This is a genomic window from Streptomyces sp. NPDC008139 (genome assembly GCF_042957025.1).
In the GTDB taxonomy this organism is placed as follows: Bacteria; Actinomycetota; Actinomycetes; order Streptomycetales; family Streptomycetaceae; genus Actinacidiphila.
Window position 1 is genome coordinate 146,745 of the sequence record NZ_JBIBHM010000011.1, and the last position, 114,947, is coordinate 261,691.

Genomic DNA, 114,947 nt, shown 5'->3' on the forward strand with positions numbered 1-114,947 from the left:
GGGCGGCCCCCCGGCCCCCCGCGGCCCGCCCCCCGGGGGGGGGCGGGCCCCCGCCCCCCCCGGCGGCCCCCCACGCCCCTTCCGTGCACTGCCTACCGGACCAGTTCGCCGGAATCCTCCGTCGCGTGCGGGACGGGCACTTCCCGGGCGGGGGAAGGCGCACGGTGGGCGGGGTCCTTCACCTCGCCGACGAGCATTTCGAGGACGTCCTCCAGCGCGACCAGGCCGAGGACCCGGCCCGAGGCGTCGGCGACTGCGGCCAGGTGCGAGGCGGCGCGCCGCATCGCGGTGAGCGCGTCGTCCAGCGGCAGGTCGGCCCGCAGGGTGGTGATCGGCCGCCAGAGCCGCTGCGGCACGGGCCGGTCGAGGTCGTCCACGTCGAGGACGTCCTTGACGTGGAGGTAGCCGAGGAAATCCGCGCCCGCGCCCGCGATCGGGAACCGCGAGTACCCGGTGCGCACCGTCAGCTCCTCGACCTGCCGCGGGGTGGCGGCGGGGTCGAGGGTGATCAACTCGGCCGGGGTGAGCAGCACTTCGGTGACCGGGCGGGTGCCCAGCTCCAGTGCGTCCTCCAGGCGTTCCTGCTCGTCGATGTCGAGCAGTCCGGCCTGCCGGGCGTCCTCGACCAGCACGGTCAGTTGCGCGCTGGTGAACACGGAGTCGACCTCGTCCTTGGGCTCCACGCCGAAGGCCCGCAGGATCAGCCGGGAGCAGGTGCCGAGCACCGAGATCACCGGGCGGAACACCCTGGCGAAGCCGACCAGACCCGGACTCAGCCACAGCGCGGTCTTCTCCGGCGCGGCCATCGCCAGGTTCTTCGGCACCATCTCGCCGATCACCAGGTGCAGGAAGACCACGACGGCCAGCGCCAGGACGTATCCGATCGGGTGCACGAAGTCCTCGGGGACGTGCACCGCCTCGAAGATCGGTTCCAGCAGGTGCGCGACGGTCGGTTCCGCGACCGCGCCGAGGGTCAACGAGCAGACGGTGATGCCGAACTGCGCGGCGGCCATCATCTGCGGGAGGTGTTCGAGGCCGTACAGCACGGTACGGGCCCTGCGCTGTTCGGCGGCGAGCGGTTCGATCTGGCTGCGGCGGACCGAGACCAGGGCGAATTCCGCGCCGACGAAGAAGCCGTTGCCGAGCACCAGCAGGACCGCGAACAGGAGTTGGAGAGCGCTCATCACGAGCTCGCCTCCCCCGCCACGCGATCCGTACGCACGATCCGTACGCGTTCGGCCCGGTGGTGGGTGACCTCGCGGACCAGCAGCCGCCAGCCCGGCAGTTCGGCCTCGTCGCCCGGTTCGGGGATCCGGGTGAGCAGGTCGGCGACGAGGCCGGCGACCGTCTCGTAGGGTCCCTCGGGGGCGAGCAGGCCGATTCTGGCCAGGGTGTCGATCCGGCAGCTTCCGTCGGCGTCCCAGGCGGGACCGTCGGCCTCGGCGGCCGGGACCTGCGCCAGTTCGGGCAGGTCGGCGGCGTCGTGCTCGTCGCGCACCTCGCCGACCAGTTCTTCGACGATGTCCTCCAGCGTGACGACCCCGGCGGTGCCGCCGTACTCGTCGACGACCACGGCGATCGGCTGCTGGCTGCGCAGCACCTCCAGGAGCTGCTGGCCCGGCAGGGTCTCGGGGACGAGCAGCGGGGCGACCGCGATCGTCCCCGCGGGGACGCGGTCGCGCTGCTCGGCGGGGACGGCGAGGGCGTCCTTGAGGTGGACCATGCCGATGATGTCGTCCAGCCGCTCCCGGTAGACCGGGAAGCGGGACAGGCCGGTGGCCCTGGTCAGGTTGAGCACATCGGCGGCGGTGGCGGTGTCCTCCAGCGCGCTGACCCGGACGCGGGGCGTCATCACGTTCTCCGCGATGAGGTCGCCGAGCGACAGGGTGCGCACGAAGAGGTCGGCGGTGTCCTGCTCCAACGTCCCGGCGAGCGCCGAGTGCCGGGCCAGGGAGACCAGTTCCGTGGGGGTGCGGGCGGACGCCAGCTCGTCGGCGGGCTCGACGCCGAACAGCCGCACCAGCCGGTTGGCGGCCGTGTTCAGCACCTCGATGACGGGCCGGAAGACCCGTGAGAAGGCGCGCTGCGGTCCGGCCACCACACGGGCGACGGCCAGCGGGCGGGAGACCGCCCAGTTCTTGGGGACGAGTTCGCCGATCACCATCTGGACGGCGGAGGCGACCATCATGCCGACGACGACGGCGACGCCGGGGGCGGCGCCGTCCGGGACGCCGGCTGAGGTCAGCGGGCCGGTCAGCAGGTCGGCGAGTGCGGGTTCCGCCAGCATGCCGACGACCAGCGAGGTGATGGTGATGCCGAGCTGGGTGCCGGAGAGCTGGAAGGAGAGTTTGCGCAGGGCGGCCACGACACTGCGGGCCCGGCGGTCACCGGCCGCGGCGGCGCGTTCGGCCGCGGGGCGCTCCACGGTCACCAGGCCGAATTCGGCGGCGACGAAGAAGCCGTTGGCGAGGATCAGGACGAGGGCTGCCGCGAGCAGCAGCAGTGAGGTGCTCATGAGGCCGCCGCTCCGGGTTCCCGGGAGGGAGGGGCGGCGCAGGTACTACCGGACGGTTCGTCCATCGGGGTGTGAGTGTCACTCCTTGGTTGGTCGGGGCCCCGCGGGCGGTGCTCCAGGGGTGCGGGGCAAGCGCGGTGGGCGCCGTTCGTCCCCCAGAGTAGCCATTGGCGCCGCGCCCGCGAAGGACGGCGGGGGCCGGGTTCACGGAAGGGTCACGGACGGATCGCGGCCCGCGGTCACGGACGGATCGCGGCCCGGTTCGTGGACGGACCGCCGACTGACACGCGGCGCGGCGCGGCGCGCTCCGCCGCGCGCTCAGTGGTCGGCGGACGGCGTGCCCTGCGCCTCGCCCAGCGTCTCCACCAGCGAGCGCAGCAGCCTGGCGTCGTGCAGCGCCTGCTCCTTGGCGATACCGGGCTGGATGCCCATCACGGGCAGCGTCGTGCCGTCGGCGAGGTCGAGATGGACCCAGGCGTCGCCCGGCCGCAGATTGACCCTCACCACCTCGGCCCACGCCAGCCGCCGCTTCACCGTGAGATTCACCACGGTCACGCCGTCGGCCGTCACGGTCACCTTGGGGCGGCTGAGCAGCGCGAGCACCGCGGCGATCAGCACGCCCATCATGATCACGGTGATCCGGTCGCCGGTGCTCCAGGGCCCGGCGCCGTCGTGCGGCATCATCAGCGCGACGACGGTGAGCGCCACCACCAGCGCGGCGCCCAGGGACAGCAGCACCACGCGGGTGACGACGGGGCGGAAGGTACGCGGCAGCCCGTCGAGCGCCGCCCGCGTACGGTCCTCGGCGCCGGTCACAGCCGCGCGGCGTGGATGCCGGTGGTCAGGATCGCGCGGGCGCCCAGGTCGTACAGCTCGTCCATGATCCGCTGGGCGTCGCTGGTCGGGACCATGGCGCGGACCGCGACCCAGCCCTCGTGGTGCAGCGGGGAGACGGTCGGCGACTCCAGTCCCGGGGTGAGGGCGACGGCCTTCTCGACCTGCTCGACGCGGATGTCGTAGTCCATCATCACGTAGCGCCTGGCGACCAGGACGCCCTGGAGACGGCGCAGGAACTGCCGGACCTTGGGCTCGTCCGGGTCGGCTCCGGTGCGCCGGATCACCACGGCCTCGGACTCCATGATGGGCTCGCCGAAGGCTTCGAGCCCGGCGTTCCGCAGCGAGGTGCCGGTCTCCACCACGTCGGCGATGGCGTGCGCGACACCGAGCTGGATGGCGGTCTCGACGGCGCCGTCGAGGTGGACGACGGACGCCTCGATGCCGTTGTCCGCGAGGTGCTTCTCGACGACGACCTCGTACGAGGTCGCCACCGTCTTGCCGTTGAGGTCCTGGACGGTGTCGACAGTGCCGGGCTCGGCGGCGTAGCGGAAGGTGGAGCGGGCGAAGCCGAGCTGGAGGATCTCCTCGGCGACCGCGCCGGAGTCCCGCAGCAGGTCCCGGCCGGTGATGCCGATGTCGAGGCGGCCGGTGCTGACGTAGATCGCGATGTCGCGCGGGCGCAGGTAGAAGAACTCCACCTCGTTGTCCCGGTCGACCAGCACGAGCTCCTTGGACTCCTTGCGCTGCCGGTAACCGGCCTCATGGAGCATGGCCGCCGCGGGTCCGGACAATGAGCCCTTGTTGGGGACGGCGATGCGCAGCATGAGGACGGTTTCCTTCTCTGAAGAGAGTCTCGGCTCGTGGGCAGGGCTGTGGAGGCGGTACGGGTGACAGGGGTGGCGGCCGGCTGTCTCTGAGCGCGTACGGGTCGCGTACGCGCTCAGAGATGGGCGTAGACGTCGTCGAGGGAGATACCCCGGGCGACCATCATCACCTGAACGTGGTACAGCAGTTGGGAGATTTCCTCGGCGGTGGCGTCGGCGCCCTCGTACTCGGCGGCCATCCACACCTCGGCGGCCTCTTCGACCACCTTCTTGCCGATCGCGTGCACGCCCTTGCCCACCAGCTCGGCGGTGCGGGACGTGCTGGGGTCGCCGGTGGCGGCCTTGTGCCGCAACTCGGTGAAGAGCTGCTCGAATGTCTTGTTGGCCATGGTGGGCCCTAGCCTACGGGGAACCGCCGCCTGGTCAGCGCCAGGGTTCGGAGACCGAGCGCAGGATGGTGGCCGTGGCGACGGCCGCGGTGACCGCTTCGTGCCCCTTGTCCTCATTCGAGCCCGGCAGTCCGGCGCGGTCCAGCGCCTGCTCCTCGGTGTCGCAGGTGAGGACGCCGAAGCCGACGGGCACGCCGCTGTCCACGGCGACCTGGGTCAGCCCGGCGGTGACGCCGTGGGAGACGTACTCGAAGTGCGGGGTGCCGCCGCGGATGATGACGCCGAGCGCCACGATCGCGTCGTAGCCGCGGCCGGCCAGCACCTTGGCGACCACGGGCAGTTCGAAGCTGCCGGGCACGCGCAGCAGCGTCGGCTCGTCGATGCCGAGGTCGTGCAGGGCGCGCATCGCCCCGTCGACCAGGCCGTCCATCACCTGGGTGTGCCACTGCGCCGCGATCACGGCCACACGCAGGTCGCCGCAGTTCTTCACGGTCAGCTCGGGGGCGCCCTTACCGCTCACTTCTCTCCTCGGTGCTCGATGTGCTGTCGTGCCGGTTGTATCAAGCTGATCGCCCGTATCAAGGCCATCAGGTGTCTCATGGCAATCGTCCGTATCGGGACGTGGTCGGGACGTGCTCGGGACGCGCTCGGGACGCGCTTCGGACTCGCGGTCCCGCTCGCCCGGCCGGGCTACTGGTTGGCGCAGGTGGTGCTCGGGCCCGCGTCGAGCCACGGCAGGTCGTGACCCATCCGGTCCCGCTTGGTCCGCAGATAGTGCAGATTGTGCTCCCCGGCGGCGACCGGCATGGGTTCCCTGCCGAGGACGTCGAGGCCGTGCCGGACCAACGCGCCGGTCTTGGCGGGGTTGTTGGTCATCAGCCGCAGCGAGCCGACCCCGAGGTCGGTGAGGATCTGCGCGGCGGCGCCGTAGTCGCGGGCGTCGGCGGGCAGGCCGAGTTCGAGGTTGGCGTCCAGGGTGTCCCGGCCGCGCTCCTGGAGTTCGTACGCGCGCAGCTTGGACATCAGGCCGATGCCCCGGCCCTCGTGGCCGCGCAGGTACAGCACCACGCCGCGGCCCTCCTCGGCGACCTTGCGCAGCGCGGTCTGGAGCTGCGGGCCGCAGTCGCAGCGCTGCGAGCCGAAGACGTCACCGGTCAGGCACTCGGAGTGCACCCGGACCAGGACATCGGTGCCGTCGCCGATGTCGCCCGCGACCAGCGCGATGTGCTCGACGCCGTCGGTGGTGGAGCGGTAGCCGAAGGCGCGGAAGTCACCGAAGGCGGTGGGCAGCGTCGTCTCGGCCTCGCGGCGGACGGTGGGCTCCGACGAGCGGCGGTACGCGATCAGGTCCTCGATGGAGATGATCGACAGGCCGTGCTTGCGGGCGAAGGGCACCAGCTCGGGCAGCCGGGCCATCGTGCCGTCCTCGCGGGCGATCTCCACGATGGCGGCCGCCGGATGCAGACCGGCGAGCCGGGCCAGGTCCACGCCCGCCTCGGTGTGGCCGTTGCGGACCAGGACGCCGCCGGGCCTGGCGCGCAGCGGGAAGACGTGTCCCGGCCGGACGAAGTCGGTGGCCCGCGAGGCGGGATCGGCCAGCAGCCGTATCGTGGCGGCCCGGTCGGCGGCCGAGATGCCGGTGGTGACGCCGTGCTCGGCGCTCGCGTCGACCGTGACGGTGAAGGCGGTGCGCATCGACTCGGTGTTGGCGTCGACCATCTGCGGCAGGTCGAGCCGGTCGAGGTCGGGGGCCTCCAGCGGTACGCAGATCAGCCCGCGGCACTCGGTCATCATGAAGGCGACGATCTCGGGCGTGACCTTCTGCGCGGCCACGATGAGGTCGCCCTCGTTCTCCCGGTCCTCGTCGTCCACCACCACGACCGGGCGGCCCGCGGCGATGTCGGCGATGGCCTGTTCGACCGGGTCGAGCACCAGGTCACCGTCCTCGTACCAGTCGTTGTGCAGCGCGGTCACGGCGTTCATGCCGTCACTCCCTCCGGAACGGTGTTCTGCGAGGTGGAGTCGGAAGCGGTGGTGGCCGCAGCGGCCCTGGTCTGCTGCCACCAGGCGTACATCCCGACGATCACCAGGAAGAAGTAGATGATGTAGACCAGGCCCGAGAACGGCAGCCCGCTGTGGAAGTTGAGCGGTACGCCGACGGCGTCGACCGCCAGCCAGGCGAACCAGAACTCGACCCAGCCGCGCGCCTGGGCGACCATCGCCGCCAGCGTCCCGACGAAGATGTACGCGTCGGGCCACGGGTTCCAGGACAGCGACGGGTAGGCGAGGAAGAGCGAGGCGACGGCCACGGTGCCGAGCCCGGTGGCGACGACGAGCACCGCGCGCTCGCGCCAGGTGGCGAAGCGGACCGCGAGCCGTCCGCTGCCGTCCCGGCCGCGCCGCCACTGGTACCAGCCCCACACGGCGACGGTGATCACCACGAACTGCTTGCCGACGCCGCCGCCGAGGTGCGCCGCCCAGAAGGCGGCCACCAGCACGACACCGGAGAGCAGTTGGACCGGCCAGGTGAGCATCGCGCGCCGCCAGCCCAGCGCCAGCGCGCCGAGACCGAGCAGATTGCCGATCATGTCCGACCACATCACGTGCTGGTCGAAGGCGGTGAACGCCTCGCTGTTCAGCCAGTGCAGGGCGCTCACTTCACGGCCTCCGGTTCCGGATCCTGCCCGGTGACGGCCGCGCGCTCGCCCAGCATCCGCTCGACGTACTTGGCGATGACGTCCACTTCGAGGTTGACCGGGTCGCCGGGCTGCTTGAGGCCGAGCGTGGTCAGCGCGAGGGTGGTCGGGATGAGGCTGACGGTGAAGAAGTCGGCGCCCGCGTCCACCACGGTCAGGCTGATGCCGTCGACGGTGATGGAACCCTTCTCGACCACATAGCGGGACAGGTCGTCGGGGAGCGAGATCTTGACGATCTCCCAGTGCTCGGCGGGCTTGCGCTCGACGACCTCGCCGGTGCCGTCCACATGGCCCTGGACGAGGTGGCCGCCGAGCCGCCCGCCCAGTGCCATCGGGCGCTCCAGGTTGACCCGCGAGCCGGGGCCGAGCGCGCCGAGGCTGGAGCGGTTCAGCGTCTCGGCCATCACGTCGGCGGTGAAGTCGTCCTCGCCGAAGTCGACCACGGTCAGGCAGACGCCGTTGACGGCGATGGAGTCGCCGTGTTTGGCGCCTTCGGTCACGACGGGCCCGCGGACCCGGAAGCGGCTGGCGTCGCCCAGGTCCTCGACGCCAGTGATCTCACCCAGTTCTTCGACGATTCCGGTGAACACTTCAGCGCTCCTGAGGAGAGTGGGAGGAGTGGGGCACGGCCGGTACGGCCGTGATGCGCACGTCGGGCCCGAGGCGGGCGACATCGGTCACGTCGAGCCGCAACGTCTGCGCGATGGTGGTGATTCCTGCGTCGCCGAGCGCGTTGGGCCCGGCGCCGAGCAGCGCGGGGGCCAAGTACGCGGTGACCGCGTCGACGGCTCCGGCGGCGACGAACGCCCCGGCCAGCGTCGGCCCGCCCTCCAGCAGCACCGAGCGCACCCCGCGCGTGTGCAGTGCGGCCAGGAGCGCGGCCACGTCGACGCCGCCGCCCTCCGTACCGTCCTCGGTCCTGGCGTACGGCAGGCGTACGGTGTCGACGCCCGGCAGGTGGGAGGTGTCGGCGTCCTCGCCGACGGCGATGAGGGTCGGCGCCGCGTCGTCCAGCACACGGGCGTCGGCGGTGGTACGGGCCCGGGTGTCGACCACGACGCGCAGCGGCTGGGTCACCCCGTCGATACCGCGTACGGCCAAATGGGGGTCGTCGGCCCGCAGGGTGCCGGAGCCGACCACGACGGCGTCGGACTCCGCGCGCAGCCGGTGCACGTCGGCGCGGGACTCGGCCGAGCTGATCCAGCGGCTCGAACCGTCGGCCGCGGCGATCCGGCCGTCGAGGGTGGCGGCGTACTTCCAGCGCACGTACGGGCGGCCGAGGCGGACCGAGGTGAGCCAGGCGACGTTGACCGCCTCCGCCTCGTCCCGCAGGAGTCCGCTCTCGACCTCGACGCCCGCCGCGCGCAGGGTGGCGGCGCCGCCGGAGGCCGAGGGGTTGGGGTCGGCGACCGCGTAGACCACGCGGACGATCCCGGCCTCGATGAGCGCCTGGGCGCAGGGGCCGGTACGGCCGGTGTGGTTACAGGGTTCGAGCGTGACCAGGGCGGTGCCACCCCTGGCCCGCTCACCGGCCGCGAACAGCGCGTGCACTTCCGCGTGCGGGCCGCCGGCCCGCTGGTGCCAGCCCTCGCCGACCCGGGCGCCCTCGGCGTCGAGGATCACGCAGCCGACGACCGGGTTGGGGGCGGTGTCTCCGAGCGCGCGGGCCGACAGCGCGACAGCGCGTCGCATCGCGTCGGTTTCCGTGGCGGTGGCCACCGGGTCCTCCTGCCTCTTCGGGCACGGACTCCGGGGCGCTGGGATGTTGAGCGGGAAAACCGAACCATCGCGTACGCCGGTGACGGCCGCGGACCGCTCGCGCTGTGCGCGCGGGGCCGCTGACGGCGGCGTACCCGAGTGAACGCCCGCCGCGCACTGCCTCCCATCCGGACTTTCACCGTCGGTCCAGGAATTTCACCTGGTCAACCGGCCGCTGGCTGCGGACGGGTCGCGGACTGTAACCGCCGGTTCGGAATTACACCGACCCCGGAGTGCGCAAACGTCACTGGTACGGCACCAGTGTGCCACGCACACCCCCGCGGCCTCCAGGGCGTCCGTGTGCCCTGCCTCACATCGCGGGGGCGAACAGCTCCTCCTGGGCCGCGTCGGTGGCGGTGACCACGGCCCCGCGCAGGACGGCGCCGCCGTGCACGGCGCTGGCCCGTACGACGGTCGGCAGCGGCGAGATGCGTCCGAGGCACTCGGCGACGCGTTCGGCCAGGGCGGCCCCTCCGGCCTGGGCGACCTCACCGGCGAGGACGACCCGTCCGGGGTCGAGCACGGCGCAGATGGCGGCGGCCCCGACGGCGATCCGCGAGGACAGCTCGGCGAGGAAGCCGTCGGTGGCGGCGCCTCCGGCGAGCGCGGCGGTGACGGCCGCTGCGGCCCCCTCGGCCTCGTCGGCGCCCCCGACGGGGATTCCGTGCTCGCGGGCGAGCGCGCAGACGGCGCGGCTGCCGACCAGCCCGTGGTAACCGTTGTCGCAGTCGGTGGCGGTCGGCAGTTCGGGGGTGCCGAGCAGCGGGAGGAAGCCGACCTCGCCGGCTCCCCCCGACGCGCCGCGGCGCAGTTTGCCGTCGAGGACGACGGCGGCGCCGACTCCCCCGCCGATCCAGAGCAGGACGAAGGTGTCGTCGTTCCGCCCGGCGCCCACGCGCTGTTCCGCGACGGCGGCGAGGTTGACCTCGTTCTCCAGCAGCACGGGCACGCCGAGCCGGGAGCGGATCTCGTCGACCAGGTCCGCGTGCCAGGAGCGCAGCGCGTTGGCGGCGCGCAGCCGTCCGGTGTCCGGGTCGACGAGGCCGGGCGCGCCGCAGGCGACGGTGTGGAGTTCGGTGGCGCCCGCGGTGCGGATGGCGCGGCGCAGCAGGGCCACGCCCTCGGCCACGGTCCCGGCGGGGTCGGCCCCGTCCGGCACGTGCAGGTCGGCGCGGGCGACGGTGCGGCCGAGGAGGTCGGCGATCTCCACGCCGATGCTCTCGACGCGGATGTCGAGTCCGGCGACGTACGCCCGGTCGGCGACGATGCCGTACACCCGCGCGTTGGGCCCGCGTCTGTCCTCGCCCGCCTCGCCGACCACCTCGATCAGTCCGGAGTCCTGGAGCCGCTCGACGAGGTCGGCGACGCTCGGCCGGGACATTCCGGTGAGTTCCTTCAACTGCCCCGCGGTGAGCGGGCCTTCCTGCTGGAGGAGGCGCAGGGCGAGGCGGTCGTTGATGGCGCGGGCGGTGCGCGGTGACGCGTTGCGGCCCGGAAGCGCGCGGGTGACGGTCATGCGGGGATCCTTCCAGACCGGGCCGGTGGGCCCGTACGCCGTACGGCTTCCCGGAGCGGGTGCCCGACCGGAGCGCGGACTGATCAAGCCCGTGAACGCGTTGAGCCGTCGGCCCGACAACCCGGTCTCCTGGCAGCCGATGACCCCTTAACTTTCAGGGAGCCTTCCTGATAGTTTACGCCGCATGAAAACCGCCGCCGCCGACGACAAGACGGCTCCGTCCCGGATCCGCCGGGCCCATATGGCCATCGCCATCGCGTTTGCCGTGCACGGCGCGGCGAGCGGCACCTTCGCAACCCGTATCCCGTGGATCAAGGACCATCTGTCCCTGAGCCCCGGCGCTCTCGGCCTGGCGCTGGCCTGTCCCGCGATCGGCTCGTCGCTGATGATGCCGCTGGCGGGGCGGCTGATGCACCGCCTCGGCTCCCGTACCGCGCTGCGCGTCCTGCTCGGGATGTGGACGGCCGTACTGGCGCTGCCCGCGGTCATGCCGGCCCTGCCGTGGCTGTGCCTGGCGCTGCTCGCCTTCGGGGCCAGTGCGGGCATGGCGGATGTCGTCATGAACGCGATCGGTATCGAGGTGGAGCACCGCAAGGGCAAGTCGATCATGTCGGGGCTGCACGGCATGTGGAGCGTCGGCACTCTGGTGGGCGCGGCGATCGGCGTGCCCGCGGCGCACGCGGGGCTCGACGGCAGGATCCATCTGGGCGCGATGGCCGCGGCGCTGCTGGTGACGAGTTATCTGATCTGCGCCGGGGTGCCCGACATCCGGCCGGACGCGGACGAGGCCGCGCCGCCGCGCTTCGCCCTGCCGCCGCGCACGGCGCTCGTGATCGGGGCGATCGGCTTCTGCGGGGTGTTCGCGGAGGGCGGCAGCTCCGACTGGTGCGCGGTCTACCTGCGCGATGTCGCCGGGGCCTCTCCCGGCATCGCGGCGGTCGCGTACACCGCGTTCTCCTGCACGATGGCGGTCACCCGGCTCTTCGGCGACTTCGCGGTACGGCGGCTGGGCGCGGTACGGACGCTGCGGTCGGGCGGGGTGCTCGCCACCCTCGGCGGTCTGCTGGTGGTGCTCTCGCACTCGCCGCTGCCCGCCATCGCGGGCTTCGCGCTGCTCGGCATCGGGATATCCGTGGTCGTGCCGCTGTGCTTCGCCGCCGCCGGGCGCAGCGGCCCCAATCCGAGCCAGGCCATCGCGGGCGTCGCCACCGTCACGTACACCTCGGGCCTGGTCGCCCCGGCCGCGATCGGCGGTATCGCCGGGGCCACCTCGCTGACGGTCTCCTTCACGCTGGTCACCGTCCTCACCCTCGGCCTGGTGGTGGGCGCGGGCGTCGTCCGCCCGGCCGCGGGCAAGGCGGTCGCCGGCTCCCCCGCGCCCGCGCCGGGGGTCGCCGCCGCGGCCGACTGATCCGGTAGGGGGACGGCCGGGGCGAGGCCGTACGGTCCCGCTCGGCCGTCCCCTTGGGGAAGTCAGTCGCCCCGGTCTCAGCCCGAGATCGGGTCGAGCTGTTCGGGCGCGGGGCGCAGCGGCCAGAGGTCACCGCCCGGCGGGGCCTCCAGGTGACGGACGGCCGCCTCGGCCGTACGGTCACCGGCGTCGGCCGCCGCCCGTACGACGTCACTGGCCGCGAAGCGCTGGAACTCCAGCTCGGGGTACGGCCACGCGGCTTGCCCGGTGGCGGCGGGCAGCAGGAAGTCGACCGCCTTCTTGATGCTTCCGCCCGCCGGATTCGTGTACGACCACAGGTGCACGCCGACGTGTTCGCCGATGTCGGCGAGGCGGGTGAGGGCGACCAGGTCGAACGTCGTGTAGTGGTAGCTGCGGGTGCGGGCCAGTTCCTGCGGGAGGCCGCCGTCCGCGGCGATCTGCGGGTCGATCCGCTCGGTCTTGGCCGCGGTGACCGTCGCGCGGGCCAGATCCGGGTGGCCGGTCGCCAGTTGGAGCGCGGCGAGCTGCATGTCGAAGAAGGTGCCGTGGTTGTTGTCGGCGTTCGCCTCGTCCGCGGCGAAGGAGCCGCCGAGCCAGGCGGCGAAGTCGCTGTACCAGCTCCGCATCGCGGCGTGGTCGGCGCGGCTCCAGCCGGGCGCGCCGGTGTCGAGGACGGCGGTGGCGTCCAGGACGCTGGTGAACTCCTGCGAGAAGTCGATGATGCCGATCGCCCGGCCGTCGGTCTTGCAGGGGATGATCTGGCCGTGGTCCAGATTCGGGTTCATCCGGGTCGCCGGATCGGTGAACCAGGTCCGCAGGAGCAGGGCCGCGTGCTCGGCGTAGGCGGCCCTGCCGGTGTAGTACCAGGCCAGGCTGAGCGTGTAGACGGCCGAGAACATCCGGCCGCGGCCGTCGTGGTCGGTGATGGTGTCGACGTCGGGGTTGCGCACGCCGTCCTTCTGTACGTACGGGCAGCCCCACGGGTTGTCCGCGGTCCTGGGCTGGGTCGGCCACCAGTACGGGGCCTGGCTGAGGTAGTCGTGCTTGTCGCCGCCGGGCGGGGTCTGCGGCTTGTCCATGACCGACCACGGGCCTTGGCCGAGCCAGCCGTCGGCCTGAGCGGTGAGATCGGCGAGCGTGGCGCGCAGCGCCTTGTCGCCGCGGTGCAGGTCGATGCTCGCCTGCCGCAGCCGGGCGCCGTCGAGCACCACGGTGTGCGGCGCCGGGCGGACCGGCGGCGCGGCGCCGTACCGGTGGTCCGGCGCAGCCGATGCCCCGGCCGGAGTGCCGGACAGCAGCAGCGCGGCGAGCGTGAGACCGGTGGCGAGCAGCGCGGGCAGACCTCGTCTCATCACACTCTCCCATCAGATATATGAACTTTGTTCATACTCAAGACCGGTTGGAGCGTAGGGTCGGCACCCGCGGCATGGCAATGGGAAGGGCTGGATCAGTGCGTACGCGTCAACTCAGGCCGTTCGCGGACGGCTTGACGGGGCGTCGCGAGCGCAGCCGCGTTCAGCGGCCTGACGAGAGGGGGTACGGCCTGCGCCGGGCCGAGGACGGGTCACTCGGCACGCGGTGCGGCGGCACGGTCCGGAACATCCGGGAGACCCCTGGGAATCCCCGGGGAATCGAAGGTCCGGCGGGCACGCACGGGGGATTCGTGCCCGCCGGACCGTGTCTTCACGTTAGCGGCCCTTCACTCACTGTTGGGCATGCCTAGGGGCAAATGATGCCGCGGGAATACGCCATGGCACAGGCGCGCCTCCATACCCCTTACGTAGGCGCCATCGCCCGTACGTACGAAGGGAGTTGGGCCGTGACAGTCACGTTCCGCGGCGCGCCGGGGACGACGGTCCGGGGAGCGTTTCAGCCGACGGCCAGGTCCTGGAGGCCGACCACCTTGAGCAGCCGCAGCCGCTCGTACGCGGCGCTGCCGGGCCGCGCGGTGTAGACGATCAGCCGCTGGTCGTGCTCGGGGCTGAGCAGCACCTCGCAGTCCAACTCCAGCTCCCCGACGACCGGATGGCGGAAGCGCTTGGTGTCCGAGCGGCGCACCGCGACCTCGTGGTCGTCCCACATCCGGGCGAACTGCGGGCTCTCCGCACGCAGTTCGGCGACGAGCGCGGCCGGGCGCGGGTCGTCGGGGCGGGCCGCGAGCACCGCGCGGAGATTCGCCACATGGTGACGGGCCAGCGTCTCGTGGTCCTCCTCGGGGAACAGCGCGCGGGCGCAGGGGTCGGTGAACATCCGCCGTACGACATTGCGCAGCGCGGGCGGCCGCGCCGACACGTCGCCGAGCAGGGCCGCGGCCATGGCGTTCTGCGCGAGGACGTCGCCGAAGTCGCTCACCACCTGGGCGGGCGTGTCGTGCAGCCGGTCGAGGACCAGCAGCAGCCCCGGCCTGACGTGCCCGCTGCCGCCCGCCTCGCGCGGCGGCTCCTCCCCCGACAGGTGGAACAGGTGGTCCCGCTCGTCCGCGGTCAGCCGCAGCGCGCGGGCCAGCGCGGTGAGCATCTGGCGCGAGGGGCGCGGGCCTCGGGACTGTTCGAGCCGCGTGTAGTAGTCCGCCGACATCCCGGCGAGCTGGGCGACCTCCTCGCGGCGCAGCCCCGGCGTGCGGCGCCTGACCCCCTCGGCCAGGCCCACGTCGGCTGGGGCGAGGCGGGTGCGGCAGCGGCGCAGGAAGTCGGCGAGCTCGGGTCGGTTCACCCTTCCAGCATGCGTCCGCGCCGCGCGGCTATCCAGGGAGTGCCACTCCCCGGATAGAGAGGTCTCTGCCGCCCGCCCTCCAGGCCGCGCAGGGTGGGGACAGCGGCGGAACACCGGGTCCCGCCGCAAGTCCGCACCACGAGGAGCACCCCATGAAGATCCTGGTCACCGGCGCGACGGGACAGGTCGGGCGCCGGTTCGTACCCCGCCTGCTGCAACGGACGGGGACCGCCGACACCGTACGCGTCCTGGTACGCGACGAGGCGCGCGCCGAGCCCTTCACCCGGCTCGGCGCGGAGGCGGTGGTCGGCGAGCTGCGTGACGCCGACGACGTCCGCGAGGCCGTGTCGGGCGCCGACGCCGTGCTCAACATCGCCGCCGCCTTCCGCGGCGTCCCCGACGAGGAGGCGTGGGCCGTCAACCGCGACGCCGCGCTCGACCTCGGCCGCGCCGCCGCCGACGCGGGCGTGGGCCGTTTCGTGCAGGTCAGCACCACCTTGGTGTACGGCGCGGGCCGTGGCCGTCCGGCCGTCGAGGACGACGAGACGCTGCCCGGCGCCTCCCTGTGGGGCGCCTATCCCGCCGCCAAGCGCGAGGCCGAGGTCGAGCTGCTCGCCCTCGGCCGCGACAGCGGGGTCGACGTGCGCGTCGGGCGGCTCTCCTTCGTCTACGGCGAGGGCGATCCGCACCTGCCGCAGGCCCTGCGGTGGGCCGGGGACTGGCCCGCCCACCGCCGGATGTCCATGGTCCACCACGCCGATGTCGCCCAGGGTCTCCTGCGCGTCCTGTACGCCCCCGGTGTGGCAGGGCGCATCTACAACATCACCGACGACGCGCCGGTCACCGCCCTCGACATCCACTGGATCAACGGGGCCGAGCTGCCTGCCGGCATGGCCGCCCGCCCCCTCGCCGACCCCTGGGAGGGCATCTCCTCCCCCCTCCGCATCCACCACGAGCTGGGCTTCCGCCCCCTCCACCCCACCGTCTGGTCCGCCGCCGCGGCGGGCGCCCTCTGAGCGGCGCGACCGGCGCTGTAGCCGCACAGGCGCGCCTGCCGACGAACTCTGATCCGCACGGGTGGTGCGGGCGGCGAAACCGGCCGCGCCGCAGGCGCGGGGGTGGAGCTGGCCGGGAGGGTGGGGGGATGCGGACGACGGACGAGGATGTCGCCTCGGTGGTGGGGCGGATGCGGCGGGTGGGGGGCCGCCGCGACGGACTGGGCGTGTTCAACGCCGTGTACGTGGAGGTGACACGCGCGGTGGGGCGGCAGTTGGCCGCGAACGGGTTCGAGGACGCCGAGACGGCGGCCCAGTTGGCGGTGCGGTTCGCGAACCGCTACCTCAAGGCCGTCGAGGACGACGCCAGGGGAAGGCAAGCGCCCGCGTCCTGGCGGCCCCTGCTCCGTATGCGCGCCCACCGCGACATCCACCCGCTCCAGTTCGCGCTGGCGGGCGTCAACGCCCATGTCGGCCACGACCTTCCCCTGGCGGTGGTCGACACCTGCCGCGCCACCGGCCGTGAGCCGCCCGCCCTGGCCGCCGACTTCGACCGCGTCGGCGAGATCCTGACCGCCGTCGAGGAGCGCGTGCGCGAAGAGCTGATGCCGGGCCCCGACCTGCTCGAACTCGCCGATCCGCTGACCCACGTCGTGGGTTCGTGGAGCCTGGACCGGGCGCGGGACGCGGCCTGGGCGGCGGCCCGGCTGCTGTGGGCGCTGCGCGACAGGCCGGACGCGTACGAGGAGTGCGTGCGCCGCCTGGATGCGGGCGTCGGCCTGATCGGCCGCTACCTGCTCACGCCGGTGGGCCGTCGTACGTGACGTGCGGGCCCCGTCCTCAGTCCTCCGGCAGCAGCACCGGCGCGATCTCGTCGTAGCGGTCACCGGGGCCGGGATTCAGCGGGTCGGTCGCGCCGCCGAGGTGCCGCATGACACCCCACACCGCGTTGAGCGCGGTCTGCACGGCGCCCTCGGCCCAGCCCGCGGTCCAGGAGATGTCGTCGCCCGCCAGGAAGATGCCGCGCTTGTCGGCGGGCAGCCGGTCCTGCATGAAGTGGGTGAACAGCCGCCGCTGGTACCGGTAGTGGCCGGGCAGGTTGGCCTTGAACGCGCCCATGAAGTACGGCTCGTTCTCCCAGGAGACCGTCACGGGATTGCCGATGATGTGCCTCCTGATGTCGACGCCCGGATAGATCTCGCCGAGCGACTTCAGCATGACCTCCATGCGCTCGTGGGCGCTGAGCGGCAGCCACTTGAGGCTGTCGTCGCACCAGGTGTACGACAGGCAGATCGCGGCGGGCCGGTCGGGTCCGTCGTCCAGCAGGTACGTGCCGCGGGTCATCCGGTCGGTGAGCGTCATCGACATCAGGTCGCGGCCGGTCCGCGGGTCCTTGTCCAGCCAGAAGGGCCGGTCCACCGGCACGAAGAGCTTGCTGGACTCCATGTAGTGGGTGCGCTCCATCGCCGTCCAGTGGTCGATCGGGAAGAGCGAGTCGTCGCAGGCGATCTTGGACAGCAGCAGCCAGCTCTGCGCGGTGAAGACGGCGGCGCGGTACGTACGGATGTCCCCCGACGCGTCGGTGACGGTGATCCGGTTGCCCGCGGTGCGGTGCAGCCCGGTCACGGCCGGGCGTGGCCGGCTGTCGCGGGCGGCGTGCAGGGCGCGCAGCGAGGTGCCCTTCGGCCAGTGCACGGTCTTGTCGGGCTCGCGTTCCCACAGCCGCAGCGGGAGTTGCTGCGAGCCGCCGACGATCCCGCGGTGGTCGTCGTCCGCGCCGGTGTAGACGACCCGCAGGATCTCCAGGATCGAGTTGGGGAAGTCGGTGTCCCAGCCGCCGGTGCCGAAGCCGACCTGCCCGAAGATCTCCCGGTGCCGGAAGGACGCGAAGGCCGGGGAGTCGCACAGGAAGCCGTAGAAGGTCTGGTTGTCCAGCTTCTCGACCAGCGCCGACCAGATCTCCCGGATCACGGGGATGTCCCGCTCGCGCAGGGCCCGTTGCATCGCGGAGAAGTCGGCGCCGTCCTCCAGGCACGCGTTCCAGGCGTGCATCACCTGGTGGTAGACCTCGGGCAGGTCGTCCACCGAGGTGGCGTAGTGCGACTCGCCCTTGAGGTCCACGACGGTCGAAGGCGTGCCGGGCGCCAGCGGGTTGGGGAACGGCTTGGTCTCCAGACCCACCAGGTCCACGTAGTGCTGGAAGGCGGTGGACGAGGGCGGGAAGCGCATCGCGCCCAACTCCGCGGTGAGGCCGGGGTCGCAGCCGTCGAAGCCGACCGTGCGCAGCCGCCCGCCGATCTGGTCCGCCTCGTAGACGACGGGCTTGAGGCCCATCTTCATCAGTTCGTACGCGGTGACGATGCCGGACAGGCCGCCGCCGATCACCGCGACCTCCGTGCCGTGCTCGGTGGGCGGGACCGCGCCGAGGCCCGCCGGGTGCGCCAGGAAGTCGTCGTACGCGTAGGGGAAGTCGGGCCCGAACATGGTGACGGGCGGCTGCTCCTGGGCTTCGGCGTGCTGCTCGTCGTGGACCGCGGTGGGCACGGACGTCATGGGGCGGCTCTCCTGGCTGAACTGGCGTGCGGGAAAAGGGAGGGTTACGGGCGCTCGCGGGACACTCCGGCGCGCGGGCTCAGCCGAGCGCGCGGTACAACTCCGGGCGGCGGTCGGCCAGATACGGCGTCTCCGTGCGGGCGGCGTCGATCAGCGCCGGGTCCACATCGGCGAAGACCAGCTCCTCGCCGGTCCCGGCCCGCGCGCGCACCGTGCCGTCCGGTCCGACGAGGCAGCTCAGCCCCGCGAAGTGGTAATCGCCCTCGGCACCGCAGCGGTTGGCGTACGCCAGGTGCAACTGGCTCTCGTACGCACGGGCCGGGACGAGGGTGCGCGGCACGAATTCGTACGGCCGCATCAACGCGGTCGGCACGACGAGGAGTTGGGTGCCGCCGAGCGCGTGCGCCCGTACCGCCTCGGGGAATTCCACGTCGTAGCAGATCAGCAGCCCGATCCGTACGCCGTCGACGTCGGCCTGTACGACGGCTGTGTCACCGGCGGTGAAGGCGGACCGCTCGAAGTCCCCGAACAGGTGCGTCTTGCGGTAGTTGGCGAGCGGGGCGCCGTCCGGGCCGATCAGCCGCGCCGCGTTGTGCACGGCCGTACCGTCCCGCTCGGGGTAGCCGTAGACGATGGCGATCCCGTACCGGGCGGCGATCTCCCCCACCCGCCGCGCCGACGGTCCGTCGGCCTCCTCGGCCAGCGCCGCGAGGCGGTCGCCGACCGCGTAGCCGGTCAGCGACAGCTCGGCCGTCACCAGCAGCCGCGCTCCCCCCGTGGCGGCTCGTCGAGCCGCCTCCTCGAACCCGGCGAGCGCCGCGTCCACCGACTCGGGTACGCCGCCCGGCCCCTGATACAGCGCAGCGCGCAACGGTGCCATGGGTCTCTTTCGCCTGTTCAGATGGGGTGTACGGGACTCCTTCGACAGTACGGTTCCGTGCGCGGCGGCGGCAAGACGCGATCATTGCGGCTGCTGCCGCTGTTCGTTGCGTCTTCTCCTGCGCTACCGGCGATTCGTTGCGTCGAGCCGCCGCTGACGGGCTCGCGCGGCGCGTCCTGGGGGCGCGGAAGCGGGCCCCCACCCCGGGATTCAGGGGTGGGGGCCCGCTCGTGTGGTGCGGTGAGGCCGTTCGACCGGCCGTCAGGTCGGTTCAGCTACCGAAGCGGCGGTCCTTGCGGCCCTGCTCACCCTCGTAGCCGCTGGTCTCCTCGGTGGTCGCGGGGCTCGTGTCGGTCTCGATCCGCTCCTTGCGGACCCGGCCGTGCACGGTCTTCTGCTCGACGTGCTCGTCGACGCGCATGCGGACGCGCTCCTTCGGCACGACCTCGGTCTCGATGATCGCCTTGTCCTCGTGGAGGGTGACGACCTGTTCGGCCTCACTGATGTCGCCCGTACGGCCCGCGGCGGTCTTCGGGTCGATGGGCTCACGGACCAGGTGGACCTCTTCGTGCCGGATCGGCACCGTCTGCTCGACTTCCTCGACGTCCACGACCTTGTGGAGCCGCGCCTGGCCGATGGTCTCCCGCTCGACCCTGACGTGCATCTCCTCCTCGGAGCGGATCATGGTCTCGCTCTCGGGGTCGAGACCGTCCGCGGCGAGGCGCTGCGGGGCGCCCGAGGCCATGGCGGGCGTGTCCTTGCCGGTGGAGGCGACCGGTGCGCCCGCGCGGGCCGCGGCGGTCTTGTCGGTGCTCGGCGCTCCGGTGTCCGCGGTCCGCGCGTGACGGCCCGCGGCGGTGCCTGCGGCCACTCCGGCGGCACCGGCCGTACCGGCGGCGGCTCCGGCCTTCGCGTCGCCGGTCCCGGCGCCCTGCCCGTTCGCGGCGCGGCCCACGGACCCGCCGGACCTGGCTTCCATGCCGTAGTAGCGGTAGAGGTTCTGCTCCTCCGACGCCGAGAGGTGTCCGCCCGAGTCCACGTCCACATTGGGCGCGCCCTTGACCTGGTCCTTCTCGTACGGAACCTCAAGATGGTCCTCGACCAGGCGGGCGGCACGCGTCGGCACGAATGTCTCGTTATTGCCGAAGAAACCGGTCTTCACCGCGACCCACTCGACTTCGCCCGTGGCGTCGTCCAGGTATAGGTGGGCGGCTTCGCCGATCTTCTTCCCCTGAGCGTCATGCACCGCATGGCCCATGACCTTGGGAATCTGCTCACGCGTGATCATGTCGCCTCCTTCGTGCTGCCGGGGCCGATCTGGCCTCAGTACCCGTTGTACCCCGATCGGGTGCCTTCAGCCACAATTCGCATAATTTGCGACATTACCCAACTTATGCCTCGGCAGGCGCACTCCGCGCCCTCACTCCGGGGCGCCCCCGCCGTAGCGGCGCAGCAGCGGCGAGAGGATCAGCACGGATTTGGTGCGGGTCACGAACGGCTCCCCCGCGATCTTCTCCAGCACCTGCTCGAAGTGCCGTACGTCGGAGGCGAAGACCTGGACCACGGCGTCCGCCTCGCCGGTGACGGTGGAGGCGGACGCGACTTCCGGGTAGCGGGCGAGGCCGCGCCTGATGTCGCCCGGTGAGGTGTTGTGGCGGCAGTACAGCTCCACCAGCGCCTCGGTCTGCCAGCCGAGCGCGGCGGGGTCGACCCGTACGGTGAAACCGGTGATCGCGCCCGCCGCCAGCAGCCGGTCCACCCGGCGTTTGACGGCGGGCGCCGACAGGCCCACTTGGGCGCCGATGTCCGCGTAGGACCGCCGGGCGTCCTCGGCCAGGGCGTGCACGATGCGTTCGTCGAGATCGTTGAGCGGCTTCACAGCTCGCAGGATAGAGACATCTCCGGCGACTCGGGACCAAGGCCCCCTGGCGACACCGGGGCGGGCACGGGCGAAGGCACCGGTACCGGCGCGGCCACGGGCACCGGCGAGGACACCGGCGCCCGACCCCGCGTCAGTTCCAGCTCGCGTGCAGCGGCTTGCCCTCCGCGTAGCCCGCCGCGCTCTGGATCCCGACGATCGCCTTCTCCGCGAACTCGTCGAGCGAGGCGGCCCCGGCGTACGTGCAGGAGCTGCGCACCCCGGCGATGACCGAGTCGATGAGGTCCTCGACGCCCGGCCGGGCCGGGTCGAGGAACATCCGCGAGGTGGAGATGCCCTCCTCGAACAACGCCTTGCGCGCCCGGTCGTACGCCGACTCCTCGCTCGTACGGTTGCGGACCGCGCGCGCCGAGGCCATACCGAAGGACTCCTTGTACAGCCGCCCGTCGGCGGCCTGCTGGAGGTCGCCCGGCGACTCGTACGTACCGGCGAACCAGGAGCCGATCATCACGTTGGACGCGCCCGCCGCCAGCGCCATCGCGACATCGCGCGGGTGCCGGACGCCGCCGTCGGCCCAGACGTGCTTGCCGTGTTTGCGCGCCTCCGCGGCGCACTCCATGACGGCGGAGAACTGCGGGCGGCCGACGCCGGTCATCATGCGGGTGGTGCACATGGCGCCGGGTCCGACGCCGACCTTGATGATGTCGGCGCCCGCGTCGATCAGGTCGCGGACGCCCTCGGCGGCCACGATGTTGCCCGCCACGATCGGCACCCGCGGGTCGAGCGCGCGCACGGCGCGTACCGCCGCGAGCATCGACTCCTGGTGGCCGTGCGCGGTGTCGACGACCAGGGTGTCCACCCCTGCGTCCAGGAGCAGCTTGGCCTTGCCCGCCACGTCGCCGTTGATGCCCACGGCCGCGGCGATCCGCAGCCGCCCGTTCGCGTCGACGGCGGGCTCGTACAGCGTGGCGCGCAGCGCGGCCTTGCGGGTCAGGATGCCGACGAGCAGGCCCTCGGCGTCCACGGCCGGGGCCAGCTTGCGGTGCGCGTCCTCCAGCCGGTTGAACGCCTCGCGCGGGTCGATGTCCGCGTCGAGCAGCAGCAGGTCCCTGGACATGACCTCGGAGAGCTGCGTGAAGCGGTCCACGCCGCTGAGGTCGGACTCGGTGACGACGCCGACCGGCCGCCCGTCCTCGACCACCACGCCCGCGCCGTGCGCCCGCTTGGGCAGCAGGGACAGCGCGTCGGCGACGGTCTGGGAGGGGGCGAGCGTGATCGGGGTGTCCAGCACCAGATGGCGCTGCTTGACGTAGGCCACGACATCGGCGACGACGTCGTGGGGGATGTCCTGCGGGATGACGACGAGGCCGCCGCGCCTGGCCACGGTCTCGGCCATCCGGCGGCCCGCGATGGCCGTCATATTGGCCACGACCAGGGGGATCGTGGTGCCCGTCCCGTCAGGGGACCTGAGGTCCACACCCTGGCGGGAACCGACCGCGCTGCGGCTCGGCACCATGAAGACGTCGTCGTACGTCAGGTCGTACGGAGGCCGAATATCGTTGAGGAATTTCACGCTGTTGCTCCCACCTGCGGCTTTGCCTTGCAGGCGAGCCGAAGTCAGCACGGAACCAGCACGGTGGCGCTGGTCGGTACCTCGTCCATCACACGCTTCAGCTTGTCGTCCGAGCCCGGGGTCAGGTGACCATAGATGTCCGCGGTTATCTGAATTGTAGAGTGCCCCGACCAGCGGGAGACCTCCAGGAGGGACACCCTGTCGGGGCCGCCGCGCATGGGCCTGCCGGAGGAGGTCCGCGCCGTACCCGAGCGAGCAGCCTGAATCTGTCAGTCTGCGTGGTTGATACACGATGAATGACATAATCGCATGGCATCATGGCCTTTCGGACGGCCGGCAGGCGTGAGCGATCGGGGAGCCGTATGGAGGCCAAGGGCTACGGCCACGCGGGAGCGCGCATTGATGTCACGGCGCTGATCCGAGCCGAGTTGCCGCACCTGACGGGCTCACTGCGGAAAGTGGCCGAGCTGGTGCTCGCCGATCCCGGCTCCGTGATCGGCTGCTCGGCCGCCGAGTTGGGGCGGCGCACCGGCACGTCCCAGCCGACGGTGACGCGGTTCTGCCGTGCGGTGGGCCTGGAGTCGTACCAGCATCTGCTGATCGAACTGGTCCGTGAGAGCGCGCGCGGCGACGAGCCCGCCTGGGGCACCTCGGAGATCGGGCCGGACATCTCCCCCGACGACGACTTGCGGCGGGTGGTCACCGTCGTCGGCCAGGCAGATCTCGGCGCGGTGCAGCGGACGCTGGACACCATTGACCTCGCGTCGCTTGAGCGCGCGGCCCAGGCGGTCGCCCGAGCGCGGCGGATCGACGTGTACGGCGTCGGCGGCAGCGGCGCGGTGGCGGTGGAGACCGAGCTGCGGCTCTTCGGGATCGGATGCGCGGTGCGCGGGTGGAACGAGGTGCACGCCGCCACGACGTCGGCAGCGCTGCTCACCCCGGCCGATGTCGCCATCGGCATCTCTCACTCCGGATCGACCCGGGAGACGATCGAGCCGTTCGAACTCGCCCGCGCGCGGGGCGCCACCACAGTGGCGATCACCGCCGACCACAGGTCACCGTTGGCGCGGGCGGCTGAGGTCCGGCTGATCTCCGCAACCGCCGAGACCTCCTTCCGCGCCGGCAGCATCGGAGCCCGGCACTCGGTGCTGGTGCTGATCGACTGCTTGTACGTGCGCGTGGCGCAACTGTCGTACGGCCGGGCCAGCGCGTCCATGGCGCTCACCGGGCACATCCCGGGCGAGCACATGGTGAAGGGGCGCCGCGGGCGCTGACTTCAGTGCGCCGAGTTCAGTGCGCCGAGTCCGGCTGCCGAAAGCGGGGCGCGAGGGCGGAACGCGACGTTCGTGAGTGCGACGGTCGAGGGCGCACGACTCGCGCTTCCAGGCATGGGGACCGCCGGACGCGGGTCGGGCGTATCCGCGGCGGCGCATGCGCGTCCTGCATGATTCATTCATCATTTCTGCGCATCGTGGTTGATTGAACCACCACCGTCTGCCAGCATGTGTGCGTCCGCCACGGTCGCCGGTGCACCGATGGGACCTTCAGCCCCCTCCCCGTTCACGCGTTCCAACGATCGGAGTAGGCCATGCCAGAACAGAACTCCTCCCTCTCCAGCGCTTCACAGCCGATGCACCGCCGGACGCTGCTACAGGCCGCGGGCCTGGGCGCCGGCGTACTCGCCGCAGGCGGCCTGGCCGCCAACCGGGCGGCGGCCGCACCGGGGCCCGGCGACCCGACTGCCGGGGCGCTGAGTTCGGTGGATTCCGGAGACGGCACGCACGCCGCCGACGCGGCGAACTCTGCCGCCGCGACCGGCGTGGACCTTCCGCTCACCGGCGGACCGGACTTCCCGATCGGGCTGTTCTGGCCGCCGCACCCGTACGAGACCACGCTCGACCGCTACCAGGAGATCAAGGACGCCGGGTTCACCTTCTTGATCACCGGCAACTATCAATTCGATCCGCAAAGCGGCGGCTACGCCTTGCAGATGGCCGACCAGGTGGGCCTGAAAGTGCTGATCTCGGGCGACCCCCGGATGCAGGCGATCGCGCAGTACTTGTCGGTCAACGATGACCGGAGCGTGCCGTCCTCGCTCACCACCGCCGACGCGACGTCATGGGTGCGTGCGGCACTGACCAGTTACGCGAACCACCCCTCGCTCGCCGGGTTCAACGTCTTCGACGAACCGGCCCAGTCCAGATTCCCTACGGTCGGGGCGCTCACCGGCATCGTGCGTGACGTCGCACCGGGGCTGCTGCCGTACTCCAACCTCGTGCCGGGTAACGGCCCGGGCTACGCGGCCTTCGTGCAGGCGTACATCGACACCGTCAAGCCGCCGCTGATCTCGTTCGACCGGTACCCGATCCTCACCGACGGCATAGACCTCAACTACTTCGACAACTGGGCGATCTACCGCGAGGCGTCGCTGAAGTCCGGTCTGCCGGCGTGGACGTTCATCCAGTCGGTCGGCTACAACAACCACCGGGTGCCCACCGCCTCGCAGTTGGCTTGGCAGACCAACATCAGCCTGGCGTACGGCTGCAAGGGCATCCAGTACTTCACCTACTGGACGCCGGACCCCGCCCGTGGCGAGGGTTTCACCAAGGCGCTGATCACCGCCGACGGCAAGCAGACCCCGCTGTACGGCGCAGCCCGCAGGCTTAACCGCACCTGGCTCCAGCCGGTCGGCCGCCAACTCAAGCCGCTCCACTCGGAGTCGGTCCAACACGCCAACGACGACCCGCTGCCGCCGAGCGCAGTGGCCTTCACCCCAGGCGATCGCCTGACCTCAGCCGCCGGGGACGCCGTCGTCATCGGTCTCTTCAGGAACACGCAGGACGACGGCACCCGCTACCTGCTCGTGACCAACCGGAACCCCGACGCCCCCGCCTCGGTGCGGCTCGGCGTCAACCAGGCGCACGTCGGAAGCGTGGCGACCTTCGAGCCGGCCACCGGCCGCTACCGCGGAGCGGCCCAGCACGGCACGCTGAAGGTCCATCTCAAAGCGGGCGCGGCGGCGCTCTACCGCCTGTCGCCGCGCTGAGTCCGGGGGCTGAGCGATTCTGGGCGGCCCCGGCCCGCCCGCACACCAGGTGCGGGCGGGCCGAGCCATGGGGGGGGCAAGGCCGTCGGCGACGGACACCTCGCCGTAACGGGTCGTCCCGCACGTCGGCGCCTCGATCACGGGCCGGAAACCTACACGGCCGGATATGCGTCTTGTCCGACGCCGGGATCAGTTCGCGGCGCTTGTCCTGTCGGCGATGACGCCTGAGGAAGGATGGGGACGATGAACCTGCGGACCGAGGTGAACTGGGAAGACGCCCAGAAGCGTCGGCCGCCCAGCGGTGTTCCTGTGGCGGCGGCGATCACGGGCCGGTACCCGCCCGACCGTTCCGATACGTCGGGCGAGGCGTCGGACGTGGGGGAGGAATTCTGGCTTGTGCGGCCGATGTATTGGACCTCGGAGCACTTCGGCGAGGACGGCACACGGCACACGGACTGCTTCGTTGATTCCGACGGCATTGTGCGACTGCCGTACGGTCGCGGGGGTGGCGAGAGCGTCACTCACTGGGCCGAACTTCCCACCCTCCCCCGCGCAACGGTGCGCGCTGTGTTCGGCCCCGACGTGCGTCCCGCTCTGAGAGCCGCGTGGGACACCCGCCCCGCCGACTGAGCCGCGGCCTCCTCCTCCGCACGATCAACTCTCCGGGGTCGGTGAATGAGGTGACTGACCGCTGGGAAAGCGTCCGGCGGAAGGCGACCTCCTCGGAACACGGTCCGGGCACAACCAGATGAGGTCTGTTCGGCTGGGTAGACGCCCCCGGTGAGACACGGCGTACCGGCGTGTTGTGAGGGAGAGTCAGCTGATGCAGTTCGACGACGATGCCGCCCTGGACACCTCCGAGGTGCAGGACAACCGAGGCGGCACACGGGGCGGGATTCCCGGTGGCGGAAAGACCGTGGGCGGTGGGGTGGTAGGGCTGCTGGTCGTGATCGCCTCTGTGGTGTTCGGAGTGGACCCGGGTCTGCTCAGCTCGGGCAGCACCTCTGACAGCGCCGCTCGATCCGGCGGCTCCCAGGGCGTCGCGCCCGGCGATCTGGCGGCGGACTGCCGGACCGGGGCGGACGCCAACAAGAAGGACGACTGCCGGATCGTGGCCGTGGTCGACAGCGTCCAGGCGTTCTGGAAGCAGACGGAGACAGCCGCAGGAAAGTCGTACCCCCAGGCGCCGACCCTGCTGTTCACCGACAGGGTCAACACCGGCTGCGGGGAGGCGACTTCGGAGGTCGGCCCCTTCTACTGCTCCGCCGACGACAAGGTCTACCTCGACCTCGGGTTCTTCGACGAGCTCACAGGCAAGTTCGGTGCCAAGGGAGGCCCGTTCGCCGAGGCATACGTCATCGCGCACGAATACGGACACCACATTCAGGACCTCAGCGGCACCATCTCGCGCGGCAGCGGCCAGGGCGAGAACAGCGGCTCGGTGAAACTCGAACTCCAAGCCGACTGCTACGCCGGAGTGTGGGCCCACCACGCCACGACCACCCCGGACCCCGCGAGTGGAAAGCCGCTGATCACCGACCTGACGCGGGCGGACATCAATGTGGGCCTGGACGCCGCGGCCGCTGTCGGCGACGACCGTATCCAGCAGAAGTACCAGGGCAAGGTCACGCCGGACACCTGGACCCACGGCTCGGCGGCGCAGCGCCGGCAGTGGTTCACCAAGGGCTACACGTCCGGAACCGTCTCGGCCTGCGACACCTTCGCCTGAGAAGTCAGCTCGTACGGCCCGTCCGCGGTGAGCGCGGACGGGGCATGCCGAGCTGTCGTGGCACACGCCCCGGGGCGGTCGGTGGGTCTTCACGGCCGGTGATCCGGAGTTCGACAAGGACAAGCGTTCCGAAGACGCGGAAATACCTTTGGTACGGGCAGCGCGCGCCCCAGCATTGTTTCATCCTGTCCCGAAATATCCGGTGTACCCGTCATCGGAGAACGTTGCCGCAATACCACTGAGCGGTGGGCGCCCCCCCCGGGGGGGGGGCCCCCCCCGGGGGGGGCGCCCACCGCTCAGTGGTACGTCGAAGTGCGTCGCTACCAGCGGTACCAGCGGCCACGACTGCCACCGGAATTCGTCGAGCGGACAACGAATCCCAGCAGCCAGACCACCAGGACGACGATCGCCACCCACCACAGAATCTTGAGGGCGAACCCGGCGCCGAAGAGAATCAACGCGAGCAGAAGAACGAGCAGAAGCGGTCCCATAGTTTGTACCTCCCACTCGCGCGCTTGCCCCACGCCCACACTGACATGCGCGAACAATGTCACGGAACGGTATCCATCAACTGGTGACAGGTGTCCTGGCGATGAGCGAGACAGGCGGTCGAGCGCGATAGTCAACGCGCCTCAACGACAGGCGCACTCGATTCCGAGTGCGCGACAGACCCGTATCACCCCGTACTGCTCCGCAATTCCTTGTCCTCACCATGACCACCGGACGCTGCGGACTTTGCCGCGGACACCGTTGCGGGGATCCGGGCATTTTCTGACTTCTGGTGCGAACGGTAATGTTTCGCACTGTGTCAACGCGGTGGCGGGACGGGGCGCGGCCGTCGAGGTGCGTCGACCGGAGTGCCACACCGCCGACCGGCCCGTGCGGCGTATTGACGCATACACGACCAATGGCTAGCTTCAGGGAGCGCTCTCACGCCTCGTGGCACCGGTCAACTCAACTCCGCTTCCCGCACGGCAAATTGGACGATGGACAACGATGTCAGGCCCTGTCGAGGACTACGGAAGGCATGCCCATGCGCCCACGCCGCGTCGGATCACCTCTCTCGCCCCGCAGGAGCCGGGCGCTCGTGCTGAGTTCATGCCTGGCGCTGCTGTCGGTCGCCGCCGTCGACAGCGCGGTGGCGCAGCAGGCCGCCCCGCCGACGCGGGCCGCGGCGTCGAGTCCCGTCGTCACCGACGGGAACGCCCGCTTCGAGGTGCTCAGCCCGACCCTGGTGCGGCTGGAGTACGCGGGCGACGCCACCTTCCAGGACGGGACGACCTTCAACGCCGTCAACCGGTCCTTCCCCGTATCCGACGTCACCACGGACGTCACCGCGGACGGATACCGCGAGATCACGACGTCCGGGCTCACGCTGCGCTACAAGCAGGGCAGCGGCCCCTTCACGGCGGCCAACCTCACGGTGACGATGGCGGGCACGGGGGTGACCGCCAAACCGGCGTTTCCCTCCTACTGCCCGGTCAACTCCGCCTGCGAGGGTGAGAATTCGCTGCTCAGCGGCTACGGCGTCGCCGCCTACGACCACACCGGGCACACCGGCTCCGGCTTCGTCGCCGGATACGAGCACACGGGCAGCGGCCTCACCCAGGACGTCTCCGCGGTGCCGTCGACCGGCGACTACCGGCTGTGGGTGCGCTACTCCAACGCGGCGGGCGGCACGGGCACCCTGTCCACCCGGGTCGGCTCGACCGCGGGCCCGGCGCTCAGCCTGCCCGCCACCTCGTCGTGGAACGCCTGGTCGACCGCGTCCGCCACGGTGCACCTGACCGCCGGAACCAACACGCTGAGCATCGTGCAGAACGCGGGTGACACCGGCCGGGTCAACATCGACAGCCTGGCGGTCACCCCGGTCGGCACCACGGCGTACCCGGCCGCGTCGACGGCGCTCACCACGACCGGCTACGGCGCGGGGCCGACGAACACCCTCGGCGGCTGGTCCCGGACGCTGGACAATCCGGCGGCCGTGCCGGTGCCCGAGCACCCGGGGATCCTGGATCGCGACGGCTGGTACCTGCTGGACGACACCCGGACGGCTCTGCTGTCGGGCGCGCATGCGGTGACCGACCGGCCCTCGCACGGCGCCCAGCCGTACCAGGACGGCTACTTCTTCGGTTACGGCCAGAACTACAAACAGGGCCTCGCCGACCTCAACTCCCTGACCGGCGGCGCCAATCTGCTACCGGAGTCGGCCTACGGCGTGTGGTACTCGCGGTACTACGGCTACTCGACGGCCGACTACGAGAATTCGCTGCTGCCCACCTTCCGCAGCACGAACACGCCGATCGACTGGCTGGTGGTGGACACCGACTGGAAGTCGCCGACGCAGTGGAACGGCTGGAACTGGAACAGTTCGCTCTTCCCCGATCCGCGGGGATTCCTCGACTGGACCAAGCAGCAGGGTCTCGCGGTGTCGATGAACATCCACCCGACCATCGACAGCGGCGACCCCAAATTCGCCGCGGCCAACTCCCGCGCGGGCGGTCTCCTGCCCGACGGCGGCAGTACATACGCCTTCGACTGGTCCAACCCGGCGCATCTGGCCGCCTATCTCGATCTGCACCAGCCCTTCGAACAGCAGGGCGTGCGGGAGTGGTGGCTGGACTACTGCACCAACTGCGGTGCCTCGACCGCCTCCGATCCGCATGTGGGGCCGGACAATCTGATCAACCAGGCATATGCGGACGACGCGGCGGCCAAGGGGCTGCGCGGCTTCTCCTTCGCACGGATCGGCGGCTCGGAGGAGGGCGGCGACGACAGCAACTACCCGGTCGGGCCCTGGTCCGAGCGGCGCAACTCGATGCAGTTCACCGGCGACACGCCCGCGACGTGGGACATGCTCGCCTTCGAGGCGAAGTTCACCGCCGCCGAGGCCGCCGCGGGGATCTCCAATGTCAGCCATGACATCGGCAGCTTCCACGGCGGTCATCTCGCCGACGATCTGTACGCCCGCTGGGTGCAATTCGGCACCTTCCAGCCGGTGGACCGGCTGCACTCCGACCACGGCGACCGGCTGCCGTGGAACTACACCGGCGCTGCCGCGGCGAGCGCCGAGTCCTTCCTGCGGCTGCGGGAAGCGCTCGTCCCGTACACGTACACGCTCGCACAGCAGGCGAACGCGACCGGCGTGCCCATCGTCCGGCCGCTGTATCTCGACTACCCGTCCCAGGATGCCGCCTACAGCGCCACCGGCGAGTATCTGTACGGCGACGACGTCCTGGTCGCGCCGATCACCTCGCCCAACGACTCCAGCGGCAACGGCTCCGCGTCGGTGTGGGTGCCGCCGGGGAGCTGGACGGACTACTTCACCGGCCGCACCTACACCGGGCCCGCCACCGTCACCATCACCGGTCCGCTGTCCCGGATGCCGGTGCTGATCAAGGCCGGCGGCATCCTCACCACCCGCACCGACTACGTCGACAACCAGGGGCAGCGGCCGTTGACGCAGTTGACGGTGAATGTCGCCGCGGGTGCCGACGGGGCTTTCTCGGTCTACTCCGACGCCGGCGAGGGCACGGGCTATCGCAGCGGCCAGGCGACCAAGGCGCCCCTGTCGTGGAGTGAGGCGGCGCGCACACTGACGATCGGCGCGCAGACCGGTTCCTTCAGCGGCGCGCCGACCTCCCGGGCCTACACCCTGCGACTGTCCAACTCGCAGGCACCGACCGCCGTTTCGGTCGACGGGGTGCAGGTCCCGGAGACCGCGTGGTCGTGGAACGTCAACCGCAGGACGGTGACGGTGACGACGGGCGCGCTCCCGCTCGGCTCCTCGCACACCGTGACACTGTCCGGCAGCGCGTCCGCGAACCCGGCGTCCGGCGAGGTGATCGGCGCGGGCGGGCTGTGCCTCGACGTGCGCGGCGGGGTGGCCGACGACGGGACGGCCGTGCAGCTGTGGGGCTGCAACCACAGCGCGGCCCAGCAGGTCGCGTACCAGGCCGACAGTACCGTCCTGGTCCTCGGCAAGTGCCTGACGGCCACGGGCGGCGGGACGGCGAACCGTACGCCGGTGAGCGTCGCGGGCTGCTCGGGTGCCGCCTCGCAGACCTGGACGCACCGCTCCGACGGCAGCCTGCTCAATCCGGCCTCGGGACGCTGCCTCGACGTGCCGGACGGCAACACCTCACCCGGCGCCGTACAGCTCCAGCTCTACGACTGCGCCGGTGTGACCGCGCAGTCGTGGAAGCTGCCGCCCGGTGCGGTCTCCGGCCCCGCTGCCCTGTGCGTGGACGTGACCAACGCCGATCCGGCCTCCGCCACGCCCGTGCAGTTGTCCGGCTGCAACGGCTCCGACGCGCAGCGCTGGTCCGCGCCCGGCGACCGCACGCTGCGGACCTTCGGCAAGTGCCTCGACGCGGTGGGCGGCAACACCGGCAACGGCACACGGACCCAACTGTGGGACTGCAACGGCACGGGCGCCCAGGTGTGGGAGAGCCGGGCCGACGGCACCTTGTTCAATCCGCAGTCGGGCCGCTGCCTCGACGACAAGGACAACGGCCAGCAGGCCGGGGATCCCGTGCAGTTGTGGGACTGCAACGGAACGGCGGCACAGCGCTTCCGCCTCGGCTGACCGGCACGCCCCGTCCGCCGTGACCCACCCCGTCGCGGACACGGTCAGGCCGGCTGCCGGACCGGGTCCGCGACGGACCTCTGTGACGCTCTCGTCAGCAGCCGAGCGGCGCGGAACCGACGGCCACGTCGTCGAACCACAAGGTGTCGTCGCCCGTGGCGTAGCTCTCCCAGCCGAGTCGCAGGGCGGTCGGCCTGGGCGGCGTGGTGCGCGAGAGCCACTGCTGGTCGATGTCCTGGGTCGGCACGCCGTCGGCGTGCAACCCGGGTATCTGCGTGTCATTGAGCCAGGTGTCGAGCTTCGGCGCCGTGGTGTCGACCGCGAAGCGCAGGCACTGCCAGGTGAGGGTCGGCAGTGGACTGCTCAGCGAGACCCCGGCCGGACTCTGCGCCGGGAGGGTGGCGTCGTCACTCTCCCGGTTCCACTGCAGGGCGCCGTTCTGGCCGCCGATCCGCAGCGCCCGGCCGCCCTGGGAGGAGTCCGGCATGGAGACGAAGGCGACGTGCGAGGTCGGGAGCGCGGTGGTGTGCCGCACCCACATACGGATGTAGACCACCGGGCCGACCGACGACAGATCAGCGGTGGAGGCGACGAAGGCGTGGTTGCAGTAGCCCGCCTTCCCGTCCACCCGTAGGGACTTCGAGCCGCTGTGCGCGACTGTCGTGTCGATGGCGGCCGTCCCCGTGCCTTGGCAGTCGGGCGCGGTGAAACGCCAGTCCCCGGCCGGACCGGCACCGCTCTGGTCCTCAAAGCCCGTGCATATCGTCGCGGAGTCGCATCCCGCGGGCGGCGAAGTGGTCGGAGGCGTGGTCGGGGGCGTCGTAGGCGGGGTGGTCGGGGGCGTGGTCGGCGGGGTGGTCGGCGGGGTGGTGCTGACGCCTCCACAGGGCAGGTCGTTGAGGGCGAAGTCAGCGGGTTGCGAGCCCGCGGACCCAGCAGTTCCCTGCACGCCGAAGTCGACCGTGCCTCCTGCTGCCACGACGCCATTGTAGGACGCGTTGACGGCGGTGACGGAGTGTCCGTTCTGGGTGACGGTCGCGTTCCAGGCCGAAGTGATCTTCTGATCGCCGGCATACGTCCACGTGAGCCGCCAACTACTCAGCGCTGCGCCGAGGTTGGTGACGTGCACCTGCGCGGTGTAGCCACCGGACCATTCGTTGAGCGTGTACTCGGCCCGGCATCCGGACGCCGACGCGCCGAATCCGCTGGTGGGCACCGAGATCAGGAGAGAGACGGCCAGCGCTATGGCGGCGGCGACCGCCATCCACAACCTGGGTGGTAACCGGAGAGTGCGAGCGAGCATAGGTGCCTCTTTCGGGATGCCTGCGTGGGGGGAGCACAACATATGGGAGCGCTCCCATCCATCACAGCGCCCCGACTGCACACTGTCAACGAATGCGGCCCGACCCAAGCACGGCGCGACTCAGGCCGGTCTCGTCCGCAGGTGTTTACGAATTCTTGATCCACTGTTAGCTTCACAAATGGGAGCGCTCCCACTCTCACGGACCCGTCCCCTCCCCCCACGCTGTCCCGGTGGCCCGGCCGCGGTGCGCCGCGGCCCCGGGAAAGCTCCCGGAAAGGTCATGATCTTGAAGCGAAAAAGAAGCTGGCAACTGTCGTTATTCGGTGTCTTCGCCCTTTTGCTCTCGGCTTTCGGCGCGGTCCTGCTCAGCCAGGGCTCCGCGCAGGCGCACGGCGTGGCGATGATGCCGGGCTCGCGCACCTACCTCTGCTACGAGGACGCCCTGACCCCCACCGGCGCCCTCACGCCGACCAACCCGGCCTGCGCCGCGGCGGTCGCCCAGAGCGGAACGACGTCGCTGTACAACTGGTTCGCGGTGCTCGACTCCAACGCGGGCGGTCGCGGCGAGGGTTACGTCCCGGACGGAACGCTGTGCAGCGCCGGCAACAAGTCACCGTACGACTTCTCGGCCTACAACGCGGCCCGCGCCGACTGGCCGAGGACGCACCTCACATCGGGCTCCACGATCCAGTTGCAGTACAGCAACTGGGCCGCGCACCCGGGCACCTTCCGTGTCTATGTGACCAAGCAGGGCTGGTCCCCGACCACTCCGCTGGCCTGGGCCGACCTGGAGTCGATCGGAAGCACCACCAACCCGCCCGCGGCGGGGTCGCCGGGAACCGACGGCGGCCATTACTACTGGGACCTGACGCTGCCCTCGAACCGTACGGGTGACGCGATGGTCTTCATCCAGTGGGTCCGCTCGGACAGCAATGAGAACTTCTTCTCCTGCTCCGACATCGCGTTCGACGGCGGTCACGGCGAGGTCAGCGGCATCCACAACGGCGGTTCGACCACGAGCGGCACGACCACTGGCACCACAAGCGGCACGACAAGCGGCACCACGACCGGCACGACCACTGGCACCACGACCGGCACCACGACCGGCACCACAAGCGGCACCACGACCGGCACCACGACCGGCACCACAAGCGGCACCACGACCGGCACGACGACCGGCACCACGACCGGCACCACAAGCGGCACCACGACCGGCGGCAGCACAGGCGGGACCGACCCCGGCTCCTGCATGGCGATGTACGCGGTCTCCAACTCCTGGAGCGGTGGGTTCCAGGGGCAGGTCACCGTGATGAACCACGGCGCCTCTCCGTCAAGTCACTGGAAGGTGAACTGGACGCTCGGCACCGGAACGCAGATCACCAGTCTGTGGAACGGAGTCCAGTCAGTCAGCGGAGGAAGCATCAGCGTCACCAACGCCGCCTACAACGGCACGATCCCACCGGACGGCGCTTCCACGACGTTCGGATTCACGGCCAACTCGACCGGCAACAACACGCCCATCGGCTCCATCACTTGCACGTTCTCCTAGCGCGCTGACGCGGCCGACAGCGCCCCGCACGGCCCCGTGCCGTGCGGGGCGACGGGCCCGGGGGTTGCCGTCCCTGGACGGCGACCGGTTCACGTACTTCATATTCGCGCGCGAACGCATCGTGCGCCTACGGACGAACGTCCCTCTCTTCGCCGTCCCCGTTCGTGTCTTCCTCCAACGCCACGGTCAGCTCGGTGTCGGTATCGCGCCAGAAGGTCTCCGCGTCGCGCAGGATGTCCTTCACGATCCGCCACTCGCGCGGCTTGGCCGCCGCGTACTCCTGCCAGCCCTCGATCCGCAGCCGCCGCCCGTCGGAGCCGACCGGCCACCACGACAGGTCGGTGAGGCAGTCCGCGAGCGCGTCCCAATTGCGGCCGAACCAGTCCGGCAGGTGCAGCCGCTCGGTGCAGCGGTCCATGAACGACTGGCGGTCGGCGACCCCGGTCAGATCCAGTACGAGGGTGTGGTCGGGCGGTGTGGTGGCCGTCATCGCAGCACCGCCTCGAAGCTCTGGTAGTGGTCGGAGGTGTAGAAGATCTCGCCGTTGCGGCCGGTCACGATCCGCCGCGCGCCGCGGTCCGGGGCGTCCGGGGTCGGCACCGTGTACTCGTGGTAGTAGCCGCGCGTCCGGGCGGGCAGTTCCTTCTCGTAGTTGCCGAAGACGATGCCGTCCCTGCTGTACGGGTACGGTCCGCCGCGGTCGATCAGCGCCAGCGTGGTACGGGCCTCGGGGGGCAGGTCGGCGGGGTGCAGGACGTGGTGGCCGTCGGCCCAGGCGGGGGTGGACGAGGCGTGGGCGGCCCGCCCGGAGCTGTGGGCGGCCGGGACGACGGTGGGGGTCGCGCAGCCGCCGAGGAGGAGCCCGAACAGAGCGAGCAGGCAGGTGGCGAGCACGGGGGCGACCGCGCGTGGAACGGACCGCAGCAGCATGCCGCCGATGCTGCCACACTTGCTCACTTCCAGCGCGGAACGGCACTCCGCACGGGTCAAGCCGGGGTCCTCGCGGTTGTCCGTGGGTCGGTGCCGACTGTCCGTGGGTCGGTGCCGGTTGACCGTGTCGACTGTCCGTGGGTCGGTGCCGGGCCGGGGCACCTCCTCGGAATGCGTCACACCTGGTCACACGGAATTCGGTACCCGGCTGTCAACGCGTTCCTGCGGGGCGCCCCTGCCCGTCCCCTCCGGTCGCTCTGCGGGCTGGTGGCCGTCCTCGTGCCGCGCCGAAGCCTGAGGGGTCCGGGTGGGCTCGTGTCCTACGGTCGGTCGACGGGAGGGTCAGGGGCCGTCGGGGTCGGCGCGGTCGAGGGCGGGGCGGGGGGCGGGGGCGGTGGAGTGCAGGAGGTGGTCGGCGGCGGCGGTGTCGGTGACCAGGCTGGTGACGAGGCCGGAGCGGAGTACCGCGTCGATGGCGGCTGCCTTGCGGCGACCGCCCGCGATGGCGAGTACTTCGGGGATCCGGCGGAGCCGGTCGGCGTCGATGGTGATGCAGCGCTCGCCGAGGTCGCGGCCGACCCTGCGGCCCTGGGCGTCGAAGAGGTGGGAGGACATCTCGGCGGCGACGCCGAGGCCCGCGTAGTGCTCGCGCTCCTCGTCGGTGAGGGCGTCGTGGACGGTGGAGATGCCCGCTTCCCAGGAGCCGACGGAGACCACGGCGACGGTGACCTTGTCGAAGTAGCCCATGGCGGCGGCGATGCCGCTCTGGGCGCGCAGGGCGCTGGCGGTGGCGGGGTCGGCGAGCACCATCGGCGCGTACAGCGGGTGCGCCTCGCCGCCGGAGACGGCGGCGGCGGTGCGTACCGCCTCGACGGAGCCGCGCTCGGTGGTGCCGACGTCGTAGACGCCGGTGAGCTGGACGACGGTGCAGGGCGCGAGCCGGTCCAGCGCGTTGGCCATGGTGATGATGGAGCGGCCCCAGGCCAGGCCCAGTACGTCACCGTCGTCCACCAGCTCGCCGAGCAGGTCGGCGGCGACGGCGCCCAGATTCTCCGGGTCGGGCGCGTCCGCCTGGTCGGGCGGGGTCTCGACGACGACGGCGTGCCGCAGGCCGTAGTGGGCGCGCAGGGCGTCGGAGCGCTCGGCGTCCAGCTCGGCGGGGACGCGGATCTCGATTCTCACCAGGTCGCGTTCGAGGGCGGTCTCCAGGACCCTGGCCACCTTGAAGCGGCTGACCCCGAACTCCTCGGCGATCTGGATTTTGGACTTGCCCTCCAGGTAGAAGCGACGTGCCATCGCCGCCGCCTGGACCATCTCGCCGGGGCCCATGCGCACCTGTGTGCGGCCTGTGCTCACGTCGGTTCTCCCCAGTCGCCTATCTGATCCGCGTTGCCCCATGTGATCCGCTCCGCACTCATCCTCGCAGATCGTGCCGTGTTACGGGCGCGTAGCGAAGACGCTTCCGCCCGTGGTAACCCCCGGTAGGCGCCCCCGTCACCGGGGCACTTCCGCGGCCTTCGCGGCGGCCTGCTGGCGCAGCGCGCGGACCGCGGCGGCGGGGTCGTCCGTGCCGTACACCGCGGAGCCCGCGACGAAGACGTCGGCGCCCGCCTCGGCGCACCGCTCGATGGTCTCGGCCGAGACGCCGCCGTCGACCTGGAGCCACATCTCGAGGCCGTAGCGGTCGATCAGCGCCCTGGTGCGGCGGATCTTCGGCAGCATGATGTCGAGGAACGCCTGGCCGCCGAAGCCCGGCTCGACCGTCATGATCAGCAGCATGTCGAGTTCCGGCAGCAGGTCCTCGTAGGGCTCGACCGGGGTGGCGGGCTTGAGCGCCATCGACGCCCGCGCGCCCTTCGCCCGGATCTCCCTGGCGAGCCGGACCGGGGCCGCCGCCGCCTCCACGTGGAAGGTCACCGAGCCCGCGCCGGCCTCCACGTACGCGGGCGCCCAGCGGTCCGGGTCCTCGATCATCAGGTGGCAGTCGAGCGGCGTCTCCGTCGCCCTGCTCAGGGACTCGACGACCGGCACCCCCAGCGTGAGGTTCGGCACGAAGTGGCTGTCCATCACGTCGACATGGAGCCAGTCGGCGCCCTCGACCGCCTTCGCCTCCTCGGCGAGCCGCGCGAAGTCGGCGGAAAGAATGCTGGGGTTGATCTGCACGCTCATGGGTCCAGCAAACCAGATCCGGAGGACGTGTGTTCCCACCCACCGGTCCCGCCAACCCTCGGACACGGCACGAACGCCAGTGCCATGCTGGTGCCGATCACTCTCCGGCACGGTCCGGCGCTCCCAGGGCGTCGCGTCGGACGGCGGGGGGACGACACCACGAGCGGGCCCGGGGGGCACTCATGGCGGGCGGAGCGGGACGAATAGCGCACGTCGTCTGCGGGCGGCGGAGCAAGTGGGTCGTGCTCGGCCTGTGGATCGTCGTGCTGGTGGTGGTCTCGCCGCTGGCCCAGAAACTCACCGACGCGCAGAAGAACGACTCGGCGAGCTGGCTGCCGAGCAAGGCGGAGTCCACCCAAGTGCTGGAGCTCCAGAAGCAGTTCGTGCCGGAGAGCGCGCCCGCGGTCGTCGTGTACTCCCGGCCCGGCGGCCTGACCGACGCGGATGTGGCGAAGGTCGGCGCGGACGTCGCTTCCGTCAAGTCGCTGACCGCGCACGGCATCGTCGGCAGCCGTACGGTCGGACCGCAGCTCGACCGACGGACCGCGCCTCGCGCGGCGCTGCTCATCGTGCCGATCACCATCGACCCGAGCGGCTGGAGCACCATCGCGGACGCGGTCAAGCAGCTCAGGTCCACCGTCGGGCAGGGCGACGACGGGCTCCGGACGCACATCACGGGCCCCGGCGGCTTCTCCGCGGACTCCGCCGACGCCTTCGCCGGGATCGAGGGCACCCTGCTGTACGCGGCCCTCGCCGTCGTCGTCGTGATCCTGCTGATCACCTACCGCAGCCTGAGCCTGCTCTTCGTGCCGGTGCTGTCCGTGATCGGCGCGCTGTTCACGTCGGAGGCGGTGATCTACCTGCTCGCCGAGCACGCCGGTCTGGTGGTCAACGCCCAGAGCGCGGGCATCCTCACCGTCCTGGTGTTCGGCGCGGGTACGGACTACGCGCTGCTGCTCGTCGCCCGCTACCGCGAAGAGCTGCGCGATCACGAGGACCGGCACGAGGCGATGGCGCTCGCCCTGCACCGGGCGGGCCCCGCGATCATCGCGAGCGCGGCCACGGTGGCGCTGAGCATGCTGTGTCTGCTGGCCGCCGACATGAACTCGACCTCCGGGCTCGGCCCCGTCGCCGCGATCGGTGTCGCGGTGGCCCTGCTGGCGATGCTCACGCTCTTCCCCGCCCTGTTGGTGATCTTCGGCCGCTGGGTGTTCTGGCCCGCGATCCCGCACGTGGGCAGCGCGGAGCCGACCAAGGCCGGTGTGTGGTCGCGGATCGGCACGGCGGTCGGCCACCGGCCGCGGTCGGTGTGGATCACGACGGTGGTCGTGCTCGGCGCGCTCGGCCTCGGGCTGTTCTCCCTGAAGGCGACCGGCCTGTCCAGCGCGGACAGCTTCACCAACACCCCGGACTCCGTGGTCGGCCAGAAGGTGCAGTCCCGCTACTTCCCGGCCGGTGGCGGCCAGCCGCTGGTGGTGATCGCGCGGGCGGGCGCCGCCGACGAGGTGCGTACGGCGCTGGCCTCGGTGAAGGGCGTCGTGCCCGGCTCGGTCGGCACCCCGCCGGGCGTGGCCGCGCGGAGGGACGGCCGGGTCTATCTGGAGGCCACTCTCGCCGACCGCGCGGACAGCGGCGCCGCCCAGCGGACCGTACGGCTGGCCCGCGACACCCTGCACCGCGTCCCCGGCGCGGACGCCCTGGTCGGCGGCGGGACGGCGGTGCAGAAGGACACCAACCAGGCGGCGAGCCGCGACAACAAGCTGCTGATCCCGCTGATCCTGCTGGTCGTCCTGCTGATCCTGGCGCTGCTGCTGCGGGCCCTGGTGGCGCCGCTGGTGCTGATGGCCACGGTGGTGCTGTCCTTCGGCGCCGCCCTCGGCGTCAGCTCGCTGGCCTTCCGGCACGTGTTCGGATACGCGGGCGAGGACACGGCGTTCCCGCTGTTCGTCTTCGTGTTCCTGGTGGCGCTGGGCATCGACTACAACATCTTCCTCATGACCCGGATCCGGGAGGAGACCGTCCGGCTCGGCACCCGCGCCGGCGTCCGTACCGGCCTCGCCGCCACCGGCGGGGTGATCACCTCGGCCGGGCTCGTCCTCGCGGGCACCTTCGCGGTGCTCGGCACGCTCCCGGTGGTCGGCTTCGCCGAGATCGGCTTCGCGGTCGCCTTCGGCGTCCTGCTCGACACCTTCGTCGTCCGCTCGGTGCTGGTCTCCGCGATCACCCTCGACCTGGGCCACCGGGTGTGGTGGCCGAGCAGGCTCGACTCACCCCGTGGCGCGACGGCGCGGGCGCGGGAGGAGGACCGGGAGCAGCCAGCGGAGAGCCGCTAGCCGCAGACACGGACACGGGCGCATCAGCGCTTGCGGCGGGTGTTGAGCCGGGCCGCCTGCCGTGTCAGGTGGTCGCGCTCGGCGAGGTTCGGCGCCTTCGGGGCCGCCTGTGCGTACAGCCGGGCCGCCGTCGCCAGGTCGCCGTCGCGCTCGTGGAGATACGCGGCCACCGCCGTGTACCGGGGCAGCGAGTCGTCCAGCGCGGCGAGCGCCGCGAGACCGGCGCGGGGGCCGTCCGCCTCGCCGACCGCCACCGCCCGGTTGAGGCGGACGACCGGGCTGTCGGTCAGGGCCGCCAGTTCGTCGTACCACTCGACGATCTGCACCCAGTCGGTCTCCTCGGCCGTCGGCGCGTCCGCGTGGAGCGCCGCGATGGCGGCCTGGGCCTGGAACTCGCCCAGCCGGTCGCGGGCCAGCGCCGCCTGAAGGATCTCGACGCCCTCGGCGATCGCGCCGGTGTCCCACCGGCCGCGGTCCTGCTCGGCGAGCGGTACGAGGCTGCCGTCGGGCGCGGTCCTGGCGGCCCGGCGGGCGTGGTGCAGCAGCATGAGGGCGAGCAGCCCCGCCACCTCGGGGTGGTCGATCACGGCCGCGAGTTGCCGGGTGAGCCGGACGGCCTCGGCGGACAGGTCGACATCGCCGGAGTAGCCCTCGTTGAAGACCAGGTACAGGACCCGCAGCACCGTGGCGACGTCGCCCGGCCGGTCGAACCGCACGCCGGAGACGGTGCGCTTGGCCCGGCTGATGCGCTGCGCCATCGTCGCCTCGGGCACCAGATACGCCTGGGCGATCTGCCGGGTGGTCAGGCCGCCGACGGCCCGCAGGGTGAGCGCGACCGCCGACGACGCGGTCAGCGACGGGTGCGCGCACAGAAAGTAGAGCTGGAGCGTGTCGTCCGCGCCGGAGGCGGGCCCGCTCTCCGGTGCCATGTCCACCAGGTCCTCACGCCTGCGCCGGGCCGTGTCCGCCCGCGTCGCGTCGAGGAACCGCCGCCAGGCCACCGTCACCAGCCAGCCCTTCGGGTCACGCGGCGGATCGTCGGGCCAGACGCGTACCGCTTCGACCAGTGCGTCCTGCACCGCGTCCTCGACGGCCGCGAAGTCGGCTCCGCGCCGGACGAGGATCGCGAGCACTGCCGGGGTGAGGCTCCTGACCAGAGCCTCGTCCATCAGTGGGGGCACCCCGTGACGGTGGGGTGGGCGCCGAGGAACGGACGCAACTCCAGCCATTCGTGGATCGGCTTCCCCCCGGCGCCGGGCGCGGCCGACAGCTCCCCTGCCAGTTCGAGGGCCCGCTCGTAGCTGTCGACGTCGATCACCATCCACCCGGCGATGACGTCCTTGGTCTCGGCGAACGGCCCGTCGGTGACCGGCGGACGGCCCTCCCCGTCGTACCGCACGAAGGTCCCCTCGGGGGCGAGCGCCTGGCTGTCGACGTACTCGCCGGTCTCCTCGAGGCGGGTCGCGAAGTCGTTCATGTACGTCACGTGCGCCGAGATCTCCTCGGGCGTCCACTGCGCCATGGGTACGTCGTTCACCGACGCCGGGGCGCCCCGGTAGTGCTTGAGCAGCAGATACTTCGCCATGGTGCTTCTCCTCAGTGCGGATGCGACCCATTGTGGTCGCGGTTCACCTCGGGGACGGAGCCGTGCGCGGGTTCTCGACATCGCCGCCGGATGTTTTTCGCCCGCGCGGCAGAACGCGGGCGATCGGCTCCCGGCGGGCGGTCAGGCCGTACGGCGCAGGAGGGCGAGATACATCGCGTCCGTGCCGTGCAGGTGCGGCCAGAGCTGGATGTCGGGGCCGTCGCCGAGGGCGGGGACACCGGGCAGCAGCGGGCGTACGTCGATGCGCTCGGCGGCCGGGGCGCGGTCGTCGCGGAGGATGTCGTCCACGACGGCGCGGGTCTCCGCCAGGTGCGGGGAGCAGGTCGCGTAGCCGACGACGCCGCCGACGCGTACGGCGTGCAGGGCCTCGGTGAGCAGGCCGCGCTGGAGGGGGCCGAAGGTGGGTACGTCCTCGGCGCGCCGTCGCCAGCGGGCCTCGGGCCGGCGGCGGAGCGCGCCGAGGCCGGTGCAGGGCACGTCGACCAGGACGCGGTCGAAGGAGCCCTCGGCCCAGGCGGGGCGGGTGCCGTCGGCGACCACGACCTGGTACGGGCCGGGGTTGCCCGCCAGGGAGCGGGCCACCAGGCGGGCGCGGTGGGGCTGCTTCTCGGCGGCGACGAGCTCCGCGCCGCGCTGGGCCGCGAGGGCCGCGAGGAGCGCGGCCTTGCCGCCGGGGCCCGCGCAGGCGTCGAGCCAGCGGGCGTCCCGGCCGTCGAGCGGGACGGCGGCCAGCGCGGCGGCGACGAGTTGGCTGCCCTCGTCCTGCACGCCAGCCCGGCCCTCGCGGACCGCGTCCACGGCCGCCGGGTCACCGCCCTCGGCCAGCCGTACCGCGTACGGCGACCAGCGGCCGGGCTCCGTCGTGTCCGGCGGCAGCGACTCCATCAGCTCGCGCGCGGTCGACCGGCCGGGGCGCGCGACCAGCGTCACCTCGGGCCGTTCGTTGTCCGCCGCCAGCAGGTCCTCGATCCCGGCCCGGCCGCCGCCGAGCGCGTCCCACAGCGCCGAGACGACCCAGCGCGGATGCGAGTGCACGACGGCCAGGTGGTCCTCGGGGTCCTCGTCGTACGGCGGCGCGACCAGTTCGAGCCACTCGTCCAGGTCGTGCGCGGAGACCTTCCGCAGCACCGCGTTCACGAACTTCGCCCGGCCGTCGCCGAGCACCACCCTGGCCAGCTCGACGCTCGCCGACACCGCCGCGTGCGTCGGGATACGCGTCCCGAGCAGCTGGTGGACGCCCAGCGCCAGCACGTCGAGCACCGGCGGGTCCACCTCGCGCAAGGGCCGGTCCACGCAGGCCGCGATCACCGCGTCGTACGTCCCCTGCCGCCGCAGCGTCCCGTACACCAGCTCCGTCGCCAGCGCCGCGTCCCGCCGGTCGAACTCCCGGCCCTTCTTCACCGCCTCCGCCTCCGCCGCCTTCAGCAGGCCCGGCAGCACCAGATTCGCGTACGCGTCCCGCTCCCCCACCGCCCGCAGCGCCTCGAACGCCAGGATTCTGACGGGGTCACGCTGGGGTCGGCGGTACGGCTTGCCCTGCGGGCGACGGCGCGGCTGGTCGTTCACGTGTGAAGGTGCTCCGATTTTTACGAAGGTCGGTCGCCGTCCACCCTAAGCGCCTGCGGCGCGGGGTGTACTTCTGCCCTGCGGAGGGGCCGGCCGCCGACAGGGCGGGCAACCGGCGCGGGACGCACGCCGACAACGACGTCGCACGGGCGGCTACGGGCGGGAAGAACAAGCGCGGGCGGCTAGGCCCCGAGGCGGGAGCCGGACGGGATGCGGGCGCCCCGGGCCCAGTCGGCGGCGGCCATCCGCTTCTTGCCCTGCGGCTGCACCTCCCCGAGGAGAACGGCGTGGCTCCCCGTCCCGACGTACACGGCGTTCTTGGCGACGCCCAGTTCGCCGGGGGCGAGGTCGACGCGGTCTGGCTGGGGCCGGACGGGCCCGAGCTTGAGGCGTTCGCCGGAGGTCAGGGTCCAGGCGCCGGGCGCGGGGGTGCACCCCCGGATGAGGCGGTCGACGCGGAGGGCGGGCGCCGTCCAGTCGACGGCGGCGTCCTCGACGGTGATCTTGGGCGCGAGGGTGATCCCGTCGGCGGGCTGGGGCCGGGCGACGAGGCGGCCGTCCTCGATGCCGTCCATGGTGGCGACGAGCAGCCCGGCGCCGCTGCGGCCGAGCCGGGTGAGCAGGTCGCCGCTGGTGTCGGTCGGGCCGATCTCCTCGGTGAGGACGCCGTAGACGGGCCCGGAGTCGAGCCCCTGCTCGATGAGGAAGGTGGACGCGCCGGTGACCTCGTCACCTGCCATGACCGCGTGCTGCACGGGCGCGGCGCCACGCCAGGCGGGCAGCAGCGAGAAGTGCAGATTGATCCAGCCGTGCGCGGGGATGTCGAGCGCGGCCTTGGGCAGCAGCGCGCCGTAGGCGACGACCGGACAGGCGTCGGGGGCGATCTCCCGCAGCCGGGCGAGGAAGTCCTCGTCGCGGGGGCGCGCGGGCTTGAGGGTTTCGATCCCGGCCTCGGCCGCCCGCTCGGCGACGGGGCTGGCCAGCAGCTTGCGGCCGCGCCCGGCCGTCGCGTCGGGCCGGGTCACGACGGCGACCACCTCGTGCCGGTCGCAGGCCAGCAGTGCGTCCAGTGCGGGTACGGCGACCTCGGGGGTGCCGGCGAAGACGAGCCTCATCGTGCGGGGTGTGCCTCTCGATGGTGGTTCACGGGCGGGCTTTTCGGCCTGACGGCGCGACGGCTTGACGGCTCTCCGCCGTCAGGGGGCGGGCGTCACTGCCCGCGCCCGAAGGTGTCGTGCGGCGAGATCTTCACCTGCGGCACGCTGTTCTCGCCCGGCACCCGCCAGATGCCGTCCGGGCCCTCGGTCGCCTCGCGGATCGCCTTGAGCGCGGCCTTGCGCTGCTCGGTGTCGAGCCGGTCGATGAAGATGACCCCGTCCAGGTGGTCCGTCTCGTGCTGGATGCAGCGGGCGAGCCGCTGCGTGCCCTCGATCGTGACCGGGTCGCCGTACATGTTGAGGCCCTTGGCGACGACGCCGTACGCGCGCTTGCAGTCGTACGTCAGGCCCGGCAGCGACAGGCAGCCCTCGGGGCCGTCCTGCTCGTCCTCGCTGAGGGTCAGCTCCGGGTTGATCAGGTGGCCCAGCTCGCCCTCGACGAAGTAGGTGAACACCCGCAGGGAGACGCCCAGTTGCGGCGCGGCCAGGCCCGCGCCCGGCGCGTCCCGCATGGTGTCGGTCAAGTCCTGTACGAGCGTGCGCAGTTCCTTGTCGAAGGTCGTGACCGGCTGCGCCGTCATGCGCAGCACCGGGTCACCGAAGAGGCGGATGGGCTTGACGGACACGGCGGCGGTCTCCTGGAACGGGCGTACGGCGGCGGCTCCGGACGCCGGGTGCCGGCCGTCCTGACCGCCCCGGGGACGGGGCAGGGGTCAATTCTAGAGGCGCGTTCGGCCCGCCGTGGCGGGGGTGCACGCCCGGCCGCGCGCCCCCCGAGGGGTGGGCTGCGCCCCTTGCTGCGTGACTCCATGGGCGGCTGGCGCGTTGGTCAAGAGAGTTTGCCCGAATTCGGGTCAATGCACACGGCCCATTCCTTAAGTAACCGCCGGTTGGAGAGGCTTGTTGATGCCCGACCACGCAACCCCTGACGCCCAGGCACGGGCCAGCCTGCACCTGCTGGTGCGGGACATCGAAAGGGTCCGCCGCCAAGTGGACGCGCTGCGGACCCTGACCGCCCAGTTGGGCAACGTCTACCGGCCGCGACGCAGCGGCCCCACCGCCGGATTCGTCGTGTACGGCCGCGCGCCCGCCCCGACCGTCCGGCTCGCTCAGGAGCTGCGCGACAGCGTGGAGACCCTGGTCACCGCGGCCGTGGAGTTCGACCGCTCCCTGGGGTTCTCCTGGGACGCCGTCGGCTCCGCGCTCGGCGTGACCAAACAGGCGGTGCACCGCCGGTACGGCGGGCGCCGCAGCGCGCCTCCCGGACCCGACGAGCAGGCCGCCTCCGGGCACGGGGTGGTGACCGGCAGCCCCGCGCCCCTCGCGTCCGTCCCCGCCGCCCGTTCCATGCCGGGGGCGCTTCCGCCGGGGCCGCTTCCGCTGGGGGCGCTGGAAGCGCGCGAGTCACGCGACGACCGTGAGGACGCCGTCACGTCCTTCCCCGGGCCGCGCAACGGCTGACGCCGTCCCCTCCCCCTCCTCCGCGCCGTAGTCCCGCCGCCGCCCGCCACGCCGACAGGTCGGGCACCGCGCGCCTGCGGCGCGCTTCCGGGAGGGGGTTGCCCCCCTCCCCACGACGGCCCGTCGCGGCTTGCCGTCCCTTCCCCCCACCCCCTCCAGGGTCCTGGGACACGCGGTCCGCTTCCCACGACGGTCCGTCGTGGCTCGTCGCGCAGTTCCCCGCGCCCCTTGAAAGACCCGCGCCACCGCCACGTGCACCACCACCTGCGCTCAGCCCACGCGGCCGAGAGCCCCGTCAGAGGCGCGGGGAACTGCGCGACAGGCCGCGACGAGCCGTCGTGTGCAGACGCCAGGTGCAGCCCCCGTCAGGGGCGCGGGGAACTGCGCGACGAGGTACGACGAGCCCGTCGCGGGAAAGGGGCCGCTCGGGGCGGTCACCCGGGAAAGTGGGGAACCCCCGCGGAGCCGGTCAGCCGATGTTGGGGGGGTCCATGCGGACGTGGACCGGGTCGGAGGCGCCACGGGTGGCGCGAGCGATCTGGGCCTCTTTGAGGGCGGCGGCGAGGGCGGAGCCGGTGCCGGGGGGCACGCGGAGCAGAAGCCGTTCCCACTGCTCGCCGGGCGGCGGCTCACCGTGGCGGCGGGTGCGGCCGGGGCCGGACGTGGGGACGGGCAGGGGCACGGGCCCGAGCTGGTCGGTACCCGGCGGGAGCCGCAGGGTGTCGAGGAGGTCGACCACGGCGGCCGGGGGCCCGACGACCGAGGCCATCCGGGAGACCGGCGGAAAGCGCAGCTCGGCGCGTTCGGCCAGCTCGCGCAGGGCGTGCCCGGCGGGGTCCCAGCGGACGAGGGCCTGGACGGGCCGCAGGGTCGGCTCGCCGAGGACGACGACGGTGCCGCCCTCGCCCGCGGGCCGTACGAGGGCGGCGGCGTGCGCCCAGCGCCGGAGCGCCTCCTCACCGGCGCGCAGGTCGGGCCGGTTCAGCAGCGCCCAGCCGTCGAGCAGCAGGGCCGCCGCGTAGCCGGTGTCGGCGACGGGTTCGGCGCCGGGGGTGGCGATGACCAGCGCGGGGGCCGCGCCGACCGAGGCGAGGACGGTGTCGCGCCCGGAGGTGCGTACCGGCACCTTGGGGAAGGCGCGCCCCAGCTCTTCGGCCGTGCGCCGCGCGCCCACGATCTGGGCGCGGAGCCGGAAGCCGCCGCACTCGGGGCAGTGCCAGTCGGCGGCGGGCCGCCCGCACCAGCCGCAGTGCGGGGTGCCGCCCTGCTCGCGTACTTCGAGCGGCCCGGCGCAGGCGGTGCACCGGGCGGGTTCGCGGCAGTTGTCGCAGGCGAGCCGGGGTACGTAGCCGCGGCGCGGCACCTGGACGAGGACCGGGCCGCGCGCCAGCGCCTCCCGCGTGACCTGCCAGGCGATCGACGGCAGCCGGGCGGCGCGCGCGGCCTCGTCCCTGGCCTGGTCGCCGTCGCCGACGGTGCGGATCAGCGGCGCCGCCGCCCGTACCGCGTCCCGACTGGCCGCCAGTGGCAGCGCCCAGCCGCTGTCCACGAGCTGGGCCGCCTCGACGGTGCTGGTGAGGCCGCCGAGCAGGAACGCGGTCCGTTCCTCGGCGGCGCGCAGCAGCAGGACGTCACGGGCGTGCGGCTGCGGGGCGTGCGGCTCGGCGTGGCTGGAGTCGCCGTCGTCCCAGAGCGCGACGAGGCCGAGGTCGGTGACGGGTGCGAACATCGCGGCGCGGGTGCCGACGACGGCCCGTACCGCGCCGCGGCTGACGGCCAGCCAGCGCCGGTACCGCTCCTCGGGGCCCGCGTCGGCGGTGAGCAGGACGTGGCGGCCCTCGCCGAGCAGTTCGGTCAGCGCCGCGTCGACCCGGGCGGCGGACCGGCCGTCGGGCAGTACGGCCAGGGCGCCGCGGCCAGAGGCGAGGGTGGTGGCGACGGCCACCGCCAGTTCGCGCGGCCAGTGCGGTCCGGGCAGCGCGAGCCAGACCGCGCGGGGCGTGTCGCCGCGGGCCAGCGCCTGGAGGTACGCGGGCCCGGTCGCGTACCGCTGCCAGCTCCCCGGCTCCGGCGCCGCCGGGTCCGGCAGCGGTCCCGGTGACGGGTCGCGCTCGGCGCGGGCCATCCTGGGCGGTACGGCGAGCTGGACGACGTCGGCGAGCGCTCCGGCGTACCGGTCCGCGACCTGGCGGCACAGCTTCAGCAGCGGCGGAGTCAGCACCTGCTCGGTCGACAGCACCTGCGCGAGCGGGGCGAGGGGGCCGCGGAAGTCGCTCTCGGCCCGCCGTTCGACGATGAAGCCGTCGTGCAGCGAGCCGCCTTCTCTCCTGCCCTTCACCACGCGCGCCCCGAAGCGGACCCTGACCCGTACGCCGGGTCTGGCCTCCTCGTCCATGGCCGCCGGCACCGCGTAGTCGAAGAACTGGTCCAGGTGCAGCAGCCCCTTGTCGACCAGCACCCGCGCCACCGGCAGCCCCTCGGCGAGGGCCGCCCCGCGCCATGTGCGCGGCTTCGCCTTGGGCTCCTTCGCCTTCTTGACGGTCTCCCGAATGAGCGCGAGCTGCTCCCCTGCGGGGGGCTCGGCGTCCTGACCGTTCTCGCTGCTCACCTTGCGATTCTTACAGACCCCTCGGACACACTCGCGCCGCCGCAAGACGGCGCCCCCATACCGGGGCGGGGGCGCCGTACGGCTCTAGGGCCTGTCGTGTGGGTCTCGGTGGGGAAGGAGCGGTGTCGGGTGCGTGCGGATGCAAGGCGGAGGAGGGAGGCGACGCGGAGCGTCGTCGACCGACGACAACGCGGCAGATGCGCGTGCCGGACACCGAGACACCGCGGAGATCCACACGACAGGCCCTAGAGCCCGGCGGCCGAGCGCAGGGCGTCGACGCGGTCCGTCCGCTCCCAGGTGAAGTCCTCCCGCTCGCGGCCGAAGTGGCCGTAGGCGGCGGTCTGGGCGTAGATCGGGCGGAGCAGGTCGAGGTCGCGGATGATCGCGGCCGGCCGCAGGTCGAAGACCTGGCTGATGGCCTGCTCGATCTTCTCGACGTCGACGCTCGCGGTGCCGAAGGTCTCGACGAAGAGACCGACGGGCTCGGCCTTGCCGATGGCGTAGGCGACCTGGACCTCGCAGCGCGCGGCGAGCCCGGCGGCGACGACGTTCTTGGCGACCCAGCGCATGGCGTACGCGGCGGAGCGGTCGACCTTGGACGGGTCCTTGCCCGAGAAGGCGCCGCCGCCGTGGCGGGCCATGCCGCCGTAGGTGTCGATGATGATCTTGCGGCCGGTGAGCCCGGCGTCACCCATGGGGCCGCCGATCTCGAAGCGGCCGGTGGGGTTGACCAGCAGCTTGTAGCCGTCGGTGTCGAGCTTGATGCCGTCGTCGAGCAGGGCCTTCAGCTCGACCTCGACGACGAATTCCCGGATGTCGGGCGCGAGCAGCGACTCCAGGTCGATGTCGGAGGCGTGCTGCGAGGAGACCACGACGGTGTCGAGGCGGACGGCCTTGTCGCCGTCGTACTCGATGGTGACCTGGGTCTTGCCGTCCGGGCGCAGGTACGGGATCTGGCCGTTCTTGCGGACCTCGGTCAGCCGCCTGGACAGGCGGTGGGCGAGCGTGATCGGCAGCGGCATCAGCTCGGGCGTCTCGTCGGACGCGTAGCCGAACATCAGGCCCTGGTCGCCCGCGCCCTGCTTGTTCAGGTCGTCGTCGGTCGCGGCGGAACCCGCGACGCGCTTCTCGTACGCGGTGTCGACACCCTGTGCGATGTCAGGGGACTGCGCGCCGATGGACACCGAGACGCCGCAGGAGGCGCCGTCGAAGCCCTTCTTGGAGGAGTCGTAGCCGATCTCCAGGATCTTGTTGCGCACCAGGGTGGCGATATCGGCGTAGGCGGTGGTCGTGACCTCGCCCGCGATATGCACCTGACCGGTGGTGATCAGCGTCTCGACGGCGACCCGGGAGTGCGGATCGGCCTTGAGGAGGGCGTCGAGGATGGTGTCGCTGATCTGGTCAGCGATCTTGTCTGGGTGTCCCTCGGTGACGGACTCCGAGGTGAACAGGCGGCGGGACACATCGCTCCCTGGGGTTGCAGCGGCTGCTGGCTGAATCTGGGCGGAGTGCGCAGGGCTGCGCCCGGCACTCCACTGCAAGCTTATAGTCCGCCGCCGCGGACGTGACACGGCATCTCGACCTTTGGATTCGTGGCGGAACGCGTCATCACGCGTCCACCCGAGTGTCGCTTTCCGGCAATCTCGCGCCGACAAGATCCCACACCCGGTCCGCGAGATCCTCCTTGGGCCCGTACGGTACGGGGGTCTCGCTGCCGTCGGCGCCCATTACCACAGCCTCGTTCTCCTCGGTGCCGAACGCCTTGCCGTCACCCACTTCGTTGACGACGAGCAGATCACAACCCTTTCGGGTGAGCTTGGCTCGTCCGTTGACGAGGACGTCGTCGGTCTCGGCGGCGAAGCCGACGACGAGCTGTCCCGGCCGGGCGCGGTGCGCGGAGACCTCGGCGAGGATGTCGGCGTTGCGGACGAGGGTGATCGGCGCGGGTTCCTGGTCGTCCTTCTTCTTGATCTTGCCCGCCGCATACCGCGCGGGGCGGAAGTCCGCGACGGCCGCGGCCATCACCACCACGTCGGCGTCGGGCGCGGCCTTGAGCACCGCTTCCCTGAGCTGTTCCGCCGTGCCGACGGTGACGACGTCGGCGCCGGCCGGGTCGGGGAGTCCGGTGTTGGCCGCGAGGAGGGTGACCCGGGCGCCGCGCGCCACGGCGGTACGGGCCAGCGCGTAGCCCTGCTTGCCGGAGGACCGGTTGCCGAGGTAGCGGACCGGGTCCAGGGGTTCGCGGGTGCCGCCCGCGCTGATCACCACGTGGCGTCCGGCCAGGTCGCGCTCGGCGGGTCCACGGCGCAGCACGCGGCGGCAGACCTCGTAGATCTCGGCGGGGTCGGGCAGCCGTCCCTTGCCGGTGTCGACGCCGGTCAGCCTGCCGACGGCGGGTTCGATGACGACGCAGCCGCGGCGGCGCAGGGTGGCGACGTTCTCCCGGGTGGCCGGGTGCTCCCACATCTCGGTGTGCATCGCGGGGGCGAAGACCACCGGGCAGCGGGCGGTCAGCAGGGTGTTGGTGAGCAGGTCGTCGGCGAGGCCGTGGGCGGCCTTGGCGAGCAGGTCGGCGGTGGCGGGGGCGACGACGACGAGGTCGGCGTGCTGGCCGATCCGTACGTGCGGGACCTCGTGGACGTCGTCCCAGACGCGGGTGGAGACCGGGTTGCCGGACAGCGCCGACCAGGTGGCCTCGCCGACGAAGTGCAGCGCGGACTCGGTGGGCACCACCCGCACGCCGTGCCCCGACTCGGTGAGCCGCCGCAGCAGCTCGCACGCCTTGTAGGCGGCGATGCCACCGCTCACACCCAGCACGACCTGTGGTTTCGCCATCGTGTCTCCCGACCCGAGATCCGTCGTCCGAACCGTCCTGCGACCTGTCCCGCGACCCGTTCCGCCCGGGTCACCTGACACGTCCCATGACACACCACGGGCCCGGCGGTCGCTCCGCCGGGCCCGTGCTGAAACGCGTGTGGATGTGTGCTGGCGTCAGTGCGCGGGTGCCTCGACCGCTTCGGAGGTCAGCAGACCCGCGTTGATCTCGCGCAGCGCGATGGAGAGCGGCTTCTCGTGCACGTGGGTGTCCACGAGCGGGCCGACGTACTCCAGCAGGCCCTCACCGAGCTGGGAGTAGTACGCGTTGATCTGGCGCGCGCGCTTGGCGGCGTAGATCACCAGGCTGTACTTCGAATCGGTGGCTTCGAGCAGCTCGTCAATCGGAGGATTGATGATGCCCTCGGGCGTGGTGATGGAAGAGGACACGCTCTACCTACCCCTACTACTGATGGAAAACGGAAAAGACTGAGTCAGCTCAGTCAATCTGCATCAAGGCTAGCAGCTCACGCGCTACAGCCTCGACCGAGGTGTTGACAAGGGTCACGTCGAACTCGGCCTCGGCGGCCAGTTCGACCTTGGCCGCGCTCAGCCGTTCCTCGATCACCTCGGGCGATTCGGTGCCGCGCCCGGTGAGGCGGCGGACCAGTTCCTCCCAGCTCGGCGGCGCGAGGAAGACCAGGCGCGCCTCGGGCATCGACTCGCGGACCAGCCGGGCGCCCTGGAGGTCGATCTCCAGCAGCACGGGCTCGCCCGCGCCGAGCTTGTCGAGCACGGCCCTGCGGGGCGTGCCGTAGCGGTTCCCGGCGAATTCGGCCCACTCCAGCAGTTCGCCGTTGGCGACGAGCTTGTCGAACTCGTCGTCGTCCACGAAGTAGTACTGGACACCGTGCTGCTCGCCGGGGCGCGGCTTGCGCGTGGTGGCGGAGACCGACAGCCAGACGTCGGGGTGCACCGTGCGCAGGTGGGCGACGACCGTGCTCTTGCCGACCCCTGAGGGGCCGGAGAGCACGGTCAGTCGCGGGTGTCTGTCCGGGGGGGCCGGAGTGGCCCCCTGCGAAGCGAGGGGGCGGGCCGCCCCCCGGGAGACTGTAGAACTCATGGAGCGATTATCCCTGGTTCCCGGAGGTGCTGGTGCCGCGGCGGGGCAAAGCTTGCCGGGGGCACGAGGACCGTCAGGCGGAGGCGCCGCCGAACTCGCGCTCCAGGGACGCGATCTGGTTCGAGCCCAGACCACGGACGCGGCGGCTCTCGGAGATCCCGAGCCGCTCCATGATCTGCTTGGCGCGCACCTTGCCGACGCCGGGCAGGGACTCCAGGAGAGCGGAGACCTTCATCTTGCCGATGACGTCGTTCTCCTGGCCCTGCTTGATGACCTCGTGCAGAGAGGCGCCGGAGTGCTTGAGCCGGTTCTTGACCTCGGCGCGCTCCCGGCGAGCCGCGGCGGCCTTTTCGAGCGCGGCAGCGCGCTGTTCAGGGGTAAGGGGCGGAAGAGCCACGCCTACGTCACCTCGGATGTAGAGCAATCGGATATGGACCGTGTGGTGGAGCACACTCCCCCCGCGTTTACGGGGCGAGAAGCAACGCGAGTGAACGTCGCCGCTCCTGTCGGAGACTAGCGGTCCGAACGGCTCAAGTCAGCGAGAACAGACGAAAAGTCCTGGTCAGACTCGATCCAGCGGGATATTTGGGGCAAAGCGGAACAGGTTTCTGCGTCAATTCGTTCGGTGGTTGAATCTGAACCTTCTTTTTGACGTTTAAACAGCGCGCGACCGGCCCCATCAGGGGCGCGACCGGGGCAACGTTTTGGGGTCCGTCCGGGCCCCGAAGGGCCCGGACTCCCCTGCCGCGCACCGTCGTTGGGCCGCCTACCCGCGACCGGTAGGGCTACCCGCCCGAGACCGCCGCGCGTACCTCGTCGGTGAAGCGCGCCGCCGCCTCGCGCAGCCCCGCCGCGTCGGGTCCGTGCCGCAGCACGTCCCGGCTGACGCTGGGCACCACATTGGCCACCGCGGAGCCGAACAGCGCCGGCAGTCCCGCGGGCGTGGCGCCCTGCGCCCCGATACCGGGCGCCAGCAGCGGCCCGTTGATGTCGAGATCCGCGCCCGCCTCCGACAGCGTCGCGCCGACCACCGCGCCGACCGAACCCAGCGGCGTCACACCCGCGTTCTCGGCCGCCATGTGGTCGAGCATCACCTGCGCGACGGACGCGCCGCCCGCCGCCGTCGCCCGCTGCACCTCCGCGCCCTCCGGGTTGGAGGTCAGGGCGAGGACGAAGACCCCGGACCCCGAGATCCGCGCCGCCTCCAGCGCGGGCCGCAGCGACTCGAAGCCGAGGTAGGGGCTGACCGTCACCGCGTCGGAGAACAGCGGCGAGTCCTTGTCCAGATACGTGGCGGCGTACGCGGCCATCGTCGAGCCGATGTCGCCGCGCTTGGCGTCCATCAGCACCAGGACGCCCGCGGCCCGCGCCTGCGCGACCGCCCGCTCCAGTACGGCGATACCGCGCGAGCCGAAGCGCTCGAAGAACGCCGACTGCGGTTTGAAGACCGCCGTACGGTCGGCCAGCGCCTCGACCGCGGTCATCGTGAAGCGTTCGAGACCGGCCACGTCGTCGTTGAGGCCCCACGCGGTGAGCAGCGCGGCGTGCGGGTCGATGCCGACGCAGAGCTGTCCGCGGGTGTCCATGGCCCGGCGCAGCCGCGCGCCGAAGGGTTCGAGCTCCACCTGCGGCGGGGTCGGGGTCATACCGGCACCTTCCGTGTGTCGGCGCCGACGGCGTCGGCGAGCGTGGCGTACGGGCTGGTGGCCAGGCGGGCGGCCAGGCCCTTGTGGACCGCGCGCATCCAGAAGGGGCCCTGGTAGATGAAGGCGCTGTAGCCCTGCACCAGGGTGGCGCCCGCGAGAATCCGCTGCCAGGCGTCCTCCGCGTCGCGGATGCCGCCGACGCCGACCAGCGTGATCCGGTCGCCGACCCGCATGTACAGCCTGCGCAGCACTTCCAGGGAGCGGTCGCCCAGCGGCGCGCCGGACAGGCCGCCGGTCTCCGCGGTCAGGCGGGGGTCGGACGCCAGGCCGAGGCCGTCCCTGGCGATGGTGGTGTTGGTGGCGATGATGCCGTCGAGGCCCAGTTCCACGGCGAGGTCGGCGACGGCGTCCACGTCCTCGTCCGCCAGGTCGGGCGCGATCTTGACCAGCAGCGGCACGCGGCGGTCGGTCACCGTGCGGTCGGCGGCCTCGCGTACCGCCGTCAGCAGGGGGCGCAGGGCGGCGGTCGCCTGGAGATTGCGCAGTCCCGGCGTGTTCGGCGAGGACACGTTGACCACCAGGTAGTCGGCGTGCGCGGCCAGCCGCTCGGTGGACGTCACGTAGTCGCCCGCCGCCTCCTCCTCCGGGACCGTCTTGGTCTTGCCGATGTTGACGCCGACGGTGGTACGGAAGACCGGTCGCCGGGCGGCGAGCCGGTCCGCGACGGCGGCGGACCCGTCGTTGTTGAAGCCCATCCGGTTGATCAGCGCGCTGTCGGCGACCAGCCGGAACAGCCGGGGCCGCGGATTGCCGGACTGGCCCTGCGCGGTGACCGTGCCGACCTCGACGTGGTCGAAGCCGAGCATGGCCATCCCGTCGATGGCGACCGCGTTCTTGTCGAACCCGGCCGCCAGCCCGAACGGCCCGTGCATCCGCAGGCCCAGGGCCTCGGTACGCAGCGACGCGTAGCGCGGCGCGAGCGCCGCCGCGACGAAGGTGCGCAGGACGGGGATCCGCGCCACCAGCCGGATCCACCGGAAGGCCAGGTGATGGGCGCTCTCGGCGTCCATGCGCCGGAAGAAGAGCCGGAAGAAGAGGTGGTACATCGTGTAGCGGTCATCTCCTCGGAGGGGGATGCGCCCCGGAAGGGGCGCGGGGAACTGCGCGCACAGCGGGCGCCGGGCCGCAGCTCACCCCTCGCGCGCCGCGATCAGATGCCGCGCGTGCTCCTGCAAGGAGCGCACACCGATGTCGCCGCGCGTCAAGGCGTCGATGCCCTGGACGGCCGCGGCGAGCGCCTGGACCGTGGTCAGGCAGGGGATGCCGCGGGCGACGGCGGCGGTGCGGATGTCGTAGCCGTCGAGGCGTCCGCCGGTGCCGAAGGGGGTGTTGACGATGAGGTCGACCTCGCCCTCGTGGATGAGGGTGACCACGGTCGGCTCGCCCTCGGGTCCCACGCCCTCGCTCTGCTTGCGCACGACCCGCGCCTCGATGCCGTTGCGCCGCAGGACTTCCGCGGTGCCTGAGGTGGCCAGCAGTTCGAAGCCGTGCTCGATCAGCGCGCGGGCCGGGAAGATCAGCGCGCGCTTGTCGCGGTTGGCGACCGAGATGAAGGCGCGGCCCTTGGTGGGCAGCGCGCCGTACGCCCCGGCCTGCGACTTGGCGTACGCGGTGCCGAAGACCGCGTCGATGCCCATGACCTCGCCGGTGGAGCGCATCTCCGGGCCGAGGATGGTGTCGACGCCCCGTCCCTGCATGTCGCGGAACCGCGACCAGGGCAGCACCGCTTCCTTGACGGAGATCGGCGCGTCCAGCGGCAGGGTGCCGCCGTCGCCCGCCGTCGGCAGCAGGCCCTCGGCGCGCAGTTCCGCGACGGTGGCGCCGAGCGAGATCCGCGCGGCGGCCTTGGCCAGCGGCACCGCGGTGGCCTTGGAGGTGAAGGGGACGGTACGGGAGGCGCGCGGGTTGGCCTCCAGTACGTAGAGGATGTCCCCGGCGAGCGCGAACTGGATGTTGATCAGGCCGCGTACGCCGACTCCGGCGGCGATGGCCTCGGTGGAGGCGCGCAGCCGCTTGATGTCGTGGCCGCCGAGCGTGATCGGCGGCAGGGCGCACGCGGAGTCGCCGGAGTGGATGCCGGCTTCCTCGATGTGCTCCATGACGCCGCCGAGGTACAGCTCGTGGCCGTCGTAGAGCGCGTCCACGTCGATCTCGATGGCGTCGTCGAGGAAGCGGTCGACGAGCACCGGGCGGTCGGGGCTGATCTCGGTGGACTCGGCGATGTAGGAGGCGAGCCGGGTCTCGTCGTAGACGATCTCCATGCCGCGCCCGCCGAGCACGTACGAGGGGCGGACGAGCACCGGGTAGCCGATCTCGTCGGCGATGGCCTTGGCGCCGTCGAAGGTGACGGCGGTGCCGTGCTTGGGCGCGGGCAGCCCGGCGGCGGCCAGCACGCGGCCGAAGGCGCCGCGGTCCTCGGCGAGGTGGATCGCCTCGGGCGAGGTGCCGACGACCGGCACCCCGTTGTCCTTGAGGGCCTGCGCCAGGCCGAGCGGGGTCTGGCCGCCGAGCTGCACGATGACACCGGCGACCGGGCCCGCGAGCGTCTCGGCGTGCACGATCTCCAGGACGTCCTCCAGGGTGAGCGGCTCGAAGTAGAGCCGGTCGGAGGTGTCGTAGTCGGTGGAGACGGTCTCCGGGTTGCAGTTGACCATCACGGTCTCGTACCCGGCGTCGTGCAGCGCGAAGGAGGCGTGCACGCAGGAGTAGTCGAACTCGATGCCCTGGCCGATCCGGTTGGGCCCGGAGCCGAGGATGATCACGGCGGCCTTCTCGCGCGGCGCGACCTCGCTCTCCTCGTCGTAGGACGAGTAGAAGTACGGGGTGTCGGCGGCGAATTCGGCGGCGCAGGTGTCGACGGTCTTGTAGACCGGGCGGATGCCGAGCGCATGCCTGACCTCGCGGACGACGTCCTCGCGCAGCGAGCGGATGCCGGCGATCTGGGCGTCGGAGAAGCCGTGCCGCTTGGCGTCGGCGAGCAGTTCGGGGTCGAGGCGGTCGGCCGCGGCCAGTTCGACGGCGTACTCGTGGATCAGGAAGAGCTGGTCCACGAACCAGGGGTCGATCTTCGTGGCGTCGAAGACCTCTTCCGGGGTGGCCCCGGCGCGGATGGCCGTCATGACGGTGTTGATCCGGCCGTCGGTGGGGACGGCGGCGGTGGCCAGCAGCGCTTCCTTGTCCGCGGCGGAGACCGGGGTCACGAAGTCGAACTGCGAGCCCTTCTTCTCCAGCGAGCGCAGCGCCTTGTTGAGCGCCTCGGTGAAGTTGCGGCCGATGGCCATGGCCTCGCCGACCGACTTCATGGTGGTGGTGAGGGTGGCGTCGGCGGCCGGGAACTTCTCGAAGGCGAAGCGCGGCACCTTGACGACGACGTAGTCCAGCGTCGGTTCGAAGGACGCGGGGGTCTTCTCGGTGATGTCGTTGGGGATCTCGTCGAGCGTGTAGCCGACGGCCAGGCGGGCGGCGATCTTCGCGATCGGGAAGCCGGTGGCCTTGGAGGCGAGCGCGGAGGAGCGGGAGACGCGCGGGTTCATCTCGATGACGATGACCCGGCCGTCCTCGGGGTTGACCGCGAACTGGATGTTGCAGCCGCCGGTGTCGACGCCGACCTCGCGGATGACGGCGATGCCGATGTCCCGCAGGATCTGGTACTCGCGGTCGGTGAGGGTCATCGCGGGCGCGACGGTGATCGAGTCGCCGGTGTGCACGCCCATCGGGTCGAAGTTCTCGATGGAGCAGACGACCACGACGTTGTCGTGCTTGTCGCGCATCAGCTCCAGTTCGTACTCCTTCCAGCCGAGGATGGACTCCTCCAGGAGCACCTCGGTGGTCGGCGAGAGGGTCAGGCCCTGCCCGGCGATGCGGCGCAGTTCGTCCTCGTCGTGCGCGAAGCCGGAGCCCGCGCCGCCCATGGTGAAGGAGGGGCGGACGACGACGGGGTAGCCGCCGAGGGTGTCGACGCCCGCGAGCACGTCGTCCATGGTGTGGCAGATCACCGAGCGGGCGGAGTCGCCGTAGCCGATCTTCGCCTTGACGGCCTCGACGACGCCCTTGAACAGGTCGCGGTCCTCGCCCTTGTTGATCGCCTCGACGTTGGCGCCGATCAGCTCGACGCCGTACTTGGTGAGGACGCCGTTGTCGTGCAGCGAGATCGCGGTGTTGAGCGCGGTCTGGCCGCCGAGGGTGGGCAGCAGCGCGTCGGGGCGCTCCTTGGCGATGATCTTCTCGACGAATTCCGGGGTGATCGGCTCGACGTACGTGGCGTCGGCGATCTCCGGGTCGGTCATGATCGTGGCGGGGTTGGAGTTGACGAGGATGACCCGCAGGCCCTCGGACTTGAGGACCCGGCACGCCTGGGTGCCTGAGTAGTCGAACTCGGCGGCCTGGCCGATGACGATCGGGCCGGAGCCGATGACCAGGACGGACTGGATATCGGTGCGCTTAGGCACGCTGGCCCTCCATCAGGGAAACGAAGCGGTCGAACAGGTAGGCGGCGTCGTGCGGTCCCGCCGCCGCCTCCGGGTGGTACTGGACGCTGAAGGCGGGCCGGTCGAGCAGCCGCAGACCCTCCACCACGTCGTCGTTGAGGCAGACATGGCTGACCTCGGCGCGGCCGTACGGGGTGTCGCTGACCCGGTCGCGCGGCGCGTCCACGGCGAAGCCGTGGTTGTGCGCGGTGACCTCGACCTTGCCGGTGCTGCGGTCCTGCACCGGCTGGTTGATGCCGCGGTGGCCGTACTTGAGCTTGTACGTGCCGAAGCCGAGCGCCCGGCCGAGGAGCTGGTTGCCGAAGCAGATGCCGAACAGCGGGGTCCCGCGCTCCAGGACGGCCTGGATGACGGTGAGGTCGGCGGTGGCCGGGTCGCCGGGGCCGTTGGACAGGAAGACGCCGTCCGGCGCGACCGCGTAGACGTCCTCGACGCTCGCGTTCGCGGGCAGGACGTGCACCTCGATGCCGCGCTCGGCCATCCGGTGCGGGGTCATGCCCTTGATGCCGAGGTCGAGGGCGGCGACGGTGAAGCGCTTCTCCCCGATCGCCGGGACGACGTAGGTCTGCCGGGTGGCGACCTCGGCGGACAGGTCGGCGCCGGTCATCTCGGGGGCCTGCCGGACCCTGGCGAGCAGTGTGCCGTCGTCGGCCAGTGCCTCGCCGGAGAAGATGCCGACCCGCATGGCGCCGCGTTCGCGCAGGTGTCGGGTGAGGGCGCGGGTGTCGATGCCGCTGATGCCGACGACGCCCTGGGTGGTCAGCTCCTCGTCGAGCGAGCGCCGCGAGCGCCAGTTGGAAGGGGCGCGGGCGGGGTCGCGTACGACGTAGCCGGACACCCAGATGCGGGACGACTCGGCGTCCTCGTCGTTGACGCCGGTGTTGCCGACGTGCGGGGCGGTCATGACGACGACCTGGCGGTGGTACGAGGGGTCGGTGAGCGTTTCCTGGTAGCCGGTCATACCGGTGGAGAAGACGGCCTCGCCGAAGGTCTCCCCCACCGCCCCGTAGGCACGGCCGCGGAAGGTGCGGCCGTCCTCCAGGACGAGTACGGCGGGTGCGGTGGCCGCCCGGACGGAGGTCGTCATTGTGCGCCTTCCTTCTTTGCCTGTTGTTCGGCCGGGCCGACGCCCGGTGTGTGGTCCGCGAAGGCGACTTCCGCCAGCCGTCGGCCGGGGGTGTCCTCGCCGCCGCTGACGCGGTTGATCTCCGCGACCCAGGCCGGGTGCTGCGCGGCCTGGTCGGCGCGGAAGCCGGAGTCGATGAGGGTGCCGCCGTGCTCCCAGGTGACGACCAGCAGGCCGCCTTCGGTGAGGACCTTGCCCGCGATGCCCTTGTCGAGGCGGGCGCCGCGCAGGGCGTCGGCGGGGACGAAGAACCCGGGGGCGCCGACGCGGTCGGCGTCCAGGCCCTCCTCGGTGAGGGTGAGCGTCACCTTGCTGCGTACGCCGAGGCCGTGGGCGACGATCCGGTCCAGCCACTGCCCCGCGGTGGTGCTGCCGTGGTAGCGGCCGTCGAATTCCAGGAGCGGTTCGCCGGTCTCCTCGGGGGCCTGCGGGAGTGCGGGCAGGCCGCCCTGGAGGGTGCGGCGCCACTGCCAGCCCTGGCGCATCAGCCAGTACAGCAGGCCGACGAACAGGGCGAGGCCGACGATCCAGCCGATCCGGTCGGTCCAGTCGGTGACCTTCGCCGAGTGCTTGTCCGCGGCCCGCGCCGTACCGGCCGCCAGCAGTGTCAGAGGTGTCACGTGAGCTTCCCGTCCATGACCGTCGCCTGGCCCCGCAGGAAGGTGGCGTGCACCCGGCCCGGCAGTTCGCGTCCCTCGTAGGGGGTGTTGCGGCTGCGGGAGGCGAAGCCCGCGGGATTGACCACCCCACGGTATGCGGGATCGACCAGGACGAGGTTGGCGGGCTCGCCCTCGGCGAGCGGCCGTCCGTGGCCCGCGAGCCGTCCGATGACGGCGGGCCTGGCCGACATGCGGTCGGCGACGCCCGCCCAGTCCAGCAGTCCGGTGTCGACCATGGTGTGCTGCACGACGGACAGCGCGGTCTCCAGGCCCACCATGCCCATGGCGGCGGCGGCCCACTCGCAGTCCTTGTCCTCGTGCGGGTGCGGTGCGTGGTCGGTGGCCACACAGTCGATGGTGCCGTCGGCCAGGGCCTCGCGCAGCGCGAGCACGTCCGCCTCGGTGCGCAGCGGCGGGTTGACCTTGTAGACCGGGTTGTACGTACGCACCAGCTCGTCGGTGAGCAGCAGGTGGTGGGGGGTGACCTCGGCGGTGACGTCCCAGCCCTTGGACTTGGCCCAGCGGACGAGTTCGACGGAGCCCGCGGTGGACAGGTGGCAGATGTGCACGCGGGAGCCGACGTGCGCGGCGAGCAGGATGTCGCGGGCGATGATCGACTCCTCGGCGACGGCGGGCCAGCCGGTCAGGCCCAGTTCGCCGGAGACGGTGCCCTCGTTCATCTGGGCGCCCTCCGTGAGCCGGGGCTCCTGCGCGTGCTGGGCGACGACGCCGTCGAACGCCTTCACGTACTCCAGCGCGCGGCGCATGATCACCGCGTCGTCCACGCACTTGCCGTCGTCGGAGAAGACCCGTACCCGGGCGGCCGAGTCGGCCATGGCGCCCAGTTCGGCGAGCTGCTTGCCCTCCAGGCCGACGGTGACGGCGCCGACCGGCTGCACGTCGCAGTAGCCGGACTCCTTGCCGAGCCGCCAGACCTGCTCGACGACGCCCGCGGTGTCGGCGACGGGGAAGGTGTTGGCCATGGCGTGCACGGCGGTGTAGCCGCCGATGGCGGCGGCCCTGGTGCCGGTCAGCACGGTCTCGGAGTCCTCGCGGCCCGGCTCGCGCAGGTGGGTGTGGAGGTCGACCAGGCCGGGCAGCAGGACCATCCGGCCCTCGCCGTCGACCACGGTGGCGCCCCCGGTCCCGTCGCCGGACAGGCCCACGCCGATCCCGGCGATGGTCTCGCCGTCGATCAGGACGTCCTGCGGCTCGCCGCCCAGTACCTTCGCGCCACGGATCAGGATCTTGCTCATGGTTACTTGCTCTCCTCGGTACGGGCGGGGGCGGTCGTCGCGGGTGCGGTCTCGGGGACGGGCACGGTGGTGGCGATGGCCGGTTCCGAGCCGCCGAGCAGCAGGTACAGCACGGCCATCCGGGTGCTGACGCCGTTGGCGACCTGCTCCACGACGGTGCAGCGCGGCGAGTCGGCGACCTCGGCGGTGATCTCCATGCCGCGGTTCATCGGTCCCGGGTGCATGACGATGGCGTGCTCGGGCAGCACCGCCATCCGCAGCCCGTCCACGCCGTAACGCCGGGTGTACTCGCGCTCGGTGGGGAAGAAGGCGGCGTTCATCCGCTCGCTCTGCACCCGCAGCATCATCAGCGCGTCGGTCTTGGCGAGCACCGCGTCGAGGTCGTAGCTGACCTCGCACGGCCACCGCTCGACGCCGATCGGCAGCAGGGTCGGCGGGGCGACCAAGGTGACGCGCGCGCCGAGGGTGTTGAGCAGCAGCACGTTGGAGCGGGCGACCCGGCTGTGCAGGATGTCGCCGACGATGGTGACGCGGCGGCCCTCCAGGTCGCGGCCGACGCCGGACAGGTGGCGGCGCATGGTGAAGGCGTCCAGCAGTGCCTGCGTGGGGTGTTCGTGGGTGCCGTCGCCGGCGTTGACCACCGAGCCGTTGATCCAGCCGGAGGTGGCCAGGCGGTGCGGCGCGCCGGACGAGCCGTGCCGGATGACGACGGCGTCGGCGCCCATCGCCTCCAGGGTCAGCGCGGTGTCCTTGAGGGATTCGCCCTTGGAGACCGAGGAGCCCTTGGCGGAGAAGTTGATGACGTCGGCGGAGAGCCGCTTGGCGGCGGCCTCGAAGGAGATGCGGGTCCGCGTCGAGTCCTCGAAGAAGAGGTTGACGACGGTACGGCCGCGCAGGGTGGGCAGTTTCTTGATGGGCCGGTCGGCGACGCGGGCCATTTCCTCGGCGGTGTCGAGTACGAGGAGGGCGTCGTCGCGGCTGAGGTCGGCGGCCGAGATCAGGTGGCGCTTCATGCGGGTCACTCCGGGGGTGCTGGGGCGGGTCAGGGCGCGCGGAAGCACAGGACCCCGGCGGGGGTCCTGTCCTGGATGCGCTAGTCGTCCGCCGGGAGGCCCTCGCGCGGCGCCGCGTCGTCCCGGTCCCGGCGGTCGCGCCGGTCGCGGTCCTTGTCGTCCTTCTGGCCGAGCAGGACGGTGTCGCGGCCGTCCTCCTCGGTGAGCTGGACCTTGACGGTCTCGCGCAGCGAGGTGGGCAGGTTCTTGCCGACGTAGTCGGCCCTGATCGGCAGTTCGCGGTGGCCGCGGTCGACCAGGACCGCGAGCTGTACGGCGCGGGGGCGGCCGATGTCGTTGAGCGCGTCGAGGGCGGCGCGGATGGTCCGGCCGGAGAAGAGCACGTCGTCGACGAGGACGACGAGCCTGCCGTCGATCCCGGTGGCCGGGATCTCGGTGCGGGCCAGCGCGCGCGCCGGGTGCAGCCGCAGGTCGTCGCGGTACATGGTGATGTCGAGGGAGCCGACGGCCGTCGTGCGGCCGGTGATCTCGGCGAGCTTGGCCGCCAGGCGCTGCGCCAGATAGACGCCGCGGGTCGGGATGCCGAGGAGCACCACGTCGTCCGCGCCCTTGGCGCGTTCCACGATCTCGTGGGCGATACGGGTGAGGACGCGGGCGATGTCGGGTGCTTCGAGCACCGGACGGGCGGGCGCGGGGTTCCGCTCGGCGGTATCGCGGTCTTCCGGGGTACTGCGGTCTTCGACCATGGGTCGGGGACCTCCTTCCCCGCCTCACAGGACGGGCATTAAAGGACGTCAGGGGTACGCGGCAACGGTATCAGGTGGCGCGGACCGCCCAGGTCAGCGACCGATCGGCCCTTTCCGGCTTGACGAGCGCGGATTACGCTGCGTAACCTCACAGTGAGTCACCGAGTTTCCGTCCGGGGAGCCATATGTCCAGCGATTACGCCAAGCAGCTCGGAGCAAAGCTCCGGGCCATCCGCACGCAGCAGGGCCTGTCTCTGCACGGCGTCGAGGAGAAGTCCCAGGGCCGCTGGAAGGCAGTGGTCGTGGGCTCGTACGAGCGCGGCGACCGTGCCGTGACCGTGCAGCGACTCGCCGAGCTTGCGGACTTCTACGGAGTTCCGGTCCAGGAGTTGCTGCCGGGTACGACCCCCGGCGGGGCGGCCGAGCCGCCCCCGAAGCTCGTCCTCGACCTGGAGCGCCTGTCCCAGGTCCCGCCGGAGAAGGCCGGGCCTCTCCAGCGGTACGCCGCCACGATCCAGAGCCAGCGCGGCGACTACAACGGCAAGGTGCTGTCGATCCGCCAGGACGACCTCCGCACCCTGGCCGTGATCTACGACCAGTCGCCGTCCGTACTCACCGAGCAGCTCATCGGCTGGGGCGTCCTCGACGCCGACGCGCGGCGCGCGGTCCAGCACGAAGAGGGCTAGGCGCCCGGCTCGCCCGAATAGTGCAGAAACGTCCCGCCGCCCGGTGCGGGCCCCTTTCCGGGGCCCGCACCGGGCGGCTCCGCGTTCCGGGGCGCCCGCCCCGAGGGGTGCGGTCCGTCGCGGCGTGTCGCGCGGTTCCCCGCGCCCCTGAGGGGTCCGTGCTTCCGCTTCCGGGCAGAGGACGCCTGCCCAGGGGCGCGGGGAACCGCGCGCTCAGCCGACGCGGCGCCGCGCGTTCCGGTCGCCGCACCGGGTTTTCCTGCGTGGCGGTTCGGGATCGGTGGCGGGCGCCGTCAGGCCGGGGCGCTCACGTACATCCGGGAGATGACCTCGGGCAGCAGGCGTTCGGTGAGGCGCGGGGGCAGGGCCTGGAGGACGGCGAGGACGGGGGCCATGCGGTCGGGCAGCGCGCCGCCGGGGCCGACGCCCGCGAGCTGGAGGGCGAGCGCCACCTCGTCGGGGCCGAGGGCGTCCGGGTCGAGGGCGGCGGCCAACTCCACGAGTCCGGGGTCGACGGCGGTCGGGCCGTACGCGCGGGCCCTGGTCACGGCGTCGGCCAGGTGGGCGACGAGTTCGTCGATCCGGTCAGGGTCCGCGACGGCGGCGGTGACCGTGAGGTGCACATTGGACGGTGAGCCGCCGAAGGCGGGCTGCGGCTGGAGGTACCAGCCGAGCAGCCGCATCTCGTCCGCGACCACGAACGGGTCGAGCGCCGGGTCGGCGGAGGCGACGGCCACCAGCGACGCCTCGGGGGCGCCGAGCACCCGCAGCCCCTCGATTCGACCGATCCCCTCGACCAGCCGTACGGTCGCCGCGTGCACGCGGCGGGACAGGTCGGTGTACCCGTCGGTGCCGACCCTGCGCAGCACCGCCCAGGCGGCGGCGAGCGGCCCGGCGGACTTGGTGCCCTGCAAGGTCGCGTTGACGACCGGGTAGCCCGGCCAGGAGGCGTGCGCGAACCAGCCGTGCCTGCGCAGTTCCGCGTCCCGGAAGAGCAGCACGGAGGCGCCCTTGGGCGTGTAGCCGTACTTGTGCAGGTCGACCGAGAGCGAGGTGACGCCGGGCACCGCGAGGTCGAAGGCGGGCGGCGGCGCGATGCCGTCGGCCAGCCGCCGGTGCGCCAGGTACCAGCCGCCGATGCAGGCGTCCACGTGGCACAGCGTGCCGCGTTCCGCGGCGGCCCGCGCCACCTCGGCGACCGGGTCGAGCACGCCGTGCGCGTAGGAGGGCGCGGAGACGACGACGAGGGCGGTACGGGGGCCGATGGCGGCTGTCATGTCCTCGGCCCGTACCCGGAAGGTCTCCGGGTCCACGGGGACGCTCACGACGGTGAGTCCGAAGAGCGCCGCGGCCTTGTGGAAGGCGGCGTGCGCGGTGACGGGGAGCACGATCTCGGGCGCGGTGACGCCGCGCGTCCTGCGGGCGTGCTCGCGGGCGGTGAGAACGGCCAGCAGGCAGCTCTCGGTGCCGCCGCTGGTGAAGGTGCCCGCCGTCCGCGGGCCGCCGCCGAGCACGGCCGCCGCCCGCCCCACGATGTCGTTCTCCAGCGCGACCACGCTGGGGAAGGCGGTCATGTCGAGGCCGTTGACGCCCGCGAAGGCGGCCTGGGCGCTCGCCGCCAGATCGTCGAGCCCGTCGAGTCCCGCGTCGTAGACGTACGCCATCGTCCGTCCGCCGTGCACGGGCAGGTCGGCGGCGCGCAGTCCGGCGAGGTGCTTCAGGATCGCGTCGTCGGTCCGGTCGTCCGTTTCGTCCATGCGCGGGAATCTAGGCCAGGGCCAGGACACACACCAGGCCCGAAGCAGAATATTGTTCAACTTCTGCTTCGGGCCCGGAAGGACGGGCCGGGCGCTCGGGCGCGGGTCCTACCGCTTGAGCGTCGGCTTCAGTTCCATCAGCCGGGCCAGCAGCCCGTTGACGAAGGCCGGTGACTCGTCGGTGGAGAACTCCTTGGCGAGCTGCACCGCCTCGTCCAGCACGACCGCGTCCGGGACGTCGTCCTCCCAGAGCAGCTCGTACGTGCCGAGCCGCAGCACATTGCGGTCCACGACCGGCATCCGGTCGAGCGACCAGCCGACGGAGTAGCTGGACAGCAGTTCGTCGATCCGCTCGGCGTGCGCCTCGCAGCCCTCGACGAGCCGCATCGTGTACTCGGTGACCGGCGGCTGCCGGTCGTCGGTCCTGGCGAGCCGGATCCAGTCCGCCATGGCGGTCTTGGGGTCGACGCCCCGCTGTTCCGCCTCGAAGAGGATCTGGAAGGCCCGCTTGCGGGCCTTGTTCCGGGCAGCCACGGTTAGCTGTTCACCCGGCCGAGGTAGTCGCCCGTACGGGTGTCGACCTTGACCTTCTCGCCCGTGGTGATGAAGAGCGGGACGCCGATCTCGTAACCGGTCTCCAGGCGGGCGGGCTTGGAGCCGCCGGTGGAGCGGTCGCCCTGGACGCCGGGCTCGGTGTACTCGATGACCAGCTCGACGGAGGCGGGCAGCTCGACGTAGAGCGCGGAGCCCTCGTACATCGCCACGACCGCCTCGAAGCCCTCAAGGAGGTAGTTGGCGGCGTCGCCGACCGTCTCGGGCGCGATGATGATCTGGTCGTAGGTCTCGGTGTCCATGAAGACGAAGTCGGTGCCGTCCTTGTAGGAGAACTGCATGCCGCGCTTGTCGACGTTGGCGGTCTCGACCTTCACGCCCGCGTTGAAGGTCTTGTCGACGACCTTCCCGGAGAGCACGTGCTTCAGCTTGGTGCGCACGAAGGCGGGGCCCTTGCCGGGCTTGACGTGCTGGAACTCGACTACGGTCCAGAGCTGGCCGCTGTCGAGCTTGAGCACGAGGCCGTTCTTGAGGTCGTTCGTGGTGGCCACGGTTGCGGAATCTCCTGAAAGTGCTGCTTCGGGGACCGAGGAGGGCACACGCCCGTCACAGGGCGAGCAGTTCCTTGGTCGTGATGGTGAGTAGCTCGGGCCCGCCGTCCGCCAGTGGACGTACGACGAGTGTGTCGTCGATGCGGACACCGCCGCGGCCCGGAAGGTGGACCCCCGGTTCGACGGTGACCGGCACGCAAGCGTCCAGTTTACCCATGGCCGCAGGTGACAGCCGAGGGTCCTCGTCGATTTCCAGACCCACGCCATGTCCCGACCACTGTGCCAGACCCTCCGCGTGGCCGGCGGCGGTGAGCGGGCTCCGGGTCGCGTGGTCGACGTCTCGGCAGGCCACACCGGGTGCGAGCGCCTCGCGGCCGGCCCGCTGGGCGGCGAACACCAGCTCGTAGAGGTCGATCTGCCAGGCGGCGGGAGCGGTGCCGATGACGAACGTACGGCCGACTTCGCAGCGGTAGCCGCGGTAGCGGGCGCCGAGCCGGACGGTCAGGAAGTCGCCCTCCTCGACGCGGCGGTCGGTCGGCACGTGCCGGGGCGCGCCGGAGTTCGGCCCGGTGCCGACTGAGGTGCGGAAGGCGGGGCCCTCTGCGCCGTGGTCGACCAGGCGGCGCTCCAACTCCAGGGCGAGGTGCCGTTCGGTGCGGCCGACCAGGATCGACTCCAGCAGCTCGCCGAGTGCCTGGTCGGCGATCTCCGCGGCGATCCTGAGGTTGGCGATCTCGTGCTCGTCCTTGACCAGCCGGAGCTGTTCGACGGCGCCGCCGAGGTCGGACAGCGGGAGCGCGCCGACGACCGAGCCGATCGCGCGGTGCCGGGTCACCGTCAGGTGGTGCTCCTCGACGGCGAGGGAGTCGGCGTGGTGTTCGCGGGCCAGGTCGGCGGCGGCCACCGCCGCGTCGCCGTCCGGCGTCGCCAGCACCACCGCGCGCAGGTCGCCGGGCAGCGGTTCGTCGCGCTCGTCCTGCGGTGGGGTGAGGTGCACCAGCGCGTCGTCGTCCGGGCCGATCAGCAGCGCCGCGCCCTGCGGCGCGCAGCCGGTCAGGTAGCGGATGTTCGCGGGACGGGTCACCAGCGCGGCGGACGCGCCGTTCGCCGCGCACCGGTCGCGCAGCCGTGCTCTGCGTGCTGCGTGCACCTCGGACATGTGGCGAGCGTATGGGCGCGTCGGCGGCCCGGCTTCCTGAGCGCGTCCACCCGTGGCGCCGGGCCGCCGGCCGCCGCCTCCGCCCGTACCGCCGAAGGCTCGCCTGCGGCGTGAGCCCGTACCGCTGGGCGCTCTGCCGCCGCTGCCGGACCGTGCCGGGCGGGCTACCAGATGGGCGGGCCCTGGGCGCTGCGGGCCACGACGCGGTCGAGGGCGGCGGCGGCGGAGACCACGTCGAGCTGGGAGTTGTCGATGATGGGCAGGCCCGAGCCGTACCAGCCCGCCATACGGCCGTGGATGCGGGCGACTTCCTCGTCCGACAGGCGGCGGTTCCCGGTGCGCTCCGCGTTGCGGGTCAGGACGACGTCGAGTCCCGGGAGCAGGACGACGGGGAGCAGGCCGGGCCCGACGTGCCGCTTCCAGCCGCCGAGGCCGACGGCGGGGCGGTCGGGGAAGACGGCGTCGTCGATGATGCAGGAGACGCCGTTGGCCAGGAAATTACGGGCGGCGAAGCCGCAGGTGCGGCGGGCCAGCCGGTACTGCGCCTCGGAGTGCTCGTTCCACCCCGCCTGCGGGTCGGCGAAACCGGCCCGCACCCATTCGCGTACGTCGTCCAGGCTGATGTGCGCGGTCGGCGCGCCGCGGTGGTCGGCCCAGTGCCGCGCGATCGTCGTCTTGCCCGCTCCCGCCGCGCCGATCAGCAGCACGGCTATCGGGCCGTGCGAGGCGCCGGACAGCGAGCCGTTGCCGTGCGGCGCCGGGACCTGCACGGGCGCGGGCGACGACAACGGGAAGTGCCCCGTACTGACGCCCGTCCCCTGGGGCGGGGTGGGGCCACCGGGCTGCGGCGCCCCCACAGCGTGCTGCATCTCGCCCCACTCCATCCCGTACGGAGGATCAGCTTCTTGAACCGGCCGGTAACGAACCCGTTCGACACGGAACGGTACAGCCCCTGACGGCCGTTGTGTGAACGAGCCGCGCTCCTCCAAGGTGCCCCTCTAGGAGGCGCCGTCCTCCGCGAGGGCGCGCAGCGCCAGCCGGTACGAGCCGATGCCGAATCCGGCGACCGTACCGGAGGCGACGGCGGCCACGACGGAGTTGTGCCGGAACGTCTCGCGCGCGTACGGGTTGGAGATGTGCACCTCGATCAGCGGCGCGGTCCGCTGCGCGGCGGCGTCGCGCATCGCGTAGGAGTAGTGCGTGAAGGCGCCGGGGTTGAGGACGACGGGAATCCGGCCGTCGGCCGCCTCGTGCAGCCAGCCGATCAGCTCCGCCTCGTCGTTGGTCTCGCGGACCTCGACGTCGAAGCCCAGCTCGGCGCCGAGCTTGGTGCACTCCTCGACCAGACCCGCGTACGAGGTCGCGCCGTAGACGTCGGGCTCGCGGGAGCCGAGGCGCCCGAGGTTGGGGCCGTTGAGCACCAGGACGCGGGTGGTCACGCGGAGACCTCCCCGTAGGCGGCGAGCAGGACGGCCGGGTCGGGGCCCTCCAGCACGGTCGGCTTGGCGAGTCCGTCGAGGACGATGAAGCGCAGCATGTCGCCGCGGGACTTCTTGTCGACCTTCATGGTCTCCACCAGCTTCGGCCACTGGTCGCCGCGGTAGGTCAGCGGCAGTCCGACGGACTCCAGGACTGCGCGGTGCCGGTCGGCGGTCGCGTCGTCCAACCGCCCGGCCAGGCGGCCGAGTTCGGCGGCGAAGACCATGCCGACGGAGACGGCGGCGCCGTGCCGCCAGTTGTAGCGCTCGTTCTTCTCGATCGCGTGCGCCAGCGTGTGGCCGTAGTTGAGGATCTCGCGGAGGCCGGACTCCTTGAGGTCGGCGGAGACGACCTCGGCCTTGACCCGGATGGCGCGTTCGATCAGCTCGCCGGTGTGCGGGCCCTCCGGGCGGCGGGCGGCGGCCGGGTCGGACTCGATCAGGTCGAGGATGCCGGGGTCGGCGATGAATCCGGCCTTGATGATCTCGGCGAGGCCGCTGACGTAGTCGTTGACCGGCAGCGAGGCGAGCGCGGCGAGGTCGCAGAGGACTCCGGCGGGCGGGTGGAAGGCGCCGACGAGGTTCTTGCCCTCGGCGGTGTTGATGCCGGTCTTGCCGCCGACGGCCGCGTCGACCATGCCGAGGACGGTGGTGGGCACGGCGATCCAGCGCACTCCGCGCAGCCAGGTCGCGGCGACGAAACCGGCCAGGTCGGTGGTGGCGCCGCCGCCGACGCCGACGATCACGTCGGTGCGGGTGAAGCCGGTCTGGCCGAGCGCCTTCCAGCAGTAGGCGGCGACCTCGGCGGTCTTGGCCTCCTCGGCGTTCGGGAGCTGGATGGCGATGGCATCGAAGCCCTGCTCCGCGAGGTCCTCGCGGATCGCCTCGCCGGTCCCGGCCAGCGCCTCGGGGTGCAGGACGGCCACCCGGCGCGCCTTGGGCCCGATCAGTCCCGGCAGTTCGCCGAGGAGCTGGTGACCGACCAGCACCTCGTACGCCTCGGTGCCCGCCGTGGCACCGACCTGGATACGGGTGGGGGGCGCCACCGCGTCGTTCTCGCTCATGCGTCCTTCAGTTGGAGTGCGTCGAGGACGGCCTCGGCCACGTCCTCGGGGGTGCGGTCGTCGGTGCTGACCACGGCGCGGGCGATCTCCGTGTACAGCGGGCGGCGTACGTCCATCAGCTCGCGCCACTGCTGGCGCGGGTTGACCGCGAGCAGCGGGCGCGGCGCGTCCAGGCCGACGCGGCGGACGGCCTGGTGCAGGCCGACGTCGAGGAAGACCACCGGCAGACCGGCCAGCAGGTCGCGGGTGGGGCCGTCCATGACGGCGCCGCCGCCCAGCGACAGCACTCCCTCGTGCTCGGCGACGGCGGCGCGGACCGCGGCGCGTTCCAGCTCGCGGAAGCGCGGCTCGCCGTCGTCGATGAAGATCTCGGGGATCGGCTTGCCCGCGACGGCCTCCACATCGGCGTCGGTGTCGCGGTACGTGGTGCCCAGCCGGTCGGCGAGCGCGCGGCCGACGGTGGTCTTGCCCGCTCCGGGCGGGCCGACGAGGACGATCGCCGGGCCGGTCACTGGATCGCCAGGTTGTCGAGGAAGCCGCGGACGCTGCGCCGGGTCTGTACGACCGAGTCGCCGCCGAACTTCTCGGCTACCGCGTCGGCCAGCACCAGGGCGACCATCGCCTCGGCGACGATGCCCGCCGCGGGCACCGCGCACACGTCGGAGCGCTGGTGGTGGGCCTGGGCGACCTCGCCGGTGGTGACGTCGATGGTGGCGAGCGCGCGGGGCACGGTGGCGATCGGCTTCATCGCGGCGCGGACCCGCAGCACCTCTCCGGTGCTCATGCCGCCCTCGGTGCCGCCGGACCTGCCGGAGGCGCGCCGGATGCCGTCGGGGCCCGGCACGATCTCGTCGTGCGCCTTGGAGCCGGGCACCCGGGCCAGGTCGAAGCCGTCGCCGACCTCGACGCCCTTGATCGCCTGGATGCCCATCAGCGCGGCGGCCAGCCGTGCGTCGAGCCTGCGGTCCCAGTGCACGTGCGAACCGAGGCCGACCGGCACTCCGTACGCCAGCACTTCCACGACGCCGCCGAGCGTGTCGCCGTCCTTGTGGGCCTGGTCGATCTCCGCGACCATCGCCTTGCTCGCGTCCGCGTCCAGGCAGCGCACCGGGTCCGCGTCGAGCCGCTCCTCGTCGCCGGGCACCGGCACCACGCCGTAGGGCGCCTTCGCCCCGGCCAGTTCCACCACGTGCGAGACGATCTCGATGCCCGCGGTCTCCTTCAGGTACGACCGCGCGACCGCGCCCAGCGCCACCCGCGCCGCGGTCTCCCGCGCGCTGGCCCGTTCCAGCACCGGCCGGGCCTCGTCCAGGTCGTACTTCTGCATCCCCGCCAGGTCCGCGTGGCCGGGTCGCGGCCGGGTCAGCGGCGCGTTGCGCGCCAGGCCCGCCAGGATCTCCGGGTCCACCGGGTCGGCCGACATGACCTGTTCCCACTTGGGCCACTCGGTGTTGCCCACCATCACGGCCACCGGGCTGCCCATGGTGAGGCCGTGCCGTACGCCGCCCAGGAAGGTCACCTCGTCGCGCTCGAACTTCATCCGCGCCCCGCGCCCGTATCCCAGCCGCCGCCGCGCCAGCGCGTCCGCCACCAACTCCGTGGTGACCGGCACCCCGGACGGCAGCCCCTCCAACGTCGCGACGAGTGCGGGTCCGTGCGACTCCCCCGCGGTCAGCCAGCGCAACCTGCTCAACGGTGCTCCCTCGATGTGCGCGTCCCGGTCCGGCCGCCCCCGAGCAACGGCGTGCCGTCCTGTCCCCCGATCCTCCCACGCCGACGTGCCGTGCCCCGACACGGTCCACCGTGCGGACAGCGACCGGTCGGAACCGTCACCCCCGCGGCAGCGCGGCCTCGCCCGCCGCGCGCATGGCCGCGAGGGGGGCGGGGGCGTGGCCGGTGTACTGCTCGATCTGGAGGACGGCCTGGTGGACCAGGAGGTCGAGGCCGCCGACGACCGGGGCGTCACGGCGGGACCAGGCGGCGGCCAGTGGGGTGGGCCAGGGGTCGTAGAGGACGTCGAAGAGGGCGCCGGGGGTGGGCGGGACGGCGGGGGCGAGGTGGTCGGCGGCGCCGGCCGGGGTGGTGGCGATGACCAGCGGCTCGGCGAGGGCCTTGGCGGCGTCGGCCCAGTCGGCGACGCGCACGGCGACACCGAGGCGTTCGCCCCACTGCCGCATCTCGGCGGCGCGCGCCGGGCCGCGCACGTACGCGGTGACCTCGGCCGTGCCGAGCCGCGCGAGCGCGGCCAGCGCGGAGGAGGCGGTGGCCCCGGCGCCGAGGACCGCCGCGGACGGCGCGGAGGTGATGCCGCGCTCCCGCAGGGCGGCGAGCATGCCGGGGATATCGGTGTTGTCGCCCCTGCGGCGGCCGTCGGGGCCGAGCACGACCGTGTTGACGGCCTCCACGGACGCGGCCGTCTCGGTGATCTCGTCCAGCAGCGGGATCACGGCCCGCTTGAGCGGCATCGTCAGCGACAGACCGCGCCAGACGGCGGGGTCGAGGCCGCCGATGAAGCCGGGCAGCGCCGCCTCGTCGACCTCGAAGCGGTCGTAGCGCCACTCGTCGGCGAGGCCCATCGCCTCGAACGCGGCCCGGTGCAGCACCGGGGAGAGCGAGTGCGCGATGGGTGACCCGAGCACCGCCGCACGGCGGGTGCCCGGGTGTCCGGTCGTGTCCACGGAAGAAGTGCCCCGGTCCTACTGGCTGTTGTACTGGTCGTAGAGCTTCTGGAACTCGGCGTGCGTCGAGGTGAACTTGGTCGTCTTGCCGTCCAGCGAGATGAAGTAGTACCAGTTCCCGCTGTCGGGGTTCATCGCCGCCTTCAGCGCGTCGACGCCCGGGTTGCCGATCGGCCCCGGCGGCAGGCCCTTGTACTTGTACGTGTTGTACGGGTCGTCCAGGGACTTGATCTTCGCGAGGCTGATGTTCGTGGCGCTGGTGTTCTTGATGTAGTTGTACGTCGAGTCGAACTGGAGCAGTCCGAAGGTCTCCTTGTTGGTGGGGACCATCCGGTTGTAGACGACCTTGGCCATCTTGCGGAAGTCGTCGTCGGTCTTGCCCTCGGCCTGCACCAGGCTGGCGACGGTGAGCAGTTGCAGCGGCGAGCTGAGATTCTGCTTCTTCGCCTCGGCGACCATGTCGAACTGGGCGTACTGCTTCTTCGCCTCGCCGACCATCTCGCGCAGCAGCGCTTCGGGTTTCATGCCCTTGGCGACGCCGTAGCGGGACGGGAAGAGGAAACCTTCCAGCGGGTCCTTGACCTTGGAGCCGGTGTCCGCCCAGTCCGGCAGTCCGAGGTTCTTGGCCTGGTCGTGCGCGACCTTCTTCGTGCTGCCCGCGGAGAGGCCGAGACGCTTGTCGATGGCGTCGTAGATCTGCGCGTCGCGCATGCCCTCGGCGATGATCATCGCGTTCTGGGACTTGGGGTCGAGCATCATCGTGACGGCCGAGGCCGCCGACATCTGCTTGTTGAGGACGTAGACGCCCGCCTGGATGAACTGGCCCTTGGGGTTCTTGCGGGCCGCGGCGGTGAAGGCGTCCACGCTCTTGACCACACCGTCGGACTTGAGGATGTTGCCCATGGTGGTGATCGTCGAGCCCTTGGGGATCTCGACCTGGACCTCGCCCGCGCCGTTGCCCGAGTAGTCGGGGGCCGGGCCGAAACGGTCCTGGTAGAAGTTGTAGCCGAAGTAGCCGACGCCACCGAGGCCGCCGCCCAGGACGACCAGGACGACCAGGCACGCGCAGCCGCTGCGGCGCTTCTTGCCGCCCTTGGCGGGGGCCGACTTGCCCGCGCGCCGACCGCCACCGCTCGTGGTGGTGGTCGCGGGGGCGTCGTCATCGTCGTCGTCGTCACGGCCGGAGAAGAAGGCGTGCTCGCGCGGGTCGTCGTCCTCCCCCGCGTCCCAGTCGCCGGTGTTGCCCGGAGCGGTCCGCAGCGGGCGCGCGCCCGGCTCCTGCGGGTGACCTCCCTGCGTGCCCTGGACCCCTTGCGCACCCTGCGCCGGGCCCTGCCCCTGTGGCTGCCCCTGCCCGTGCAGCGGCGCCTGCGGCTGACCCTGCCCCGGAGCGCCCTGATTCAGACCGCCCTGCCCCGGACCGCCCGGCCCCTGTCCGGGCCCCTGGCCCTGGAACGGCGCCTGCGGCTGCTGCCGGTACTGGGGCTGCTGCGGCGGCGGGTAGCCGTTCTGCCCGTAGAAGTCGGGCTGCGGGCCGCCCGCGTACGGATCCTGCGGCTGGTGACCGCCATACGGGTCCTGGTGGCCGTATCCGCCGACCGAGTGGGAGCCGGTGTCGTAGCCGTCGTACTGCGCCTGCGGGTACTGCTGCTGTTGAGGGTGCTGCTGCGGGTGCTGCTGAGGCTGGTACTGACCCTGCGGGTGCTGCGGCTGCTGCTGCGGGTACCCCTGCTGCTCGTACTGCTGCGGGGTCTGGGGGTACTGCTGGCCGCCCTGCTGCTGCGGGTACTGCTGCTGGTGCTGGCCGGTGGCGTAGGGGTCGTACTCCGCCTGCGGGTACTGCACCTGCTGCTGCGGCGGGTAGGGCTGCTGCGCCTGGTCGTAGCCGTCACCGAAGAGCGGGTCCTCGGGATGCCACGGTTCGGAGCCGGAGCCCCGGCCATAGTCAGTCATCGGTCCCCTTGGTACGCGGTCTGCAACCGGCTTGCCGACCCTGTGAAACGGGCGGCGCCCGAGGGGCGCCGCCGTGTCGCGCGAGACGTTACCGTACCGCGATCAGATGACCACTTCGACGCTCTCGCCCGGAGCTTTACCCGACACCCGTTCGGTCTCCAGCGCACTTTGCAAAATAATGACCGCGGCAGCCTGATCCACTACGGAGCGTCCCTTTTTCGCCTTCACTCCGGAGGCGCGGAGCCCTTGCGTGGCCGTGACCGTACTCATGCGTTCGTCCACCAGGCGCACCGGAACCGGCGAGATGACTTTCGCCACATGCTGGGCGAAGCCGCGGACCTTGGCCGCCGCCGGGCCCTCGCCCCCGTTGAGGGAGCGCGGCAGCCCGACGACGACCTCGATCGGCTCGTACTCCGCCACGATCGCGGCGAGCCGCCGCAGCGCCGCGGGCACGTCCCGGCCGGGCACCGTCTCGACCGGCGTGGCGAGGATCCCGTCGGGGTCGCACGAGGCGACCCCGATGCGGGCGTCCCCGACATCCACCGCGATTCTCCGGCCCCTCCTCATGCCGCCTTCTCGCCCCGGGCGGCTCGGATCCGGCGAACGGTCTGTCACGCCTTCTCGCCCACCAGGCGATGGACGGCCTCGACGGCGTCCTGGACCGCGGCCGGGTTCTGGCCGCCGCCCTGGGCGACGTCGTCCTTGCCGCCGCCTCCGCCGCCGAGGGTCTTGGCCGCGGTGCGGACCAGCTCGCCGGCCTTGATGCCGCGCTCGCGGGCGGCCTCGTTGGTGGCGATGACGGTCAGCGGGCGGCCGTTGGCGACGGTGAAGAGGGCGACGACGCCGGGGCGTCCGCCGCCGATCCGCTGGCGGACGTCGAGGACGAGCTTGCGCAGGTCGTCGGCGCCGGTGCCCTCGGGGACCGTACCGGCGACCAGGGCGACGCCCTTGATGTCGGCGGCGCTCTCGGCGAGCCCGGCGGCGGCCTGGAGGACCTTCTCCGCGCGGAAGCGCTCGATCTCCTTCTCGGCGTCCTTGAGTTTGGCGAGCATCCCGGAGATCTTGTCGGGCAGCTCCTCTGGGCGGCCCTTGACCAGCTCGGTGAGCTGAGCGACGACCGTGTGCTCGCGGGCGAGGAAGTGGTAGGCGTCCACGCCGACGAGGGCTTCGACGCGGCGCACGCCGGAGCCGATCGAGGACTCGCCGAGCAGCTTCACCAGGCCGAGCTGCGCGGTGTTGTGCACATGGGTGCCGCCGCACAGCTCCTTGGAGAAGTCGCCGATGGTGACGACCCGGACCCGCTCGCCGTACTTCTCGCCGAATTCGGCGATGGCGCCCTGTTTCTTGGCCTCGGCGATCGGCAGGACCTCGGCGGTGACGTCCAGTTCGCGGGCCAGCACCTCGTTGATCTTCTGCTCGACGTCGGTGAGGACGGTGCCGGGGACGGCGGCCGGGGAGCCGAAGTCGAAGCGGAAGCGGCCGGGGGCGTTCTCGGAACCGGCCTGGGCGGCCGTCGGGCCGAGGGCGTCGCGCAGCGCCTGGTGGGTCAGGTGGGTGGCGCTGTGGGCGCGGGCGATGGCGCGGCGGCGTACGAGGTCGATCTGGGCCAGCACCCCGGCCCCGACGGTGACCTCGCCGACCTGAACGACGCCCTTGTGCACGCTGACGCCGGGCACCGGCTGCTGGACGTCGCGGATCTCGATCACCGCGCCGCTGTCGGCGCGGATGCGGCCGGTGTCGGCGAGCTGGCCGCCGCCCTCGGCGTAGAAGGGCGTGCGGTCGAGCACCACTTCGACCTCGTCGCCCTCGGTGGCGGCGGGCGACGGGACGCCGTCGACCAGCAGGCCGACGACGGTGGCCTCGTTGTGGTTCTGGGTGTAGCCGGTGAACTCGGTGCTGCCGGAGCGGTCGGCGACCTCGCGGTAGGCGGACAGGTCGGCGTGGCCGGTCTTCTTGGCGCGGGCGTCGGCCTTGGCGCGGTCCCGCTGCTCCTTCATCAGGCGGCGGAAGCCCTCCTCGTCCACCGACAGGCCCTGTTCCGAGGCCATTTCGAGGGTGAGGTCGATCGGGAAGCCCCAGGTGTCGTGGAGCAGGAACGCCTTGTCGCCGGGGAGCACGCTGCCGCCGGCCGACTTCGTCTCGGTGATGGCGGTGTCGAGGATGTTGGTGCCGCCGCTGAGGGCCTTGAGGAAGGCGGTCTCCTCGGCGATGGCGACCGTCTCGATCCGCTTGCGGTCCGAGATCAGCTCCGGGTACTGCTCGCCCATCGTCTTGATGACGACGTCGGCCAGTTCGGCGACGACCGGTCCGGTGGCGCCCATCAGCCGCATATTGCGGATGGCGCGGCGCATGATGCGGCGCAGCACGTAGCCGCGGCCCTCGTTGCCGGGGGTGACGCCGTCGCCGATCAGCATCACGGAGGTGCGGATGTGGTCGGCGACCACGCGCAGCGACACGTCGGTGTCGTGGGCCTGGCCGTAGCGCACGCCGGTCAGTTCGGTGGCGCGGTCCATGACGACGCGCAGGGTGTCGGTCTCGTACATGTTCTGCACGCCCTGCAGGATCATCGCGAGGCGTTCGAGGCCGAGGCCGGTGTCGATGTTCTTGCTGGGCAGGTCGCCGAGGATCGGGAAGCTCTCCTTGCCCTCACCGGCGCCGCGCACGTACTGCATGAAGACCAGGTTCCAGATCTCCACGTACCGCTCGTCGTTGACGGCCGGGCCGCCCTCGACGCCGAACTCGGGGCCGCGGTCGTAGTTGATCTCGGAGCAGGGGCCGCAGGGTCCGGGGACACCCATGGACCAGAAGTTGGGGCCCATGCCAAGGCGCTGGATACGCTCGGCGGGCACGCCGATGACGTCGCGCCAGATCTGCTCGGCCTCGTCGTCCTCCTGGTAGACGGTGATCCAGAGCCGGTCGGCCTCCAGGCCGAAGCCACCGTCCTCCAGGGAGCCGGTGAGCAGCTCCCAGGCGTACTTGATGGCGCCTTCCTTGAAATAGTCGCCGAAGGAGAAGTTGCCGCACATCTGGAAGAACGTGCCGTGCCTGGTGGTCTTGCCGACCTCTTCGATGTCCGGGGTGCGGACGCACTTCTGCACGCTGGTGGCGCGGTCGAAGGGCGGCTTGACCTCACCGAGGAAGTACGGCTTGAACGGGACCATGCCCGCCGGGACCAGCAGCAGAGTCGGGTCGTCCGCGATGAGCGACGCCGAAGGGACAACGGTGTGCCCGCGCTCCTCGAAGAAGCGCAGCCAGCGGCGGCGGATTTCTGCCGACTCCATCAGTGTTCGTCCTTCCGGTTGTACGCAATGCTCCGGCGCGGTGCCGGGAGTTCGGACGGGGTTTCGGATTGCGGGGCGCTGCCGGTGAGGCCCAGCGCGTCCTGGAGTTCGCTCTCGCGCTGCGTCATGCCCGCCCGTACGTCCTGGGCGAACACCCGCAGCCGCGCGCCGGTCTCCAGCGCGCGGTCGGCCGCGGTCGCCGCGAGGCTCTCCGGCGTGAGGCGGCGCAGCGCCCGGTTGACCTTGGTGGTGGCCCAGACGCCGGTGGCGGCGCCGGTGACGAACCAGAACATACGGCGGAACATGTGGCCTCAGTCCTTCGAGCGGTTGCGACGGCCGCCGCGCCGGGCGGCGGGGAGCACCTTGCCTGCCTTGACGGTCCTGGCGCGGGAGCGGTCGGTGCCCGCCGCACCGTTGGCCGCCGCGCCCGCTCCGCCGGAGGTCCGCAGGCCGACAGCGCGCCGTACGCCGTAGCTGAAGGCGGCGACCTTCACCAGGGGTCCGCCGAAGGCCGACGCGACGGTGGAGGAGAGCGCGGAGGCGTTGGCAGTCACCTCGGCGACCTCCGCCGTGATGGTGTCGACCCGGTCGAGCTGGCTGTGGGCGGTGCGCAGCGCGTCGGAGGCGTCGCCGAGCAGCGGTACGGCCTGCTCGGTGATGCCTGCCACGAGTTCGCTGGTCCGCTTGAGCGTCTGGGCGAGCCTGACCAGCGCGACGGCCAGGAACGACACCAGGATCGCCCAGAAGACCGCCACGATGAGGCCAGCCACCTCTGCACCGGACACGTTGCTCCGCTCCCTCACCGTCGGCATCTCACGGACACTTCGCCGCGCTGTTTCGGCCGCTTCTCACGGCTGCTTCCCGCGACCGCTTCCGCGACCGCCTCTCACGACCGCGGTCCGCGGCTGGTTTTCACCACGACATCGGCCTCCGACCCTATCGCGCCGGGCCTGCGCGTCCGTACCGCATTACGCGCGCGCCGGGGCTGTCCCACAACCGGGCAAGCGCGGGCGTTATACCACTACTCGGCGACGGGATTGTACGGTCCGCACACAGTCAAGTACGCTCCGTACACCATGGAGACTGTGGGTAACCTCCCCGCCGAGCTGACCGGCTTCGTCGGCAGGACGTCCGAACTCGCGGCGCTCGACGCGCTGTTGTCGCCGGCGGCGGAGTCCCGGCTGAGCACCGTGACCGGGGTCGGCGGGGTGGGCAAGACGCGGCTGGCGCTGCGGGCCGCCAGGCACGCGCAGGACCGTTTCCTCGGCGGCGTCTGTCTGGTCGACCTGTCCGGGCTCGGCGACGCGTCGCTGCTGGACCACGCGGTCGCGGAGGCGCTGCGGCTGGCGGACCACACCACCCGCTCGACGCGTTCGGTGCTGACCGAGCGGCTGGCCGGCCGCGAGCTGCTGCTGGTCTTGGACGGCTACGACCGGGTGCACGCCGAAGTGGCCTCCCTCGCCGCGGAGTTGCTGCGCCGCGCGCCGGGGCTGCGGGTGCTCGCGGCGGGCCGCAGGCCGCTGGGCATCACCGGGGAGCGGCTGCTGCCGCTGGCACCGCTGCCCGCGCCGGACGCCCACAGCGACGCGGTGCGGCTGTTCGCCGAGCGCGCCGCTGCCGTGCTGCCGGGCTTCACCGTGACACCGGCCAACAGCGGTCCCGTCCTGGAGCTGTGCGCCCGGCTCGACGGCCTTCCGCTCGCCCTCGAACTGGCGGCGGTCCGGCTGCGGGCGCTGTCGGTGGAGCAGGTGCTCGAACGGCTCGACGACCGCTTCCGGCTGCTGACCGGCGGCGACCCCACCGCGCCCGCCCGGCACCGCGCGCTGCGCACGGCGATCGGCTGGAGCCACGAATTGTGCACGCCGGGCCAGCGGCTGCTGTGGGCGCGGCTGTCGGTCTTCGCCGGACGGTTCGACCTGGACGCGGTGGAGTACGTGTGCGCGGGTCCCGACCTGGCCGAGGAGGACATCGTGGAGACGGTGTCCGCGCTGGTCGACCAGTCGGTGCTCAGCCGCGAGGAGGGCGCCGACGGTCTGGTGCGCTACCGGATGCTGGACACGGTCCGCGAGTACGGTGCGGGCTGGCTGGCCGCGCTCGGCGACGACGTACGGATGCGGCGGCGGCACCGCGACTGGTACCTGGGGCTGGCCACCTGGTGCGAGCTGGACTGGTTCAGCCCCCGGCAGTCGGAGGTGGCCGCGCGGGTCGAGGCCGAACTGCCCAATCTCCGGCTGGCGTTGGAGTTCAGTCTGGACGGCGCCGCGGACCGGCCGCCGGAGGACCCGGCCGTCGGCCAGTATCTGGCGGGCACCATGTGGTTCTGCTGGGTCGGCTGCGGGCGGCTCGCGGAGGGCAGGCACTGGCTGGAGCGGGCCCTCGACCTCGCCGCGGGGCGCTCGGAGGCGCGCGCCAAGGCGATGTGGGTGTACGGCTATGTGACGCTGCTCCAGGGCGACTCGGTCACCGCGCTCGACGTGCTCCAGCAGTGCCGCAGCGAGGCCGAGGCGGCCGACAACGGGACGGCGATGGCGTACGCGGTCCACCGGCTGGGCTGCCTCGCGCTGGTCTCCGACGACATGCCGCGGGCCGAGCGGTTCATCGGGGACGCGCTGCTGCGCTACCGCCGGATCGGCGAACTCAACAGCAACGTCCTCATGGCGCAGGTCGAGTTGGCGATGGCGGTGGCCTTCCAGGGCGACCTGGACCAGGCGGTGACCCTCGCCGCGGAGGCCCGCGACATCTGCCACGACCACGGGGAGCGCTGGACGCTGGCCTACGCGCTCTACGTCCTCGGTTACGCCGCCTGGCTCGGCGGCGACCGCGCGGAGGCGCGGCGGCTGGCCGAGGAGGCGCTGGCCATCGACCACGCCTTCCGCGACCTGGTCGGCGCGGTGCTCGCCCTGGAACTGCTGGCCCTCATCACCGAGGAGGAGGGCGCCCCGCACGAGGCCGCGGTCCTCCAGGGCGCCGCGGGGCGCCTGTGGGCCTCGGTCGGCCTGCGCCTGTTCGGCTCCCGTTTCTTCAACGCCCCGCACGTGCTGTGCGAGGCGCGCGTGCGGGCGGCGCTGGGTGACGACGCCTACGCCGCCGCCCTGAGCGAAGGCGAGCGGTTCGGGCTGGACGCGGCGGTCCACCGCGCCCTCCACCGCCCGTCGACCGCCGCCGCCATCCGCGAGCGTCCCGCCCGGAAGGCCCCCGCCAGGAGCGCGGCCCCCGCGGAGGTGGTCGCCCCCGAGTAAGTATTGCGGCACTTCCCAGCGGCGGCTGAGGGACGCGCTACGCGACCGACCACGGCGGCGGCGTCACCTCCGGCCCCGGGGGCCGCTTCCCGTCGTTCCCCGGCCACCGGCCGGTTGACCGCGCCCCGGGGGCCGACCGCCTCCCGCGCGGGGCGCGGCGCCCCACCTCGGCAACCTCCCCGGAGGGGGTCAGCGGGCGTAGTACTCGACGACGAGCTGCTCGTCGCAGATGACGGGGATCTCGTTGCGGTTGGGGTCCCGGTCCAGGCGGAAGGCGAGGGCCTGGAGGTTGGTCTGGAGGTAGCGGGGGGCCTCGCCCTCACCGGCCCAGCCGCCTTCGCGGGCGACGATGAACGGCGTCTTCTCGCGGGAGCGCTCGCGGACGGTCACGACGTCGTCCGGGCTGACCCGGAAGGACGGCTTGTCGACCTTCCGGCCGTTGACCTCGATGTGGCCGTGCACGACCATCTGGCGGGACTGGTAGATCGTCCGGGCCAGACCGGCACGGAGCACGAGCGCGTCCAGGCGCCGCTCCAGCTCGATGATCAGCGCCTCGCCGGTCCGCTTGCCGGAGACCTTCTTGGCGCGGTCGTACGCGCGCTGCATCTGCCGCTCGCTGATGTCGTACTGCGCGCGCAGCCGCTGCTTCTCCAGCAGCCGGGTCTTGTAGTCGCTGTTCTGCTTGCGACCGCGACCGTGCTCACCGGGCGGGTAGGGGCGGGCCTCGAAGTACTTGACCGCCTTGGGGGTGAGCGCGATGCCCAGCGCCCGGGACTTCTTGACCTTGGGACGCGACTGATTCACGTGCGTGGAACCTCCGTGTAAATTAGGTAAGGCTTACCTTAGCTGAGGAGAACGCATGTTTCGACCCGGGAACCCCATGCCTGGCGTACCAGCACATGGTCAGCCGCGTCCCGAAGTGGAAGAAGCGCCCCGGCTGCCCTCGGCAGCCGAACGCGCGCGAACTCTCGTCGAGAATAACTCGTCCGCCGTCGTGACGATTCCCGGCCTGGCCACGGCCGGATCCGACGTCATGACCCCGGTGCGCCGCTCCGTGGGGCCCACCGGCGACGTGTTCCTGCTGTTCCCCGACGCATCCCCCGCCGTGCGCGCGATGCGGGCCGCTGGCGGCGAGGAGATCGAGGCTGTGCTGGAGATCACGGATGTGGCACCGGTCGCGGTGCCGCACCGGATCCGCGGCAGGGCCTGGGTCGCGGGCTGGCTGACACCCGTCCCGGGCGGCGCGATGGAGTCCGGTACGACGCTGCTCCGCCTGGAGACCGGCGAGATCTCGCTGGACGACCTGTGGGGCGCCGCCCTGGTCGAGCCCGACGAGTTCGCCGACGCCGCCGCCGACCCGCTCGCGGGGTACGAGAGCGAACTGCTCCAGCACCTCGCCGCCGCCCACGGCGCCCAGGTGGGTCTGCTGTGCGCCCTCGTCGGCCGCCGCGAGGCGTCCTGCGACGGCGCCTTCGCGGGCTCGCGCCCGCCGCTGAGCGCCGTGCCGCTGGCGCTCGACCGCTTCGGGCTGCGCGTGCGCTTCACCGGCGACAACAGCGTCTTCGACGCCCGCTTCGACTTCCCCGAGCCCGTCCGCGACCGCGACGGGCTGCGCCGCTCGATGCACGCCCTCTTCGACGCGGCCCGCGACCGCTGATCCGGGAGTGTGTCAGTCCGAGGCCGGGGCCTCGCCCGCGAGCCGGGCGCGGACCCGGTCCAGGACGTCCGCGTAACGGGCCTCCGTGCCGTGCCGGGTCGGCTCGTAGTAGCGGCGGTCGCGCAGTTCGTCCGGCGCGTACTGCTGCGCGGCGATGCCGCCGGGCACGTCGTGCGGGTAGACGTACCCCTGGGCGTGGCCGAGCTTGGCGGCGCCCTTGTAGTGGCCGTCGCGCAGGTGCGCGGGCACGGGACCCGCCTTGCCCGCCCGTACGTCCGCCAGCGCCGCGCCGATCGCGGTGGTGGCCGCGTTGGACTTCGGCGCGAGCGCCAGCGCGATGGTGGCGTGGCTGAGGGTCAGCGCGGCCTCGGGGAAGCCGATCATGGCGACGGCCTGGGCGGCGGCGACGGCGGTGGGCAGGGCGGTGGGGTCGGCGAGGCCGATGTCCTCGCTGGCGGAGATCATCAGGCGCCGCGCGATGAAGCGCGGGTCCTCGCCCGCGTCGATCATGCGGGCGAGGTAGTGCAGGGCGGCGTCCACGTCGGAGCCGCGGATGGACTTGATGAGGGCGCTGGCGACGTCGTAGTGCTGGTCGCCGTCGCGGTCGTAGCGCACGGCGGCCCGGTCGACGGACTCTTCGAGGGTGGCCAGGGTGAGCGTGTCCTCGCCCTTGTCCAGGGCGGAGCCCGCGCCCGCCTCCAGGGCGGTCAGGGCGCGCCGCGCGTCGCCGCCGGCGATCCGCAGCAGGTGCTCCTCCGCGTCGTCCGGCAGCGTCACCGCGCCGCCCAGACCGCGCTCGTCGGTCACCGCGCGTCGCAGCACACCGCGCAGGTCGTCGTCGGTGAGCGGTTCGAGGGTGAGCAGCAGGGAGCGGGACAGCAGCGGCGAGATGATCGAGAAGTACGGGTTCTCCGTGGTGGCCGCGATCAGGGTGACCCAGCGGTTCTCGACGGCGGGCAGCAGGGAGTCCTGCTGGGCCTTGCTGAAGCGGTGGATCTCGTCCAGGAACAGCACGGTCTCGCGCTGGTACCCGCCCGCCTGGCGCTTGGCGCTCTCGATGACCGCGCGGACCTCCTTGACGCCCGCGGTGATCGCCGAGAGTTCGACGAAGCGCTTGTCGGTGGCCTTGCTGACCACATACGCCAGCGTGGTCTTCCCGGTGCCCGGCGGCCCCCACAGGATCACCGAGGACGCGCCCGCCGGCCCCCCGCCGTCGGCCACCAGGCGGCGCAGCGGGGAGCCGGGGCGCAGCAGGTGCTGCTGGCCGACGACCTCGTCGAGGGTACGGGGCCGCATCCGTACGGCGAGCGGGCTGCTGCCCGGATCCCGCTCGTGACGGTCCTCTGCGGCTGCGGTGAACAGATCTGGCTCCACTCCGGCAGCCTATGCGCTGGGTGTGACAGCCCGGTCCGCGGCGGCGGCGAGCAGGGCGTGGACCAGGCGCAGGTCGGTGCCGTTCTCGGGGTGCCACTGCACGCCGAGGGCGAAGCGCTCGCCGGGCGCCTCGACGGCCTCGACGGTGCCGTCGTCGGCGTGCGCGGCGACGGTGAGGCCGTCGCCGAGGCGGTCGACGGCCTGGTGGTGGTAGGTGGGCACGTCCTGGGGGCCCGGCAGTACGCGGGCCAGCAGGGTGCCGGGCACGGGCGTGACGCGGTGCTCGCCGAAGACGCCGGGCTCGGGGGCGTGGGCGTCGTGCCCGACGCGGTCCGGCAGGTGCTGGACGAGCGTGCCGCCGTACAGCACGTTCATGAGCTGCATGCCGCGGCAGATCCCGAGGACGGGGACGGCCGCGTCCAGGGCGGCGCGCAGGACGGCCGACTCCCAGCCGTCGCGCTCCGGTGCGGGCGGCCCGGTGCGCGGGTGCCGTGGTGCGCCGTAGTGCTCGGGCGCGATGTCGGGGCCGCCCGCCACGATCACCGCGTCCATCCGCGCGACGGCCGCCGGTGCGTGCCCGGCCGCGTCGGGCGGCAGCAGGACGGCGACGGCGCCCGCGGCCTGCACCAGGCGCGGGTAGACGGCGGGCAGCAGGACGGCGGAGGTGTCCCACAGCCCCCAGCGCGCCCGCTCCAGATAGGTGGTGACCCCCACCAGCAGCGTCCTCGGCACCGTCCCCGTCCTCCCGCGTCGGCCAATGGTCCGGACTCGTACCTTAACCGGCGCGATCGTCCGCCCCGGTTCTAGGACAGAAAACCCCGCAGCAGCGACGCCGTGCCCGCGAGGTGCTGCCGCATCGTCTGCCGCGCCCGCGCTTCGTCGGCGGCCAGGACGGCGGCGACCAGGGCGGCGTGCTGGCCCTGGGAGTGCTCGATGTTGCGGACCAGCATGGGGATGCCGTCCAGGAGTTGGTTGACCCGGGCCCGGACGGCGGCGTATTGGCGGGCCAGAGAGGGGGAGCCGGACAGCTCGGCTATCGCGAGGTGCAGGAGTGTGTCGGCGCGCCGGTAGTCCTCGATGGAAGCGTCCCCGGTGGCGCGCAGCCGGGCCCGCAGCAGGTCGGCGTCCGCGCCGGTGAGGCGCGCGCGGGCGCAGAGCCCGGCGGCGCCCACCTCCAGCACCTCGCGGAAGCGGAGCACGTCGTCCAGAGCTGCCGCGTCCAGACCTCCCGCTCCCAGGCCCGCCGCGTCCCCGGGCAGGCCGTCCGCGCCGGGCGGCCTCGGCCGGACGAAGGTGCCGCCCTGGCGACCGCGGCGGCTCTCGACCAGGCCCTGCTCGTGCAGCACGCGCAGCGCCTCGCGCAGGGTGACCCGGCTGATCGCCAGCCGCCCGGCGAGTTCCCGTTCCGGTGGCAGCCGGCCGCCCGCGGGGACCAGGCCGAGCCGGACCACTTGGAGCAGCCGTTCCAGGGCTTCCTCGAAGCCGTTGCCGCCGCGCACCGGGCGCAGCACCGTGTCGAGCGGATCGGCGGCCTGCGCCTGGGGCTCCGCCGGCCGCTCGGCCGCTGACCCGGCCGTCGGCTCGGCCATCGGTTCCGCCATCGGTTCCGCCATCCGCTCCGTCATGGCGAGGCCCCCTTCCCTTCAATGGTTCACAGCCATACCTTAAGTCTTCCGACCGATCCGAGAGGTTCCGCTGTGGCAGAACACACTCCAGCCCTGTCCGTCGGCGCGCTCCGCTCGCTGGTGGCGGCGGGCGAGATCCACACCGTCGTCCTGGCCTTCACCGATATGCAGGGGCGGCTCCAGGGCAAACGGTTCGCGGCTCCGTTCTTCCTGGAGGAGGTGCTGCCGCACGGCTCGGAGGGCTGCAATTACCTGCTCGCCGTCGACATCGACCTCAATACGGTGGACGGCTACGCGATGTCGTCCTGGGAGCGGGGCTACGGCGACTTCGCGATGCGCCCCGACCCCTCGACGCTGCGCCGCATCCCCTGGCAGGACGGCACCGCGCTGCTGCTGGCCGATCTGACGTGGGAGGACGGCAGCCCGGTCAGCGCCTCGCCGCGGCAGATCCTGCGGCAGCAGCTCGACCGGCTCGCCGGGCACGGTCTGACCGCGCACGCGGGAACCGAGCTGGAGTTCCTGGTCTTCCGCGACACCTACGAGCGGGCGTGGGACAGCGGCTACCGCGGGCTGACCCCGGCCAACCAGTACAACGCCGATTACTCGGTGCTGGCCACCGCCCGGGTCGAGCCGCTGCTGCGCCGCATCCGCAACGAGATGGCGGGCGCCGGGCTGGTCCCGGAGTCCGCGAAGGGCGAGTGCAACCTCGGCCAGCACGAGGTGGTGTTCCGCTACGACGAGGCGCTGACCACCTGCGACCAGCACAGCGTCTACAAGACCGGCGCCAAGGAGATCGCCTCGCAGGAGGGCATGGCGGTCACCTTCATGGCGAAGTTCAACGAGCGCGAGGGCAACTCCTGCCATATCCACCTGTCGCTGCGGGACGCGGACGGCGCCCCGGCGATGGCCGACCCCGAGGACCGCTCCCCCACCGCGATGTCCCCGCTGATGCGGCACTTCCTGGCCGGACAGCTCGCCGCCCTGCGGGAGTTCTCGCTGTTCTTCGCGCCGAACATCAACTCCTACAAGCGGTTCCGCCCCGACTCCTTCGCGCCCACCGCGGTCGCCTGGGGCCGGGACAACCGCACCTGCGCGCTGCGCGTGGTCGGCCACGGCCCGTCGCTGCGGCTGGAGAACCGGGTGCCGGGCGGGGACGTGAACCCGTATCTGGCGGTCGCCGCGATGGTCGCGGCCGGACTGCACGGCGTCGAGCGGGAGTTGGAGCTGCCGGAGCCGTGTACGGGCAACGCGTACACGGAGTCGTACGAGCAGGTGCCCGGATCACTGCGGGAGGCCGCCGAGCTGTGGTCGGGCAGCGACCTGGCCCGCGAGGTGTTCGGCCCCGAGGTCGTCGCGCACTACGCGAACATGGCGCGAATCGAGCAGCGGCAGTTCGACACCGCGGTCACGGACTGGGAGCGGTTCCGCTCCTTCGAGCGGATGTGAGGGCGCACGCGATGCGAGAGAGCCACGACGTACTCAACCCCGCCACCGAGGAGGTCGTCGCGACGGTCGCGGCGACCTCCCCGGAGGGCGTGGACGCGGCGGTCGCCGCCGCGGTGCGGGCCCAGCGGGGCTGGGTCGCGCTCGCGCCGGGCGAACGCGCCCGGCTGCTGCGGCGGTTCGCCACCGAGGTCGACGCGCACCTGGAGGAACTGGCCGCGCTGGAGGTGCGGGAGGCGGGCCACACTGTCGGCAACGCCCGCTGGGAGGCGGGCAACGTCCGGGACCTGCTGGAGTACGCGGCGGGCGGCGTCGAGCGCCTGAGCGGCCGTCAGATCCCGGTGGCGGGCGGCCTCGACCTGACCTTCCACGAACCGCTCGGCGTGGTCGGCGTCATCGTGCCGTGGAACTTCCCCATGCCGATCGCCGCCTGGGGCTTCGCCCCCGCGCTGGCCGCGGGCAACGCCGTCGTGCTCAAACCCGCGGAGACCACCCCGCTGACCGCCCTGCGGCTGGCCGAACTCGCCCTGGCCGCCGGGCTGCCCGAAGGCCTGTTCCAGGTGGTGCCCGGCGCGGGTCCCGTCGCCGGGGCGCGGCTGGTCGACCACCCCGACGTACGGAAGATCGTCTTCACCGGCTCCACGGCGGTCGGCAAGCGGATCATGGAGCGGTGCGCGGCCCAGGTGAAGCGGCTCACGCTGGAGTTGGGCGGCAAGAGCCCCAACGTCGTCTTCGCGGACGCCGATCTGGAGCGCGCCGCGGACCCGATGGCGTTCCTGGACAACGCGGGCCAGGACTGCTGTGCCCGCACCCGGCTGCTGGTGCAGCGCGAGGTCTACGACCGCTTCCTCGACCTGCTGGCCTCCGGCGTGCGGGCGGTGCGGGTCGGCGACCCGGCGGACCCGGCGACCGCGATGGGCCCGCTGATCTCGGCGGTCCAGCGCGAGCGGGTCCGCGGCTACGTCACGCCCGAACTGCCGGTCGTGGCACGGGGTTCCGCGCCCGAGGGCCCCGGTTTCTGGTATCCGCCGACGGTGCTCGCCCCGGCCGACCCCGGCGTGCCCGCGGCCACCGAGGAGATCTTCGGCCCGGTGGCCGTCGTGCTGCCCTTCGACGACGAGGCGGACGCGCTGCGGCTGGCGAACGCGACACCGTACGGCCTGTCCGGCTCGCTGTGGACCCGCGACCTGGGCCGCGCGCTGCGGCTCGCGCGCGGTGTCGCGGCGGGGAATCTGTCCGTCAACTCGCACAGCAGTGTGCGCTATTGGACGCCCTTCGGCGGCTTCAAGCAGTCGGGGCTCGGCCGCGAGCTGGGACCCGACGCGCTCACCGCGTTCACCGAGACCAAGAACGTCTTCATCGGCACCGAGGAGTAGCAGGGTATGCCCGAGACCACAGACAGCACAGACGTGACCGGCACGGCTGCCGCCGCCGGGACGGAGCAGCCGGTCTGCCGCCGCCTCGTCGGCCGTACCGCCGTCATCACCGGCGGCGGCAGCGGCATCGGCCTGGCCACGGCGCGGCGGTTCGCCGCTGAAGGGGCCAGGGTCGTGGTCGCCGACATCGACCAGGACAGCGGGCGGGCGGCGGCCGAGGAGACCGGCGGGCTCTTCGTCGCCACCGACGTGACCGACCCGGAGCAGGTCGAGGCGCTGTTCAAGGCCGCCCACGACACCTACGGCTCGGTCGACATCGCCTTCAACAACGCGGGGATCTCACCGCCCGACGACGACTCGATCCTCACCACCGGGCTGGACGCGTGGCGCCGGGTGCAGGAGGTCAATCTGACGTCGGTCTACCTGTGCTGCAAGGCCGCGCTGCCGTACATGCGGCGGCAGGGCAAGGGGGCGATCATCAACACCGCGTCGTTCGTGGCGGTGATGGGCGCGGCGACCTCGCAGATCTCGTACACCGCGTCCAAGGGCGGGGTGCTGGCGATGACGCGGGAGCTGGGCGTGCAGTTCGCCCGCGAGGGGATCCGGGTGAACGCGCTGTGCCCCGGGCCCGTCGACACCCCGCTGCTGCGCGAGCTGTTCGCGAAGGACCCGGAGCGGGCGGCGCGGCGGCTGGTGCACATTCCGCTGGGGCGGTTCGCGGCGGCCGAGGAGATCGCCGCCGCCGTGGCGTTCCTGGCCAGCGACGACGCCGGATTCATCACCGCCGCCGAGTTCCTGGTGGACGGCGGCATCTCCGGCGCCTACGTCACGCCGCTGTAGCGGGCGGGCCGCTCGGCGGACCCGCTCAGACCAGCGTCTTCCAGTACGACCACCAGCGGGTCAGGATCAGCAGGATGAGCACCCCGTACCAGAGCACCGGCACGACCCAGTGGAACTCCAGCACGGCGGTGCGCGCACCCTCGGGCACCTTGATGATCCGGTGCTTGACGTTGTGCACCGCCGTGTACCAGAACGCGGCGATGGTCACGACCCAGGCGAGGCTGCACCACAGGCAGAGCGAGCCGATGCTGTACAGCGACTGGTACTGGAGCCAGGTGCAGAATCCGACACCGAACAGGGTGCCCGCCTGGAGGCCGAGCCAGAACCAGGGACGGTAGCGGGCGCCGGCCAGGATGCCCATCGCGACGCAGATCATGACCGGGTAGGCGATCATGCCGATCATCGGGTTCGGGAAGCCGAACGCGTGGGCCTGCTCGCTCTTCATGATGTTGCCGCAGGAGATGATCGGGTTCAGGCTGCACGCGGGCGTGTAATTCGGGTCTTCCAGCAGCTTGAACTTGTCATCGGTGATCACGAACGCGGCGACCGTGCCGAGCAGGCCGCAGATCAGCAGCAGCCAGGTGTACGCGCGCCCTGCTCCGATGCCGTCGGCCGGCCGCCGCTCGTCATCAGCGCCGCCGTCCGTACGCGTCTCGTCCAACGCGGAAGTCGTCATGATCGCCGATCTCTTAGGTCGTGGGGAGCGGGCACCCAACATTGTGCACCAGGGCGGTCAGGACTGGATAAGTCCTGCACGCCCTGGTACACGGAAGAGGGTCAAACGAGCCGCGCCTTGACGCTCGCGACCACCTCGGCGAGCGGGACCGCCGTCTGCTCGCCGCTGCCCAGGTCCTTGAGCTGGACGACGCCCTCGGCGAGGTCCCGCTCCCCCGCGACCAGCGCGAATCGGGCGCCGGAGCGGTTCGCGGACTTCATCGCGTTCTTCATTCCCTTGCCGCCGAAGGCGAAGTCCGCGGCGACCCCGGCCCTGCGCAGCGCGGTGACCGTGCCGAACAGCGCCCGCCGCGCCTCGTCGCCGAGCGGTACGGCGTAGACGTCGGTGACCGCGGGAAGGGCCAGTTCCACGCCCTCCGAGCGCAGCGCGAGCACCGTACGGTCCACGCCAAGCGCCCAGCCGACCGACGGCAGCGCGGGGCCGCCGATCATCTCGGAGAGCCCGTCGTAGCGCCCGCCGCCGCCGACCGCGGACTGCGAGCCGAGCCCGTCGTGGACGAATTCGAAGGTGGTGCGGGTGTAGTAGTCCAGGCCGCGCACCAGCCGGGGGTCGTCCTCGAAGGCCACGCCCGCCTCGGTCAGCAGCGCGCGCACCTCCTCGTGGTACGCCTTGCACGCCTCGCACAGGTGGTCGCGGATCAGCGGCGCGTCGGCGAGCTGCTTCTGTACGGAGTCGCGCTTGTCGTCGAGCACCCGCAGCGGATTGATCTCGATCCGGGCGCGGGTCTCCTCGTCCAGGTCCAGACCGCGCAGGTAGTCCTGGAGTGCGGCCCGGTAGACCGGACGGCACTCGCGGTCGCCGAGCGAGTTGAGCAGCAGCCGGAAGTCGCGCAGCCCGAGGTCGGTGTACGCGTCCACCGCCAGGATGATCAGCTCCGCGTCGAGCAGCGGGTCCTCGGCGCCGATCGCCTCCGCGCCGACCTGCGAGAAGTGCCGGTAGCGGCCCGCCTGCGGGCGCTCGTAGCGGTAGTAGGAACCGGAGTACCAGAGCTTGACCGGCAGATTCCCCGTCTTGTGCAGGTTGGCCTGGAGGGCCGCGCGCAGGACGGAGGCGGTGCCCTCGGGGCGCAGCGCGAGTTCGCTGCCGCCCTTGGTGGTGAGGGTGTACATCTCCTTGGTCACGATGTCGGTGGACTCGCCGACACCGCGGGAGAACAGTTCGACGTTCTCGAAACCGGGGGTCTCGACATAGCCGTAGCCGGCCCGGCGGGCGGGCGCGGCGATGGCCTCGCGCACCGCGAGGAACACCGCGGAGTCGGGCGGCAGCAGGTCGTAGGTGCCCTTGGGGGCCTGGAACGCGCGTACGGCGGAACTCACTGAATCCGTCACAATCCTCGTCGCGGAGCCGGGTCTCCGGCTCCTGGGCCGCGGGCCACCTCACCCAGGTAGGGGTTGGCGGCGCGCTCGCGGCCGATGGTCGTCTGGGGGCCGTGGCCGGAGAGCACCACGGTCGAGTCGTCGAGCGGCAGGCACACACGGGCCAGCGACTCGTACAGCTCGGCCATGGAGCCGCCGGGCAGGTCGGTGCGTCCGACGGAGCCGGCGAAGAGCAGGTCGCCGGAGAACAGCACCGACGGGATGTCGGCGGTCTCGGGCAGCCTGAACGTCACCGACCCCCTGGTATGGCCGGGCGCGTGCGCGACGGAGAACTCCAGACCCGCCACCGTCAGCGCGGCGCCGTCGGCCAGTTCCTTGACGTCGTCGGGCTCGCCGATGGTCAGCTCCCCCATCAGCGGCTGCCCGATGGCGCGGCCGAGCGCCTTCTCGGGGTCGCTGAGCATGTACCGGTCCTCGGGGTGGATCCAGGCGGGCACGTCGTGCGCGCCGCAGACCGGTACGACGGAGGCGACATGGTCGATGTGGCCGTGGCTGAGGATGACGGCGACGGGCTTCAATCGGTGCTTGGCGAGCGTGTCCTCGACGCCCTGGACCGCGAGGTGGCCCGGGTCGACGATCACGCACTCCTCACCCGCGGCGGGGGCGACCACATAACAATTGGTGCCCCAGGCCCCGGCGGGGAACCCGGCAATGAGCACGTTCGTCCTTCTGTCGTCCGCGGTGTCGGCCGCGGGAGATATCGGCCGTTCACGAGCCTACCGGCCGCCGTACCGCCGCAGCGAACTCGTATTGTGCCCTCATCGGACCGCGTGCGGACTGGACGGGGGACGCGCATGCCGCGAAGATCTGCGGCACGCGTATTCGCGTTCGAGCACACCGCGGCACACGGCCTACCGACAGGTCGTGGACAGCGGAAACACAGTCATCGCACAGCACTCACGAGACACGACCGGGAGACGGCGAAGTGGTCACCAAGGATCAGCGGCGGCGGCAGCTCGCCCGGGAGAAGTTCGAGCGGCAGCAGCAGCGGCGGGTGCAGATGCGCCGCAAGTCGCGGACGCGCAACTCGGTGATCGCCGCCGTGCTCGCCGTGGTCGTCATCGGCGGCGGTTCCGCCTGGGGCCTGGGCGCCTTCGACAGCAGCGGCAAGAAGAAGTCCACGGACGACGCGGCGGCCAACGCCAGCGCGTCGCCGTCGGCGACCCCCTCGAAAGCGCCGGACCCGTGCGGCAAGGCGGACGCGGGCGCGCCGGGCACGGAGCAGTGGAAGACCGAGCCGAAGATGGCGATCGACAAGAGCGCGAAGTACACCTTCACGCTCCAGACGACCTGCGGCTCGATCCCGATCGCGCTGGACGCGGCGAAGGCCCCCGACACCACGAACTCCTTCAAATTCCTCGCGGACAAGGGCTTCTTCGACCACACCAAGTGCCACCGGCTGACCACCGAGGGCATCTTCGTCCTCCAGTGCGGCGACCCGACCGCGCAGGGCAACGGCGGCCCCGGCTACACGATCCCGGACGAGAATCTGACGGCGTTCGGCAAGGCCGACGCGCAGAAGACCGTGACGTACCCGGCGGGCACCGTGGCCATGGCCAACACCGGCCAGGCGCACACCGGCGGCAGCCAGTTCTTCCTGGTCTACAAGGACAGCCCGCTGGCTCCGAGCTACACGCCGTTCGGCACGATCGACGCCGCCGGTATGAAGGTGCTCGACAAAATCGCCGCCGCGGGCGCCCAACCCGCCGACCAGACGACGGGCAACACCGCGCCGAACGCGACCGTGGTGATCAACAAGGCGACCGTCAGCAAATCCTGATTGGGCCCGCATCGGATGCGGACAGCCGGGGTGCTGGTCGCCTATGTTGGCGTTGGACCGGTCAGGGCGTGCGGCCCAACCGGTGAAATTCTGTGGAAGATGTCCGGCCGTGAGCCGGCCGGGCATCACGTGGAGGAGGCGCTGTGAGCAGCGACCCGTGGGGCCGCGTCGATGAGACGGGGACCGTGTACGTGCGTACGGCCGACGGGGAGAAGGAGGTCGGTTCGTGGCAGGCGGGTTCTCCTGAGGAGGCACTCGCCTACTTCGAGCGCAAGTACGAAGGACTCGTCGTGGAGATCGGCCTCCTCGAACGACGGGTGCGGACCACCGATCTCGCGACCAAGGACGCGCTGGCCGCGATCGAGCACCTGCGCGTCTCGGTGACCGAGGCGCATGCGGTGGGCGACCTGGCGGCGCTGGGCGAACGGCTCGACGCGCTGGTCGCGCTGGTGGACTCCCGGCGCGAGGAGCGCAAGGCGGCCAGGGCGAAGCAGAGCGAAGAGGCGAAGGTCGCCAAGGAGCAGCTTGTCGCGGAGGCCGAGCAGCTCGCCGAGAGCGAGCAGTGGCGGACCGCGGGCGAGCGGCTGCGCGCCCTGGTCGACACCTGGAAGGGCCTGCCGCGACTCGACCGCAAGGCGGACGACGAGCTGTGGCACCGCTTCAGCCACGCCCGTTCGGTGTTCTCCAAGCGCCGCAAGGCGCACTTCGCGTCGCTCGACGCGCAGCGCGAGGAGGCCAGGCGGACGAAGGAGAAGCTGGTCACCGAGGCGCAGTCGCTGTCGAACTCGACGGACTGGGGGCCCACCGCGGCCCGCTACCGCGAGCTGATGACGGAGTGGAAGGCGGCCGGGCGTGCGCAGCGCGAGGCCGAGGACGATCTGTGGAACCGCTTCCGCGGCGCCCAGGACGTCTTCTTCGCGGCCCGCTCCGAGGTGTTCGCCGAGCGGGACACCGAGCAGCGCGACAACCTCGCGCTCAAGGAGGAGCTGGTCGTCGAGGCCGAGAAGCTGCTCCCGGTGACCGAGCTGAAGTCGGCGCGTGCCGCCTTCCGCTCGCTCAACGAGCGCTGGGAAGCCATCGGGCACGTGCCGCGGGACGCGCGTCCGCGGATCGAGGCCCGTATGCACGCGGTGGAGCGTGCGCTGGCCGAGTCCGAGGAAGCCGAGTGGCGGCGCACCAACCCCGAGGCCCGGGCGCGGGCGGCCGGTCTGACCGGTCAGCTCCAGGCGGCGGTCGAGAAGCTCCAGAAGCAGATCGACGCGGCGCGCTCCGCGGGGAACACCGCGAAGGCGGACAAGCTCCAGTCGGAGCTCGACGGGCGTCAGGCGCTGCTGGACGCGGCCCTGAAGGGCATGGGCGAGTTCGGCGGCTGACCGGCCGCTCGCACGCCCGACGGCCCCGGCACTCATGTTGAGTGCCGGGGCCGTCGGGCGTCCGCGGGCCGGTGGTGGTTCGTGCCCGGCCGCCCGCAGCTTTGCCTACCTCTGGCGGCCCGAGGTCACCCGGTAGACGTCGTAGACGCCCTCCACGCCGCGTACGGCCTTCAGGACGTGGCCCAGGTGCTTCGGGTCGCCCATCTCGAAGGTGAAGCGGGAGGTGGCGACGCGGTCGCGGGAGGTCTGGACGGCCGCGGACAGGATGTTGACGTGCTGGTCGGACAGCACGCGGGTGACGTCCGAGAGCAGCCGGGACCGGTCGAGGGCCTCGACCTGGATGGCGACCAGGAAGACCGACGACTGGGTGGGCGCCCACTCGACCTCGATCATCCGCTCGGGCTGCTGCGAGAGCGAGTCCACGTTGACGCAGTCGGCGCGGTGCACCGAGACGCCGTTGCCGCGGGTGACGAAGCCGATGATCGGGTCGCCCGGCACCGGGGTGCAGCAGCGGGAGAGCTTGACCCAGACGTCGCTGGCGCCCTTGACGATGACACCGGGGTCGGCGTTGGCCCGCCGCTTGGTGCGCCCCTGCGTGGGGGTGGTGATCTCCGCGATGTCCTCGGTGGCGCCCTCTTCGCCGCCGAGCGCGTCGACCAGCTTCTGCACGACGGACTGCGCGGTGATGTGCCCCTCGCCGATCGCCGCGTAGAGCGCGGAGATGTCGGGGTAGCGCATCTCGTGCGCGAGGGTGACCAGCGAGTCGCCGGTGAGGACCCGCTGGATCGGCAGATTCTGCTTGCGCATCGCGCGGGCGATGGCTTCCTTGCCCTGCTCGACCGCTTCCTCGCGGCGCTCCTTGGAGAACCAGGCGCGGATCTTGTTGCGCGCCCGCGGCGACTTGACGAAGCCCAGCCAGTCGCGGGACGGCCCGGCCCCCGCGGCCTTGGAGGTGAAGACCTCGACGGTGTCGCCGTTGTCGAGCGTCGACTCCAGCGGTACGAGGCGGCCGTTGACGCGGGCGCCTATGGTCCGGTGGCCGACCTCGGTGTGCACGGCGTACGCGAAGTCCACCGGGGTGGCGCCCGCGGGCAGCGCTATCACGTCGCCCTTGGGCGTGAAGACGAAGACCTCGCTCTGCGAGAGGTCGAAGCGCAGCGACTCCAGGAACTCGCCGGGGTCCTCGGTCTCCTTCTGCCAGTCCAGGAGCTGGCGCAGCCACGCCATGTCGTTGACCGCGTCGTCCTTCTTGTCGGACCGCGGGCTGTCGGTGCGCACCTTGGAGGCGCCCGCCACCGCCTCCTGCTTGTACTTCCAGTGCGCGGCGATGCCGTACTCGGCGCGGCGGTGCATGTCGAAGGTACGGATCTGCAATTCGACGGGCTTGCCGCTGGGCCCGATGACCGTCGTGTGCAGCGACTGGTACATGTTGAACTTGGGCATCGCGATGTAGTCCTTGAACCGGCCGGGGACCGGATTCCATCGCGCGTGGATGGTGCCGAGCGCCGCGTAGCAGTCGCGGACGGTGTCGACCAGGACGCGGATGCCCACCAGGTCGTAGATCTCCGCGAAGTCCCGGCCGCGGACGATCATCTTCTGGTAGACGCTGTAGTAGTGCTTCGGGCGGCCGGTGACGGTGGCCTTGATCCGGGCGGCGCGCAGGTCCTGCTGGACCTGGTCGGTGACCACGGCGAGGTATTCGTCGCGCTTGGGGGCGCGCTCGGCGACCAGCCGGACGATCTCGTCGTACATCTTGGGGTAGAGGATCGCGAAGGCGAGGTCCTCCAGCTCCCACTTGATGGTGTTCATGCCCAGCCGGTGCGCCAGCGGGGCGTAGATCTCCAGCGTCTCGCGGGCCTTCTTCTCCTGCTTCTCGCGCTTGAGATAGCGCATCGTGCGCATATTGTGCAGCCGGTCGGCGAGCTTGATCACCAGGACGCGGGGGTCCTTGGCCATCGCGACGACCATCTTGCGCACGGTCTCGGCCTGCGCGGCCTCGCCGAATTTGACCTTGTCGAGCTTGGTGACGCCGTCGACCAGCAGCGCCACCTGGTCGCCGAAGTCGCGGCGCAGCGCGTCCAGGCCGTACTCGGTGTCCTCGACGGTGTCGTGCAGCAGCCCGGCCATCAAGGTGGCGGGGTCCATGCCCAGTTCGGCGAGGATCGTGGTGACGGCCAGCGGGTGCGTGATGTACGGGTCGCCGCTCTTGCGCTTCTGGCCGCGGTGCCACCGCTCGGCGACCTGGTAGGCCCGCTCGATCTGCCGGAGCTGCGCGCTGTCGCCCTTCGGGTCGTTGCCCCGCACCACGCGCAGCAGCGGTTCGAGCACCGGGTTGTACGGGCTGGAGCGCTGCACGCCGAGCCGGGCGAGGCGGGCGCGGACGCGGCTGGAGGAGGCCCCGGGACGCGTCGGCGCGACGCTGCCGGGCGTACGCACCGGGCGTACGGCGGGCGCGGCCGGTTCGGGCGCGGCGGGCTTGGCGGGCGTGGGAGCGGGGGTGGGCGCGGCGGTCCGCCTGTCGGCGGACGTCCCCGTGCCACCCGCGGCCGGTTCCTTCCCGCCCGCGGCGTCGAGTGGCTGGGCCTGGTCTGGCAAGAGCACTCCTCACGCGGGGTAGAAGTTCCATGGTATCGACCTGCGGCGAGAGGCGGGCGCCCGAGCCTGCCGGGCGCCCGCCTCAGGGCCGTGCGCGGGGTCGTACGGGGCCGCAGGACGCTCGTAGGAGGCCGTAACCGGGCCCCGCGGACGCGAATGGCGTACGCGGGGCCCGTACGCGGTCCGGAGCGCGTCAGATCGCGACGAGGGTGTCCAGCGGGGCGTCCCCCAGGACCGGTGCCAGCCGCGCCCGGCCGCCGAGGAAACCCAGCTCCAGCAGGACGGCCACGCCCGCGACCGTCGCGCCGGTCCGCCGGATCAGCTCCACCGAGGCTTCCGCGGTGCCGCCGGTGGCCAGGACGTCGTCGACCACCAGGACGCGGTCGCCCTGGGCGAAGGCGTCGACCTGCACCTCGATCTCGGCGGTGCCGTACTCCAGGTCGTACGACTGCGCCAGGGTCTTTCCGGGCAGTTTGCCCGCCTTGCGGACCGGGACGAAGCCGAGGCCCGCGCGGGCGGCGGCAGGGGCGGCCAGGATGAAGCCGCGGGCTTCGAGGCCGACGACCTTGGTGGCGCCGTGCCGCGCGCACAGGGCGGCGAGCGCGTCCACCAGGGCGCTGAAGGCGACGGGGTCGGCCAGCAGCGGGGTGATGTCCTTGAAGATCACGCCGGGCTGGGGGTAGTCCGGTACGTCGCGGATGCGGCCGAGCAGCAGTTCCCTGAGCTCGGCGGAGGCTGCGTCCGTGGTGGTCATCGCGCTACTTTCGTCGGTTCATGTCGCGTCGGTCCATGACGTGCTTGTCGTTCCACGGCGCTTCGGCCCATGGAGCGCTCGTCGGTCGATGAGGGTCGGACGATGAGGGTCGGGAAACGGAAAATCGCCGCCGCCCGGTCGGTGTCGACCGGGCGGCGGCGATTCACGGTCAGCGCCGCTTGCCCGAGGGGCGGTTGCGGCCACCGCGGGTGCCGCGGTTGGCGGACGCGCCGCGGGTGCCGCCGGAACGGCTGCCCGGGGCGGAGCCCTGGGCCCGCGGGCCCACCACACCGGCGCCGGCCGCTGCGGCTTCCGCCTGGTCGTCGTCGTCCCCGTCCCCGTCCTCGGGGTCGGCGGGCTCCTCGCCGCGGGCGGCCGCCTCGGCGGCCTTCGTGGCGTCGGAGGCCCGGCGGGCGAGCACCCGCTTGCGGACCTGCTTCATCGCCGGGTCGCGCTCCTTGAGGTCCGCGACGATCGGGGTCGCGATGAAGATCGAGGAGTACGCACCGGCGGTGAGGCCGACGAACAGCGCGAGCGCGATGTCGTTGAGCATGCCCGCGCCGAGGATGCCGCCACCGATGAAGAGCAGCGCGCCGACCGGCAGCAGGGCGACGACCGTGGTGTTGATCGACCGCACCAGGGTGCCGTTGAGGCTGCGGTTGGCGATCTCGCTGTAGGTGTACCTGTTCTGCTTGGTGATGTCCTTGGTGGACTCCTTCAGACCGTCGAAGACGACGACGGTGTCGTAGAGGGAGTAACCGAGGATGGTGAGCAGACCGATCACCGTGCCCGGTGTGACCTCGAAGCCCACGATGGCGTAGACACCGACCGTGATCGTCAGGTCGTGGAGCAGCGCGATCAGTGCCGCGACGGCCTTGCGCCACTCGAAGGCGATGGCCAGATAGGCGACCACCAGCACCAGGAAGATGATCAGACCCTGAAGGGCCTTGTGGGAGATCTCCTTGCCCCAGCTCGGACCGACGATCTGCGCGTCGATGTCCTTGAGCGGGATGCCCAGTTCCTTGGAGATGTTCTGCTGGACGGTCTTGGACGCCTCGGTGGAGATGTCGCTGACCTGGATGCGGAGCTTTCCGCTGCCCAGCTTCTGGATCGTCGCGTCGTGGCCGGCGGTGTGGCCCTCGATCTTGCTCTGCGCGTCCGCGACCGAGATGGAGGTCTTGGCCGTGGTGAAGTCCGCGCCGCCGGAGAACTCGATGCCGAGCTTGAGGCCGTTCACCAGCAGGCCGACCGCGGCGGCGACCGTGATCAGGATCGATACGCCGTACCAGATCTTGCGGTGGCCGACGAAGTCGTACGCGATCTCGCCGCGGTGCAGCCGGTGACCGAGATTGCTGAGCTTGGACATCAGGCTTCCTTCGTCTCGGTGGGCCGGTTGTGGCGGACGCTCCGACGCAGCGGCGCCTTCACGCCGAGCGCCTTGGGATCGAGACCGGACCACCTGTGGCCCTGAGCGAAGAACGGGCGACGGGCGAGGATCGTCATCAGCGGCTTGGTGAACAGGAACACCACGACGACGTCGAGCACGGTGGTGAGACCGAGCGTGAACGCGAAGCCCTGGACCTTGCCGACCGTCACGGTGAACAGCACGGCGGCGGCGAGGAAGGACACGAAGTCCGACACCAGGATGGTGCGCCGGGCGCGCGGCCAGCCGCGGGCGACCGCGGGTTGCAGCGAGCGGCCCTCGCGGAGCTCGTCCCTGATCCGTTCGAAGAAGACGATGAACGAGTCGGCGGTGATACCGATGGCGACGATGGCACCACAGACCGCGGGCAGGTTCAGTGCGAAGCCGATCGCCTCACCGAGCAGACACATGATCGTGTAGGTGAGCGCGCCCGAGACCACGAGGCTCGCGAGCGCCACGAGGCTCAGTCCGCGGTAGTAGGCGAACATGTAGAGCACGACCAGGACGAGGCCGACGGCGCCGGCGATCAGGCCGCCGCGGAGCTGCTCGCCGCCGAGGGCGGGAGAGACCGTGGTCGTGTCCTGGATGGAGAACGCCAGGGGCAGCGAGCCGTACTTCAGCACGTTCGCCAGGTCCTCTGCGGACTTCTGGGTGAAGCTGCCGGAGATCTGGGCGCTGCCGCCGGGCAGGGCCTGGGAGACCGACGGGGCCGAGACGACGTTGCCGTCCAGGTCGATCGCGAACTGGTTGTTCGGCTGGGCCTGGGAGGCGAGGTCACCGGTGACCTTGGTGAACTGGCTGGCGCCCTTGGAGTCGAACGTCAGGTTGACGACCCAGCCGTTGCCCTGCTGCGAGTCGAAGTTCGCGCTGGCGCCGGAGACGCGCTTGCCGTCGATCAGCGTCGGGCCGAGCGCGTACTTGATCCACTGGTTGCCCTGCTGACCGCAGGCGACGACCTTGTCACCGGGCTTGGTGTTCTTGCTGGCCGCGGTGCGCTGCGTGGGGTCGGTGCAGTCGAGCTTGTCGAGCTTCGCCTGGAGGTCGGCGGGGATCGACAGGTCGGCGGTGCCCGTGCCGGGCTTGGTCGCCGGGTTGCTGGGCGTCGCGGTGGGCGTCGGCGTCGGCGCCTTGTTCACACTCGACTTCAGTGCGTCGGTGACGGCGCGGCCCTGCGGACTGGACGTGGTACTCCCGGTGGCCTTCGGGGTGCCCGTCGCGCTGGGCGTGCCGCTCGGCTTCGGCGTCGTACCGCCGGAGGCCGAGGGGCTGGCCGAGGGCTTGGGCGCGGCCGTCGCCGGGTTGCCGTCCGCGGCGGTCAGCACCTGGCGGAAGGCGAGCTGCGCGGTGGTGCCCACCTGCTGCTCGGCCTGGGCGGCGTTGGTGCCCTTGGGGATGTTGACGATGATGTTGTTCGATCCCTGGGTCTGCACCTCCGCCTCGGAGACACCGAGTCCGTTGACACGGCGGTTGATGATGCTGACCGCCGTGTTCATATTGGACTTGGTGACCGCGTTCCCCTGGTCCGCCTTGGCGGTCAGCGTGATGCTGACACCGCCGGCCAGGTCGATGCCCAGTCGGGGAGTGGTGTTGCCGGAGAGGAACATTCCTCCGGTCAGCGCCACCAGGGCGATCACGATCACGGCCAGAGCGCGCCCGGGGTATCCCTGACTCCCCGGGGACGGCCTGCGGCCCTTGTTGGCTGCTGCCACCTTCTTGATTCTCCCTGTCCTACCGCCCCTGAGCCTGCACGCTCATGGGGTGGCCACGAAGTTGTGAGAGCCGGACCCTTACTTGGACGTGGAGTCGGGGCCGTCCTGCCCCGGCGTGTCCTCGGTCTTGCTCAGATCGATGCTGTGCTCGCCCGAGTCCTTGGCGTCCTTCTTGACGTCGTCCGTCGCAGCGGCATCCCCGGAAGCCGCGTCGGCGGTGACGTCGCCTTCGGTGTCCTCGGTGTCGTCGTGCTCGATCTCCTCCGGCTCGATGCCGTGCACGATCCGGTTGAACTCCTCTTCGGCCAGTACGGCGCCGATGGCGTTCTTCGCGAAGTGTGCGTGCACCCCGTCCGTCAGCTCAAGGAGGACCGTCTCCTCGTTCACTTCCTTGACCACGGCGTACATGCCACCGATCGTGCGGACGCCCGATCCGGGCTCCATCTGGTTCCGCATGGTCAGTGCCTGGCGCTGCTTGTTCTTGGCCGAGCGCGTCATCATGAACATGACGCCAACAATCAGGACCAAGGGGAGGAGAGTGACGATACTCACGGTCTGGACGTTCCTTCGCACGGCCAACGTGGCGCTGGCCTGGGTTTCGGGATGTGGGTGCCGATCCGGAGGAAGGGCGTCGGCGGAGTCTAAGCGCTGGCTCGCCGCCTGAACAACGCCAAGCATGGCACTGGGGTTCCTGAAGGGGCGAGTCTATCGGCGGTCACGGTCCGAACAACCCGCTCTGTCCGGGTCCGGCGGGATTGTGCGGCGGCACCAGACCGAGGTGCGTCCAGGCCGCGGGAGTGGCCACCCGGCCGCGCGGTGTCCGGGCCAGCAGCCCTTCCCTGACGAGGAACGGCTCGGCGACCTCCTCGACGGTCTCGCGCTCCTCGCCGACCGCGACGGCGAGCGTGGACAGGCCGACGGGCCCGCCGCCGAAGAGCTTCAGCAGCGCCTGGAGCACGGCCCGGTCCAGCCGGTCGAGACCGCGCTCGTCCACCTCGTAGACCTCCAGCGCCTTGGCGGCGATCTCCCGGCTGATCACACCGTCCGCCCTGACCTGGGCGTAGTCGCGGACCCGGCGCAGCAGCCGGTTGGCGATCCGGGGGGTGCCGCGGGAGCGTCCGGCGATCTCGGCGGCGCCGTCGTCGGCGACCTCGACGTCCAGCAGCCCGGAGGAGCGGCGGATGACCTTCTCCAGCTCGGCGGGGGCGTAGAACTCCATGTGGCCGGTGAAGCCGAAGCGGTCGCGCAGCGGGGGCGGCAGCAGTCCGGCCCTGGTGGTGGCGCCGACCAGGGTGAAGGGCGGCAGTTCCAGCGGGATCGCGGTCGCGCCGGGACCCTTGCCGACGATCACGTCGACCCGGTAGTCCTCCATCGCCATGTAGAGCATTTCCTCGGCGGGCCGTGACATCCGGTGGATCTCGTCGAGGAAGAGCACCTCGCCCTCCTGGAGCGAGGACAGGATCGCGGCGAGGTCGCCCGCGTGCTGGATGGCCGGTCCCGAGGTGATCCGGATGGGCACGCCCATCTCGGCCGCGATGATCATCGACAGCGTCGTCTTGCCGAGGCCGGGGGCGCCGGAGAGCAGGACGTGGTCCGCGGTGCCCTGGCGCTGCCGGGCGGCCCTGAGCACCAGGTCGAGCTGCTGCCGTACGCGCTCCTGCCCGATGAACTCCCCCAGGTCCTTGGGGCGCAGCGCCGCCTCGACCGCCTGGTCCTCATGGTCGGCGGTGGCGCCGACCAGTCGCTCCGGCCGCTCGTCGGTGGCGTCGTCCCAGTTCATGGTTGGTCTCTCGGGTCGGTGTGGGGTCGGCGGTACGGACCGGCGTCACCGGTACGGGTGCGGCCGGCGGCGTCAACAGGGCGGTCAGCGGGTGCGGTTGAGGGTCTGGAGGGCCGCCCGCAGCAGCGCGCCGACGTTCGGCTCCTGCTCGGCCTCGGCCTGCGGGGTGACGGCGGCGACCGCCTCGTCGGCCTCGCGGGTGGCGTAGCCGAGGCCGAGCAGCGCGGCGTGCAGCTGCTCGCGCCAGGAGTTGCCGACCGGGCTGCCGATCCCCCGGTCCGCGCCGGAGCCGACCGGTTCGCCCAGCCGGTCCTTCAGCTCCAGGAGCAGCCGCTGCGCGCCCTTCTTGCCGATGCCGGGCACCGCGGTCAGCGCCTTCTCGTCGCCGACCGCGACCGCGGAGCGCAACGCGTCCGGGGTGTGCACGGCGAGCATCGTCTGGGCGAGCCTGGGCCCGACTCCGCTGACGGTCTGGAGCAGTTCGAAGACCTGCCGCTCGTCCTCGTCCGCGAAGCCGTAGAGAGTGAGCGAGTCCTCGCGGACCACCAGGGAGGTGGCGAGCTTGGCGGGCTGGCCGATCCGCAGCGCGGCCAGGGTGTTCGGGGCGCACTGGACGGCCATGCCCACGCCGCCGACCTCGATGACCGCGGTGTCGGGGGCGAGCGCGGCGACCTGGCCGCTGACGAAGGCGATCACTTGGCGGACTCCTGGGGTCGTACGGGGCGGTGGGCGGCGATGGCCTGCTGGAGGCGGTTGGTGGCGGCGCCGCGCCAGATGTGACAGATGGCCAGCGCCAGCGCGTCGGCGGCGTCGGCCGGTTTCGGCGGGGCGTCGAGCCGCAGCAGCCGGGTCACCATCGCGCCGACCTGTGCCTTGTCGGCCCGGCCGCTGCCGGTGACGGCGGCCTTGACCTCGCTGGGGGTGTGCAGGTGGACGGGCAGGCCGCGGCGGGCGGCGCACAGCATGGCGACCGCGCTCGCCTGGGCTGTGCCCATCACGGTGCGCACATTGTGCTGGCTGAAGACGCGCTCCACGGCGACCGCCTCCGGGCGGTGTTCGTCGAGCCACTCCTCGATGCCGCGCTCGATCAGGACGAGCCGGTCGCCGATCTCCGCGTCGGCCGGGGTGCGTACGACGCCGACGCCGACCATCGTCAGCGGGCGTCCGGGGACGCCGTCCACCACTCCGATGCCGCACCGGGTCAGACCCGGGTCCACGCCGAGCACTCGCATGCCGCCCCCTTCCGCGCCCGTCAGCCGCCGTCTTCGCCAACCTGTTCGTGCAGGTTATCGGTTGGGGCCGACAAACAGCGGAGGGGCCGACGGGGTGTGTCCCGTCGGCCCCTCCGGCTGACCGTCCGTCAGGGTCCGCTCGCGCGCGGCCCCGGCGTCACCGCCCGAGCGCGGCTCAGGCGTCGACCTTCTCCATGACCTCGTCGGAGACGTCGAAGTTGGCGAAGACGTTCTGCACGTCGTCGCTGTCCTCCAGCGCGTCGATGAGCTTGAAGATCTTGCGCGCGCCGTCCTCGTCCAGCTCCACCTGCATGGTGGGCAGGAAGTTGGCGTCGGCCGAGTCGTAGTCGATCCCGGCCTCCTGGAGCGCCTTGCGGACCGGCACGAGGTCGGTGGCCTCGCTGATCACCTCGAAGGACTCACCGAGGTCGTTGACCTCCTCGGCGCCCGCGTCGAGCACCGCGTCCAGCACGTCGTCCTCGCCCAGCTCAGCCTTGGGGACGATCACCACGCCCTTGCGGTTGAACAGGTACGACACCGAGCCCGGATCGGCCATCGAGCCGCCGTTGCGGGTCATGGCCACCCGCACGTCGGACGCGGCGCGGTTGCGGTTGTCGGTCAGGCACTCGATGAGCACCGCGACACCGTTGGGACCGTAGCCCTCGTACATGATCGTCTGGTAGTCGGCGCCACCGGCTTCGAGACCGGCGCCGCGCTTGACCGCGCTGTCGATGTTCTTGTTCGGTACCGAGCTCTTCTTCGCCTTCTGGATGGCGTCGAACAGCGTCGGGTTGCCGTCCGGGTCGGCGCCACCGGTCCGCGCCGCGACCTCGATGTTCTTGATCAGCTTCGCGAAGAGCTTGCCGCGCTTGGCATCGATCACGGCCTTCTTGTGCTTGGTCGTAGCCCATTTAGAGTGGCCGGACATCCGACTGTCTCCTTCGCGTCACCAAATGCTGTCTTTCGTCGCGCCGTCGATCCTACCGGGATCCGGTCAGCGCGCCGCGCGCACAGTGTCCACGAAGAATTCATGGACCCGGTGGTCGCCGGTCAGTTCGGGATGGAACGACGTGGCGAGCACATTGCGCTGACGGACGGCGACGATGTGGCCACCGTACTCGGCGAGCACCTCCACGTCCGCACCCACCGACTCGACCCACGGCGCGCGGATGAAGACGCCCTCGACCGGGCCGCCCTCGACGCCCGTGACGTCGACGACCGCTTCGAAGGACTCGTTCTGCCTGCCGAAGGCGTTGCGGCGGACGATCATGTCGATGCCGCCGAAGGTCTCCTGGCCGGACCTGGGGTCGAGGATCTTGTCGGCGAGCATGATCAGTCCCGCGCAGGTGCCGTAGACCGGCAGGCCGCCGCGGATCGCCTCGCGCAGCGGTTCCATCAGGCCGAAGAGCACGGCGAGCTTGGAGATGGTGGTGGACTCGCCGCCGGGTATCACCAAGCCGTCGATTCCGGCCAGTTCCTCCGGGCGCCGGACGGGACCGGCCGCGGCGTCCGCCGCGGCCAGTGCCGTCAGATGCTCCCGGACGTCGCCCTGGAGTGCCAGGACGCCGATGGTGGGAGTGCTGGTCATCGTCGCCTTACCAGCCGCGGTTGGCGTAGTGCTCGGACTCCGGGAGGGTGTCGATGTTGATGCCGACCATGGCCTCGCCGAGGTTGCGGGAGGCGTCCGCGATGACCTTCGGGTCGTCGAAGAAGGTGGTGGCGCGGACGATCGCGGCGGCGCGCTTGGCCGGGTCGCCGGACTTGAAGATGCCGGAGCCGACGAAGACGCCCTCGGCGCCGAGCTGGCGCATCAGCGCGGCGTCGGCCGGGGTGGCCACACCGCCCGCGGAGAACAGCACGACGGGCAGCTTGCCCAGCACCGACACCTCCTTGACCAGCTCGTACGGGGCGCGCAGGTCCTTGGCGGCGGCGTACAGCTCGTTGTTGTCCAGGCCCTTGAGGCGGGAGATCTCGCCCTTGATCTGGCGCAGGTGGCGGACGGCCTCCACCACGTTGCCGGTGCCGGCCTCGCCCTTGGAGCGGATCATGGCCGCGCCCTCGGCGATCCGGCGCAGGGCCTCGCCGAGGTTGGTGGCTCCGCAGACGAAGGGGGTGGTGTAGGCCCACTTGTCGGAGTGGTTGACCTCGTCGGCGGGGGTCAGCACCTCGGACTCGTCGATGTAGTCGACGCCGAGCGCCTGGAGGACCTGGGCCTCGACGAAGTGGCCGATCCGGGACTTGGCCATCACGGGGATGGACACCGCGTTGATGATGCCCTCGATCATGTCCGGGTCGGACATCCGGGCCACGCCGCCCTGCGCGCGGATGTCGGCCGGAACCCGCTCCAGGGCCATGACGGCGACGGCGCCCGCGTCCTCGGCGATCTTCGCCTGCTCCGGGGTGACGACATCCATGATCACGCCGCCCTTGAGCTGCTCGGCCATACCGCGCTTGACGCGTGCGGTGCCGGTCTCGGGGGTGGTGGCGGAGGGGCTGGTGGACACGGTGACCTCACTCGCTGACGAAATCGATGGCTTTCCTTCATGGTCCGGCCGGTCGCCGGGGGCGGGAAAGGGCCAATTCCGCTGCGGTGGCTCCCCGCGGGCCGGCGGGTGGCCGTGTGTCCCGCGCGGATCGGTGTGTCCGGTGGGTATCGGTGCGCTCCGTGGTGCCGGGGCGTTCAGTGCGACCCGGCGCCGTCCGCCGTGAGCGGCACCGGCGGCTCGTCGTCCATCTCGAAGGCCAGCGGGAAGGGGGCGTGGCCCGCGAGCCGGAACCAGCGCACCACGCGGTGTCTGCGGACCGCCCGCGCGGCGCGTACCGCGTCGTTGTGGAAGCGCCGGGCCATCGGCACCCGCCGTACCGACTGGGTCAGCTCCTTGATGGCTTCGGTGCCGCCCGGCGCCTCCCCGATCTCGGCGACCGCGCCCGGCTCGGCGAAGACCGCGCGCAGTGCCTGGCTCAGCTCGCTCTCGGCGACCTCACGCTGCTCCGGCTCGGCCTGCCGGGCGGCGTGCGCGGACTCGTACAGCACGATCGACGCGGCCGGGTCCAGCACACCGGCCGTGGCCAGTTCCTGGGCCACCGAGGCGCGGCGCAGCAGTTGCGCGTCCAGGGCGGCGCGCGCCGCGTCGATCCGGGCGTGCAGGCGGTCGAGGCGCCCGGCCGTCCAGCTCAGGTAGAGGCCGATCGCGACGATCGCGACCGCGACCCAGATGATGGTGGTCACTGTCAGTCCCTTGCCAGGCCGAATCTCGCCCGAAGGCTGGTGCGTTCGTCTGCGGCGACATGCGCGGCGCCGTCGGTGACGGTCTCGTAGACGGACAGGATGTCACCGCCGACCACCGACCAGTCGAAACGCCGCACATGGGCGCTGCCGCGGGTGCGCAGTTCGGTACGGCGGGCGGGGTCGCCGAGCAGCCGCAGGGCGGCGGCGGCGAGCGCGTCGGCGTCCTCGTTGGCGAAGAGTTCGCCGGCCGCGCCCTGGTCGAGGACCTGCGCGAAGGCGTCGAGGTCGCTGGCGAGCACGGCGGCGCCCGCCGACATCGCCTCGACCAGGATGATCCCGAAGGACTCGCCGCCGGTGTTGGGCGCCACGTAGACGTCGACGCTGCGCAGCAGCCGCGCCTTGTCCTCGTCGCTGACCATGCCGAGGAATTCGACCCGGTCGCGCATCGCCTCGGGCAGCGACTCGACGGCCTCCTCCTCGTCGCCCCGGCCCGCGACCAGCAGCCGGGTGCCCGGCCGCTCGGCGAGGATCTTCGGCAGTGCCCGGATCAGCACGGGCAGGCCCTTGCGCGGCTCGTCGATCCGCCCGATGAAGCCGATCGTGCCGCCCTGCCACTCCTTCTTGGGCTCGGCCCGCGCGAAGAAGTCCACGTCGACGCCGTTGGGGATGACGACCGCGTCGCCGCCCAGGTGCTCGACCAGGGTGCGGCGGGCGTACTCGCTGACCGCGATCCGGGCCCTGATCTTCTCCAGCGCGGGTTGCAGGATCGGGTACGCGGCGATCATCGCGCGCGACCGCGGGTTGGAGGTGTGGAAGGTGGCCACGATCGGGCCCTGCGCCGCCCAGCAGGCCAGCAGCCCGAGCGAGGGCGAGGCGGGTTCGTGGATGTGGATGACGTCGAAGTTGCCGTCGTGCAGCCAGCGGCGGACGCGGGCGGCGGACAGGAAGCCGAAGTTGAGCCGGGCGACCGAGCCGTTGTACGGGACCGGCACGGCGCGGCCCGCCGACACCACGTACGGCGGCAGCGGTGTCTCGTCGTCGGCGGGGGCGAGCACGGAGACCTCGTGGCCGAGGCCGATCAGGTGCTCGGCGAGATCGCGGATGTGGAACTGGACGCCGCCGGGGACGTCCCAGGAGTACGGGCAGACGATCCCGATCCTCACGTTTTCTCCGTTCCGGAGTGGTCAGGTGGGCCGCCGACCGTACCGCCCGCGCCCGACGGGCCGGCCGTGCTGTGGGCGCCGTCCGTGCCGTCGGCCGTACCGGCGCCTTCGGCCGCGGTCGTGCTCGGGCCGCCCCGCGGGGAGACGCCGGACGTGCCCTCCACCGTTGCTCCCGCGCTCTCCCCCGCCGTGTCGGCGCCGCCCGCCGGGGGTTCGGGGCGGGGTTCGAGGTCGGACAGCCACAGGCGTTGCAGCATGTGCCAGTCCTCGGGGTGCTCGGCGATGCCGGAGGCGTATGCGTCGGCCAGTCGCTGTGTCATCGCGGCCGTCCTGGACGTACGGTCGCCGGTCGCGGGGACCTCGACCGGCGGGTGGACGCGACCGCGCATGACGGGCGACTCGTCGTACCAGAGGGTGACGGGGAGCAGCAGCGCTCCGGTCTGCTGGGCGAGCATGGCCGGGCCCGCGGGCAGCCGGGTGCGCTCGCCGAAGAAGTCGACCTCGACGCCGCCGGCCGACAGGTCGCGGTCGGCGACCAGGCAGACCAGGCCGCCGGACCGCAGCCGCCGGGCCAGGGTGCCGAAGGCGGCGCCGCCGGTGTGCGGCAGCACCTCCATTCCCAGGCTCTCGCGGTAGGCGACGAAGCGGTCGTACAGCGTCTCGGGCTTCAGGCGCTCGGCGACGGTGGTGAAGGGGGTGTCGAGCGCGGTGGTCACCCAGGCGCCGGCCAGGTCGTAGTTGGCCATGTGCGGCAGCGCCAGGATGACGCCGCGCCCGGCTGCGAGGCCGTCGGTCAGGTAGTGGACGTCCGCGGGGTCGAAGCCGCCGCGGATGCGGTCCTTGCTCCAGGCCGGGAGCCGGAAGGACTCCATCCAGTACCGCAGGTAGGACCGCATGACCGAGCGCGACAGCGCGCGCAGCCGTGCCTCGTCGGCGTCCGGCACGACCCGGACCAGGTTGGCCTCGAGGCGTCGGACGCCCTTGCCGCGCTGCCGCCACGTGACGTCCGCGATGGCGCGGCCGAGCGCTCGGGCGGCCGGTTCCGGCAGCGTCTTGACCGCGCTCCAGCCGAGCCCGTAGAGCCCGTCGGCGAGGCTTCCCCTGAGCCGCGCGGCCCGGGAGGTGTCCTCGCTCACGCGTTGCTCCCCTGCCCCGCGGTGGCGGCGGCTGCGGCGTCGGCCTCCGCGGACTCGCGGCGTACGGTGACGACCCGCTGGACGAGGGTGATCAGGCTGCCCGCGGCGACCGCCCACAGGGCGATCGGCAGCAGGTACTGGATGCCGGGGACGCCGAATTTGTGCAGGCCGGCGAGGCCGCACAGGGTCAGCGTGATCACCAGGCGCTCGGCGCGCTCGACCAGGCCGTTGACGTTCACCGGCAGGCCGATCGCCTCGCCGCGCGCCTTGGTGTAGGACACCACCTGGCCGCTGGCCAGGCAGAAGATCGTCACCGCGCACAGCACGAGGTCGTCGCCCCGGCCCGCGTACCACATGGCGAGTCCGCCGAAGATGCCCGCGTCGGCGACCCGGTCGAGGGTCGAGTCGAGGAAGGCGCCCCAGCGGCTGGAGACCCCGGCCTGGCGGGCCATGTTGCCGTCCACCAGGTCGGAGAAGACGAAGAGCGTGATCACCACGGTGCCCCAGAAGAACTCGCCCCTGGGATAGAAGGCCAGTGCGCCCGCCATGACACCCGCGGTGCCGAGCAGGGTCACCGCGTCGGGGCTGACCCCCTTGCGGAGCAGAAATGCGGCGAACGGCGTGAGAACACGCGTGAAGAACGCACGCGCGTACTTGTTCAGCATGGCCTTCCCGACAGGTCGGAGGATGGTGTCACGGCGGCCGGAGCGGCAGCCGGATGGCCCATCGTAGCCAGCCCGCGCGCACCGGATGTCCCAGGCCGTGCCGGAGCGGCGGGGGCGGCGGCCCGGCGTACGACGTATGGACGCACCCGGACGGCCGTGGGAAGGTCGAAAGACCGCGGGCGTCGTCGAGGCCGCCTGTGCGTTGAGCGGTCTCCCGTGGCGCCCCTGTGACGCGCCCCCCACCGAGGGCGCGGTCCGTGCAGTGAAGGACCGGGAGGCGAGAACGCGTGGGTGGTGCAGCGGACAGGAGAGACGCACAGCCAGGAGCCGCCGGAAGGGCACCGGCGGCCGACCGCCCCGAGAACGTGCGCAATGTGGTGCTGGTCGGCCATTGCGGATCAGGCAAGACGACATTGGTGGAGGCGCTGGCGCTGACCACCGGCGCGGTGAACCGGGCGGGCCGGGTCGAGGACGGCGGCTCGGTGTCGGACCACGACGAGATCGAGCAGCGGCAGCAGCGCTCCGTACAGCTCTCGCTCGTCCCCGTGGAGTGGGGCGGGATCAAGGTCAATTTGCTGGACACCCCCGGATACGCCGATTTCGTCGGGGAGTTGAGGGCCGGTCTGCGCGCCGCGGACGCGGCCCTGTTCGTCGTGTCGGCCGCGCAGGACGGCGAGGGCATCGGCGGCGCGACCCGGATGGTGTGGGAGGAGTGCGCGGCCGTCGGGATGCCGCGGGCGGTCGTGGTGACGCACCTGGAGTCGGTGCGGGCCGGTTTCGAGGAGATGGCGGCGCAGTGCGCGGCGGAGCTGGGCGGCGACTCCCCCGATTCGGTGCTGCCACTGTATCTGCCCGTGCACGGGCCCGCGGGCCCCGACGGCCACGCCCCGGTGACGGGCCTGGCGGGGCTGCTCTCGCAGCGGGTGTACGACTACGCGTCCGGCGAGCGGGCCGAGGCCGAGCCGGACGCGGCGCTGGCGCCGCTGGTGGAGCAGGCGCGCAACCGGCTCATCGAGGGGATCATCGCCGAGAGCGAGGACGAGACCTTGATGGACCGCTACCTCGGCGGCGAGGAGCTGGACGTCAAGACGCTCGTCGACGACCTGGAGCGGGCGGTGGCGCGCGGCTCCTTCCACCCGGTGCTGGCCGCCGCGCCCGCCGCGGACGGCGCCCGGCAGGGCCTGGGCACCGTGGAGCTGCTGGAACTGGTCACCGGTGGTTTCCCGACCCCGCTGGAGCGGGAGGCGCCGCCGGTCACGACGCCGGACGGCGGCGGGCGCCCCGCGCTGGTCTGCGACCCGGAGGGGCCGCTGGCCGCCGAGGTGGTCAAGACGTCCTCGGACCCGTACGTGGGCCGGATCAGTCTGGTGCGGGTCTTCTCCGGCACCCTGCGGCCGGACGAGACGGTGCACGTGTCGGGCCACGGCATGGAGGACCGCGGGCACGAGGACCACGACGTGGACGAGCGGGTCGGGGCGCTGTCGTCGCCCTTCGGCAAGCACCAGCGGCCGGTGCCCTCGGCGGGCGCGGGCGATCTGGTGTGCGTGGCCAAGCTGACCCGCGCCGAGACCGGCGACACGCTCTCGGCCAAGGACGGGCCGTTGCTGATGGAGCCGTGGGTGATGCCGGACCCGCTGCTGCCGATCGCCATCGAGGCGCACAGCAAGGCCGACGAGGACAAGCTCTCCCAGGGCCTGGCCCGGCTGGTCGCCGAGGACCCGACGATGCGTCTCGAACAGAATCCGGACACCCGGCAGGTCGTCCTGTGGTGCCTGGGCGAGGCGCACGCCGACGTCGCCCTGGAGCGGCTGCGCAACCGGTACGGGGTGCAGGTCGACGCGGTGCCGCACAAGGTGTCGCTGCGGGAGACCTTCGGCGAGCCGGTGACGGCCCGCGGGCGGCACGTCAAACAGTCCGGCGGACACGGGCAGTTCGCGATCTGCGACATCCAGGTGGAGCCGCTGCCGGTCGGCTCCGGCATCGAGTTCGTGGACAAGGTGATCGGCGGGGCGGTGCCGCGGCAGTTCATCCCGTCGGTGGAGAAGGGCGTCCGCACCCAGGCCGCCCGCGGGGTCGCGCTCGGCTTCTCGGTGGTCGACATCCGGGTCACCCTCACCGACGGCAAGGCGCACTCGGTGGACTCCTCCGACGCCGCCTTCCAGACCGCGGGCGCGCTCGCCCTGCGCGAGGCCGCCGCGGGCGCGCCCATCCATCTGCTGGAACCGGTCTGCGAGGTCGGCGTGCTGGTGCCGGACGCGTACGTCGGATCGGTGATGAGCGATCTGTCGGGGCGGCGCGGCCGGGTGCTGGGCGCCGAACCGGCCGCCGAGGGGCGGTCGGTGGTGCGCGCCGAGGTCCCGGAGATCGAGATCGGCCGCTACGCCGTCGATCTGCGGTCGCTGTCGCACGGCACCGGCCGGTTCAGCCGGCACTACGCGCGGCACGAGCCGATGCCCGCCCAACTGGCCACGAAGCTGCGCCGGCAGGAGGAGAAGGACGAGGCGACCGCGCACGGCAGATGACGGGCGCATGACGGAGAATCAGCGCCGGCGAACGCGGGAACAGCGCCGGTAAGTCGCCAAGTGGACATGTCCGCTGGCCAATCGGCGGCTCGCGGCCACGCCGCGGGCCGTCTCGCCGCTAATCTGGAGACTGCTCCGAACGTGTGACGTTCACCCGTGCGGGGAATGGGCCGGTCGGAGCCGTATGGACCGGTGAACCGGTGGATGTACGGGACTGGCGACTGGGGGCCTGTGGTGACGGACGGTATCGGGTTCGACTTCAGCCCAGGTGCGCAGATTCCGCTGACCGGCAGCGACGGTGAGACCGGTGCGACCCAGGCGCTGGCGTCCGCCGCGTACCGCGACACTCCGGTGACGACGCTGGTCGACGCGAACAGCGAGGCGAGCGTCAAGGCGCCGCGGCTGTCGCTGTTCGCGCCGAATCTGGGCGAGGCGTTCGCCCGCGCCATCCAGGTCAGGATGCTGGGCGCGGCGCGCAGTGAACTGGTGCAGTCCTTCGGTGTGGTGCCGCAGACCGTGGTGGAGCACGCCCTGGCCGCCAACCGGATCCGGCAGGAGCGCGACAACCGGCTGACCGTGGTGATGGGCGTGTGCGGGGTGCTGTTCCTGCCCGGCGTGCTGCTCTGGCTCGGCGCCTTCCAGTTGCGCAAGTCGCTCGGGTCGCTGAAGGCGCGGGGCAACAAGTCGGGGGCCTTCGGGGCCGTCGTGCTGGCCGTGGCCGTCGCCTTCACCGTGCTGCTCGCGGTACGGCCGCCGTTCAGCGGTTTCTGGCAGCAGTATTTCCGCGTCCTGATGATCGCGCCGATCATCGGCTGGTTCTGGGCGAAGCGGATCTGCGAGGCCACCGCGAAGGATCTGCGCAGCCGCTGGGCGGGCCTGGTCGCGGGCACCGCGGTCGGCGCGAAGATCCCCGAGGCGGTGCCGCGCAACCCCAACCAGACCCGCGCGGAGCTGCTGCGGCAGAGCCTGGCCAAGCTGTCCGCGGAGCAGAACAGCAATGTCGTCTTCTACGCGGGGCCCAAGGGCATACTCGGCATGGGCAGCCGCTGGGCGAACTGGCAGATGGCCGAGGAGCTGATCCCGCGCGAGGGGCTGGCCGAGATCCACCCGTTCCGGAGCTGGGACGTCGTCCGCGCCATCCACGACCAGCTACGGATGATCGAGCGCGGTCCGCTGCACACCGGCGGCTTCCCCAAGCCGTCGATAAAGCACTGGGTCGTGGTGCCG

The 114,947-nt window shown here is 71.9% G+C and carries 101 protein-coding genes and 1 riboswitch (1 of these 102 only partly in view); of the genes, 21 read left to right on the top strand and 80 right to left on the bottom strand.

Annotation, left to right across the window (positions count from 1 at the left end):
- Positions 1–92 precede the first annotated feature (92 nt).
- The 11 genes from ACFZBB_RS24070 to ACFZBB_RS24120 all read right to left on the bottom strand — a co-directional run bounded on the left by ACFZBB_RS24070 (position 93) and on the right by ACFZBB_RS24120 (position 10,535).
- A complete protein-coding gene (locus ACFZBB_RS24070) occupies positions 93–1,184 on the bottom strand; it encodes a CNNM domain-containing protein (protein WP_391125943.1) in 1,092 nt (363 codons plus the stop codon).
- Positions 1,184–2,515, bottom strand: coding sequence for a CNNM domain-containing protein (locus ACFZBB_RS24075; RefSeq protein ID WP_391125946.1), 1,332 nt, complete (start codon positions 2,513–2,515; stop codon positions 1,184–1,186). The genes ACFZBB_RS24070 and ACFZBB_RS24075 overlap by 1 nt, the downstream gene beginning before the upstream one ends.
- 318 nt (positions 2,516–2,833) lie before the next feature.
- Entirely contained in the window at positions 2,834–3,331 is a 498-nt protein-coding gene (locus tag ACFZBB_RS24080; RefSeq protein WP_391125949.1) for a PH domain-containing protein, read from the bottom strand.
- Positions 3,328–4,176 carry an ATP phosphoribosyltransferase gene (gene hisG, locus ACFZBB_RS24085; protein WP_391125952.1) on the bottom strand — a complete coding sequence of 283 codons (849 nt, stop codon included), beginning with the start codon at positions 4,174–4,176 and terminating at the stop codon, positions 3,328–3,330. Before hisG ends, ACFZBB_RS24080 begins: the two co-directional genes overlap by 4 nt.
- Positions 4,177–4,292: 116 nt before the next feature.
- Complete coding sequence (locus ACFZBB_RS24090) at positions 4,293–4,565, bottom strand: phosphoribosyl-ATP diphosphatase (protein WP_188279811.1); 273 nt, start codon at positions 4,563–4,565, stop codon at positions 4,293–4,295.
- A gap of 34 nt (positions 4,566–4,599) precedes the next feature.
- Positions 4,600–5,085: a 6,7-dimethyl-8-ribityllumazine synthase gene (gene ribH, locus ACFZBB_RS24095; RefSeq protein WP_188279812.1), complete on the bottom strand. Its 486-nt coding sequence runs from the start codon at positions 5,083–5,085 to the stop codon at positions 4,600–4,602.
- Positions 5,086–5,255: 170 nt separating this feature from the next.
- Positions 5,256–6,548 carry a bifunctional 3,4-dihydroxy-2-butanone-4-phosphate synthase/GTP cyclohydrolase II gene (locus tag ACFZBB_RS24100; protein WP_391125955.1) on the bottom strand — a complete coding sequence of 431 codons (1,293 nt, stop codon included), beginning with the start codon at positions 6,546–6,548 and terminating at the stop codon, positions 5,256–5,258.
- The gene (locus tag ACFZBB_RS24105; protein ID WP_391125958.1) at positions 6,545–7,222 is read right to left on the bottom strand and encodes a nicotinamide mononucleotide transporter; all 678 of its coding nucleotides are present in this window, start codon (positions 7,220–7,222) and stop codon (positions 6,545–6,547) included. The genes ACFZBB_RS24100 and ACFZBB_RS24105 overlap by 4 nt, the downstream gene beginning before the upstream one ends.
- Positions 7,219–7,851: a riboflavin synthase gene (locus tag ACFZBB_RS24110; protein WP_391125961.1), complete on the bottom strand. Its 633-nt coding sequence runs from the start codon at positions 7,849–7,851 to the stop codon at positions 7,219–7,221. The genes ACFZBB_RS24105 and ACFZBB_RS24110 overlap by 4 nt, the downstream gene beginning before the upstream one ends.
- 1 nt (position 7,852) lies before the next feature.
- Positions 7,853–8,980, bottom strand: a complete 1,128-nt coding sequence (ribD, locus tag ACFZBB_RS24115) for a bifunctional diaminohydroxyphosphoribosylaminopyrimidine deaminase/5-amino-6-(5-phosphoribosylamino)uracil reductase RibD (protein WP_391125964.1) — start codon at positions 8,978–8,980, stop codon at positions 7,853–7,855.
- Positions 8,981–9,129: 149 nt separating this feature from the next.
- A riboswitch (FMN riboswitch) is annotated at positions 9,130–9,260 on the bottom strand.
- Positions 9,261–9,329: 69 nt separating this feature from the next.
- Positions 9,330–10,535 carry an ROK family protein gene (locus tag ACFZBB_RS24120; protein WP_391125967.1) on the bottom strand — a complete coding sequence of 402 codons (1,206 nt, stop codon included), beginning with the start codon at positions 10,533–10,535 and terminating at the stop codon, positions 9,330–9,332.
- A gap of 184 nt (positions 10,536–10,719) precedes the next feature.
- Here ACFZBB_RS24120 and ACFZBB_RS24125 point away from each other — a divergent pair, with 184 nt between their 5' ends.
- Complete coding sequence (locus ACFZBB_RS24125) at positions 10,720–11,946, top strand: MFS transporter (protein WP_391125970.1); 1,227 nt, start codon at positions 10,720–10,722, stop codon at positions 11,944–11,946.
- Between the two features lie 77 nt (positions 11,947–12,023).
- On the opposite strand, the gene ACFZBB_RS24130 is transcribed toward ACFZBB_RS24125, so the two are convergent.
- Positions 12,024–13,319: an alginate lyase family protein gene (locus tag ACFZBB_RS24130; protein ID WP_391125973.1), complete on the bottom strand. Its 1,296-nt coding sequence runs from the start codon at positions 13,317–13,319 to the stop codon at positions 12,024–12,026.
- Positions 13,320–13,836: 517 nt separating this feature from the next.
- Positions 13,837–14,679 (bottom strand): helix-turn-helix domain-containing protein, encoded by an 843-nt coding sequence (locus ACFZBB_RS24135; RefSeq protein WP_391125976.1) that lies wholly within the window; start codon positions 14,677–14,679, stop codon positions 13,837–13,839.
- A gap of 152 nt (positions 14,680–14,831) precedes the next feature.
- Between ACFZBB_RS24135 and ACFZBB_RS24140 the strand changes: the two genes are divergently transcribed.
- Together ACFZBB_RS24140 and ACFZBB_RS24145 are read left to right on the top strand one after the other, a co-directional pair.
- Entirely contained in the window at positions 14,832–15,695 is an 864-nt protein-coding gene (locus tag ACFZBB_RS24140) for an NAD-dependent epimerase/dehydratase family protein (RefSeq protein ID WP_391125979.1), read from the top strand.
- Between the two features lie 128 nt (positions 15,696–15,823).
- Complete coding sequence (locus ACFZBB_RS24145) at positions 15,824–16,498, top strand: DUF5995 family protein (protein ID WP_391125982.1); 675 nt, start codon at positions 15,824–15,826, stop codon at positions 16,496–16,498.
- Between the two features lie 16 nt (positions 16,499–16,514).
- Here the strand turns inward: ACFZBB_RS24145 and ACFZBB_RS24150 are convergent, their stop codons facing one another.
- The 5 genes from ACFZBB_RS24150 to ACFZBB_RS24170 form a co-directional block, all read right to left on the bottom strand.
- Entirely contained in the window at positions 16,515–18,227 is a 1,713-nt protein-coding gene (locus tag ACFZBB_RS24150; RefSeq protein WP_391125985.1) for an FAD-dependent oxidoreductase, read from the bottom strand.
- Between the two features lie 79 nt (positions 18,228–18,306).
- Positions 18,307–19,107 carry a nitrilase-related carbon-nitrogen hydrolase gene (locus ACFZBB_RS24155; RefSeq protein WP_391125988.1) on the bottom strand — a complete coding sequence of 267 codons (801 nt, stop codon included), beginning with the start codon at positions 19,105–19,107 and terminating at the stop codon, positions 18,307–18,309.
- Between the two features lie 271 nt (positions 19,108–19,378).
- Entirely contained in the window at positions 19,379–20,395 is a 1,017-nt protein-coding gene (locus tag ACFZBB_RS24160) for a PRC and DUF2382 domain-containing protein (protein ID WP_355347058.1), read from the bottom strand.
- Positions 20,396–20,527: 132 nt separating this feature from the next.
- Positions 20,528–20,986 carry an Lrp/AsnC family transcriptional regulator gene (locus ACFZBB_RS24165; RefSeq protein WP_355347055.1) on the bottom strand — a complete coding sequence of 153 codons (459 nt, stop codon included), beginning with the start codon at positions 20,984–20,986 and terminating at the stop codon, positions 20,528–20,530.
- Between the two features lie 133 nt (positions 20,987–21,119).
- Positions 21,120–22,559 (bottom strand): GuaB1 family IMP dehydrogenase-related protein, encoded by a 1,440-nt coding sequence (locus tag ACFZBB_RS24170; protein ID WP_391125991.1) that lies wholly within the window; start codon positions 22,557–22,559, stop codon positions 21,120–21,122.
- Between the two features lie 362 nt (positions 22,560–22,921).
- Here ACFZBB_RS24170 and ACFZBB_RS24175 point away from each other — a divergent pair, with 362 nt between their 5' ends.
- The 4 genes from ACFZBB_RS24175 to ACFZBB_RS24190 all read left to right on the top strand — a co-directional run bounded on the left by ACFZBB_RS24175 (position 22,922) and on the right by ACFZBB_RS24190 (position 27,334).
- Positions 22,922–23,833 carry an SIS domain-containing protein gene (locus ACFZBB_RS24175; RefSeq protein ID WP_391125994.1) on the top strand — a complete coding sequence of 304 codons (912 nt, stop codon included), beginning with the start codon at positions 22,922–22,924 and terminating at the stop codon, positions 23,831–23,833.
- A 314-nt stretch (positions 23,834–24,147) separates the two neighbouring features.
- On the top strand, positions 24,148–25,605 hold the full coding sequence (locus ACFZBB_RS24180; protein ID WP_391125997.1) for a hypothetical protein: 1,458 nt from the start codon (positions 24,148–24,150) through the stop codon (positions 25,603–25,605).
- A gap of 243 nt (positions 25,606–25,848) precedes the next feature.
- Positions 25,849–26,235 (top strand): AQJ64_40280 family protein, encoded by a 387-nt coding sequence (locus ACFZBB_RS24185; RefSeq protein ID WP_391126000.1) that lies wholly within the window; start codon positions 25,849–25,851, stop codon positions 26,233–26,235.
- Positions 26,236–26,428: 193 nt separating this feature from the next.
- Positions 26,429–27,334 (top strand): neutral zinc metallopeptidase, encoded by a 906-nt coding sequence (locus tag ACFZBB_RS24190; RefSeq protein ID WP_391126003.1) that lies wholly within the window; start codon positions 26,429–26,431, stop codon positions 27,332–27,334.
- A 320-nt stretch (positions 27,335–27,654) separates the two neighbouring features.
- Here ACFZBB_RS24190 and ACFZBB_RS24195 read toward each other — a convergent pair whose 3' ends face one another.
- Positions 27,655–27,825, bottom strand: coding sequence for a hydrophobic protein (locus ACFZBB_RS24195; protein WP_355348845.1), 171 nt, complete (start codon positions 27,823–27,825; stop codon positions 27,655–27,657).
- A 596-nt stretch (positions 27,826–28,421) separates the two neighbouring features.
- On the opposite strand from ACFZBB_RS24195, the gene ACFZBB_RS24200 reads away from it, so the two are divergent.
- Positions 28,422–31,922, top strand: coding sequence for a ricin-type beta-trefoil lectin domain protein (locus ACFZBB_RS24200; RefSeq protein ID WP_391126006.1), 3,501 nt, complete (start codon positions 28,422–28,424; stop codon positions 31,920–31,922).
- A 94-nt stretch (positions 31,923–32,016) separates the two neighbouring features.
- Here ACFZBB_RS24200 and ACFZBB_RS24205 read toward each other — a convergent pair whose 3' ends face one another.
- The gene (locus ACFZBB_RS24205; RefSeq protein ID WP_391126009.1) at positions 32,017–33,225 is read right to left on the bottom strand and encodes a cellulose binding domain-containing protein; all 1,209 of its coding nucleotides are present in this window, start codon (positions 33,223–33,225) and stop codon (positions 32,017–32,019) included.
- Positions 33,226–33,511: 286 nt separating this feature from the next.
- Here ACFZBB_RS24205 and ACFZBB_RS24210 point away from each other — a divergent pair, with 286 nt between their 5' ends.
- Positions 33,512–34,774 (top strand): lytic polysaccharide monooxygenase, encoded by a 1,263-nt coding sequence (locus tag ACFZBB_RS24210; RefSeq protein ID WP_391126012.1) that lies wholly within the window; start codon positions 33,512–33,514, stop codon positions 34,772–34,774.
- Positions 34,775–34,901: 127 nt separating this feature from the next.
- Here the strand turns inward: ACFZBB_RS24210 and ACFZBB_RS24215 are convergent, their stop codons facing one another.
- The 4 genes from ACFZBB_RS24215 to rpe all read right to left on the bottom strand — a co-directional run bounded on the left by ACFZBB_RS24215 (position 34,902) and on the right by rpe (position 37,873).
- On the bottom strand, positions 34,902–35,264 hold the full coding sequence (locus tag ACFZBB_RS24215) for a barstar family protein (RefSeq protein WP_391126015.1): 363 nt from the start codon (positions 35,262–35,264) through the stop codon (positions 34,902–34,904).
- Positions 35,261–35,704: a ribonuclease domain-containing protein gene (locus ACFZBB_RS24220; RefSeq protein ID WP_391126290.1), complete on the bottom strand. Its 444-nt coding sequence runs from the start codon at positions 35,702–35,704 to the stop codon at positions 35,261–35,263. Before ACFZBB_RS24220 ends, ACFZBB_RS24215 begins: the two co-directional genes overlap by 4 nt.
- 342 nt (positions 35,705–36,046) lie before the next feature.
- Positions 36,047–37,060 carry a sugar-binding domain-containing protein gene (locus tag ACFZBB_RS24225; RefSeq protein WP_355348827.1) on the bottom strand — a complete coding sequence of 338 codons (1,014 nt, stop codon included), beginning with the start codon at positions 37,058–37,060 and terminating at the stop codon, positions 36,047–36,049.
- Between the two features lie 138 nt (positions 37,061–37,198).
- Positions 37,199–37,873 (bottom strand): ribulose-phosphate 3-epimerase, encoded by a 675-nt coding sequence (rpe, locus tag ACFZBB_RS24230; RefSeq protein WP_391126018.1) that lies wholly within the window; start codon positions 37,871–37,873, stop codon positions 37,199–37,201.
- A gap of 182 nt (positions 37,874–38,055) precedes the next feature.
- Between rpe and ACFZBB_RS24235 the strand changes: the two genes are divergently transcribed.
- Positions 38,056–40,206, top strand: coding sequence for an MMPL family transporter (locus ACFZBB_RS24235; RefSeq protein WP_391126021.1), 2,151 nt, complete (start codon positions 38,056–38,058; stop codon positions 40,204–40,206).
- A 23-nt stretch (positions 40,207–40,229) separates the two neighbouring features.
- Here the strand turns inward: ACFZBB_RS24235 and ACFZBB_RS24240 are convergent, their stop codons facing one another.
- The 5 genes from ACFZBB_RS24240 to def all read right to left on the bottom strand — a co-directional run bounded on the left by ACFZBB_RS24240 (position 40,230) and on the right by def (position 45,161).
- Positions 40,230–41,375: a DUF6596 domain-containing protein gene (locus ACFZBB_RS24240; protein ID WP_391126024.1), complete on the bottom strand. Its 1,146-nt coding sequence runs from the start codon at positions 41,373–41,375 to the stop codon at positions 40,230–40,232.
- Entirely contained in the window at positions 41,375–41,791 is a 417-nt protein-coding gene (locus ACFZBB_RS24245) for a YciI family protein (protein ID WP_391046673.1), read from the bottom strand. The genes ACFZBB_RS24240 and ACFZBB_RS24245 overlap by 1 nt, the downstream gene beginning before the upstream one ends.
- A gap of 141 nt (positions 41,792–41,932) precedes the next feature.
- Positions 41,933–43,378, bottom strand: coding sequence for a transcription antitermination factor NusB (locus tag ACFZBB_RS24250; protein ID WP_391126028.1), 1,446 nt, complete (start codon positions 43,376–43,378; stop codon positions 41,933–41,935).
- Positions 43,379–43,560: 182 nt separating this feature from the next.
- Entirely contained in the window at positions 43,561–44,493 is a 933-nt protein-coding gene (gene fmt, locus ACFZBB_RS24255) for a methionyl-tRNA formyltransferase (protein ID WP_391126031.1), read from the bottom strand.
- A 95-nt stretch (positions 44,494–44,588) separates the two neighbouring features.
- Positions 44,589–45,161 (bottom strand): peptide deformylase, encoded by a 573-nt coding sequence (gene def / locus ACFZBB_RS24260; protein WP_391126033.1) that lies wholly within the window; start codon positions 45,159–45,161, stop codon positions 44,589–44,591.
- A 280-nt stretch (positions 45,162–45,441) separates the two neighbouring features.
- Here def and ACFZBB_RS24265 point away from each other — a divergent pair, with 280 nt between their 5' ends.
- Positions 45,442–45,996 carry a hypothetical protein gene (locus ACFZBB_RS24265; protein WP_391126036.1) on the top strand — a complete coding sequence of 185 codons (555 nt, stop codon included), beginning with the start codon at positions 45,442–45,444 and terminating at the stop codon, positions 45,994–45,996.
- 469 nt (positions 45,997–46,465) lie between these two features.
- Here ACFZBB_RS24265 and ACFZBB_RS24270 read toward each other — a convergent pair whose 3' ends face one another.
- The 14 genes from ACFZBB_RS24270 to pyrR form a co-directional block, all read right to left on the bottom strand.
- Positions 46,466–48,604 (bottom strand): primosomal protein N', encoded by a 2,139-nt coding sequence (locus tag ACFZBB_RS24270; RefSeq protein WP_391126039.1) that lies wholly within the window; start codon positions 48,602–48,604, stop codon positions 46,466–46,468.
- Positions 48,605–48,849: 245 nt separating this feature from the next.
- Positions 48,850–50,067, bottom strand: a complete 1,218-nt coding sequence (gene metK, locus ACFZBB_RS24275; protein ID WP_391126042.1) for a methionine adenosyltransferase — start codon at positions 50,065–50,067, stop codon at positions 48,850–48,852.
- 145 nt (positions 50,068–50,212) lie between these two features.
- Positions 50,213–51,439, bottom strand: a complete 1,227-nt coding sequence (gene coaBC / locus ACFZBB_RS24280; RefSeq protein ID WP_391126044.1) for a bifunctional phosphopantothenoylcysteine decarboxylase/phosphopantothenate--cysteine ligase CoaBC — start codon at positions 51,437–51,439, stop codon at positions 50,213–50,215.
- Between the two features lie 156 nt (positions 51,440–51,595).
- Positions 51,596–51,868: a DNA-directed RNA polymerase subunit omega gene (gene rpoZ, locus ACFZBB_RS24285; protein ID WP_033174507.1), complete on the bottom strand. Its 273-nt coding sequence runs from the start codon at positions 51,866–51,868 to the stop codon at positions 51,596–51,598.
- Positions 51,869–51,917: 49 nt separating this feature from the next.
- Positions 51,918–52,541, bottom strand: coding sequence for a guanylate kinase (gene gmk, locus ACFZBB_RS24290; protein ID WP_391126047.1), 624 nt, complete (start codon positions 52,539–52,541; stop codon positions 51,918–51,920).
- Between the two features lie 73 nt (positions 52,542–52,614).
- The gene (locus ACFZBB_RS24295) at positions 52,615–52,938 is read right to left on the bottom strand and encodes an integration host factor (protein ID WP_093712873.1); all 324 of its coding nucleotides are present in this window, start codon (positions 52,936–52,938) and stop codon (positions 52,615–52,617) included.
- A 388-nt stretch (positions 52,939–53,326) separates the two neighbouring features.
- Entirely contained in the window at positions 53,327–54,166 is an 840-nt protein-coding gene (pyrF, locus tag ACFZBB_RS24300) for an orotidine-5'-phosphate decarboxylase (RefSeq protein WP_391126293.1), read from the bottom strand.
- 17 nt (positions 54,167–54,183) lie between these two features.
- On the bottom strand, positions 54,184–55,293 hold the full coding sequence (locus ACFZBB_RS24305) for a quinone-dependent dihydroorotate dehydrogenase (protein WP_391126050.1): 1,110 nt from the start codon (positions 55,291–55,293) through the stop codon (positions 54,184–54,186).
- A gap of 84 nt (positions 55,294–55,377) precedes the next feature.
- On the bottom strand, positions 55,378–58,695 hold the full coding sequence (carB, locus tag ACFZBB_RS24310; RefSeq protein WP_391126055.1) for a carbamoyl-phosphate synthase large subunit: 3,318 nt from the start codon (positions 58,693–58,695) through the stop codon (positions 55,378–55,380).
- Positions 58,688–59,821, bottom strand: a complete 1,134-nt coding sequence (gene carA / locus ACFZBB_RS24315) for a glutamine-hydrolyzing carbamoyl-phosphate synthase small subunit (RefSeq protein ID WP_391126058.1) — start codon at positions 59,819–59,821, stop codon at positions 58,688–58,690. The genes carB and carA overlap by 8 nt, the downstream gene beginning before the upstream one ends.
- Positions 59,818–60,480 carry a hypothetical protein gene (locus ACFZBB_RS24320; RefSeq protein ID WP_391126061.1) on the bottom strand — a complete coding sequence of 221 codons (663 nt, stop codon included), beginning with the start codon at positions 60,478–60,480 and terminating at the stop codon, positions 59,818–59,820. Before ACFZBB_RS24320 ends, carA begins: the two co-directional genes overlap by 4 nt.
- Positions 60,477–61,775: a dihydroorotase gene (locus ACFZBB_RS24325; protein ID WP_391126064.1), complete on the bottom strand. Its 1,299-nt coding sequence runs from the start codon at positions 61,773–61,775 to the stop codon at positions 60,477–60,479. Before ACFZBB_RS24325 ends, ACFZBB_RS24320 begins: the two co-directional genes overlap by 4 nt.
- A 2-nt stretch (positions 61,776–61,777) precedes the next feature.
- Positions 61,778–62,788 carry an aspartate carbamoyltransferase catalytic subunit gene (locus tag ACFZBB_RS24330; RefSeq protein WP_391126067.1) on the bottom strand — a complete coding sequence of 337 codons (1,011 nt, stop codon included), beginning with the start codon at positions 62,786–62,788 and terminating at the stop codon, positions 61,778–61,780.
- Between the two features lie 80 nt (positions 62,789–62,868).
- Positions 62,869–63,534 (bottom strand): bifunctional pyr operon transcriptional regulator/uracil phosphoribosyltransferase PyrR, encoded by a 666-nt coding sequence (gene pyrR / locus ACFZBB_RS24335; protein ID WP_391126070.1) that lies wholly within the window; start codon positions 63,532–63,534, stop codon positions 62,869–62,871.
- A gap of 185 nt (positions 63,535–63,719) precedes the next feature.
- On the opposite strand from pyrR, the gene bldD reads away from it, so the two are divergent.
- On the top strand, positions 63,720–64,220 hold the full coding sequence (bldD, locus tag ACFZBB_RS24340) for a transcriptional regulator BldD (protein WP_033174517.1): 501 nt from the start codon (positions 63,720–63,722) through the stop codon (positions 64,218–64,220).
- Positions 64,221–64,513: 293 nt separating this feature from the next.
- On the opposite strand, the gene ACFZBB_RS24345 is transcribed toward bldD, so the two are convergent.
- From ACFZBB_RS24345 to ACFZBB_RS24415, 15 genes are all read right to left on the bottom strand, one after another.
- Positions 64,514–65,977 carry an aminotransferase class V-fold PLP-dependent enzyme gene (locus ACFZBB_RS24345; RefSeq protein ID WP_391126074.1) on the bottom strand — a complete coding sequence of 488 codons (1,464 nt, stop codon included), beginning with the start codon at positions 65,975–65,977 and terminating at the stop codon, positions 64,514–64,516.
- 108 nt (positions 65,978–66,085) lie between these two features.
- Entirely contained in the window at positions 66,086–66,511 is a 426-nt protein-coding gene (nusB, locus tag ACFZBB_RS24350) for a transcription antitermination factor NusB (protein WP_188285183.1), read from the bottom strand.
- A 2-nt stretch (positions 66,512–66,513) separates the two neighbouring features.
- Entirely contained in the window at positions 66,514–67,080 is a 567-nt protein-coding gene (gene efp / locus ACFZBB_RS24355; protein ID WP_188285184.1) for an elongation factor P, read from the bottom strand.
- 55 nt (positions 67,081–67,135) lie between these two features.
- Positions 67,136–68,239: a M24 family metallopeptidase gene (locus ACFZBB_RS24360; RefSeq protein WP_391126078.1), complete on the bottom strand. Its 1,104-nt coding sequence runs from the start codon at positions 68,237–68,239 to the stop codon at positions 67,136–67,138.
- Between the two features lie 164 nt (positions 68,240–68,403).
- Complete coding sequence (locus ACFZBB_RS24365) at positions 68,404–69,108, bottom strand: AAA family ATPase (protein WP_188285186.1); 705 nt, start codon at positions 69,106–69,108, stop codon at positions 68,404–68,406.
- Between the two features lie 129 nt (positions 69,109–69,237).
- Positions 69,238–69,678 carry a type II 3-dehydroquinate dehydratase gene (aroQ, locus tag ACFZBB_RS24370; RefSeq protein ID WP_391126081.1) on the bottom strand — a complete coding sequence of 147 codons (441 nt, stop codon included), beginning with the start codon at positions 69,676–69,678 and terminating at the stop codon, positions 69,238–69,240.
- Complete coding sequence (gene aroB, locus ACFZBB_RS24375; RefSeq protein WP_391126084.1) at positions 69,675–70,781, bottom strand: 3-dehydroquinate synthase; 1,107 nt, start codon at positions 70,779–70,781, stop codon at positions 69,675–69,677. The genes aroQ and aroB overlap by 4 nt, the downstream gene beginning before the upstream one ends.
- Positions 70,778–71,293, bottom strand: a complete 516-nt coding sequence (locus tag ACFZBB_RS24380) for a shikimate kinase (protein ID WP_391126086.1) — start codon at positions 71,291–71,293, stop codon at positions 70,778–70,780. Before ACFZBB_RS24380 ends, aroB begins: the two co-directional genes overlap by 4 nt.
- Positions 71,290–72,474: a chorismate synthase gene (gene aroC / locus ACFZBB_RS24385; protein ID WP_391126089.1), complete on the bottom strand. Its 1,185-nt coding sequence runs from the start codon at positions 72,472–72,474 to the stop codon at positions 71,290–71,292. Before aroC ends, ACFZBB_RS24380 begins: the two co-directional genes overlap by 4 nt.
- Before the next feature lie 136 nt (positions 72,475–72,610).
- The gene (locus ACFZBB_RS24390; protein WP_391126092.1) at positions 72,611–73,459 is read right to left on the bottom strand and encodes a shikimate dehydrogenase; all 849 of its coding nucleotides are present in this window, start codon (positions 73,457–73,459) and stop codon (positions 72,611–72,613) included.
- An 18-nt stretch (positions 73,460–73,477) separates the two neighbouring features.
- Entirely contained in the window at positions 73,478–75,412 is a 1,935-nt protein-coding gene (gene mltG, locus ACFZBB_RS24395) for an endolytic transglycosylase MltG (protein WP_391126095.1), read from the bottom strand.
- 102 nt (positions 75,413–75,514) lie between these two features.
- Positions 75,515–75,979: a Holliday junction resolvase RuvX gene (ruvX, locus tag ACFZBB_RS24400; protein ID WP_355348851.1), complete on the bottom strand. Its 465-nt coding sequence runs from the start codon at positions 75,977–75,979 to the stop codon at positions 75,515–75,517.
- Positions 75,980–76,023: 44 nt separating this feature from the next.
- Positions 76,024–78,693 carry an alanine--tRNA ligase gene (alaS, locus tag ACFZBB_RS24405; protein ID WP_391126099.1) on the bottom strand — a complete coding sequence of 890 codons (2,670 nt, stop codon included), beginning with the start codon at positions 78,691–78,693 and terminating at the stop codon, positions 76,024–76,026.
- On the bottom strand, positions 78,693–78,998 hold the full coding sequence (locus ACFZBB_RS24410) for a DUF6167 family protein (protein ID WP_391126101.1): 306 nt from the start codon (positions 78,996–78,998) through the stop codon (positions 78,693–78,695). The genes alaS and ACFZBB_RS24410 overlap by 1 nt, the downstream gene beginning before the upstream one ends.
- A gap of 6 nt (positions 78,999–79,004) precedes the next feature.
- Positions 79,005–79,478 (bottom strand): DUF948 domain-containing protein, encoded by a 474-nt coding sequence (locus ACFZBB_RS24415; RefSeq protein ID WP_391126104.1) that lies wholly within the window; start codon positions 79,476–79,478, stop codon positions 79,005–79,007.
- Between the two features lie 291 nt (positions 79,479–79,769).
- Here ACFZBB_RS24415 and ACFZBB_RS24420 point away from each other — a divergent pair, with 291 nt between their 5' ends.
- On the top strand, positions 79,770–81,932 hold the full coding sequence (locus tag ACFZBB_RS24420) for an ATP-binding protein (RefSeq protein ID WP_391126107.1): 2,163 nt from the start codon (positions 79,770–79,772) through the stop codon (positions 81,930–81,932).
- Positions 81,933–82,121: 189 nt separating this feature from the next.
- Here the strand turns inward: ACFZBB_RS24420 and rpsD are convergent, their stop codons facing one another.
- On the bottom strand, positions 82,122–82,736 hold the full coding sequence (gene rpsD, locus ACFZBB_RS24425; RefSeq protein WP_188285197.1) for a 30S ribosomal protein S4: 615 nt from the start codon (positions 82,734–82,736) through the stop codon (positions 82,122–82,124).
- Between the two features lie 133 nt (positions 82,737–82,869).
- On the opposite strand from rpsD, the gene ACFZBB_RS24430 reads away from it, so the two are divergent.
- Positions 82,870–83,589: a DUF2470 domain-containing protein gene (locus ACFZBB_RS24430; RefSeq protein ID WP_391126295.1), complete on the top strand. Its 720-nt coding sequence runs from the start codon at positions 82,870–82,872 to the stop codon at positions 83,587–83,589.
- A gap of 12 nt (positions 83,590–83,601) precedes the next feature.
- On the opposite strand, the gene ACFZBB_RS24435 is transcribed toward ACFZBB_RS24430, so the two are convergent.
- The 3 genes from ACFZBB_RS24435 to ACFZBB_RS24445 form a co-directional block, all read right to left on the bottom strand.
- Positions 83,602–84,963, bottom strand: coding sequence for a replication-associated recombination protein A (locus ACFZBB_RS24435; protein WP_355348717.1), 1,362 nt, complete (start codon positions 84,961–84,963; stop codon positions 83,602–83,604).
- Between the two features lie 9 nt (positions 84,964–84,972).
- Positions 84,973–85,695, bottom strand: coding sequence for a gamma-glutamyl-gamma-aminobutyrate hydrolase family protein (locus ACFZBB_RS24440; protein ID WP_391126110.1), 723 nt, complete (start codon positions 85,693–85,695; stop codon positions 84,973–84,975).
- Positions 85,696–85,766: 71 nt separating this feature from the next.
- Entirely contained in the window at positions 85,767–86,552 is a 786-nt protein-coding gene (locus tag ACFZBB_RS24445; protein WP_391126298.1) for an FCD domain-containing protein, read from the bottom strand.
- 108 nt (positions 86,553–86,660) lie between these two features.
- Between ACFZBB_RS24445 and ACFZBB_RS24450 the strand changes: the two genes are divergently transcribed.
- From ACFZBB_RS24450 to ACFZBB_RS24460, 3 genes are read left to right on the top strand one after another with little or no spacing between them, the layout of a single operon-like run.
- Positions 86,661–88,034, top strand: coding sequence for a glutamine synthetase family protein (locus ACFZBB_RS24450; protein ID WP_391126113.1), 1,374 nt, complete (start codon positions 86,661–86,663; stop codon positions 88,032–88,034).
- An 11-nt stretch (positions 88,035–88,045) separates the two neighbouring features.
- Positions 88,046–89,407: an aldehyde dehydrogenase family protein gene (locus tag ACFZBB_RS24455; protein ID WP_391126116.1), complete on the top strand. Its 1,362-nt coding sequence runs from the start codon at positions 88,046–88,048 to the stop codon at positions 89,405–89,407.
- 6 nt (positions 89,408–89,413) lie between these two features.
- Positions 89,414–90,247: a 3-oxoacyl-ACP reductase gene (locus ACFZBB_RS24460; RefSeq protein WP_355332501.1), complete on the top strand. Its 834-nt coding sequence runs from the start codon at positions 89,414–89,416 to the stop codon at positions 90,245–90,247.
- 25 nt (positions 90,248–90,272) lie between these two features.
- On the opposite strand, the gene ACFZBB_RS24465 is transcribed toward ACFZBB_RS24460, so the two are convergent.
- The 3 genes from ACFZBB_RS24465 to ACFZBB_RS24475 form a co-directional block, all read right to left on the bottom strand.
- Entirely contained in the window at positions 90,273–90,923 is a 651-nt protein-coding gene (locus ACFZBB_RS24465; RefSeq protein WP_391126119.1) for a vitamin K epoxide reductase family protein, read from the bottom strand.
- Between the two features lie 101 nt (positions 90,924–91,024).
- Positions 91,025–92,311: a histidine--tRNA ligase gene (hisS, locus tag ACFZBB_RS24470; RefSeq protein WP_391126122.1), complete on the bottom strand. Its 1,287-nt coding sequence runs from the start codon at positions 92,309–92,311 to the stop codon at positions 91,025–91,027.
- On the bottom strand, positions 92,308–93,018 hold the full coding sequence (locus ACFZBB_RS24475; RefSeq protein WP_391046608.1) for an MBL fold metallo-hydrolase: 711 nt from the start codon (positions 93,016–93,018) through the stop codon (positions 92,308–92,310). Before ACFZBB_RS24475 ends, hisS begins: the two co-directional genes overlap by 4 nt.
- A gap of 266 nt (positions 93,019–93,284) precedes the next feature.
- Between ACFZBB_RS24475 and ACFZBB_RS24480 the strand changes: the two genes are divergently transcribed.
- Complete coding sequence (locus ACFZBB_RS24480; protein WP_355332507.1) at positions 93,285–94,139, top strand: peptidylprolyl isomerase; 855 nt, start codon at positions 93,285–93,287, stop codon at positions 94,137–94,139.
- Positions 94,140–94,282: 143 nt separating this feature from the next.
- Positions 94,283–95,512: a DUF349 domain-containing protein gene (locus tag ACFZBB_RS24485; RefSeq protein ID WP_391126125.1), complete on the top strand. Its 1,230-nt coding sequence runs from the start codon at positions 94,283–94,285 to the stop codon at positions 95,510–95,512.
- A 105-nt stretch (positions 95,513–95,617) separates the two neighbouring features.
- Here ACFZBB_RS24485 and ACFZBB_RS24490 read toward each other — a convergent pair whose 3' ends face one another.
- The 15 genes from ACFZBB_RS24490 to pgsA form a co-directional block, all read right to left on the bottom strand.
- Positions 95,618–97,948, bottom strand: a complete 2,331-nt coding sequence (locus tag ACFZBB_RS24490; protein ID WP_355333552.1) for a bifunctional (p)ppGpp synthetase/guanosine-3',5'-bis(diphosphate) 3'-pyrophosphohydrolase — start codon at positions 97,946–97,948, stop codon at positions 95,618–95,620.
- 352 nt (positions 97,949–98,300) lie between these two features.
- Positions 98,301–98,861, bottom strand: coding sequence for an adenine phosphoribosyltransferase (locus tag ACFZBB_RS24495; RefSeq protein ID WP_391126128.1), 561 nt, complete (start codon positions 98,859–98,861; stop codon positions 98,301–98,303).
- A gap of 169 nt (positions 98,862–99,030) precedes the next feature.
- The gene (gene secF / locus ACFZBB_RS24500) at positions 99,031–100,227 is read right to left on the bottom strand and encodes a protein translocase subunit SecF (RefSeq protein WP_391126131.1); all 1,197 of its coding nucleotides are present in this window, start codon (positions 100,225–100,227) and stop codon (positions 99,031–99,033) included.
- Positions 100,227–101,993, bottom strand: coding sequence for a protein translocase subunit SecD (gene secD / locus ACFZBB_RS24505; protein ID WP_391126134.1), 1,767 nt, complete (start codon positions 101,991–101,993; stop codon positions 100,227–100,229). Before secD ends, secF begins: the two co-directional genes overlap by 1 nt.
- A gap of 78 nt (positions 101,994–102,071) precedes the next feature.
- Positions 102,072–102,545, bottom strand: coding sequence for a preprotein translocase subunit YajC (gene yajC / locus ACFZBB_RS24510; RefSeq protein ID WP_391126137.1), 474 nt, complete (start codon positions 102,543–102,545; stop codon positions 102,072–102,074).
- Positions 102,546–102,708: 163 nt separating this feature from the next.
- A complete protein-coding gene (ruvB, locus tag ACFZBB_RS24515) occupies positions 102,709–103,773 on the bottom strand; it encodes a Holliday junction branch migration DNA helicase RuvB (protein WP_355332520.1) in 1,065 nt (354 codons plus the stop codon).
- A gap of 84 nt (positions 103,774–103,857) precedes the next feature.
- A complete protein-coding gene (gene ruvA, locus ACFZBB_RS24520; protein ID WP_391126140.1) occupies positions 103,858–104,469 on the bottom strand; it encodes a Holliday junction branch migration protein RuvA in 612 nt (203 codons plus the stop codon).
- On the bottom strand, positions 104,466–105,005 hold the full coding sequence (gene ruvC, locus ACFZBB_RS24525) for a crossover junction endodeoxyribonuclease RuvC (protein WP_188285212.1): 540 nt from the start codon (positions 105,003–105,005) through the stop codon (positions 104,466–104,468). The genes ruvA and ruvC overlap by 4 nt, the downstream gene beginning before the upstream one ends.
- A 175-nt stretch (positions 105,006–105,180) precedes the next feature.
- Positions 105,181–105,933, bottom strand: coding sequence for a YebC/PmpR family DNA-binding transcriptional regulator (locus ACFZBB_RS24530; protein ID WP_188285213.1), 753 nt, complete (start codon positions 105,931–105,933; stop codon positions 105,181–105,183).
- Positions 105,934–105,999: 66 nt separating this feature from the next.
- Positions 106,000–106,593, bottom strand: coding sequence for a pyridoxal 5'-phosphate synthase glutaminase subunit PdxT (pdxT, locus tag ACFZBB_RS24535; protein WP_391126143.1), 594 nt, complete (start codon positions 106,591–106,593; stop codon positions 106,000–106,002).
- Positions 106,594–106,600: 7 nt separating this feature from the next.
- On the bottom strand, positions 106,601–107,509 hold the full coding sequence (pdxS, locus tag ACFZBB_RS24540; RefSeq protein WP_355332529.1) for a pyridoxal 5'-phosphate synthase lyase subunit PdxS: 909 nt from the start codon (positions 107,507–107,509) through the stop codon (positions 106,601–106,603).
- A gap of 176 nt (positions 107,510–107,685) precedes the next feature.
- Positions 107,686–108,234 (bottom strand): hypothetical protein, encoded by a 549-nt coding sequence (locus ACFZBB_RS24545; RefSeq protein ID WP_391126146.1) that lies wholly within the window; start codon positions 108,232–108,234, stop codon positions 107,686–107,688.
- Positions 108,235–108,236: 2 nt separating this feature from the next.
- Positions 108,237–109,397 (bottom strand): glycosyltransferase family 4 protein, encoded by a 1,161-nt coding sequence (locus ACFZBB_RS24550; protein WP_355332534.1) that lies wholly within the window; start codon positions 109,395–109,397, stop codon positions 108,237–108,239.
- Positions 109,394–110,533: a phosphatidylinositol mannoside acyltransferase gene (locus ACFZBB_RS24555; protein ID WP_391126149.1), complete on the bottom strand. Its 1,140-nt coding sequence runs from the start codon at positions 110,531–110,533 to the stop codon at positions 109,394–109,396. The genes ACFZBB_RS24550 and ACFZBB_RS24555 overlap by 4 nt, the downstream gene beginning before the upstream one ends.
- Positions 110,530–111,198 (bottom strand): phosphatidylinositol phosphate synthase, encoded by a 669-nt coding sequence (gene pgsA, locus ACFZBB_RS24560; RefSeq protein ID WP_391126152.1) that lies wholly within the window; start codon positions 111,196–111,198, stop codon positions 110,530–110,532. The genes ACFZBB_RS24555 and pgsA overlap by 4 nt, the downstream gene beginning before the upstream one ends.
- A 287-nt stretch (positions 111,199–111,485) precedes the next feature.
- Between pgsA and ACFZBB_RS24565 the strand changes: the two genes are divergently transcribed.
- Both ACFZBB_RS24565 and ACFZBB_RS24570 read left to right on the top strand, forming a co-directional pair.
- Positions 111,486–113,720 (top strand): elongation factor G-like protein EF-G2, encoded by a 2,235-nt coding sequence (locus ACFZBB_RS24565; protein WP_391126154.1) that lies wholly within the window; start codon positions 111,486–111,488, stop codon positions 113,718–113,720.
- A 204-nt stretch (positions 113,721–113,924) separates the two neighbouring features.
- Positions 113,925–114,947, top strand: partial view of a hypothetical protein gene (locus ACFZBB_RS24570; protein WP_391126157.1) — the 5' portion only. It continues 663 nt past the right edge of the window; only the first 1,023 of its 1,686 coding nucleotides appear in the window; the start codon lies at positions 113,925–113,927; its stop codon lies beyond the right edge, outside the window.

What these genes read in the sequence shown, in the direction of transcription:
- ACFZBB_RS24360 (WP_391126078.1), bottom strand. Translation starts at nt 68,239, where the DNA reads ATGTCCGAGGTGCACGCAGCACGCAGAGCACGGCTGCGCGACCGGTGC.
- aroB (WP_391126084.1), bottom strand. Translation starts at nt 70,781, where the DNA reads ATGAGCGAGAACGACGCGGTGGCGCCCCCCACCCGTATCCAGGTCGGT.
- coaBC (WP_391126044.1), bottom strand. Translation starts at nt 51,439, where the DNA reads ATGGCGAAACCACAGGTCGTGCTGGGTGTGAGCGGTGGCATCGCCGCC.
- ACFZBB_RS24325 (WP_391126064.1), bottom strand. Translation starts at nt 61,775, where the DNA reads ATGAGCAAGATCCTGATCCGTGGCGCGAAGGTACTGGGCGGCGAGCCG.
- ACFZBB_RS24215 (WP_391126015.1), bottom strand. Translation starts at nt 35,264, where the DNA reads ATGACGGCCACCACACCGCCCGACCACACCCTCGTACTGGATCTGACC.
- ruvC (WP_188285212.1), bottom strand. Translation starts at nt 105,005, where the DNA reads ATGCGAGTGCTCGGCGTGGACCCGGGTCTGACCCGGTGCGGCATCGGA.
- ACFZBB_RS24145 (WP_391125982.1), top strand. Translation starts at nt 15,824, where the DNA reads ATGCGGACGACGGACGAGGATGTCGCCTCGGTGGTGGGGCGGATGCGG.
- mltG (WP_391126095.1), bottom strand. Translation starts at nt 75,412, where the DNA reads ATGACTGACTATGGCCGGGGCTCCGGCTCCGAACCGTGGCATCCCGAG.
- ACFZBB_RS24495 (WP_391126128.1), bottom strand. Translation starts at nt 98,861, where the DNA reads ATGACCACCACGGACGCAGCCTCCGCCGAGCTCAGGGAACTGCTGCTC.
- ACFZBB_RS24265 (WP_391126036.1), top strand. Translation starts at nt 45,442, where the DNA reads ATGCCCGACCACGCAACCCCTGACGCCCAGGCACGGGCCAGCCTGCAC.
- ACFZBB_RS24160 (WP_355347058.1), bottom strand. Translation starts at nt 20,395, where the DNA reads ATGATCACGCGTGAGCAGATTCCCAAGGTCATGGGCCATGCGGTGCAT.
- fmt (WP_391126031.1), bottom strand. Translation starts at nt 44,493, where the DNA reads ATGAGGCTCGTCTTCGCCGGCACCCCCGAGGTCGCCGTACCCGCACTG.
- ACFZBB_RS24090 (WP_188279811.1), bottom strand. Translation starts at nt 4,565, where the DNA reads ATGGCCAACAAGACATTCGAGCAGCTCTTCACCGAGTTGCGGCACAAG.
- ruvX (WP_355348851.1), bottom strand. Translation starts at nt 75,979, where the DNA reads ATGAGGAGGGGCCGGAGAATCGCGGTGGATGTCGGGGACGCCCGCATC.
- ACFZBB_RS24445 (WP_391126298.1), bottom strand. Translation starts at nt 86,552, where the DNA reads ATGGCCGAGCCGACGGCCGGGTCAGCGGCCGAGCGGCCGGCGGAGCCC.
- ACFZBB_RS24455 (WP_391126116.1), top strand. Translation starts at nt 88,046, where the DNA reads ATGCGAGAGAGCCACGACGTACTCAACCCCGCCACCGAGGAGGTCGTC.
- pyrR (WP_391126070.1), bottom strand. Translation starts at nt 63,534, where the DNA reads ATGGTCGAAGACCGCAGTACCCCGGAAGACCGCGATACCGCCGAGCGG.
- ACFZBB_RS24240 (WP_391126024.1), bottom strand. Translation starts at nt 41,375, where the DNA reads ATGGACGAGGCTCTGGTCAGGAGCCTCACCCCGGCAGTGCTCGCGATC.
- ACFZBB_RS24175 (WP_391125994.1), top strand. Translation starts at nt 22,922, where the DNA reads ATGGAGGCCAAGGGCTACGGCCACGCGGGAGCGCGCATTGATGTCACG.
- gmk (WP_391126047.1), bottom strand. Translation starts at nt 52,541, where the DNA reads ATGAGTTCTACAGTCTCCCGGGGGGCGGCCCGCCCCCTCGCTTCGCAG.
- pgsA (WP_391126152.1), bottom strand. Translation starts at nt 111,198, where the DNA reads ATGCTGAACAAGTACGCGCGTGCGTTCTTCACGCGTGTTCTCACGCCG.
- hisG (WP_391125952.1), bottom strand. Translation starts at nt 4,176, where the DNA reads ATGCTGCGCATCGCCGTCCCCAACAAGGGCTCATTGTCCGGACCCGCG.
- bldD (WP_033174517.1), top strand. Translation starts at nt 63,720, where the DNA reads ATGTCCAGCGATTACGCCAAGCAGCTCGGAGCAAAGCTCCGGGCCATC.
- pdxT (WP_391126143.1), bottom strand. Translation starts at nt 106,593, where the DNA reads ATGACCAGCACTCCCACCATCGGCGTCCTGGCACTCCAGGGCGACGTC.
- ACFZBB_RS24190 (WP_391126003.1), top strand. Translation starts at nt 26,429, where the DNA reads ATGCAGTTCGACGACGATGCCGCCCTGGACACCTCCGAGGTGCAGGAC.
- ACFZBB_RS24180 (WP_391125997.1), top strand. Translation starts at nt 24,148, where the DNA reads ATGCCAGAACAGAACTCCTCCCTCTCCAGCGCTTCACAGCCGATGCAC.
- ACFZBB_RS24345 (WP_391126074.1), bottom strand. Translation starts at nt 65,977, where the DNA reads ATGGACGAAACGGACGACCGGACCGACGACGCGATCCTGAAGCACCTC.
- ACFZBB_RS24205 (WP_391126009.1), bottom strand. Translation starts at nt 33,225, where the DNA reads ATGCTCGCTCGCACTCTCCGGTTACCACCCAGGTTGTGGATGGCGGTC.
- ACFZBB_RS24305 (WP_391126050.1), bottom strand. Translation starts at nt 55,293, where the DNA reads ATGTACCACCTCTTCTTCCGGCTCTTCTTCCGGCGCATGGACGCCGAG.
- ACFZBB_RS24420 (WP_391126107.1), top strand. Translation starts at nt 79,770, where the DNA reads ATGGAGACTGTGGGTAACCTCCCCGCCGAGCTGACCGGCTTCGTCGGC.
- ACFZBB_RS24140 (WP_391125979.1), top strand. Translation starts at nt 14,832, where the DNA reads ATGAAGATCCTGGTCACCGGCGCGACGGGACAGGTCGGGCGCCGGTTC.
- ACFZBB_RS24075 (WP_391125946.1), bottom strand. Translation starts at nt 2,515, where the DNA reads ATGAGCACCTCACTGCTGCTGCTCGCGGCAGCCCTCGTCCTGATCCTC.
- ACFZBB_RS24220 (WP_391126290.1), bottom strand. Translation starts at nt 35,704, where the DNA reads ATGCTGCTGCGGTCCGTTCCACGCGCGGTCGCCCCCGTGCTCGCCACC.
- carA (WP_391126058.1), bottom strand. Translation starts at nt 59,821, where the DNA reads ATGACGACCTCCGTCCGGGCGGCCACCGCACCCGCCGTACTCGTCCTG.
- ACFZBB_RS24130 (WP_391125973.1), bottom strand. Translation starts at nt 13,319, where the DNA reads ATGAGACGAGGTCTGCCCGCGCTGCTCGCCACCGGTCTCACGCTCGCC.
- ruvB (WP_355332520.1), bottom strand. Translation starts at nt 103,773, where the DNA reads ATGAACTGGGACGACGCCACCGACGAGCGGCCGGAGCGACTGGTCGGC.
- ACFZBB_RS24185 (WP_391126000.1), top strand. Translation starts at nt 25,849, where the DNA reads ATGAACCTGCGGACCGAGGTGAACTGGGAAGACGCCCAGAAGCGTCGG.
- alaS (WP_391126099.1), bottom strand. Translation starts at nt 78,693, where the DNA reads ATGGAGTCGGCAGAAATCCGCCGCCGCTGGCTGCGCTTCTTCGAGGAG.
- ACFZBB_RS24235 (WP_391126021.1), top strand. Translation starts at nt 38,056, where the DNA reads ATGGCGGGCGGAGCGGGACGAATAGCGCACGTCGTCTGCGGGCGGCGG.
- ACFZBB_RS24245 (WP_391046673.1), bottom strand. Translation starts at nt 41,791, where the DNA reads ATGGCGAAGTATCTGCTGCTCAAGCACTACCGGGGCGCCCCGGCGTCG.
- ACFZBB_RS24460 (WP_355332501.1), top strand. Translation starts at nt 89,414, where the DNA reads ATGCCCGAGACCACAGACAGCACAGACGTGACCGGCACGGCTGCCGCC.
- ACFZBB_RS24410 (WP_391126101.1), bottom strand. Translation starts at nt 78,998, where the DNA reads ATGTTCCGCCGTATGTTCTGGTTCGTCACCGGCGCCGCCACCGGCGTC.
- ACFZBB_RS24530 (WP_188285213.1), bottom strand. Translation starts at nt 105,933, where the DNA reads ATGTCCGGCCACTCTAAATGGGCTACGACCAAGCACAAGAAGGCCGTG.
- ACFZBB_RS24120 (WP_391125967.1), bottom strand. Translation starts at nt 10,535, where the DNA reads ATGACCGTCACCCGCGCGCTTCCGGGCCGCAACGCGTCACCGCGCACC.
- ACFZBB_RS24070 (WP_391125943.1), bottom strand. Translation starts at nt 1,184, where the DNA reads ATGAGCGCTCTCCAACTCCTGTTCGCGGTCCTGCTGGTGCTCGGCAAC.
- ACFZBB_RS24125 (WP_391125970.1), top strand. Translation starts at nt 10,720, where the DNA reads ATGAAAACCGCCGCCGCCGACGACAAGACGGCTCCGTCCCGGATCCGC.
- ACFZBB_RS24155 (WP_391125988.1), bottom strand. Translation starts at nt 19,107, where the DNA reads ATGGCACCGTTGCGCGCTGCGCTGTATCAGGGGCCGGGCGGCGTACCC.
- ACFZBB_RS24330 (WP_391126067.1), bottom strand. Translation starts at nt 62,788, where the DNA reads ATGAAGCGCCACCTGATCTCGGCCGCCGACCTCAGCCGCGACGACGCC.
- ACFZBB_RS24365 (WP_188285186.1), bottom strand. Translation starts at nt 69,108, where the DNA reads ATGCAGCACGCTGTGGGGGCGCCGCAGCCCGGTGGCCCCACCCCGCCC.
- ACFZBB_RS24465 (WP_391126119.1), bottom strand. Translation starts at nt 90,923, where the DNA reads ATGACGACTTCCGCGTTGGACGAGACGCGTACGGACGGCGGCGCTGAT.
- ACFZBB_RS24150 (WP_391125985.1), bottom strand. Translation starts at nt 18,227, where the DNA reads ATGACGTCCGTGCCCACCGCGGTCCACGACGAGCAGCACGCCGAAGCC.
- rpe (WP_391126018.1), bottom strand. Translation starts at nt 37,873, where the DNA reads ATGAGCGTGCAGATCAACCCCAGCATTCTTTCCGCCGACTTCGCGCGG.
- ACFZBB_RS24100 (WP_391125955.1), bottom strand. Translation starts at nt 6,548, where the DNA reads ATGAACGCCGTGACCGCGCTGCACAACGACTGGTACGAGGACGGTGAC.
- ACFZBB_RS24195 (WP_355348845.1), bottom strand. Translation starts at nt 27,825, where the DNA reads ATGGGACCGCTTCTGCTCGTTCTTCTGCTCGCGTTGATTCTCTTCGGC.
- secF (WP_391126131.1), bottom strand. Translation starts at nt 100,227, where the DNA reads ATGTCCAAGCTCAGCAATCTCGGTCACCGGCTGCACCGCGGCGAGATC.